72 protein-coding genes and 1 pseudogene are annotated in these 85,280 nt (G+C 55.0%); 24 read left to right on the top strand and 49 right to left on the bottom strand.

Annotation, left to right across the window (positions count from 1 at the left end):
• Window positions 1-38: 38 nt before the first annotated feature.
• From trpS to GKAS_RS03865, 12 genes are all read right to left on the bottom strand, one after another.
• Window positions 39-1,043, bottom strand: a complete 1,005-nt coding sequence (gene trpS / locus GKAS_RS03815; protein ID WP_035892095.1) for a tryptophan--tRNA ligase — start codon at window positions 1,041-1,043, stop codon at window positions 39-41.
• 4 nt (window positions 1,044-1,047) lie between these two features.
• Complete coding sequence (gene gph / locus GKAS_RS03820; RefSeq protein WP_035892096.1) at window positions 1,048-1,797, bottom strand: phosphoglycolate phosphatase; 750 nt, start codon at window positions 1,795-1,797, stop codon at window positions 1,048-1,050.
• Window positions 1,790-2,467, bottom strand: coding sequence for a ribulose-phosphate 3-epimerase (gene rpe, locus GKAS_RS03825; protein ID WP_035892097.1), 678 nt, complete (start codon window positions 2,465-2,467; stop codon window positions 1,790-1,792). The genes gph and rpe overlap by 8 nt, the downstream gene beginning before the upstream one ends.
• 34 nt (window positions 2,468-2,501) lie before the next feature.
• Window positions 2,502-3,335, bottom strand: a complete 834-nt coding sequence (gene dam / locus GKAS_RS03830) for an adenine-specific DNA-methyltransferase (protein WP_035892098.1) — start codon at window positions 3,333-3,335, stop codon at window positions 2,502-2,504.
• 111 nt (window positions 3,336-3,446) lie between these two features.
• Window positions 3,447-4,730: a cell division protein DamX gene (damX, locus tag GKAS_RS03835; RefSeq protein WP_035892099.1), complete on the bottom strand. Its 1,284-nt coding sequence runs from the start codon at window positions 4,728-4,730 to the stop codon at window positions 3,447-3,449.
• 84 nt (window positions 4,731-4,814) lie between these two features.
• The gene (gene aroB / locus GKAS_RS03840; protein WP_035892100.1) at window positions 4,815-5,909 is read right to left on the bottom strand and encodes a 3-dehydroquinate synthase; all 1,095 of its coding nucleotides are present in this window, start codon (window positions 5,907-5,909) and stop codon (window positions 4,815-4,817) included.
• A 56-nt stretch (window positions 5,910-5,965) separates the two neighbouring features.
• A complete protein-coding gene (gene aroK / locus GKAS_RS03845; protein ID WP_035892101.1) occupies window positions 5,966-6,487 on the bottom strand; it encodes a shikimate kinase AroK in 522 nt (173 codons plus the stop codon).
• A gap of 281 nt (window positions 6,488-6,768) precedes the next feature.
• Window positions 6,769-8,001, bottom strand: coding sequence for a DNA uptake porin HofQ (gene hofQ / locus GKAS_RS03850; protein ID WP_246870722.1), 1,233 nt, complete (start codon window positions 7,999-8,001; stop codon window positions 6,769-6,771).
• Window positions 7,883-8,320 carry a HofP DNA utilization family protein gene (locus GKAS_RS23630; protein WP_072011343.1) on the bottom strand — a complete coding sequence of 146 codons (438 nt, stop codon included), beginning with the start codon at window positions 8,318-8,320 and terminating at the stop codon, window positions 7,883-7,885. Before GKAS_RS23630 ends, hofQ begins: the two co-directional genes overlap by 119 nt.
• Complete coding sequence (locus GKAS_RS03855; RefSeq protein ID WP_051910721.1) at window positions 8,310-8,714, bottom strand: HofO family protein; 405 nt, start codon at window positions 8,712-8,714, stop codon at window positions 8,310-8,312. The genes GKAS_RS23630 and GKAS_RS03855 overlap by 11 nt, the downstream gene beginning before the upstream one ends.
• 49 nt (window positions 8,715-8,763) lie before the next feature.
• On the bottom strand, window positions 8,764-9,303 hold the full coding sequence (locus tag GKAS_RS03860; RefSeq protein ID WP_035892103.1) for a PilN domain-containing protein: 540 nt from the start codon (window positions 9,301-9,303) through the stop codon (window positions 8,764-8,766).
• Window positions 9,300-10,079, bottom strand: a complete 780-nt coding sequence (locus tag GKAS_RS03865; RefSeq protein WP_035892104.1) for a hypothetical protein — start codon at window positions 10,077-10,079, stop codon at window positions 9,300-9,302. Before GKAS_RS03865 ends, GKAS_RS03860 begins: the two co-directional genes overlap by 4 nt.
• A 120-nt stretch (window positions 10,080-10,199) precedes the next feature.
• Between GKAS_RS03865 and mrcA the strand changes: the two genes are divergently transcribed.
• Window positions 10,200-12,752: a peptidoglycan glycosyltransferase/peptidoglycan DD-transpeptidase MrcA gene (gene mrcA / locus GKAS_RS03870; RefSeq protein WP_035892105.1), complete on the top strand. Its 2,553-nt coding sequence runs from the start codon at window positions 10,200-10,202 to the stop codon at window positions 12,750-12,752.
• Window positions 12,753-12,895: 143 nt separating this feature from the next.
• On the opposite strand, the gene nudE is transcribed toward mrcA, so the two are convergent.
• Window positions 12,896-13,459 (bottom strand): ADP compounds hydrolase NudE, encoded by a 564-nt coding sequence (nudE, locus tag GKAS_RS03875; RefSeq protein WP_035892107.1) that lies wholly within the window; start codon window positions 13,457-13,459, stop codon window positions 12,896-12,898.
• 303 nt (window positions 13,460-13,762) lie between these two features.
• On the opposite strand from nudE, the gene GKAS_RS03880 reads away from it, so the two are divergent.
• From GKAS_RS03880 to hslO, 4 genes are all read left to right on the top strand, one after another.
• Window positions 13,763-15,910: an intracellular growth attenuator family protein gene (locus GKAS_RS03880; RefSeq protein WP_035892108.1), complete on the top strand. Its 2,148-nt coding sequence runs from the start codon at window positions 13,763-13,765 to the stop codon at window positions 15,908-15,910.
• Window positions 15,911-15,977: 67 nt separating this feature from the next.
• Window positions 15,978-16,646: a GMP/IMP nucleotidase gene (yrfG, locus tag GKAS_RS03885; RefSeq protein WP_035892109.1), complete on the top strand. Its 669-nt coding sequence runs from the start codon at window positions 15,978-15,980 to the stop codon at window positions 16,644-16,646.
• A 10-nt stretch (window positions 16,647-16,656) separates the two neighbouring features.
• A complete protein-coding gene (gene hslR / locus GKAS_RS03890) occupies window positions 16,657-17,058 on the top strand; it encodes a ribosome-associated heat shock protein Hsp15 (protein ID WP_035892110.1) in 402 nt (133 codons plus the stop codon).
• A 23-nt stretch (window positions 17,059-17,081) separates the two neighbouring features.
• On the top strand, window positions 17,082-17,960 hold the full coding sequence (hslO, locus tag GKAS_RS03895) for an Hsp33 family molecular chaperone HslO (protein ID WP_035892111.1): 879 nt from the start codon (window positions 17,082-17,084) through the stop codon (window positions 17,958-17,960).
• 79 nt (window positions 17,961-18,039) lie between these two features.
• Here the strand turns inward: hslO and GKAS_RS03900 are convergent, their stop codons facing one another.
• Window positions 18,040-19,758 (bottom strand): DUF4153 domain-containing protein, encoded by a 1,719-nt coding sequence (locus tag GKAS_RS03900; RefSeq protein ID WP_035892112.1) that lies wholly within the window; start codon window positions 19,756-19,758, stop codon window positions 18,040-18,042.
• 368 nt (window positions 19,759-20,126) lie between these two features.
• Here GKAS_RS03900 and pckA point away from each other — a divergent pair, with 368 nt between their 5' ends.
• The 3 genes from pckA to nadS all read left to right on the top strand — a co-directional run bounded on the left by pckA (window position 20,127) and on the right by nadS (window position 22,480).
• Window positions 20,127-21,743, top strand: coding sequence for a phosphoenolpyruvate carboxykinase (ATP) (pckA, locus tag GKAS_RS03905; RefSeq protein WP_035892113.1), 1,617 nt, complete (start codon window positions 20,127-20,129; stop codon window positions 21,741-21,743).
• Window positions 21,744-21,863: 120 nt separating this feature from the next.
• Window positions 21,864-22,187, top strand: coding sequence for a type II toxin-antitoxin system RelE/ParE family toxin (locus tag GKAS_RS03910; protein WP_035892114.1), 324 nt, complete (start codon window positions 21,864-21,866; stop codon window positions 22,185-22,187).
• Window positions 22,184-22,480 carry a NadS family protein gene (nadS, locus tag GKAS_RS03915; protein WP_035892115.1) on the top strand — a complete coding sequence of 99 codons (297 nt, stop codon included), beginning with the start codon at window positions 22,184-22,186 and terminating at the stop codon, window positions 22,478-22,480. The genes GKAS_RS03910 and nadS overlap by 4 nt, the downstream gene beginning before the upstream one ends.
• Window positions 22,481-22,579: 99 nt before the next feature.
• Here the strand turns inward: nadS and envZ are convergent, their stop codons facing one another.
• Together envZ and ompR are read right to left on the bottom strand one after the other, a co-directional pair.
• Window positions 22,580-23,932: a two-component system sensor histidine kinase EnvZ gene (envZ, locus tag GKAS_RS03920; RefSeq protein ID WP_035892116.1), complete on the bottom strand. Its 1,353-nt coding sequence runs from the start codon at window positions 23,930-23,932 to the stop codon at window positions 22,580-22,582.
• Window positions 23,929-24,648 (bottom strand): osmolarity response regulator transcription factor OmpR, encoded by a 720-nt coding sequence (ompR, locus tag GKAS_RS03925; RefSeq protein ID WP_001157751.1) that lies wholly within the window; start codon window positions 24,646-24,648, stop codon window positions 23,929-23,931. Before ompR ends, envZ begins: the two co-directional genes overlap by 4 nt.
• Before the next feature lie 229 nt (window positions 24,649-24,877).
• On the opposite strand from ompR, the gene greB reads away from it, so the two are divergent.
• From greB to feoC, 5 genes are all read left to right on the top strand, one after another.
• Complete coding sequence (gene greB, locus GKAS_RS03930) at window positions 24,878-25,351, top strand: transcription elongation factor GreB (protein ID WP_035892118.1); 474 nt, start codon at window positions 24,878-24,880, stop codon at window positions 25,349-25,351.
• A gap of 99 nt (window positions 25,352-25,450) precedes the next feature.
• Window positions 25,451-27,784, top strand: coding sequence for a Tex family protein (locus tag GKAS_RS03935; protein ID WP_035892119.1), 2,334 nt, complete (start codon window positions 25,451-25,453; stop codon window positions 27,782-27,784).
• 438 nt (window positions 27,785-28,222) lie between these two features.
• Window positions 28,223-28,447: a ferrous iron transporter A gene (feoA, locus tag GKAS_RS03940; protein ID WP_035892120.1), complete on the top strand. Its 225-nt coding sequence runs from the start codon at window positions 28,223-28,225 to the stop codon at window positions 28,445-28,447.
• A 31-nt stretch (window positions 28,448-28,478) separates the two neighbouring features.
• On the top strand, window positions 28,479-30,797 hold the full coding sequence (gene feoB, locus GKAS_RS03945; protein WP_035892122.1) for a Fe(2+) transporter permease subunit FeoB: 2,319 nt from the start codon (window positions 28,479-28,481) through the stop codon (window positions 30,795-30,797).
• Between the two features lie 8 nt (window positions 30,798-30,805).
• Entirely contained in the window at window positions 30,806-31,042 is a 237-nt protein-coding gene (gene feoC / locus GKAS_RS03950) for a [Fe-S]-dependent transcriptional repressor FeoC (RefSeq protein WP_035892123.1), read from the top strand.
• A gap of 49 nt (window positions 31,043-31,091) precedes the next feature.
• Here the strand turns inward: feoC and GKAS_RS03955 are convergent, their stop codons facing one another.
• Together GKAS_RS03955 and bioH are read right to left on the bottom strand one after the other, a co-directional pair.
• Complete coding sequence (locus GKAS_RS03955; RefSeq protein ID WP_035892124.1) at window positions 31,092-31,361, bottom strand: YdgH/BhsA/McbA-like domain containing protein; 270 nt, start codon at window positions 31,359-31,361, stop codon at window positions 31,092-31,094.
• Between the two features lie 109 nt (window positions 31,362-31,470).
• A complete protein-coding gene (gene bioH, locus GKAS_RS03960) occupies window positions 31,471-32,253 on the bottom strand; it encodes a pimeloyl-ACP methyl ester esterase BioH (protein WP_035892126.1) in 783 nt (260 codons plus the stop codon).
• A 38-nt stretch (window positions 32,254-32,291) separates the two neighbouring features.
• Here bioH and gntX point away from each other — a divergent pair, with 38 nt between their 5' ends.
• From gntX to gntT, 3 genes are all read left to right on the top strand, one after another.
• On the top strand, window positions 32,292-32,966 hold the full coding sequence (gene gntX / locus GKAS_RS03965; RefSeq protein WP_072011344.1) for a DNA utilization protein GntX: 675 nt from the start codon (window positions 32,292-32,294) through the stop codon (window positions 32,964-32,966).
• Between the two features lie 58 nt (window positions 32,967-33,024).
• The gene (nfuA, locus tag GKAS_RS03970) at window positions 33,025-33,600 is read left to right on the top strand and encodes a Fe-S biogenesis protein NfuA (protein ID WP_035892128.1); all 576 of its coding nucleotides are present in this window, start codon (window positions 33,025-33,027) and stop codon (window positions 33,598-33,600) included.
• Between the two features lie 415 nt (window positions 33,601-34,015).
• Window positions 34,016-35,332: a gluconate transporter gene (gene gntT / locus GKAS_RS03975; protein WP_035892130.1), complete on the top strand. Its 1,317-nt coding sequence runs from the start codon at window positions 34,016-34,018 to the stop codon at window positions 35,330-35,332.
• Window positions 35,333-35,472: 140 nt separating this feature from the next.
• On the opposite strand, the gene malQ is transcribed toward gntT, so the two are convergent.
• Entirely contained in the window at window positions 35,473-37,557 is a 2,085-nt protein-coding gene (gene malQ / locus GKAS_RS03980) for a 4-alpha-glucanotransferase (RefSeq protein ID WP_035892131.1), read from the bottom strand.
• Between the two features lie 9 nt (window positions 37,558-37,566).
• Window positions 37,567-39,957: a maltodextrin phosphorylase gene (malP, locus tag GKAS_RS03985; protein WP_035892133.1), complete on the bottom strand. Its 2,391-nt coding sequence runs from the start codon at window positions 39,955-39,957 to the stop codon at window positions 37,567-37,569.
• 620 nt (window positions 39,958-40,577) lie between these two features.
• Between malP and malT the strand changes: the two genes are divergently transcribed.
• Together malT and GKAS_RS03995 are read left to right on the top strand one after the other, a co-directional pair.
• Window positions 40,578-43,283: an HTH-type transcriptional regulator MalT gene (gene malT, locus GKAS_RS03990; RefSeq protein WP_035892135.1), complete on the top strand. Its 2,706-nt coding sequence runs from the start codon at window positions 40,578-40,580 to the stop codon at window positions 43,281-43,283.
• Between the two features lie 204 nt (window positions 43,284-43,487).
• Window positions 43,488-44,855, top strand: coding sequence for a glycoside-pentoside-hexuronide (GPH):cation symporter (locus tag GKAS_RS03995; protein ID WP_035892136.1), 1,368 nt, complete (start codon window positions 43,488-43,490; stop codon window positions 44,853-44,855).
• Window positions 44,856-44,896: 41 nt separating this feature from the next.
• Here the strand turns inward: GKAS_RS03995 and GKAS_RS04000 are convergent, their stop codons facing one another.
• The 3 genes from GKAS_RS04000 to glpE all read right to left on the bottom strand — a co-directional run bounded on the left by GKAS_RS04000 (window position 44,897) and on the right by glpE (window position 46,960).
• On the bottom strand, window positions 44,897-45,655 hold the full coding sequence (locus GKAS_RS04000) for a DeoR/GlpR family transcriptional regulator (RefSeq protein WP_035892137.1): 759 nt from the start codon (window positions 45,653-45,655) through the stop codon (window positions 44,897-44,899).
• Window positions 45,656-45,672: 17 nt separating this feature from the next.
• The gene (gene glpG, locus GKAS_RS04005; protein ID WP_035892139.1) at window positions 45,673-46,503 is read right to left on the bottom strand and encodes a rhomboid family intramembrane serine protease GlpG; all 831 of its coding nucleotides are present in this window, start codon (window positions 46,501-46,503) and stop codon (window positions 45,673-45,675) included.
• 121 nt (window positions 46,504-46,624) lie between these two features.
• Window positions 46,625-46,960: a thiosulfate sulfurtransferase GlpE gene (gene glpE / locus GKAS_RS04010; RefSeq protein ID WP_035892140.1), complete on the bottom strand. Its 336-nt coding sequence runs from the start codon at window positions 46,958-46,960 to the stop codon at window positions 46,625-46,627.
• A 201-nt stretch (window positions 46,961-47,161) separates the two neighbouring features.
• Here glpE and glpD point away from each other — a divergent pair, with 201 nt between their 5' ends.
• A complete protein-coding gene (glpD, locus tag GKAS_RS04015; protein ID WP_035892141.1) occupies window positions 47,162-48,670 on the top strand; it encodes a glycerol-3-phosphate dehydrogenase in 1,509 nt (502 codons plus the stop codon).
• A 77-nt stretch (window positions 48,671-48,747) separates the two neighbouring features.
• Here the strand turns inward: glpD and GKAS_RS04020 are convergent, their stop codons facing one another.
• From GKAS_RS04020 to asd, 7 genes are all read right to left on the bottom strand, one after another.
• Complete coding sequence (locus GKAS_RS04020) at window positions 48,748-51,441, bottom strand: AAA domain-containing protein (RefSeq protein ID WP_035892142.1); 2,694 nt, start codon at window positions 51,439-51,441, stop codon at window positions 48,748-48,750.
• Window positions 51,442-51,665: 224 nt separating this feature from the next.
• The gene (gene glgP, locus GKAS_RS04025) at window positions 51,666-54,113 is read right to left on the bottom strand and encodes a glycogen phosphorylase (RefSeq protein ID WP_035892143.1); all 2,448 of its coding nucleotides are present in this window, start codon (window positions 54,111-54,113) and stop codon (window positions 51,666-51,668) included.
• Between the two features lie 17 nt (window positions 54,114-54,130).
• Entirely contained in the window at window positions 54,131-55,564 is a 1,434-nt protein-coding gene (glgA, locus tag GKAS_RS04030; RefSeq protein WP_035892145.1) for a glycogen synthase GlgA, read from the bottom strand.
• On the bottom strand, window positions 55,564-56,859 hold the full coding sequence (gene glgC / locus GKAS_RS04035; RefSeq protein ID WP_035892146.1) for a glucose-1-phosphate adenylyltransferase: 1,296 nt from the start codon (window positions 56,857-56,859) through the stop codon (window positions 55,564-55,566). Before glgC ends, glgA begins: the two co-directional genes overlap by 1 nt.
• An 81-nt stretch (window positions 56,860-56,940) precedes the next feature.
• On the bottom strand, window positions 56,941-58,917 hold the full coding sequence (gene glgX / locus GKAS_RS04040) for a glycogen debranching protein GlgX (RefSeq protein WP_035892147.1): 1,977 nt from the start codon (window positions 58,915-58,917) through the stop codon (window positions 56,941-56,943).
• A 2-nt stretch (window positions 58,918-58,919) separates the two neighbouring features.
• Window positions 58,920-61,106, bottom strand: a complete 2,187-nt coding sequence (glgB, locus tag GKAS_RS04045) for a 1,4-alpha-glucan branching enzyme (protein WP_035892149.1) — start codon at window positions 61,104-61,106, stop codon at window positions 58,920-58,922.
• 252 nt (window positions 61,107-61,358) lie between these two features.
• Complete coding sequence (asd, locus tag GKAS_RS04050) at window positions 61,359-62,465, bottom strand: aspartate-semialdehyde dehydrogenase (RefSeq protein ID WP_035892150.1); 1,107 nt, start codon at window positions 62,463-62,465, stop codon at window positions 61,359-61,361.
• A 233-nt stretch (window positions 62,466-62,698) separates the two neighbouring features.
• Between asd and GKAS_RS04055 the strand changes: the two genes are divergently transcribed.
• Window positions 62,699-63,292, top strand: coding sequence for a YhgN family NAAT transporter (locus GKAS_RS04055; RefSeq protein ID WP_035892151.1), 594 nt, complete (start codon window positions 62,699-62,701; stop codon window positions 63,290-63,292).
• 41 nt (window positions 63,293-63,333) lie between these two features.
• On the opposite strand, the gene gntU is transcribed toward GKAS_RS04055, so the two are convergent.
• The 5 genes from gntU to GKAS_RS04080 form a co-directional block, all read right to left on the bottom strand.
• The gene (gntU, locus tag GKAS_RS04060) at window positions 63,334-64,674 is read right to left on the bottom strand and encodes a gluconate transporter (RefSeq protein ID WP_035892153.1); all 1,341 of its coding nucleotides are present in this window, start codon (window positions 64,672-64,674) and stop codon (window positions 63,334-63,336) included.
• Entirely contained in the window at window positions 64,671-65,204 is a 534-nt protein-coding gene (gene gntK, locus GKAS_RS04065) for a gluconokinase (protein WP_035892154.1), read from the bottom strand. Before gntK ends, gntU begins: the two co-directional genes overlap by 4 nt.
• Before the next feature lie 160 nt (window positions 65,205-65,364).
• Window positions 65,365-66,360 carry a gluconate operon transcriptional repressor GntR gene (gene gntR / locus GKAS_RS04070; RefSeq protein ID WP_035892155.1) on the bottom strand — a complete coding sequence of 332 codons (996 nt, stop codon included), beginning with the start codon at window positions 66,358-66,360 and terminating at the stop codon, window positions 65,365-65,367.
• Between the two features lie 102 nt (window positions 66,361-66,462).
• Window positions 66,463-67,158: a pirin family protein gene (locus GKAS_RS04075; RefSeq protein ID WP_035892157.1), complete on the bottom strand. Its 696-nt coding sequence runs from the start codon at window positions 67,156-67,158 to the stop codon at window positions 66,463-66,465.
• 121 nt (window positions 67,159-67,279) lie between these two features.
• Window positions 67,280-68,317, bottom strand: a complete 1,038-nt coding sequence (locus GKAS_RS04080; protein WP_035892158.1) for an oxidoreductase — start codon at window positions 68,315-68,317, stop codon at window positions 67,280-67,282.
• A gap of 263 nt (window positions 68,318-68,580) precedes the next feature.
• On the opposite strand from GKAS_RS04080, the gene GKAS_RS04085 reads away from it, so the two are divergent.
• Together GKAS_RS04085 and yhhY are read left to right on the top strand one after the other, a co-directional pair.
• Window positions 68,581-69,252, top strand: a complete 672-nt coding sequence (locus GKAS_RS04085; RefSeq protein WP_051910722.1) for a bactofilin family protein — start codon at window positions 68,581-68,583, stop codon at window positions 69,250-69,252.
• Between the two features lie 197 nt (window positions 69,253-69,449).
• On the top strand, window positions 69,450-69,941 hold the full coding sequence (gene yhhY, locus GKAS_RS04090) for an N-acetyltransferase (RefSeq protein WP_035892159.1): 492 nt from the start codon (window positions 69,450-69,452) through the stop codon (window positions 69,939-69,941).
• Window positions 69,942-70,054: 113 nt separating this feature from the next.
• Here yhhY and ggt read toward each other — a convergent pair whose 3' ends face one another.
• Window positions 70,055-71,800, bottom strand: coding sequence for a gamma-glutamyltransferase (gene ggt / locus GKAS_RS04095; protein WP_035892161.1), 1,746 nt, complete (start codon window positions 71,798-71,800; stop codon window positions 70,055-70,057).
• Between the two features lie 119 nt (window positions 71,801-71,919).
• On the opposite strand from ggt, the pseudogene GKAS_RS04100 reads away from it, so the two are divergent.
• Window positions 71,920-72,228, top strand: a pseudogene (locus GKAS_RS04100) (DUF2756 family protein); the annotation flags it as partial.
• Window positions 72,229-72,236: 8 nt separating this feature from the next.
• On the opposite strand, the gene ugpQ reads toward GKAS_RS04100, so the two are convergent.
• The 12 genes from ugpQ to livK form a co-directional block, all read right to left on the bottom strand.
• Complete coding sequence (gene ugpQ / locus GKAS_RS04105) at window positions 72,237-72,977, bottom strand: glycerophosphodiester phosphodiesterase (RefSeq protein WP_035892162.1); 741 nt, start codon at window positions 72,975-72,977, stop codon at window positions 72,237-72,239.
• A complete protein-coding gene (locus GKAS_RS04110) occupies window positions 72,974-74,044 on the bottom strand; it encodes a sn-glycerol-3-phosphate import ATP-binding protein UgpC (RefSeq protein WP_035892164.1) in 1,071 nt (356 codons plus the stop codon). Before GKAS_RS04110 ends, ugpQ begins: the two co-directional genes overlap by 4 nt.
• Before the next feature lie 2 nt (window positions 74,045-74,046).
• The gene (gene ugpE, locus GKAS_RS04115) at window positions 74,047-74,892 is read right to left on the bottom strand and encodes a sn-glycerol-3-phosphate ABC transporter permease UgpE (protein WP_035892165.1); all 846 of its coding nucleotides are present in this window, start codon (window positions 74,890-74,892) and stop codon (window positions 74,047-74,049) included.
• A complete protein-coding gene (gene ugpA, locus GKAS_RS04120; protein ID WP_035892166.1) occupies window positions 74,889-75,776 on the bottom strand; it encodes a sn-glycerol-3-phosphate ABC transporter permease UgpA in 888 nt (295 codons plus the stop codon). Before ugpA ends, ugpE begins: the two co-directional genes overlap by 4 nt.
• 100 nt (window positions 75,777-75,876) lie before the next feature.
• Complete coding sequence (gene ugpB / locus GKAS_RS04125; protein WP_035892169.1) at window positions 75,877-77,193, bottom strand: sn-glycerol-3-phosphate ABC transporter substrate-binding protein UgpB; 1,317 nt, start codon at window positions 77,191-77,193, stop codon at window positions 75,877-75,879.
• A 259-nt stretch (window positions 77,194-77,452) separates the two neighbouring features.
• Window positions 77,453-77,821 carry a type II toxin-antitoxin system death-on-curing family toxin gene (locus GKAS_RS04130; protein ID WP_035892171.1) on the bottom strand — a complete coding sequence of 123 codons (369 nt, stop codon included), beginning with the start codon at window positions 77,819-77,821 and terminating at the stop codon, window positions 77,453-77,455.
• The gene (locus GKAS_RS04135) at window positions 77,818-78,039 is read right to left on the bottom strand and encodes a type II toxin-antitoxin system Phd/YefM family antitoxin (RefSeq protein WP_035892172.1); all 222 of its coding nucleotides are present in this window, start codon (window positions 78,037-78,039) and stop codon (window positions 77,818-77,820) included. Before GKAS_RS04135 ends, GKAS_RS04130 begins: the two co-directional genes overlap by 4 nt.
• A 136-nt stretch (window positions 78,040-78,175) precedes the next feature.
• Entirely contained in the window at window positions 78,176-78,889 is a 714-nt protein-coding gene (gene livF / locus GKAS_RS04140) for a high-affinity branched-chain amino acid ABC transporter ATP-binding protein LivF (protein ID WP_081918523.1), read from the bottom strand.
• A gap of 1 nt (window position 78,890) precedes the next feature.
• Complete coding sequence (livG, locus tag GKAS_RS04145) at window positions 78,891-79,658, bottom strand: high-affinity branched-chain amino acid ABC transporter ATP-binding protein LivG (protein WP_035892174.1); 768 nt, start codon at window positions 79,656-79,658, stop codon at window positions 78,891-78,893.
• Entirely contained in the window at window positions 79,655-80,935 is a 1,281-nt protein-coding gene (gene livM / locus GKAS_RS04150) for a branched chain amino acid ABC transporter permease LivM (RefSeq protein WP_035892176.1), read from the bottom strand. Before livM ends, livG begins: the two co-directional genes overlap by 4 nt.
• Window positions 80,932-81,858: a high-affinity branched-chain amino acid ABC transporter permease LivH gene (gene livH / locus GKAS_RS04155; protein WP_035892178.1), complete on the bottom strand. Its 927-nt coding sequence runs from the start codon at window positions 81,856-81,858 to the stop codon at window positions 80,932-80,934. The genes livM and livH overlap by 4 nt, the downstream gene beginning before the upstream one ends.
• A gap of 54 nt (window positions 81,859-81,912) precedes the next feature.
• Window positions 81,913-83,022 carry a high-affinity branched-chain amino acid ABC transporter substrate-binding protein LivK gene (gene livK, locus GKAS_RS04160; RefSeq protein ID WP_035892180.1) on the bottom strand — a complete coding sequence of 370 codons (1,110 nt, stop codon included), beginning with the start codon at window positions 83,020-83,022 and terminating at the stop codon, window positions 81,913-81,915.
• A gap of 443 nt (window positions 83,023-83,465) precedes the next feature.
• Between livK and panM the strand changes: the two genes are divergently transcribed.
• Complete coding sequence (panM, locus tag GKAS_RS04165; RefSeq protein WP_035892183.1) at window positions 83,466-83,849, top strand: aspartate 1-decarboxylase autocleavage activator PanM; 384 nt, start codon at window positions 83,466-83,468, stop codon at window positions 83,847-83,849.
• Window positions 83,850-83,938: 89 nt separating this feature from the next.
• Here panM and livJ read toward each other — a convergent pair whose 3' ends face one another.
• Entirely contained in the window at window positions 83,939-85,042 is a 1,104-nt protein-coding gene (livJ, locus tag GKAS_RS04170; RefSeq protein WP_115073690.1) for a branched chain amino acid ABC transporter substrate-binding protein LivJ, read from the bottom strand.
• Between the last annotated feature and the right edge of the window lie 238 nt (window positions 85,043-85,280).

Genomic DNA, 85,280 nt, shown 5'->3' on the forward strand with positions numbered 1-85,280 from the left:
ATATCACGCTTATAGCCCGAATAAAGCTGTGCCGATATTTACGGCTTAGCCACGAAGCCAATCGCCTCGTACACCGCTTTCAGCGTCTCAGAAGCACGCGCGCTGGCTTTATCAGCACCGTCTTTCATGATTTTCTGCAGGAATGCTTCGTCGTTGCGGAAGCGGTTATAACGCTCCTGCAGTTCAGTCAGCATGCCGGAAACGGCTTCTGCCACTTCGCCCTTCAGGTGGCCATACATCTTGCCTTCGAAGTGTTTTTCCAGCTCAGGAATGCTCTGGCCGGTCACGCCGGAGAGAATATCCAGCAGGTTAGAAACGCCCGCTTTCTCTTTCAGATCGTAACGAATCACAGGTGGCTCTTCAGAGTCGGTCATCGCACGTTTGATCTTCTTCACGACCGATTTCGGGTCTTCAAGCAGGCCAATTACGTTATTGCGGTTATCGTCCGACTTAGACATCTTTTTCGTCGGCTCCAGCAGAGACATCACGCGCGCGCCGGACTTCGGAATAAACGGCTCAGGCACTTTGAACACGTCACCGTAGATGGTGTTGAAACGCTGGGCAATATCGCGGCTCAGCTCTAAATGCTGCTTCTGGTCTTCACCCACCGGCACCTGATTAGTCTGATACAACAGGATATCCGCCGCCATCAGTACCGGATAGTCAAACAGACCGGCGTTGATGTTTTCCGCGTAGCGGGCAGATTTATCCTTGAACTGCGTCATACGGCTCAGTTCGCCGAAATAGGTGTAGCAGTTCAGCGCCCAACCCAGCTGTGCATGTTCCGGCACGTGAGACTGTACGAAGATGGTGCTTTTTTCCGGGTCGATGCCACAGGCCAGATACAGCGCTAACGTGTCCAGCGTCGCTTTACGCAGCGCCTGCGGGTCCTGGCGGACGGTAATCGCGTGCTGGTCCACGATGCAGTAGATGCAGTGATAGTCGTCCTGCATGTTGACCCACTGACGCAACGCACCCATGTAGTTGCCAATAGTCAGTTCGCCTGACGGCTGTGCGCCGCTAAATACGATGGGCTTGTTCATATCATTATTCCTGATTTTCACTATTCGGAAGCCCAAGAGCGGGCAAAAGTTCATTAAAGTGGTCGAAGATAACATCCGGCTCGCTGAGCGCGATGGCTTCGCCATAGTTATAGCCGTAGGTCAGGCCGATGGAGACAAAGCCCGCCGCCTTAGCAGCCTGAATATCGTTACGGGAGTCGCCAACAAACAGCAGCGTTTCCGGTGCCTGGGCCAGCTTCTCCGCGACTTTCAGCAGCGGTTCCGGATGCGGCTTCTTGTTCATCACATCATCGCCGCCAATCACCACGGTGAAGTAGCTTGCGATACCTAAAGATTCGAGAATCGGGGCCACAAACGGCGTAGGCTTGTTGGTCACCAGCGCCAGCGGCAGACCGTTAGCATGCAACGCAGCCAGGGTATCGGCCACGTGAGGGAACAGGAAACTGCCCTCTTCGGCGAATTCGGCGTAGTAGCGATCGAACAGGCGGCGCAGCACGCGAAGCTGCTCGTCCTGAGGGATATCGTGGCTATCCACCGACGGTTTACCCTGAGCGGCACGCTGGCTCGCACGTTCCTGACGAGCCCAGTTGAGCGCGCGTTCCATCAGAACATCAGCGCCATTACCAATCCAGGTGACGACACGGTCTTCACCTGCAACGGGAAGCTCTAGCGCGTAAAGCGCGCTATCAACGGCGGCGGTCAGCCCCGGCGCGCTGTCTACCAGCGTGCCATCGAGGTCAAACGCGACGCCACGAATGGTCTGCAATTTATCCATGACTTACCTTTGCCAGTTCACTGCGCATTTCATCAATGACTTTTTTGTAGTCTGGTTGGTCAAAAATCGCCGAGCCGGCAACAAACATGTCTGCCCCAGCCGCTGCGATTTCACTAATGTTGTTTACCTTCACACCACCGTCCACTTCCAGGCGGATGTCATAGCCGGACTCATCGATGCGACGACGCACTTCGCGCAGTTTATCGAGAGTATGAGGAATAAAGGACTGGCCGCCGAAGCCTGGGTTAACCGACATCAGCAGAATGACGTCAAGCTTATCCATCACGTAATCAAGATAGGTCAGCGGCGTTGCTGGGTTGAACACCAGGCCCGCTTTACAGCCGTGCTCTTTAATCAGCTGTAACGTGCGGTCTACGTGTTCGGAAGCTTCAGGGTGGAAAGTGATAATGCTGGCGCCTGCGGCGGCAAAATCAGGGACCAGACGGTCTACCGGTTTCACCATCAGGTGAACGTCGATGGGTGCGGTGATACCGTAATTACGTAGCGATTTCAGCACCATCGGGCCGATAGTCAGGTTCGGTACGTAATGGTTATCCATAACATCGAAATGAACCACATCCGCCCCGGCAGCCAGTGCGCGGGCAGTATCTTCGCCTAAACGGGCAAAATCGGCCGACAAAATTGAAGGGGCAATCAGGTACTGTTTCATCCGCATCTCCTCAGAGCCTATCCATTAGGGTCTTTTAACGTTGTTTTTTTCCAGGCGGGCGATATAGGGCCAGCAGTTCGTCCACCTTTTTACGTGTGCCGCCGTTGCGGCTAATGCTGCGTCGAACCTTTACGGTATACGTTTCCGCCGCATTTTTGTACCACTCGAGCGTCAACGGCGTACGGTGGTTTGAAATCAGCACGGGAATTCGCTTCGCGACCAGCTCTTCGGCTTTGTTCGCCAGAAACGCCTGCTGTTCGAGACTGAAGCTGTTGGTATGATACGCCGTGAAGTTTGCCGTTGCCGATAGCGGTGCATACGGCGGGTCGCAATACACAACAGAGCGTGCATCCGCGCGCGTCATGCAGGTTTCATACGACTCGCAGTAGAACTCGGCATTCTGCGCTTTCTCGGCAAAGTGACGCAGTTCCGCTTCCGGGAAATAAGGCTTCTTATAGCGTCCAAACGGGACGTTAAACTCGCCGCGCAAATTGTAGCGACACAGGCCGTTATAGCCGTGGCGGTTGAGGTATAAAAACAACACTGCGCGCTGGAACAGATCGGTACTGCGGTTGAACTCTTCACGCAGGTGGTAATAGCGGTCAGCGTCATTGTTCTCAGGCACAAACATAGCGCGCGCCCGGTCGATGTACTCATCGGAACGGGTTTTGACTATTTTGTAGAGTTCGATGAGATCGCTGTTAATGTCAGCAAGAATATAACGCGAAAAATCGGTATTCAGGAATACCGATCCAGCACCAACAAAGGGTTCAACCAGACAATCGCCAGCAGGCAGATGATCTCGAATATCGTCGAGCAGAGGGTACTTGCCTCCCGCCCATTTCAGAAAAGCGCGATTTTTTTTCATGCGGCCTGACTAATTACACTTTCTCCGGCTGTGGAGAAAGCTCCGACAGCATCCTGCGCTTCTATCCCCGAACCACACACGACGGTGCGGTTCGGGTTATCTTAATAACGATTATTTCAGGTCAGTCTGTACCTGATGCAGCGGTTTCGCCCATGGGTTTTTCGCCTGGACATCAGCTGGCAGAGCGCTGACAGCACGCTTCGCATCATCTTTCGATGCGTAGATGCCGCTAACCAGCACGTACCACGGCTGACCGTTGCGTGAGGTTTGATACACCACATAGTTTTTCAGATTCTCTTTCTTCGCCCAACCGTTCAGGTTGTCGTAGTTAGATGAAGAGCTGAGCTGCAGCGTGTAGTGTGAGCCTGAAGCCGTTTTCAGCGAGTTTACGTCGCCCGCAGATTTGCCCGTAGCTGCCGCTGCTGCCGTGGCAGCCGTAGCCGCTGGTGCAGTCGTAGTCGCCGCCGGTTTCGCGGTTTCGGTTGCGGCTACTGGCGCTTTCACCGGTGCTGCAGTCGCTGCAGTTTCGGTGTGCTTCGGCGCGGTAACGACAGGTTTCGCTTCAGCAGCAGTTTTGGTCTGCGTCGCTGGCGCGGTCGTTTTCGCCGTTGCCATTGGCTGTGGCTTCGTTTCGATAACCGTGTGTTTGCGTTCTGGACGCGGCGTGGTCGCCGTCTGACGAGGCGCTTCCGGTGCAGTAACAGCCGGACGAGCACCGTTGCGGATTGGCGCGACGGTTGCCGGTTCGGTTGGCAGCGTGGAGTTAACAACGGCGTTGTCGATCTGGCCCTGCTGCTGCGTCAGCGCATTATTCAGGTCGCCCTGAACTTCAACACGCTGCTGTCCATCCGGTGCAGCCGTTTCCTGACCCTGAGTTGGGGTAGAGGAAATCGGTGGCAGAGAGACATCCTGTTGCTGCTGCGGGTTGTTTTCCTGCGCTGGCTGAGTCGTGTTAGCCTGATCGGTATTGGTATCACCAGAAAGCGAGATGCTCTTCTCAGAAGAGGCGCTCTGGTCAGCAGGGGACGGCGCTTTCAGTGCCGAACCGATACCCACAATCAGAACCAGCAACACCACAACCCCCAGACCCATCATGATGTACTGACGGGAAGCAGGCTTACGCGGTGCAGCGGCTTTACGTTTACGCGGGCGGCGCTCTACAACTTCCTCTGCATCGCCTTCTTCGGCTTCATCAGATTCGTAGTATTCGTCTTCCGGCTCAGCTTCTTCACGCGCTTTGCGACTACGGGAAGGACGACGCTCATCAGCATCGAGATCCACATCATCAAAATTGATCTGCGGCTCGCTGTCACGATCGGAAGACTGACGAGAGCGACCAGTACGACGATCGCTGGGATCGGGTTTCAGCTCGTCTTCTGGTTTAAATTCATCCATTTAACACCCCACTAAAAGGCTTATGCCACGACAATTGCATATCACCTGAAGTTAAAACACCGCGCGAACGCGGCTTGACCTTTCTTATAGTTGCGCTCGCTGAGTATCAGCAATAGCGCCAAGAACCACATCGTGAGATACGCCACCGCGTACTTCACTCTTCCCGATGGCCAGCGGCAACACTAACCGCATTTCGCCAGCGAGAACCTTTTTATCTCGCATCATGTGCGGCAGATACGCCTCTGCCGACATTTCCTGCGGGCCAGTAACCGGCAGGCCTGCGCGCTTGAGCAGCGCGATAATACGCTGCGTGTCTTCGACAGCAAACTGCCCCAGACGTTCTGATGTGTGCGCAGCCATCACCATACCGGCCGCAACGGCTTCACCGTGCAGCCAGTTGCCGTAACCCATCTCGGCTTCGATCGCATGGCCGAACGTATGCCCAAGATTGAGTAAAGCACGTAACCCGGTTTCGCGCTCGTCGGCTGCCACAACATCCGCTTTCAGCTCACAACAACGGCGAATACAGTACGCCATCGCTTTTTCATCGAGCGCCATCAGCGCATCGATGTTTTCTTCCAGCCAGTCAAAGAACGGCGCATCAAGAATGATGCCGTATTTGATCACTTCAGCAAGACCGGAGGAGAGTTCGCGTTTCGGCAACGTTTTCAGGCAATTCAGGTCAACCACCACGGAGGCTGGCTGCCAGAATGCGCCGATCATGTTTTTACCGAGAGGATGGTTGACCGCGGTTTTGCCGCCAACCGAAGAATCCACCTGAGACAACAAGGTGGTTGGAACCTGAATAAAACGCACGCCACGCTGATAGCTCGCCGCTGCAAAACCGGTCAAGTCGCCAATAACGCCGCCGCCTAAAGCAACGAGAGTCGTATCGCGACCGTGCGGTTTTTGCAAAAGCGCAGTAAAGACGGTGTCCATGACGACCAGGCTTTTATACTGTTCGCCGTCTGGCAGAATGACGCTATCAACCTTCACGCCCGCCTGCTCCAGCACAGAACGGACCTGGTCCAGATAGAGCGGTGCCAGCGTTTCGTTGGTGACCAGCATGACCTGATCGCCAGACTTGAGCGGTAAGAAGGAAGCTGGATCGTTAAACAAACCAGCCGCGATGGTTATCGGGTAACTACGTTCCCCGAGAGTTACAGTAAGCCTCTCCATAACGCGACGTCCACCTTAGTTACTTTTATTCGCTGGCGTTCTATTCTGGGCCAGTATTAGTTGCTTTCCAGCATATGGATAATCTGGTTAGCGACAACTTTTGCGCTCTGATCGTCAGTACGGATGGTGACATCCGCAATCTCTTCGTACAGCGGGTTACGTTCGTCAGCCAGCGCTTCAAGCACTTCACGCGGAGGCGTTTCGACCTGCAGCAGCGGGCGCTTTTTATCACGCTGAGTACGTGCTAGCTGCTTTTCAATGGTCGTTTCCAGATAGACGACGACGCCACGAGCGGAGAGACGATTGCGCGTTTCACGTGATTTTACAGAGCCACCGCCTGTTGCCAGAACAATACCCTGCTTTTCCGTTAACTCATTGATGATTTTTTCTTCGCGGTCACGGAAACCTTCTTCGCCTTCGACATCAAAGACCCAGCCCACGTCAGCGCCTGTTCGTTTCTCAATCTCTTGATCAGAATCGTAAAATTCCATATTGAGCTGTTGAGCCAGCTGGCGCCCAATGGTGCTTTTGCCGGCACCCATAGGCCCAACCAGAAAGATATTGCGTTTCTCTGCCATTTTTTTGGTACTACTAAGACTATTCGTTAATGATAAATCCGCGCCGCAGTCGTTCGCGCGTCGCTGGACATGAACTGAAACCTCTTATGCAATAGAGCGAGAGTCAGACTGAAAATTATCTCAATACTCCGGCTGGTTTGGCAACAGATTAAATCAGCAGACTTCAGGAGGAAGGAACGTAATTCACTGACGCTCAAATCGGTACTCCTTGTATGCTAAATCCGGCCCCACGTCAAACTTGGGAAACACCTTATTCACCAAATCAGCACGTTTACCCGTCGCTACTGTGCAGAAATAATACGCGGGGTGATAAACACCACCAGCTCGCGTCGCTCATTGTCCTTCCCATCATGACGAAAAAGATGGCCTAACAAGGGGATATCGCCAAGAAATGGGACGCTATCGCGGGCGTTCTTATTCTTCTGCGAAAAAATGCCGCCCAGCGCCAGCGTTTCACCGCTTTTGACCTCAACCTGGGTTTCAATCTCCTGCTTGTCGATCGCCAGCACTTCGCCATCCGCCTGCTGTAGCACCTGCCCTGGCATATTTTCACTGATGCGCAGCTTCAGGCGAACGCGATTATTTTTCAGGACGGTAGGGGTAACTTCCATGCCAAGCACGGCCTCTTTAAACTCCACCGAAGTCGCCCCGCTGTCACCGCTGGAGACCTGGTAGGGGATCTCGCTACCTTGTTTGATACTGGCAGGCTGCAAGTGCGAGGCCAGCAATCTTGGGCTCGCGATAATATCCACCTTCTGTTTTTGCTCCAGCGCCGAGAGTTCAAGCTCAAGCAGGCGACCATTGATTTTTCCGATATTGAAACCTGCGCGCGTCGTCGCATCGGAGACGTCGAGCGCGCTGCTTAAGGTGGTGATTTTTCCTGCCCCCGTCTCTCCTGCGGCATCAGCAAGATTCCACTTCACCCCTAATTCTCGTAGGCTGGTTTCGTTGATGGTCACAATATGCGCCGCCAGTTCGACCTGCCCCACAGGGATGTCCATCTCCTTCACCCAGGCTTCCAGCGCCGGAAGGTGCTCACGGTCATCGCGGACAATCAAGCGGTTGGTACGCTTATCAACGGTGAGTGCGCCTCGCGAGCTCAGCAATTTATCACCCGCTTTTGCTAGTTCACCGGCATCGGCATAGTGCAGCACCAGGCTGCGATTCATCAGCGGTAGCGCCAACTGACGTTTCTCTTTTTCCTGCCGTACCAGCGCCTGTTTTTCTTCACGCCAGCGCTGCGTGTGGACGTAATAAACGCCGTTCTCCTGCCTTAGCACCAGTTCCATACTGTTGATGACCGTTTGCAGCGCCTGCTGCCACGGCAGGTTACGTAGCTGTAGAGAGAGCGTTCCCTGCACGTCGGGGGAAATCACCATATTTTTCTGCTCCAGGTCAGCGAGGCTCTGAAGCAGCTGCACGACCGGTACGTCGTCCACCACCAGCGTGATGTTTTTCGCTGGGCTCAACGCTGGCAGCAACAGCGTCAGTACGAACAGGCTTATCCTTTTGATCATTCGTCGTTCCTTCTCTTTTCCATTGCCAACGCTGGGGCTCACACCCCTCTCCCGTCTCCACGGTCAGGCTATCTAACGTTATTGCTTTAATTCGCCAGCCCGCGCTGAGCCTCTGCTCTGCTTCAACCCTCTGCCAGCGGCCATCATTATTCTGCATCACAGCAATCAAACGCTGTGCCGATTGCGTTCCGCCCCGGTAGTGCCAGTTGGCAAGCTGCGCGGTCTGGCAGGTGTCTATTGCTGGAGCAAACGGATCTCGCATGCCGCAAAGTAGCGGGACGATGAGTAATAAAAGAAGCGCGCGTTCAGGATTCATCGTCGCGCACCAGCTGTAACGTAAAACGCAGCGCATCGTTATGCGCCATCAGCACAAAGGCCGTGACCTGCATACCGCGTTCGGCGAGCAGAGGAAAGGTAGAGGGAACGGATTGCCAGGGGGTTTCCAGCGACATTTCACCGCCCGCATCCGTAGGTTGCCACCCCATGAGGCGCGCGCCCGCGCGTTGAAAATCAACCGGGGTGAACGGCAACGTGTTTTTCTCATCCAGCCTCGGCGTTGATAACATCTCCGCTTTGGTACGCATAACACGCTGTAAAATAGCCAGATATTGTCGGTGCTGAGTCAACTGGGCGCCACGACGTTGCTCAGCATCAAGATAAGCCTGATGTCCTGCCAGGTATCCCCCATATACGGCGAGCAGAATAGCCAAAAGAGCCCCCGCCCTCACTTGTATTACTGGGGATAACCGCCCGATGCGCTCAAGGAACGGCATGGTCAGCCTCCTCACGCAAGGAATACTGGAATAGCCAGCGCCCGGTGCTATCCCGCTCAATTTTTTCTACCGGCTTCAGGCGGAACCCGGGAAAGGTGCGGAGGGTCTTTTCCACCTCGCCCAGCGCAGAAAACTGCGTTAAAACCCCCGAGAGCGACAGCGTACCGTCACGATAGCTGAACTCCTTTAGCCAGGCCGAGGTGGGAAGATGCTCTGCCAGCGTCTGTAGCCGCAATGCCCAGGCCTCCGTCGCTAGCCGGGAAAGCTGACGCTTTCTGAGCACCGATTGCCGTTGCATTTCCATCTGCAAAAGCGGCTCTTTTCGCGCCAACTGATGTGCTATCTGCTGCTCAGCAGACGCATGAGCGTCGCTTATCGCCCCAGCAGAAGACCAGCCTTCGCGCATGATTAATGTTACCGCACAGGATACCAGCCAGACCCCGCCGACCAGCAGGCCCCAGCAGCGTATCTGCCTCTGAAAGCGCATCCGACGCCAGGGGAGGAAGTTCACCGGAGATGCCTTCATCTCGAGGCCCCCATGGCTAGCGCAAGCGCCACGGCAAAATCGTCGCCGTTAGCAGGTAGCGGAGGATGTTTCTGCACGACCGCGCTCCAGGGGTCAAAACACCGTTCTTCGGCAGCGAGAGATGAGCAGCGCACCAGGCGCTGCGGGTTGATGCCTAGCCAATCAGCCAGTTGCGTAAGCGACGGAGCATCGTGAAATGTACAGTGCCCCCAGCCTTCCCGGCTTGCCCATAGCCACTGTTGATGATCAGGCCAAACCAAAACCGCATCCTGCACCTCTGACTGTGCTACCAACACCTGTAGCGCACAGGCATCCGGCGTAATGCTCGTCACCTGTAGACGTAACGCCGTTGCCAGGTGGTGCAAACGCGCGACATCGCCTTGCTGCGCAGCGGTCACATTCCAGCGCGCAGCGGATTCCGCCAGATGATAGTCAAAGCAGAGCGACTCGGCGTTCATTTCAAGCTGCTGCGACATCGCGCTAGCAATCCACTGCGTTTGTTCAGCGTCACGTAGCGTCATTGACGCCAGAGGAAGGTTTTTTTGTAACGTTCTATGGGCGGGAAAGGCAACGCGGACCTCATGTTGCCAGGGGAGTTCCCGCCGCCACGGCTTGAGCACCGCCAGCAACGCCGCATCATCATGCTGCGCTGACGACGGTAGCGGTAGCTGCCACCAGCGGCGAAGACCCCAGCCGCTACGCGTTCGCTGAAGGGCGACGATAAAGACGTTATCCTGCTGAATATGAAGACCCATTTGCCAGCATCTGAAAGCCATTTCACGATTATCCTTACGTCACCATCACAGTGACGACTATATCAATGCATCAGGCTTGCCTTTATACTACCGCGCGTTTGTTTATAAACTGCCCAAATGACACTTAATGGGAAATCTCCGGTGAAGTTCGTAAAGTATTTATTCATCCTTGCAGTCTGTTGCATTCTGCTGGGAGCAGGCTCGATCTACGGCCTCTACAAATATATTGAGCCCCAGCTGCCCGACGTGGCGACGCTCAAAGACGTGCGCCTGCAGGTGCCAATGCAGGTTTATAGCGCGGACGGTGAGCTTATTGCGCAGTACGGTGAAAAACGCCGTATTCCAATGACCCTCAACCAGATCCCACCAGAAATGGTGAAAGCGTTTATTGCGACCGAGGACAGCCGTTTCTACGAGCACCACGGGATTGACCCGATTGGTATTTTCCGTGCGGCAAGCGTGGCCATGTTCTCCGGTCACGCCTCGCAGGGGGCAAGTACCATTACCCAACAGCTCGCACGTAACTTCTTCCTCAGCCCTGAAAAGACGCTGATGCGTAAAGTAAAGGAAGCGTTCCTTGCCATTCGCATTGAGCAACTGCTGAGTAAGGACGAGATCCTTGAGCTGTATCTGAACAAGATTTACCTCGGCTACCGCGCCTATGGCGTCGGCGCGGCCGCGCAGGTCTATTTCGGTAAGCCCGTTGACCAGCTAAGCCTAAGCGAAATGGCGGTGATTGCCGGTCTGCCAAAAGCACCGTCAACCTTCAACCCGCTCTACTCGTTAGATCGCGCCACCGCCCGTCGCAACGTGGTGTTGTCGCGTATGCTGAGTGAAGGCTATATCACCCAGGCACAGTACGATCAGGCGCGTAACGAAGCGATTGATGCCAACTACCATGCCCCGGAGATTGCCTTCTCTGCACCTTACTTAACGGAAATGGTGCGTCAGGATATGGTGAAACAGTACGGCGAACAGGCCTATGAAGACGGCTATCGCGTGTACACCACCATTACCCGCAAGAATCAGCAGGCGGCTCAACAGGCACTGCGCAATAACGTGATGGATTACGACATGCGCCACGGCTACCGTGGCCCGTCCAACGTGCTGTGGAAAGCCGGTGAAGCCGCATGGGACAGCAAGAAGATTCGTGCTTCATTGCGTCCGCTGCCATCCTATGGCCCGTTAGTGCCAGCCGTTGTCACCGCAGCGAATCCGCAGGAAGCAACCGTCGAGCTGGCCGATGGCACTTCGGTGTCGTTAGGCATGGAAGGTATGCGCTGGGCGCGACCGTACCGTTCGGACACGGCACAAGGGCCAACGCCACGTAAGGTGACCGATGTCGTCGCGACGGGGCAGCAGATCTGGATTCGTCAGAACGGCGATAGCTGGTGGCTGGCACAGGTGCCGGACGTCAACTCCGCGCTGGTCTCCATCAACCCACAAAACGGTGCCATTATTGCGCTGGTGGGCGGGTTTGATTTCAACCAGAGCAAGTTTAACCGCGCCACTCAGGCGCTGCGTCAGGTTGGTTCTAACATCAAACCATTCCTCTACACCGCCGCAATGGATAAGGGCTTAACGCTCGCCAGTATACTCAACGACGTGCCTATCTCCCGTTGGGATGCCGGTGCGGGTTCTGACTGGCAGCCGAAAAACTCCCCGGCGGAGTATGCCGGTCCAATCCGCCTGCGTCAGGGTCTTGGGCAGTCGAAGAACGTGGTGATGGTGCGCGCGATGCGTGCGATGGGCGTGGATTACGCCGCGGAATACCTGCAGCGCTTCGGCTTCCCGGCAGAAAACATCGTGCATACCGAATCGTTGGCGCTGGGTTCAGCATCGTTCACCCCGCTGCAGGTCGCTCGCGGCTATGCGGTGATGGCCAACGGCGGCTTCCTGGTTGACCCGTACTACATCAGCAAGATTGAAAACGATCAGGGCGGCGTACTGTTTGAAGCGAAGCCGAAAATCGCCTGTCCTGATTGCAATATCCCGGTTATCTATGGCGATACGCAGAAATCTAACGTGCTGGAAAACAACGACGTGGAAGACGTTGCCGTTTCTCAGATGCCGCAGAACTCTACCGTACCGATGCCAGCGCTTGAACAGGCTAATCAGCAGTTGGTCGCTCAGGCCGGTGCTCAGGAGTACGCGCCGCATGTGATTAACACGCCGCTGACGTTCCTGATTAAAAGCGCGCTGAACACCAACATCTATGGCGAACCGGGCTGGCAGGGTACCGGCTGGCGCGCTGGTCGCGATCTGGGTCGTCATGATATCGGCGGTAAAACCGGGACCACCAACAGTTCGAAAGATGCCTGGTTCTCTGGCTACGGCCCTGGCGTGGTGACCTCAGTGTGGATTGGCTTTGACGATCACCGTCGCGATCTGGGACGCACTACGGCGTCCGGCGCCATTAAGGATCAAATCTCCGGCTACGAAGGCGGCGCGAAGAGCGCGCAACCGGCGTGGGATGCCTTTATGAAACAGGTTCTGGCAGGCGTGCCTGAGCAGCCGCTAACGCCGCCGCCAGGCGTGGTGACGGTCAATATCGACCGCAGCACCGGGCAGTTAGCGAACGGTGGCAGCAGCCGTCAGGAGTACTTCATCGACGGGACACAGCCTACGCAGCAGGCGGTTCACGAGGTGGGGACTGAGATAATTGATAACGGGGAAACCCACGAGTTGTTCTAAGAAAAAAGGCGCCGATGGCGCCTTTTTTCTGGCTCGTTGCTTTGATTCCGGGGCATCCCCGGCGGCGCTTCGCTTGGCCGAGCTACAACACATTTTCCCCATCACTCGCCGCACCGACTCCGGGATCCAGCGACCAAACTTATTTATGGCAATCTGCCCTGCTCTTTTAGCCACTCGCGCACCAGGAACAACGCGCTCACGTTACGCGCTTCATTAAAATCCGGCTCATCGAGCAGCGCCATCATGTTTGCCAGCGGCCAGCGAACCTGCGGCAATGGCTCTGGTTCATCCCCTGGCAGCGATTCCGGATAGAGATCTTCCGCCACAACGATGTTCATTTTGCTGGAGAAATAGGACGGTGCCATCCCCAGTTTCTTAAGGAACTTCATTTGACGTGCGCCAAAGCCCACCTCTTCTTTCAGCTCGCGATTCGCGGCTTCCATCACCGTTTCACCGGGGTCAATAAGCCCCTTCGAGAAACCGAGTTCATAAGATTCGGTGCCCACCGCATACTCGCGGATTAAAATCAGGTGGTCGTCGACAATAGCCACAATCATCACCGCTTCGCGTGAGGACGGTTTCATACGCTCATAAACGCGACGAACGCCATTGCTGAACTCTAGATCGACGCTTTCCACGTTAAAAAGGCGTGATTGCGCGACGGTTTCAACATGGAGAATAGTAGGTTTCTGTAATGATTTGCTCATTGGGCCGGGGTCTTTGCTGTAATGACTTTTATTATTGTGCGATAGCGATGAGGTTCCAGCAATGCATAAAGCTCTTTATTTACATTGTTGCAACCTTTTGCTTTTCATCTCTCATTTATGGATAAATGTCAAGAGGTTGAATTACAATTGGGAATTTACTGATACTCGCCAGCCGATGGGTTTGTTATGCTTACGTTTTGCGAGAGTCTATAGACTCATTTTATGAATGCGTAATACGTGCCAATGGTTTATACGAAAAGCAGGCAACGAAGAGACCTCTAAGATAAGTATGATGGGAAAAGCATGGGCACACTGATGATCTTTACCGTAGCGATACTGATCTGCGCCGTGCTGGCCGGTTGGCTTTTGCGTAAACGGACAAAACGTCTTCACCTGCCGTGGCTCCATCAGTTTCCGGGGGCAACCACCCGAAAACTGACCAATGAAGAGCGTCAGGGCATTGAAAACTACCTCGATTATCTTAATCAGGATCAGCGCGTGCCTGCGTCCGGCGCGACCATTGCCCCTGCGGTGCTGACGCTCACAGCGCAGAGCAATACCGTTTTTATGCTGACGCGCGCCATTACCCGCTACGGCATCACCACCGATGAACCCAACAAATGGCGCTACTTCCTCGACTCCGTGGAAGTGCATCTACCGCCGTTCTGGGAACAGCATATTACCGATGAGAACAGTATTGAGCTTATCGAGACTGATGATGTGCCGCTGGTTATTGGTCTGAACGGCCATTCGCTGAAGACCTATTCGCCTGAAAATAAAAGCTTTGCGCTGGAGTCACCTTCATCGACGCAGGCTTCTATCCGCGGCGAAGAGAGCGAGCAAATCGAGCTGCTCAACATCCGCCAGGAAACCCATGAAGAACACGCGCTTAGTCGCCCTGACGGACTGCGTGAGGCACTGTTGATTGTCGCCGCTTTTGTCTTGTTTTACTGCGGGCTTATCGCCCCAGCGGTCTTTACGCCATGGATTTTCGCCAGCGCATTTCTGCTACTGTGCGGCGGGCTCTGGGGGCTGTTTGCACCGCCGACGAAGTCGTCGCTGAGAGAGATCCACTGCCTGCGCGGTACGCCAAAACGCTGGGGATTGTTCGGTGAAAACGATCAGGAGCAGATCAACAACATCTCTCTTGGGATCATCGATTTAATCTACCCTCGCCACTGGCAGCCGTATGTCGCCCAGGACCTGGGGCAAAAAACAGATATCGATATCTACCTTGATAGACACGTAGTGCGCCAGGGACACTTCCTCTCTTTGCATGACGAGGTGAAAAACTTCCCGCTTCAGCACTGGTTACGCAGCGCCGTCATCGGCGGCGGCGCGCTGCTGATCGCTATCATGATGTGGGTCAGCGTACCGCTGAATATGCCACTCAAATTTACGCTCTCCTGGTTAAAAGGGGCGCAAACCATTGAGGCCAAAGACGTTCGCCAGCTAGAACAGGCCGGCGTTCGCGTGGGTGATACCCTCCACATCAGCGGAACCGGGATGTGTAATATCCACTCTCCTGGCACCTGGACCGCGCAGGAAAGCTCGCCATTCCTGCCATTCGACTGCTCGCAAATCCTCTGGAACGACGCCCCTCGCCTGCCGCTGCCGGAGTCTGAAACCGTCAATAAGGCGACCGCGCTGGTTCAGGCCGTCAACCGCCAGCTGCATCCAACGGCGGACGATGATTCCCGCGTCAGCCCGGCTCTGCGCTCGGCGATTCAGAAATCGGGCATGGTGCTGCTGGATGACTTTGCCGATATCGTGCTGAAAACGAAAGATCTTTGCTCGGCGACCGACGACTGTGTACGTCTGAAAAATGCCCTGGTGAACCTGGGTAATACTCGTGACTGGGATGCGCTGGTTAAGCGCGCGAATTCCGGCAAACTGGACGGGGTAAACGTTCTGCTGCGTCCGGTCAGCGCCGAGTCACTGGATAACCTTGTCGACACCTCCACCGCGCCGTTTATCCTGCGTGAAACCGCACGCGCGGCACAGGCGCTCAATAGCCCAGCGCCGGGTGGTTTCCTGATAACCAGCGATGAAGGCAGCGATTTTGTCAGCCAGCCTTACCCAAGCACGACGCTGTACGACTATCCTGCCAGTGAGCAGTGGAACGAGTTTCAGCGTCTGGCGGGCATGCTGATGCACACGCCATTCCATGCGGAAGGCATCGTGACCAATCTCTATACCGACGCCAACGGGACACAGCACATTAACCTGCACCGCATGCCGGACAGCAGCGGGCTGTGGCACTATCTGGCCACCACGTTGCTGATGCTGGCCATGATAGTCTGTGCGGTTTACAACGGCGTGCAGGCGCTGCGTCGTTATCATCGCCATCGTGAGCGACTGGCCGAGATTCAGAAATACTATGAGAGCTGCATTAATCCCGTGCTGCTTTCCGCCCCGGAAGAGTTCAAGTCTGACTTTCCGACAAAATAAGCCCACTGCGTAGTTCGCGACAGGTTATGTTAATCTGTCGCGCATTTCTTCCGTCTGGAGACTCACCATGCATTTTGATATCGCCTGGCGCGAGGTAGACACCGTTCTTCTGGACATGGATGGCACGCTGCTCGACCTCGCTTTTGATAACTATTTCTGGCAAAAACTGGTGCCAGAAACCTATGGCGCAAAGCTGGGTATCACGCCTCAGGCGGCACAGGAAGCCATTCGTCAGGAGTACCATGCGGTACAACATACGCTAAACTGGTACTGTCTGGATTACTGGAGCGAGCGTTTGAGCCTGGATATCCGTTCGATGACCAGCGAGCAGGGCCCGCGCGCCGTGCTGCGTGAAGACACCATCCCTTTTCTGAACGCGCTTAAAGCGAGCGGAAAGCGACGTATCCTGCTGACTAATGCGCATCCGCATAACCTGGCGGTTAAGCTGGAACACACCGGTCTTGGCGAGCACCTTGATTTATTACTTTCCACCCATACATTTGGTTATCCGAAAGAGGATCAGCGGTTATGGCGGGCAGTTGAGAAACATACGGGTCTGGATGCCGAGCGCACGTTATTTATCGACGATAGCGAGCCCATTCTGGATGCCGCCGCCCACTTTGGGATCCGCTATTGCCTCGGTGTGACCAACCCCGACTCCGGCCTTGCGGAAAAGCAGTACCTGCGTCATCCCGCGCTTAACGATTACCGTCGTCTGATCCCCTCACTTCAGTGAAGGAGCGACCATGAAAGAGAAGCCTACCGAAGGCGTCAGGCTGGATAAATGGCTCTGGGCGGCGCGTTTTTATAAAACGCGTGCCATCGCCCGAGAGATGATTGAAGGCGGCAAAGTTCACTATAACGGGCAGCGCAGTAAGCCCAGCAAAGTGGTTGAACTGAACGCCCTGCTGACGCTTCGCCAGGGAAACGACGAGCGCACCGTGGTGGTGAAAGGCATCACGGAGCAGCGACGTCCGGCAACGGAGGCCGTCACGCTCTATGAAGAGACGGCGGAAAGTATCGAGAAGCGCGAAAAAGTCGCCCTGGCGCGCAAACTGAATGCGCTGACCATGCCGCACCCGGACAGACGTCCGGATAAAAAAGAGCGGCGCGACCTGATGAGATTTAAATACGGCGACAGTGAATAACTGCCACCCCAAGAGAGAAAATTATGACTCAACACGATCAATTACATCGCTATCTGTTTGAAAACTACGCCGTGCGTGGCGAACTGGTCACCGTATCCGAAACGCTCGAACAGATCCTGGCAGGCCATAACTATCCGCAGCCGGTAAAAAACGTGCTGTCCGAGCTGCTGGTCGCCACCAGCCTGCTGACCGCAACGCTGAAGTTTGAAGGTGATATCACCGTTCAGCTACAGGGCGATGGCCCGATGACGCTGGCGGTCATCAACGGCAACAACCATCAGCAGCTGCGCGGCGTCGCGCGCGTGCAGGGTGATATCCCGGCAGATGCAGACCTGAAAACGCTTATCGGTAACGGTTATCTGGTGATTACCATCAGCCCGGCCGAAGGCGAGCGCTATCAGGGTGTCGTTGGTCTGGAAGGCGATACGCTGGCGGCCTGCCTGGAAGATTACTTCCAGCGTTCCGAACAGCTGCCAACGCGACTGATTATCCGTACCGGCGAATCCGACGGTAAACCAGCTGCTGGGGGTATGTTGCTGCAGGTGATGCCAGCGCAGAACGCACAGCCGGAAGATTTTGAGCACCTGGCGGCGCTGACCGACACCATCAAGGCCGAAGAGCTGTTCACGCTGCCGGCCAACGATGTGCTGTGGCGTCTGTACCACGAAGAAGAAGTCACCCTGTATGACCCGCAGGACGTGGAATTCAAGTGCACCTGTTCCCGCGAACGCTGTGCTGGCGCGCTGAAAACCCTGCCGGACGAGGAAATTAACAGCATCCTCGAAGAAGAAGGCGAAATTGATATGCATTGTGATTACTGCGGTAGCCACTATGTGTTCAATGCCATGGATATTGCAGAGATCCGCAATAACGCGGCACCGTCTGACCCGCAGGTTCATTAAGTTCTGAGCCTTTCCCGGTGTCACTTCGCTTGGCCGGGCTACGATCGTTTGTAGCCCGGCGCAGCGCCGCCGGGAAAAATCAGCGCCGATACTCCAGCACTACCGTCTCATCCCCCAGCGTAATATCTTTCCACGCCTTCGGTTTTGCCCCTAACGCTCCATCCTTCGCCGCCTGAAGCAGCTTCGACTTGTTCAAGCCGGACGGCAGCGACGCACTCGCCTTATATTCCCAGCCTTTCTCGCCCTGAGCAAAGACCAACACGGTACGATCGCCAAAGGCATACAGCACCTGCTCCGCCTTCCCATCACCATTCAGATCCTGACTCACCAGCACGCAGCTGCCAACCTCGCTGCACGACTCCACTCTGTAGCGTTGCTCAATCACCGCGGCCCATAGCGCATTATCTGGCGGCGTGCTGCCCGCAAGGATCGTCACGTTTTTCGCCAGTGCTTCGGCGGTCAGTTTTATCGTCGGACTCAGATCGCCACTCAACAACCGCTTAAGCTGCTGCTGACGCTTCGCATCCTGGGTGAACGCTTTATCTTGCTGTAGCTCAAGCAGCGCCGCGCGCCCAGGCTTGCCGCTGTGCGACAGCATATACAGACTCACCTGGTCGGCATTGATTTTACCGCTATGGTAACGGCTCATATGACTATTCACGCTGATGCGCCAGCTATCCAGCACCGGGGTATAAAGCAAGAAAAGTAGCGCGAGCCCCAGTAATGAGACCGCCAGATTGACCAGCCCTAACTGAGGTGAAGGATCTTCACGACGGCGCAGCAGGCCAATCAGATAGCCAACCGACCAGACCAGCAGCACCGCCACCACCAGCACGCCGTGCAGGCGATCCGACGTCCAGCCATACTGCCCAATACGTACCCATAGCGCCCAACCGGCAATCAGCACGTAGACCGGCGTCAGCATCACTGCCGTCTGAATCAACAGCCGCAGCAGACGCGGATAGCCAAGACGCGTAGCATTGGGTTCCCAGACCATCGCGGTGAGCAGCAACTGCACAAAAGCCAGCGCCGAGAGCAATGCCGCCGCAGAGAAGCGCTGGGAAATGGCCGTCACGCCTGCAAACGGCAGCGTCACCAGGAACAACAGCGCCAGCAGCGAGACCAACGGAAGCAGACCGGTAGCAATCAGCGCCAGCAGCTTGTGGATAGCGGTAATCAGTCGTTCATTCTGGCGTGCAAGGATAACCGTCAGTGCCGTCACCAATCCAATGCAGACAAAGACAAACCACCGCGTATCGAAGAACAACCGCGAGAAGAAGGTGATATTGGCCAGTTCAAACAGCCCGCTCCAGAGCAGCAAAACCAGCCAGACCAGGCCGTTGGCTACGCCAATCAGCAACAACGTCAGCACGTTTTGCCACTGCTGAGCATAAAAGTGCGCATATCGCGGGAGGCCCGTCGCAGACTGAATACGGTATTGCAGCCACGGCAGCGCCAGCAGTGCCATCAGCAGCAGACACCAGCCGTAGGTCCATAGCGCGTCATACTGCCGCCATTGGTCTTCCTCATTAAGGTTGAGCTTTAGCCAGCCGCCCATTCCCAGCACGACAACCAGTACCACCGCCAACCAACACCACAGCGCACGCTGTTTAAAAGAGACCACGGTGAACAGCAGCACAGAGGAAAATGCCAGGCTTCCCGGCAAAGCGTAAAACATCCAGCCGCTATCTTTTGGGATCAAATAGAGGGTCAGCAAATAGCACACGAGCCCTTGTACTATGCCGGTTAGCGCCATACCCCAGCGAGTTGGCGGTGAAAGAGGAGTCACAGCATCCATTTCGATATTCTCATCCCAGAAGTGAGGAAAAAGCGCGTTTTGCGCACCGATTAGAACGTTAAATGTAGATTTTGCTCAGCGTGGTGAATCGATTTTTTACCTGAAAGCATTACGTAATTTTCTTTCATAAATGCGATTAATTTCACATTTATGCTGTCCATTAAACCATTTTGTAACCATTTAAGAACATTCGTGCCAATTTTGGGGCTTTTCCTGTCATAATCCGAGTCGCTTCGTGACAGGAGTCACAATGTTTTCGTAAGTAAGACGTTTGTCGGGATACGTAAATCTATGAGCCTGGTCGCGGTCAACACCCCTAAAATACCCATAGAATTTATAGCAGTACATATTGGCTAAGGAGCAGTGAAATGCGCAACGGTATAACCCCGCAGGACCTCAAGGCTTATGGTATTAACGACGCACAGGATATCGTCTACAACCCCGATTACGATACATTGTATCAAGAAGAACTCGATCCTAACCTGGAAGGTTATGAGCGCGGTGTCTTAACGAATCTGGGCGCAATTTCTGTCGACACCGGTATCTTTACCGGCCGTTCTCCAAAGGACAAATATATCGTTCGCGACGACACAACGCGCGACACGGTATGGTGGTCTGATAAGGGCAACGGAAAAAATGACAACAAGCCTCTGTCACCTGAAATCTGGCAACATCTTAAAGGCCTGGTCTCCCAGCAGCTTTCCGGCAAGCGCCTGTTTATCGTCGATGCCTACTGCGGCGCGAACGAAGACACCCGCCTGTCCGTCCGCTTTATTACGGAAGTCGCCTGGCAGGCGCACTTCGTGAAGAACATGTTTATCCGTCCAACTGATGAAGAACTGAAGACGTTCAAACCAGACTTCATCGTGATGAATGGCGCAAAATGCACTAACCCACAGTGGAAAGAACAGGGCCTCAACTCGGAAAACTTTGTCGCGTTTAACCTGACAGAGCGCATCCAGCTGATTGGCGGGACCTGGTACGGCGGCGAAATGAAAAAAGGGATGTTCTCTATCATGAACTACCTGCTGCCGCTGCAAGGCATTGCTTCTATGCACTGTTCCGCTAACGTCGGCGAGAAAGGCGACGTGGCGGTCTTCTTCGGCCTGTCCGGCACCGGTAAAACCACCCTTTCCACCGATCCAAAACGTCGTCTGATTGGTGATGACGAACACGGCTGGGATGATGACGGCGTGTTTAACTTTGAAGGCGGCTGCTACGCGAAGACCATCAAGCTCTCCGAAGCCGCTGAGCCGGATATCTATCACGCGATCCGTCGCGATGCGCTGCTGGAAAACGTGGTGGTGCTGGCCGACGGTACTATCGACTTTAACGACGGTTCCAAAACGGAAAACACTCGCGTCTCCTACCCGATTTACCACATCGACAATATCGTGAAGCCGGTGTCGAAAGCGGGCCACGCCACCAAGGTTATCTTCCTGACCGCCGATGCTTTCGGGGTTCTGCCGCCAGTATCGCGCCTCACCGCCGATCAGACGCAGTACCACTTCCTTTCTGGCTTCACCGCGAAGCTGGCAGGTACCGAGCGCGGCGTCACCGAGCCGACCCCAACCTTCTCCGCCTGCTTCGGCGCGGCGTTCCTGTCGCTGCACCCGACGCAGTACGCTGAAGTGCTGGTAAAACGCATGCATGCCGCAGGCGCACAGGCTTACCTGGTGAATACCGGCTGGAACGGCACCGGCAAACGTATCTCTATCCAGAATACGCGCGCGATTATCGATGCCATCCTCGACGGCTCTCTGGACAACGCAGAAACCTTCACCCTGCCAATGTTCGACCTGCAGATCCCAACGGAACTGCCGGGCGTAGACACCCACATCCTCGACCCGCGCAGCACCTACGGTTCGCCGGAGCAGTGGCAGGAGAAAGCCCAGGCGCTGGCGAAGCTGTTCATTGAGAACTTCGAGAAATACACCGATACCCCGGCAGGCGCCGCGTTGGTGAGCGCAGGGCCGAAGCTGTAACGGGTAGACACGCAGTCGAGCCCTTACCCTTCGGGATAAGGGCTTTTTTTATCCAAATACTTTTTAAGTGTACCAGGTACACTTATACTTGATGGAAATATCATCTACGCAGGATGCGTAATGTTCACCTTCATCGAACTACAAGGATTCAGTAAACGGCGTCGGGTCTTATTGCCAGACGATGAATTCTGGGTTTTCCAGGAGATTCTTATTGAGAACCCGGAAGCGGGAGAAACCATTTCAGGTACAGGCGGTTTCAGGAAAATACGCTGGAATCGTCCTGGGATGGGGAAGCGAGGTGGAGTTCGAGTCATTTACTATAACGTAACGAGTAAAGGCAGGATTTATCTGGCGCTGATTTATCCTAAGAATGAACAAGATGATTTAACTGAAAAGCAGAAAAGTGTTTTGAAGCAGTTATCCAATGCGATGAGGCAATCATGAAAGATGAATTATTTGCCGATCTGCTGGCCAGTGCAGAAGAAATGGTACGCATTGAAAAAGGCGATGAGACGCCAAAACCTGAGCACGTACATACCTTTAGCGAGATCGATGTAAAAGCCATTCGTGAAGCCACCGGGCTACGCCAGCAAGATTTTGCTATCGCCGTCGGTGTGAGCTATGACCTGGTAAAAAGTTGGGAGACAAAACGTCGTCAGCCAACGGGGGCACCACGTAAACTCCTGCTGCTGCTTCAGGCCAACCCATTCATCATTAAGCAGTTGATCGCCATTTAACGAATCTCATACAAATAGCCCGGCCGAGCGAAGCGACGCCGGGACAACACACCGCACCACACAAACAAAAACCGCCGGGGTTTCCCCCAGCGGTTTTTTTTAGCTCTCTTTCGTCGGCGTCGTTGGGCGACTTCCCGGCACCGGCAGCCAGGCGCGTATCAGCAACCCGCCGCGTTCGCTGGTATCAAGCTCCAGCAACCCGTTGTGGTTATCGATAATACGCTGCACGATGGCCAGCCCCAGACCTGTTCCGCTGATGGTACGGGCGCTATCGCCACGAACAAACGGTTGGAACAGGTGCTTACGCTGCTCGGGTTTAATGCCCGGGCCATCGTCTTCTACCTGGAACCAGGCACGATGCGCTTCACGACCGCTGCTGACTTTAATCCAGCCGTTGCCATAACGCGCGGCGTTCACCACCATATTGGCCAGCGCACGCTTGATAGACAGCGGATGCACCCTTACCGGGATCTCGTCGTTGAACAATGCGGTATCAATTTCGCGCTCGTAGCCACTTTCCGCTGCGATCACTTCACCCAGCACCGTGTTGAGGTCGATAGACTCCAGCGGCATCTCCTGACCGGTACGCAGATAGTCAATAAACTGCTCGATGATGGCGTTGCACTCTTCAATATCTTTATTGATAGATTCAGCAAGATAACCATCCTCTTCACCCATCATCTCCGTCGCCAGACGAATACGCGTCAGCGGCGTGCGAAGGTCATGGCTGACACCGGCCATCAACAGCGTACGGTCGTCGGAAAGCTGCTTCACGCCCGCGGCCATATGGTTAAAGGCTCGGGTCACCGAACGCACCTCAGACGCACCGTATTCACGCAGCGGCGGAGGAATAATGCCTTTCCCGACCTGAAGCGCGGCATGCTCCAGGTCGACCAGGGGTCGGTTCTGGATGCGGATAAACAGCCACGCGCCGCCTATCGCCAGCAGCATAATCGCCAGGGTATAGCGGAAGAGCGGAGAGAAGTCTCCCTGATGGATTTCGGTTAACGGCACGCGCACCCAGATATTGGGTGACAGCCAGGTCTTCAACCAGACCACCGGGGAGCTTTTATTGACTTCAACGCGCACTTCAGTCGGCCCGCCCAACTGCTGGGCCATCTGCTGACTTAAGAACTCGTAGTGTTGAGCCCAGCGTAAACCGGCCTCTTCAGCGGCTTCATCGGAATAGAGTGAGATACCCAGTTCACGATAGATCTCGCGGCGAAATGCCGGCGGCACGACAAGCTGCGTGCCGTCTTCCAACTGCAGTTTATCGGTCATCAGCATACGGACTTCGTAGGCTAAGACCTTATTAAACTGCTGCAGGCTTGGCAAAATCGCGAAGTTCAGCACCACAAGATAGGTTGTCACCAGGCTGACAAACAGCAGGGTGACAATCAACAGTAACGTGCGGGCAAACGAACTTCGAGGCGAGAAGCGAAGTCGCCTCATGCTTTAGAACCGTCCGGGACGAACACGTAGCCCAGACCCCAAACGGTCTGAATGTAGCGTGGGTGAGCCGGATCTTCTTCCACCATGCGGCGCAGGCGAGAAATCTGCACATCGATGGAACGTTCCATCGCCGAGTATTCGCGACCACGGGCCAGGTTCATCAGCTTATCGCGAGACAGCGGTTCACGCGGGTGGCTGACCAGCGCTTTCAGTACCGCAAACTCACCGCTAGTGAGTGGCATAGGCTCATCTTCGCGGAACATTTCGCGAGTACCGAGGTTCAGCTTGAACTTACCGAAGGCGATAACCGCTTCTTCCTGAGAAGGAGCGCCCGGCAGTTCGTTCGCCTGACGACGCAGTACCGCACGAATACGGGCCAGCAGTTCACGCGGGTTAAACGGTTTCGGAATGTAATCGTCGGCACCGATTTCCAGGCCCACGATACGGTCAACTTCTTCCCCTTTCGCCGTCACCATGATGATCGGCATCGGGTTGCTCTGACTACGCAGACGACGGCAAATCGACAGACCGTCTTCGCCTGGCAGCATTAAATCCAGAACCATCAGATGGAATGATTCACGAGTCAGTAATCGGTCCATCTGTTCGGCGTTAGCTACGCTTCGAACCTGGAAACCCTGCTCGGTCAGATAACGTTCCAGCAGCGCGCGCAGGCGCATATCGTCATCCACAACAAGAATCTTATAATTCTCTTGCATTGTTTTTACTCCCAAAGGTTCGCAACAATTATTCAGCATGTATTCTCAAAAAAGCCTGCGCTTGCGACCAGCTAAATCTGGTATAAATTCCAGGCTAAATTGTTACAAAGCATATTTAACAGCGAGTTAAGTATACAATGAATCTTAATACACATTATTTATTCTGTCGGCATACTCGCGTAATACGTATTGTGCGTATTCTTTCCTCGGCAGCAGGTAAGCATGGAACATGAAAACACAGTTGATCACCCGTGAAGGGTACGAAAAGCTCAAAAAAGAGATGGATTATCTCTGGCGCGAAGAGCGCCCGGAGGTCACAAAGAAGGTGACCTGGGCCGCAAGCCTTGGCGATCGCAGTGAGAATGCTGACTATCAGTATAATAAGAAACGCTTAAGGGAGATTGACCGACGCGTTCGTTATTTGACCAAATGCCTGGAAAATCTGCGCATTGTCGATTATTCGCCGCAGCAGGAAGGCAAAGTCTTTTTCGGCGCCTGGGTTGAGATAGAAAACGACGACGGCGATACCAAGCGTTTTCGCATCGTCGGCTACGATGAGATTTTTGGTCGCAAGGACTATATCTCCATCGACTCGCCGATGGCCCGCGCGCTGCTGAAGAAAGAGGTCGGCGACCTGGCGGTGGTCAACACCCCGGCGGGTGAAGCAAGCTGGTACGTGAATGAGATCGAATACGTAAAATAAGACCGGAACAATCCGAAGCCCCTGCTGATGACTGGTATTTTTGCCAGTCAATCCGTATAACTGTCCCCTGATTTTATGACCTAACAGTGAAACCAAGCCATGATGAATGATTCGCTCTGCCGCATTATTGCGGGTGAACTTCAGGCCAGAGCCGAACAGGTGGAAGCCGCCGTTCGCCTGCTTGATGAAGGGAACACCGTGCCGTTTATTGCACGTTATCGTAAGGAAATCACCGGCGGACTGGATGATACGCAGCTGCGTAATCTGGAAACCCGCCTCGGGTATCTGCGTGAGCTGGAAGACCGCCGTCAGGCCATTCTGAAATCCATCGGTGAGCAAGGTAAGCTGACCGAGGCGCTGGAAAAAGCCATCAACGGCACGCTCAACAAAACCGAGCTGGAAGACCTCTACTTACCTTACAAACAAAAGCGCCGCACCCGCGGGCAGATTGCCATTGAAGCGGGCCTTGAGCCGCTGGCCGACCTGCTGTGGAGCGAGCCGTCCCACGACCCGGAAACCGAAGCCGCTAAATTTATCGATGCCGATAAGGGCGTTGCGGACACCAAAGCGGCCCTTGATGGCGCACGCTATATCCTGATGGAGCGCTTCGCGGAAGACGCAGGCCTGCTGGCGAAAGTGCGTGACTACCTATGGAAGAACGCCCATCTGGTTGCCAAAGTGGTCAGCGGTAAAGAAGAAGAAGGCGCTAAGTTCCGCGACTACTTCGACCACCACGAACCTATTTCCACCACCCCTTCCCACCGCGCGCTAGCGATGTTCCGCGGGCGTAATGAAGGCGTGCTGCAACTCTCTCTCAACGCCGACCCACAGTACGACGAGCCGCCGAAAGAGAGCTACTGCGAACAGATTATTATCGACCACCTCGGCCTGCGCCTGAACAACGCGCCGGCGGACAGCTGGCGTAAAGGCGTGGTGAGCTGGACCTGGCGCATCAAGGTGCTGATGCACCTCGAAACCGAACTGATGGGCACCGTGCGCGAACGTGCGGAAGATGAAGCCATTAACGTCTTCGCCCGCAATCTGCACGATCTGCTGATGGCTGCACCGGCTGGCCTGCGTGCCACCATGGGCCTTGATCCGGGCCTGCGTACCGGCGTCAAAGTGGCAGTAGTTGACGGTACCGGCAAGCTGGTCGCCACCGACACCATTTATCCGCATACCGGTCAGGCGGCGAAAGCCGCGGTTGTCGTCGCCACACTGTGCGAAAAGCACAACGTAGAGCTGGTGGCTATCGGTAACGGGACAGCGTCTCGCGAAACCGAACGCTTCTTCCTCGACGTACAGCAGCAGTTCCCGAAAGTCACCGCCCAGAAGGTGATCGTCAGCGAAGCGGGCGCATCCGTCTACTCTGCCTCTGAACTGGCGGCGCTGGAGTTCCCGGACCTCGACGTTTCCCTGCGCGGCGCGGTGTCTATCGCCCGTCGTTTACAAGATCCGCTGGCAGAACTGGTGAAAATCGACCCGAAATCCATCGGGGTCGGCCAATATCAGCATGACGTTAGCCAGACTCAGCTGGCGCGTAAGCTTGATGCAGTCGTAGAAGACTGCGTAAACGCCGTCGGCGTAGACCTGAACACCGCCTCCGTGCCGCTGCTGACCCGCGTAGCAGGCCTGACGCGCATGATGGCGCAGAACATCGTCGCCTGGCGCGACGAGAACGGTCAGTTCCAGAATCGCCAGCAGTTGCTGAAGGTGAGTCGTCTGGGGCCAAAAGCGTTTGAGCAGTGCGCTGGCTTCCTGCGCATTAACCACGGCGACAACCCGCTGGATGCCTCAACCGTTCACCCGGAAGCCTATCCGGTGGTCGAGCGTATTCTGGCCGCCACGCAGCAGGCGCTGAAGGATTTAATGGGCAACAGCAATGAACTCAGAAACCTGAAAGCCTCTGAATTCACCGACGAGCGTTTCGGTGTGCCAACCGTTACCGACATCATCAAAGAGCTGGAAAAACCGGGCCGCGATCCGCGTCCTGAGTTCAAAACCGCGAAGTTTGCCGATGGTGTAGAAACCATGAACGACCTGCTTCCGGGAATGATCCTCGAAGGTGCCGTCACCAACGTCACCAACTTTGGTGCGTTTGTCGATATCGGCGTGCATCAGGATGGCCTGGTCCACATCTCTTCGCTGGCGGATAAGTTTGTCGAAGACCCACACACCGTGGTGAAAGCGGGCGATATCGTCAAAGTGAAGGTGCTGGAAGTGGATCTGCAGCGTAAACGCATTGCGCTGACCATGCGCCTTGACGAGCAGCCGGGTGAAACCAACGCCCGTCGCGGTGGCGGTAACGATCGCAGCCAGGGCAACAACCGCCCGGCAGCGAAAGCGGCAAAACCTCGCGGACGCGAAGCGCAGCCTGCGGGCAACAGCGCGATGATGGATGCGCTGGCAGCCGCCATGGGCAAAAAACGCTAATCGAAACCAGTAGCCCGGCCGAGCACAGCGACGCCGGGAACCGCTCCAGAGCCTCCCCGACGTCGGCGTTAAAACGCCTCGCCCGGTCTGCCGCTTATTTGGCATATCTCAGCCATTATTATCTTCCGTTCAGCTTTTAATAATAAGCCTCATCACGTTTTATTTTATTAACCAATGAAACCTTAATTAAACATTAAGCGAAGAAAATAATATTTAATTCATTCACAGCTACAATGCGTTGCTTGCGTCATATCAAAAAAAGTGCAAATTCCGTTCGAAATTCCCACCGATCGCATAATATGTATTGATGATAAAAACCATTCTCATTATCATCATATTCAGTAAGCTTTATTCTTTTATTCTGTGACGATGCCCCGGTTGCCGCCAGGCAGCATGCGGGTTCCCTCTCGTTCAGCTAGCGATATACAAGTAGGTTCTATGCAATTTACACCTGATACTGCGTGGAAGATTGTCGGTTTCTCCCGCGAAATTAGCCCAGCCTATCGTCAGAAACTGCTGTCACTGGGTATGCTACCGGGATCGTCCTTTAATGTGGTTCGCGTTGCACCACTCGGCGATCCTATTCATATTGAAACTCGCCGCGTCAGCCTGGTGCTACGTAAAAAAGATCTCGCGCTAATAGAATTAGAATCCATCGCGTAATAACTTCAGCCCGGCACTAAGAGTCTGAAAAATGAAAAAATTAACCATCGGTTTAATTGGTAATCCTAATTCCGGCAAGACAACCTTATTTAACCAGCTCACCGGCGCGCGCCAGCGCGTGGGCAACTGGGCCGGGGTAACGGTTGAGCGTAAAGAAGGTGCATTCTCCACCACCGATCATCAGGTCACCCTCGTCGACCTGCCGGGCACCTACTCGCTGACCACCATTTCGTCGCAAACCTCGCTGGATGAGCAGATTGCCTGTCACTACATTCTGAGCGGCGATGCCGACCTGCTGATTAACGTGGTCGATGCCTCCAACCTCGAACGTAACCTTTACCTGACGCTGCAACTTCTCGAACTGGGCATTCCGTGCGTGGTGGCGCTGAACATGCTCGACATTGCCGAGAAACAGCAAATCCGCATCGACGTGGATGCGCTCTCTGCCCGCCTCGGCTGTCCGGTTGTACCGCTGGTTTCCACCCGCGCTCGCGGAATTGAAGCGCTGAAAATGGCCATTGACCGCCATCAGGGCAATGAGTCAATTGAGCTGGTGCACTACCCGCAGCCGCTGCTGCGCGAAGCCGATAACCTGGCAAAAGAGATGTCGCAGGAAATCCCTGAACGTCAACGCCACTGGCTGGGTATGCAGATGCTCGAAGGTGATATCTATAGCAGCGCCTACGCCGGAGATGCCGCACACAAGCTGGACGTTTCCCTGGCGCATCTTAGCGAAGAGATGGACGACCCCGCGCTGCACATCGCCGACGCACGCTACCAGAGCATTGCCGCGATTTGCGATGCCGTCAGCAACACCCTGACCGCCGAGCCAAGCCGCTTCACCGCCGCGATGGATAGAATCGTCCTCAACCGCGTGCTGGGCCTGCCGATTTTCCTATTCGTGATGTACCTGATGTTCTTGCTGGCGATTAACATCGGCGGTGCGTTGCAGCCAATCTTCGACGGCGGCTCCGTTGCCATCTTTATCCACGGTATTCAATGGATTGGCTACCAGCTGCATTTCCCGGACTGGCTGACGGTCTTCCTGGCGCAGGGTATCGGTGGCGGTATCAACACCGTGCTGCCGCTCGTGCCGCAAATCGGCATGATGTACCTGTTCCTCTCCTTCCTTGAGGACTCCGGGTACATGGCGCGCGCCGCATTCGTCATGGACCGTCTGATGCAGTCTCTGGGTCTGCCGGGTAAATCGTTCGTACCGCTGATCGTCGGCTTCGGCTGTAACGTGCCATCGGTCATGGGCGCACGTACCCTCGATGCCCCGCGTGAACGTCTGATGACCATCATGATGGCGCCGTTTATGTCCTGCGGCGCGCGTCTGGCTATCTTCGCCGTCTTCGCCGCCGCCTTCTTCGGCCAGGGCGGAGCGCTGGTGGTCTTCTCCCTGTACGTGCTGGGTATTGTTATCGCCATCCTGACCGGCCTGATGCTCAAATACACCATCATGCGCGGCGAAGCGTCTCCGTTCGTGATGGAACTGCCGGTGTACCACGTACCGCACATTAAGAGCCTGATTATCCAGACCTGGCAGCGCCTGAAAGGCTTCGTACTGCGCGCCGGTAAAGTTATCGTTATCGTCAGTATCTTCCTGAGCGCGCTGAACAGCTTCTCGTTCAGCGGCAAAATCGTCGACAACATCAACGATTCCGCACTGGCCTCCGTCAGCCGCGCGATCACCCCGGTGTTTAAACCAATTGGCGTGCATGATGATAACTGGCAGGCCACCGTGGGTCTGTTTACCGGTGCGATGGCGAAAGAAGTGGTGGTCGGTACGCTGAACACCCTCTACACCGCCGAAAACATTCAGAACGAAGAGTTTAATCCACAGGAGTTCAGCCTCGGTGAAGAGCTGCTCGCCGCAGCGGATGAAACCTGGCAAGGGCTGAAAGACACCTTTAGTCTGAGCGTACTGGCTAACCCAATCGAAGCCAGTAAAGGCGACGGTAATATGGAAACCGGTGCCATGGGCGTGATGAGCAGTAAATTCGGCAGCGCGGCAGCAGCCTACAGCTACCTGATTTTCGTTCTGCTCTATGTTCCGTGCATCTCGGTGATGGGGGCGATTGCCCGTGAGTCGAGCCGCGGCTGGATGACCTTCTCCATTCTGTGGGGTCTGAACATCGCCTACTCACTGTCTACGCTGTACTACCAGGCGGTGAGCTTCAGCCAGCACCCACGCTACAGCCTGGTGTGCATCCTGGCGGTGATTCTGTTCAACGTGGTGGTGATTGGTCTGCTGCGCCGTGCCCGTAGCCGGGTGGATGTCTCCCTGCTGGCGACAAGCAAAACCCCGACCTCCTGCTGCTCTAGCCCGGCAGGCGATTGTCACTAGGAGTCAACATGGCATCATTGATTGAAGTACGCGATATGCTGGCATTGCAGGGACGCATGGAAGCTTCACAGCTCAGCGCCCAACTGCATACGCCGCAGCCGCTGATCGATGCCATGCTGAGTCGCCTGGAAGCCATGGGGAAAGTCATGAAAATTGACGAAGAACCTGATGGATGTCTGACCGGTAGTTGTAAAAGCTGCCCGGAAGGAAAAGCCTGCTTACGTCAGTGGTGGGCGCTACGCTAAAACGTATTCCCGGCGTGAACAAACGCCGGGAATAACATGTTCGACCGACTTACTTATAGACGTCCGCATTACCGTGAACGGTTTTCTCGTTCTTCTCACCCGCAATGATCACATAGTACTTGCCGCCCAGCTCATCCGCCTTTTTAGACAGATCGTGTTTAGCATCCATTGGCGAGGTCGTGTTTGACGTGGTGATGTTACCGATTTTAGTCAGATTCATCTTAGCAACGTCTTCTTTAGTGATTTCCTTGGCCGCAAATGCACCAAATGAAAGCGAACCGATAACCAGAGATGCAACAATACCTGTAACGAGTTTCATAGGCCTACACTCCATTCAGTTATTTTCGTAGGTGACAGTGGCCCGCCGAAATAGCCAGCCACCGTAACAAGTTAAGTATTGCTACAAATTTGCCATTTACCACGTCAGGCTAAAAATAATTCCGTAAGCGTTGTTTGAGCGCCAGCAACGGTTCGCAGAATGCCTGCGGATGCGAAATAAACGGCGCATGAGCCGCCTTATCAAACACCAGCGATTCGCTCTGCGGCCACTGGGCATCCAGCAGCGGTACAATTTTTCTTGGAACCAATCCATCAAGCCGACCGTATAGACGCAGGAACGGTACCGTCAGCGCGGCGAGCGGCTGGCGCAGGTCAGCGGTTTTAAGGATCTCCAGCCCGCCGTTCAGTACCTCGGAAGAGGGCATCGGCAGGGATAGCACCGTCTGCTTCAGCGCACGGGCATCCTGACGGGCGCTTTCAGTGCCCAGCGTTTGCAGCGCCAGGAAACGCTCTACGGTGCGCTGGAAGTCTTCGCTAAGCTGTTGCTGGAACCCGCCGAGCACCTCAGGCTTAATGCCCGGCCACTCTTCATGCGCGCTAAAACATGGTGACGATGCGACGGTGACCAGCGCCTCAACGCGTTCCGGGTGGCGTAATGCCACTTCGCTTGCCACCAGTCCTCCCAGGCTCCAGCCAAGCCAGATAGCCTTTGCTGGCGCTTTTTCCAGCACGCGATCGGCCATCTCTTCCAGCGAAAGTGCACCAAATCCGCCGCTGCGACCATAGCCCGGTAGGTCGACCAGATGCAGCGTAAAATGCGCGCCTAATTCCGGCGTGATGCAATCCCAGACCTGGGCATTCAGCCCCCATCCGTGCAGCAGCACAAGATGACAATTTCCTTCGCCCGTGGTTTGCCACCAGATGTCGTTCATCAGCTATTGTTCTCGTTTTATCAGTTCAGGAGGCGATTATGCTAACAGTCCACGGCTCGTGCTGGCTATGCAAAATGCCGCTGGCGCTACCGGCGTGGGGTATCTGCTCGCGCTGTACCGGCGCGGTCACTCTAAGGATGTGTCTTTGTCCGCAGTGCGGGTTACCTTCAGCCGACAGAAACGTCCCCTGCGGACGCTGCTTGCAAAAACCGCCGCCCTGGCAACGGCTGGTCGCGATTAACGACTATCAACCGCCGCTCAGTACCTTGATTCATCACTTCAAGTTTAGCGGTCAGCCAGAGCTTGCTCCTGCACTGGCGCGCCTACTGCTGCTGGCCGTGCGGCAAAACGCCATGCGACCTATACCGCAACAGCTTATCAGCGTGCCGCTGTGGCAACGCCGTCACTGGCGTCGGGGGTATAACCAGAGCGAGCTGCTCTGCCAGGCGCTGGCAAAATGGCTGCCCTGTGAGTTCAACTCGCGCGCGCTTACCCGTACCCGGCCAACGGCCACGCAGCATCAGCTCAGCGCGCGGCTGCGCAAGCAGAACCTGAAAAATGCGTTCCAGCTTGAATTACCGGTTCAGGGTCGCCATATGGTTGTTGTGGATGATGTCGTCACCACAGGCAGCACCGTTGCCGAGATTTCCCGGCTTCTTTTGCGAAATGGCGCGGCGAGCGTTCAGGTATGGTGTCTGTGTCGCACCTTGTAGACCCCCATCTATGGGCGTATTATAACCAACTAAAGTAGTCAACTATTAGGTCAAAGCTATGATCCGTATTTCCGATACTGCGCAAGCGCACTTTGCCAAACTTCTGCAAAATCAGGAAGAAGGGACACAGATCCGTGTATTTGTGATTAACCCTGGTACGCCTAACGCAGAATGCGGCGTTTCTTATTGCCCGCCGGATGCGGTGGAAGCAAGTGATACTGCCCTGAAATTTGAACAGCTCACCGCCTATGTCGACGAGCTGAGCGCTCCGTATCTGGAAGATGCGGAAATTGATTTCGTCACCGATCAGCTGGGTTCTCAGCTGACCCTGAAAGCGCCAAACGCGAAAATGCGTAAAGTGTCCGACGATGCACCGCTGATGGAGCGCGTTGAATACATGCTGCAGTCGCAGGTGAACCCTCAGCTGGCTGGCCACGGTGGTCGCGTGTCGCTGATGGAAATCACCGACGACGGCTACGCCATCCTGCAATTTGGCGGCGGCTGTAACGGTTGTTCAATGATTGATGTCACCCTGAAAGACGGTATCGAAAAGCAGCTGCTGGCTGAATTCCCGGAACTGAAAGGCGTGCGCGATCTGACCGAGCACCAGCGCGGCGAGCACTCTTACTACTAAGTTCGCTCCGCGCTCATCCCCGGCGGCGCTTCGCTTGGCCGGGCTACCTATGTTTGTAGCCCGGACGAGGCGTTTACGCCGACCCTGGGGATGTACTACCCACTCACGACATCATGTTACCGCGCAACATTCCTCGCAAATTCCCGCTCAACGCACTGCAATAACCCTACCAATAATTTGACTACCGTCGCAGATTTCACATTTCCATGCTCAGGGTTATTCTCAATCTCCACATGTTACCCGTATCATCGCAACACACACCACCGCGTTAAATAAATAGCCAGCTATTCTTTGCTGAGTCATACAACATCAAGGTGGCGTGGAGAAGTCAGTACCTATTCCCTCTGTAGGGGCAATTGGACGTTGTCGCAACAACAGTGACGTTACCCATAACAAATTAAAGGCTGGATAAATTATGCCATTAATCATCGTAGCTATCGGGGTTATCCTCTTATTACTGCTGATGATCCGTTTCAAAATGAACGGGTTTATCGCTCTGGTTCTGGTGGCTCTGGCCGTCGGGCTAATGCAGGGCATGCCCCTGGACAAAGTTATCGTCTCCATTAAAAACGGCGTCGGCGGCACCCTCGGCAGCCTGGCGCTGATTATGGGCTTCGGCGCCATGCTCGGTAAGATGCTGGCAGACTGCGGCGGCGCACAGCGTATCGCCACCACCCTTATCGACAAATTTGGTCGTAAGCACATTCAGTGGGCCGTCGTCCTGACCGGCTTCACCGTCGGCTTCGCGCTGTTCTATGAAGTGGGCTTCGTACTGCTGCTGCCGCTGGTATTCACCATCGCCGCTAACGCACGTATTCCGCTGCTGTACGTTGGTGTGCCAATGGCCGCGGCGCTCTCCGTGACCCACGGCTTCCTGCCGCCGCACCCGGGCCCTACGGCTATCGCCACCATCTTCCACGCGGATATGGGTAAAACCCTGCTGTACGGTACGCTGCTGGCCATCCCAACCGTGATCCTGGCGGGCCCGGTTTATGCGCGCTGCCTGAAAAGCATCGACAAGCCAATCCCGGAAGGTCTGCACAACCCGAAAACCTTCACCGATGCAGAGATGCCGTCCTTCGGCGTGAGCGTCTGGACCTCTCTGGTGCCGGTCATCCTGATGGCGCTGCGCGCTATCGCTGAAATGGTGCTGCCAAAGGGCCACGCCCTGCTGCCCGCCGCTGAGTTCTTCGGCGACCCGGTGATGGCAACTCTGATTGCAGTGCTGATTGCTATCTTCACCTTCGGCCTGAACCGTGGCCGTTCTATGGATGACATCAACGATACGCTGATCTCCTCCATTAAAATTATCGCCATGATGCTGCTGATCATCGGTGGTGGCGGTGCCTTCAAGCAGGTACTGGTCGACTCCGGTGTTGATAAGTACATCGCGTCTATCATGCACGAGTCCAACGTTTCTCCGCTGTTTATGGCCTGGTCTATCGCCGCCGTGCTGCGTATTGCGCTGGGTTCTGCCACCGTTGCCGCTATTACCGCTGGCGGTATCGCCGCGCCGCTGATTGCCACCACCGGGGTTAGCCCTGAGCTGATGGTTATCGCCGTCGGTTCCGGCTCCGTTATCTTCTCCCACGTGAACGATCCAGGCTTCTGGCTGTTCAAGGAGTACTTCAACCTGACCATTGGTGAGACCATCAAGTCCTGGTCGATGCTGGAAACCATTATCTCGGTTTGCGGTCTGGTAGGTTGTCTGCTGCTGGGGATGGTGGTGTAACGCTGCATTCCCGCCGTCGCTCCGCTCGTCCGGGCTACCGTTACGGTCGTAGCCCGGACGAGGTGCAATAGCACCGACTCCGGGGAGGTTCAGAAACAACAGATACAAAAACGCCGGGGAAATCCCCGGCGTTTTTCTTTTTACTTCTTCTTACTCGCCGCTTTCCGCCGCTTGTCCAAATCCTTAATCAGCTTGTTCACCCCGTCATCGGCAAACATCGCCTCCAGCGAAGTGGAGAGCTTGCGTCGCCAGTTCGGATATTCAGAGCTGGTACCAGGGATGTTGACCGGGCTGGACATCTGCAGCCAGTCTTCCGGCTGAAGCCCAAGCAGCGCGCTGTTGCTGTCGGCGATATAGCGTTGCATTCCGCGACTCAGCGTTGCCGTCATCGACATCAATGACGCCTTATGCCCCGCACGTTTCGGCAGTGTGCCGTATTTATGCAATGCGTCCAGCAGCCCCTGCTTAGCCAGTTCACGATCCTGATACAGCCCGCGCAGCACGTCAGCGTCCGGGTAAAGCCCAAGCTGATTGCCGAGCGTCAGGTCGCCACTTTCCCAATAGCCGCGCAGCGTCGGCAGGTCGTGGGTGGTTGCCACGGCCATCGACTGCTCTGGATAGGCTTTCGGCGCGCGGAAGTTCTTCTCACTATCGTTTTCAAAGTAGAGCACTTTGTACGAGTAAACGCCGCTTTTGCGCAGCTTACCGACAATCTCCACCGGTACGGTGCCAAGGTCTTCGCCAATCACCATACAGCGATGACGTTTACTCTCCAGCGCCAGAATCGACAGCAGCGCATCCACCGGATATTGCACGTAAGCCCCGTGATCGGCGGTTTCACCATACGGGATCCACCACAAACGCAGCACCGACATCACGTGGTCAATACGTAGCGCGCCGCAGTTCTTCATGTTGGCACGCAGCAGTTCGATAAACGGCTCATAGGCACGCGCGGCGATGATATGCGGATCCATCGGCGGCAGTCCCCAGTTTTGCCCCAGCGGGCCGAGGATATCCGGCGGCGCGCCTACGGAGGCTTTCAGGCAGTACAGCTCGCGGTCGCACCAGGTTTCCGCGCCGCCTTCAGCCACACCCACCGCCAGGTCGCGGTAGAGGCCAATCGGCATGGCATCGCTCTGGCTGGTCTCCCAGCAGTCGGCAAACTGGGTATACGCCAGCCATTGCAGCCACAGGTAGAAATCTATGTCATCGGCATGCTTCTTACAGAACGACTGCACGTCCGAGCTTTCAATATTCTGATACGCCTTCGGCCAGGCAGGCCAGCCCCAGCGCAGCTTATCTTCTTTCACCTGATGGGCGTGCAGCGCGTCATACGCCGCCTGCCAGTAAAGACTCTCCCCTTCTTTATCGACAAAGTAACGGAAGGTCGCCATCTGCTCATCGTTGCGTTTGGCAAAGCGTTTCCACGCCATACGCAGCGCCGTCATTTTCAGTTCGGTCACCGCGGTGTAATCCACCTGCTCCACGTCGCGTGCCGCTTTCAACTTCTTCTGTGTTGCCGGCAGCTTCCACCATGCCTGCGCCTCGTCGCTCAGCGCAAAGTCTTCCACGGCGTTCACGTCGATATAGATAACGTTCATCCAGCGGCGCGAAGATGGACTATACGGGCTGGCGCTTTCCGGATTGGCCGGGTAGAGCGCATGAATCGGGTTGAGGCCGATAAACGACCCGCCGCGCTTCGCCACTTCCGGCAGCATCGCCTTCAGGTCGCCGAAGTCGCCGATACCCCAGTTTTTATCCGAACGCAGGGTGTAGAGCTGCACGCAGGCACCCCACAGCTTTTTCGCCTCTTTCAGCGGCTGCGGTTCATAACAACGTTCGGGAGCAATAATCGCCCGGCAGTGCCAGCGCTGATCGCCCTGGGTCAGGGTTAACGAGTGATACCCTTCCGGCAGCCGGGTCGGCAGGCTGAGCGTTTTACCGCCCGCCGCCTGGCCATGATACTGCTTGCCCTCTTCGGTGGTGAGGATCCAGCTAAACTCGCCCTTCCCCTCCACCGCCAGCGTCATCTTCTTACCATACGTCCAGACCATCACGTTGGGTATCGGCGTGGCCGCCACATCCGTGGCGGCGGTATGATGCATTGCGTCAAGCAAACGCCGTTTGGTGTCGGCACCAATAGACTGCGGCTTGCCGTGGGCATTGATGTAATTTGGGCTAATACCCGCCGCTAGCGCGGCATTATCGAGGCGTTTGCTCTCCATGGCCTGTCCTTAGCGTTTTGCCTGCCAGATGCGTTTCTGATAATCGCGGATAGAACGGTCAGAGCTGAACATGCCACAGCGAGCGGTGTTCAGGATTGCCGCACGGGTCCACGCGTCCTGATCGCGGTAGAGCACATCAACCTGCTTCTGCGCTTCAACATAAGCCGCAAAGTCCGCCATCACCAGGTACGGGTCACCGCCCTGCTTGCCAATGCTGTGCAGCATCTGGTCGAAAGCGTGTTTGTCGCCGTCGCTGTATTTGCCGCTTTCCAGCTCTTTGAGCACCGCGTCCAGCAGCTTGTCGGCTTTACGCCATTTCAGCGGATCGTAGCCTTTGGTTTTAAGTTCTTTCACCTGCTCGACGGTATGGCCGAAGATAAAGATGTTCTCAGAACCGACCTGCTCGGCGATTTCCACGTTCGCACCGTCCAGCGTACCGACGGTCAGCGCGCCGTTGAGCGCCAGCTTCATGTTGCCGGTACCGGAAGCTTCTTTACCCGCCGTGGAGATCTGCTCAGAGACATCCGCCGCCGGAATCAGCATCTCCGCCGCGGACACACAGTAATCCGGCAGGAAGACCACTTTCAGCTTATCGCCCACTTTCGGGTCGTTGTTGACGGCTTCGGCCACTTTGTTGATAGCAAAGATAATGTTCTTCGCCAGATAGTAGCCCGGTGCCGCCTTCGCCCCGAACAGGAACACGCGCGGTACGCGGTCGGCCTCTGGGTTTTCACGGATTTCTTTGTACAGCGCCAGAATGTGCAGCAGGTTCAGATGCTGACGTTTGTACTCGTGCAGGCGTTTGATTTGAATATCAAAAATCGCGTTGCTGGAGATCTCAATACCGGTGCGTGCCTTAACAAACTTCACCAGGCGCTCTTTGTTCGCCAGCTTGATGTCGCGGTACTGCTTACGGAACTTCGCATCGTCCGCATATTTTTCCAGATTGATCAGCTGATCGAGATCGTTCGCCCACTCTTTTTTCAGCGATTTATCCAGCAGCGCGGCAAGCGCCGGGTTGCACTGTTTGATCCAGCGACGCGGCGTGATGCCGTTGGTCACGTTGTGGAAACGGTTCGGCCAAAGCTGGTGATACTCCGGGAACAGGTCTTTCACTACCAGGTCAGAGTGCAGCGCTGCGACACCGTTAACCGCAAAACCGCTCACCACGCACATGTTCGCCATGCGCACCTGCTTGTTGTGCACCACGGCAAGTTTCGCCCAGACGGCTTCATCGCCCGGCCAGGTGGCATCAACCAGCTTCTTAAAGCGGTCGTTAATTTCTTTGATAATCTGCATGTGACGCGGCAGCAGCGCTTTCACCAGTTTCTCATCCCAGCACTCCAGCGCTTCTGGCATCAGGGTGTGGTTGGTGTAGGCGAAGGTTTTGCTGGTAATCGCCCACGCATCGTCCCAGCTCATCTGGTGCTCATCAATCAGCACGCGCAGCAGTTCAGGAATGGCGATGGTTGGGTGCGTATCATTAAGCTGGATCACTTCAAAATCAGCCAGTTCATGCAGCTTACGGCCCGCCAGATGGTGACGGCGCAGAATGTCAGCCACGGAGCAGGCGCACTGGAAGTACTGCTGCATCAGGCGCAGCTTTTTACCCGCGGTGTGGTTGTCGTTCGGGTACAGCACTTTGGTCAGCTTTTCGGCGTCGATACCCTGCTGCTCAGCGCGCAGGAAATCACCGTCATTGAATTTGGTCAGGTTAAATGGATGCGCGTGCTTGGCCTGCCACAGACGCAGCGGCTGCGCTACGCCGTTACGGTAACCCAGCACCGGCAGATCCCAGGCTTCACCGGTAATGGTGAACGCCGGCTGCCATTCCCCTTTGACAACTTTACCGCCAATGCCCACCTGCACGTCCAGCGCGGCGTTATGACGGAACCACGGGTAGCTGCCGCGCTGCCAGTCATCCGGCGCTTCCATCTGATGACCGTCGTCGAAGGACTGACGGAACAGGCCATATTGATAATTCAGACCATAGCCAGTCGCCGACTGGCCCACGGTCGCCATCGAGTCAAGGAAGCAGGCGGCCAGACGGCCCAGACCACCGTTGCCTAGCGCCGGGTCAGTCTCTTCTTCCAGCAGATCGGTCAGGTTGATGTTGTAGGCTTTCAGCGCGTCGCTCACTCCTTCGTACCAGCCGAGGTTAAGCAGGTTGTTGCCGGTCAGGCGGCCAATCAGGAACTCCATTGAAATGTAGTTCACGTGGCGCTGACCTTTCTCCGGCTTCGCTACCGGCTGCGCGGAGAGCTGTTCTGCCAGCGCACCGCTCACAGCCTGCCACCACTGGTGGGACGTCATCTCGGTGGCGGCCTGCAAGCCAAATCGCTGCCACTGACGCGTCAGGGCAGCCTGGAATGAATCGTGATTGAAAGTAGGCTGTGACATAGCGAATTCGAATCCTTTTACATAGACATTGGCGTTAGTGTGCCTGGCTGAATGAGGGACTTCCTCATCCCGTCCAGGATTAGACAGGGAGGAGTCGCAGGGATGAGCGAAAAGTGTGATCACCGCCACTATAACGTTAGCCGTTGGCGGTAATTTCGCTCAACTTTCATACAGCAAGGAGCATCCTTGTTCAGGAGGTCAGTGTCGCGGATCGCATCAAAGATATCTTCGGGCCGGGTCATAAAATGAAATGGCGTTTTGCGATAAATATGTAAATAAGGAAATGATTTCGTCACTAAATAAGCAACAAATTAATACGTATTATTTCTACGGAAATTTACGTGAACTGAATTTTTTTTAACGCCATTTATTTGAGTTCTTCCTCAAATATTATTTCACTCGTAACTACAACAGGTTATGTAAGCCAAGGTTTACGCACCCTGAGCGGCATTCTACGAAGATGGCATTAAATAGAAAAAATTGTGACATATAGCAAATTAGAAGACATCAAAACAGGACATAACTTGCAATACATAGTCATTTGACCGACCTTTGTATGGATTAATTACGAAGCGCAAAAAAAATCTCGTTTTCCAATCCTCACAGTGAAGTGATTAGCTATGTTGATTCCGTCAAAACTCAGTCGACCCGTCCGTCTCGATCACACCGTGATTCGCGACAGGCTGTTGGCGAAACTTTCCGGCGCGAACAATTATCGTCTGGCGCTGATTACCAGTCCGGCTGGCTATGGAAAGACAACGCTTATTTCACAATGGGCAGCAGGGATGAGCGACCTGGGCTGGTATTCTCTCGATGAAGGCGATAACCAGCAGGAACGTTTTGCCAGTTACCTCATTGCCGCTATCCAGCAGGCAACTGGAGGACACTGCGAGGCCAGCGAAAATATGGTGCAAAAGCGCCAGTACGCCAGCCTGAGCTCCCTATTCTCTCAGCTATTCATTGAATTAAGCGAATGGCAGCGACCGCTATACCTGGTCATTGATGACTATCACCTGATAACGAACCCTGTCATCCACGACGCGATGCGCTTTTTCCTGCGTCATCAGCCAGAAAATCTGACGCTGGTGGTGCTGTCACGTAACCTGCCGCAGTTGGGTATTGCCAACCTTCGCGTGCGTGACCAACTGCTGGAAATTGGCAGCCAACAGCTGTCGTTTACTCATGCAGAAACCAAACAGTTCTTCGACTGCCGCTTAGCTGCGCCGATTGAGGCCGCAGAAAGCAGCCGTCTGTGCGATGACGTTGCCGGCTGGGCCACCGCGCTTCAGCTGATTGCGCTCTCCGCACGTCAGCGTAACAACGCCACGCAGCACTCCGCGCGTCGTCTGGCAGGCATTAACGCCAGCCATCTGTCCGATTATCTGGTGGATGAAGTGCTGGATAACGTTGATCCAGAGACCCGCAACTTCCTGCTGAAAAGCTCGCTGCTACGTTCAATGAACGACTCGCTGATCGCCCGGGTAACCGGTGAAGAGAATGGTCAGATGCGTCTGGAAGAAATTGAGCGTCAGGGGCTGTTTGTGCAGCGCATGGATAATTCCGGCGAGTGGTTCAACTACCACCCGCTGTTTTGTAGTTTCCTGCGCCAACGCTGCCAGTGGGAACTGGCCGCCGAGCTGCCGGACATTCACCGCGCGGCGGCGGAAAGCTGGATGGCGCAAGGCTTCCCAAGCGAGGCCATTCATCACGCGCTGGCGGCGGGCGACCCAACCATGCTGCGCGATATTCTGCTCAACCACGCCTGGGGCCTGTTCCACCATAGCGAACTGGCTCTACTGGAAGAGTCACTCTCGGCTCTGCCGTGGGAAAGCCTGCTGGAGAACCCGCGCCTGGTGCTGCTGCAAGCCTGGCTGATGCAGAGCCAGCACCGCTACAGCGAAGTCAACACCCTGCTGGCCCGCGCCGAGCAGGAGATGACCTTTGAAATGGACTCCTCCCTGCACGGCGATTTCAACGCCCTGCGCGCCCAGGTGGCGATTAACGACGGTGACCAGGACGAAGCGGAACGCCTGTCTACGGTCGCGCTCGAAGAGCTGCCGCTGGCGAACTTTTATAGCCGCATCGTTGCCACCTCGGTACACGGTGAGGTGCTGCATTGCAAAGGTCTGCTGAGCCAGTCTATTGCCGTGATGCAGCAAACCGAACAGATGGCGCGCCGCCATGATATCTGGCATTACGCGCTGTGGAGCCTTATCCAGCAAAGCGAAATCCTGTTTGCTCAGGGCTTCCTGCAGGCTGCCTGGGAGTGTCAGGAAAAAGGCTTCCAGCTGATCCACGAGCAGCATCTTGAACAGCTACCGATGCATGAATTCCTGCTGCGCATCCGCGCGCAGCTGCTGTGGGCCTGGGCGCGTCTCGATGAAGCCGAAACCGCTGCACGAACCGGTATCGAAGTGTTGAGCGGCTTCCAGCCGCAGCAGCAGCTCCAGTGTCTGACGCTACAGGTACAGTGCTCGCTGGCGCGCGGCGACCTGGATAATGCCCGCAATCACCTGAACCGCCTTGAAAACCTGCTCGGTAACGGCGCGTACCACAGCGATTGGGTCTCCAACGCCGATAAAGTACGGGTCATTTACTGGCAGATGGTTGGCGACAAAAAAGCGGCGGCTAACTGGCTGCGCCATACGCCAAAGCCGGAGTTTGCCAATAACCACTTCCTGCAGGGCCAGTGGCGTAACATCGCCCGTGCGCAGATCCTGCTTGGCGAGTTCGACTCCGCCGAGATGGTGCTGGAAGAGTTAAACGAAAACGCGCGCGCGCTGCGCTTAATGAGCGATCTCAACCGCAACCTGCTGCTGCTCAACCAGCTGCACTGGCAGGCGGGTAACAAGAATGAAGCCCAGCGCGTACTGCTGGAAGCGTTGCAGCTTGCTAACCGCACCGGGTTTATCAGTCACTTCGTGATTGAAGGTGAAGCGATGGCGCAGCAGCTACGTCAGCTAATTCAGCTCAATACGCTGCCGGAGCTCGACCAGCACCGCGCCCAGCGCATTCTGCGTGAGATTAACCAGCACCACCGTCACAAGTTTGCCCACTTCGATGAAAGCTTCGTCGAACGCCTGCTGAATCATCCGGAAGTGCCGGAGCTTATCCGCACCAGCCCGCTCACCCAGCGTGAGTGGCAGGTTCTGGGGCTTATCTACTCGGGCTACAGCAACGAGCAGATTGCCGGCGAGCTGGATGTGGCGGCAACCACCATCAAAACGCATATCCGCAATCTCTATCAGAAGCTCGGCGTGGCGCACCGTCAGGACGCGGTACTGCACGCGCAGAACTTGCTGAAGATGATGGGCTACGGCGTGTAATTTGTGCCTGATGGTGCGGTACTTATCGGGCCTACATACGTTGTAGCCCCGATAAGACGTGGCTTACATAAAATAGCAAAGAGATAGCTGCGTCACATTAGAGAATTAACATAAGCCCAAAGTGAAAAATTAGAATACTCAGGCTGAAGGCCACCTTTTATAAATAGTGTCGTATGTTGGCACGTAATAATAAAAGGTGACCCTATGTCGGCATTAACCGAAAAAATCAGTAACAAAGAGAAGTTTGGATTTGGCCTGGGCGATGCCGCCAGCCATATCGTATTCGACTCTTCCGTTGCCATTCTTGCTTATTTCTATACGAATATCTATGGATTACCCCCGGCGGTAATGGGGACATTATTTTTAGTTGTCAGGGTATTGGACGCCATTACCGACCCGATTATGGGCGCAATTGCTGACCAGACCAAAAGCCGCTGGGGCCGTTTCCGCCCATGGTTGCTGATTATTTGCGTTCCGTTTGCCGTTAGCTGCGTACTGGTATATTCCACGCCAAACTTCGAACAAACCGGGAAAATTGTCTACGCCGTTATTGCCTATATATTTATGACCCTTATGTATACGGCAATTAATATTCCATACTGCTCGCTGGGCGCGGCTATTACCGCAGACCCACGAGAAAACCTCTCCCTGCAATCCTGGCGCTTTGCCGTCGCACCAATTGGCGGCGCAATGGGTACCGCGCTAATCCTACCGCTGGCAGACCTGATTGCTCCCGGCGACAGAGCGACCGGTATGCAGTGGGCGATGGGGATTTTCGGCGTTATCGGCTGCATCATGTTCCTGATCTGCTTTATGACCACCCGCGAACGTATTACGCCGGTGAAAGAGGAGAACCTGAACATTTTGCGCGATGTGCGCATTCTGATGAAAAACGATCAGTGGTGCGTGCTGTCGGTATATAACCTGGCAATGCTCTGTGGCGTCGTGGTTCGCGGTAGCCTGCTGGTTTATTTCGTACAATATATTTTGCAACAAGGCAGCAGCGTTATTTCCATTTTTATGCTAGCCACCACTATTGCCGCCGTCGTTGGCAGCCTGATGGCAAAATATATTGGCTCGTGGATGTGTAAAATCCGCGCCTCGGTGTGGGTTAATATCCTCAGCGCGTTATTTGGTTTGCTGTTCCTTGTACTGCCAACAGAATACTGGATGCCCGCGTTTATCGTCCACGTCGTCCTTAATATTCTTCAGGGCATTAACGCTCCGCTGCAGTGGTCCATGATTACCGATGCAAATAACTACGGTGAATGGAAAACCCAGCGTCGTATTACCGGCATGAACGTGGCAGCAAATATCTTTATTATCAAACTGGGTGTCGCCATCGGCGGTGCGTTAACCGGCTGGGGCCTGGCGTTCTATGGGTATCAGGCGGGGGTTGAGCAACAATCAGCGGAAGCCATCCGCGGGGTATTAATCCTGTTTACGGTACTACCGGCCATCTTCTATCTGATTACCGCTATCTCTATCCGCTACTACCGCCTGACGGAAGACCGCATGAACCATATCGTGGCCGATCTCAGCGAAGGTAAATTCCAGCAGCAGATGTCTTAAAATGTAGCCCGGCATCACGTCGTGACGCCGGGCTACAAGATTCAGCATAGCTCTAGCTGCACATCATTTTCCGCAATTACCTGCATCACGCCCGGCGGTGGCAAAACGTCGGTAAAGACGGCGTCCACCAGACTGATGCTGCCCATGTTCACCATCGCGTTACGACCAAATTTCGAATGGTCGACGACCAGAATCACGTGGCGGGAGTTGTCGATAATCGCGCGCTTGGTACGCACCTCGTGGTAGTCAAACTCCAGCAGCGAACCGTCGCTGTCGATACCGCTTATCCCCAGAATGCCAAAATCCAGGCGGAACTGGGAGATAAAGTCGAGCGTCGCTTCCCCGATGATCCCACCGTCCCGGCTGCGCAGTTCGCCGCCAGCCAGGATAATGCGGAAATCTTCTTTCACCATCAGCGTGTTGGCCACGTTCAGGTTGTTGGTCACAATACGCAGATCGCTGTGATTAAGCAGCGCATGAGCCACCGCTTCCGGCGTGGTGCCGATATCGATAAACAGCGCGGAGCCGTTCGGGATCTGGCTTGCCACCTTCTGGGCAATACGCTCTTTTTCTAACGCCAGGGTCGCCTTACGGTCATGCCAGGAGGCGTTCACCGAGCTGGACGGCAGCGCCGCACCACCGTGGTGACGCAGGATCTTTTTCTGATCCGCAAGGTCATTCAAATCACGACGAATGGTCTGTGGGCTTACGGAAAAATGCTCCACCAGCTCTTCGGTACTCACGTACCCCTGAAGTTTTACCAGCTCGATTATCGCGTCATGACGTTGTGTTTGTTTCATGATGAATCCCTGGAAAATTATGCTCGCTTGCGCACATTAATCGTATCGACGAAGGCCATAGCCAGGCCAATCACCAGCCCGGTGACGTGCGCGCCGTTCGCAATGGACATCCCAAAAACGTTAAACCATCCGGCAACCAGCCAGATGAGTGAAAACATAATCAGCCCGCGCGGCAGGAAAATACCGCTCTGCGGGTCACGCTCGCCGCGCAGCCAGGCATAGCCCATTAAGGCATACACCACACCGGAAAGGCCACCAAACCACGGGCCACTGAACTGGTGCTGAATAAAGCCGCTCAGCAACGCGCTTATCACGGTAATCACCACCAGTTTGCCGCTGCCAATGCGCTTTTCAACCGCACCGCCGAGGTACCACCACCATAGCAGGTTGAAGAGGATATGGACGAATGAGAAATGCATTAACGCGTGGGTAAAGTAGCGCCAGAGCTCAAATTTCAGCGAATCATCGTACGGCCAGGCAAGCCAGATCATCACCGCCTGATCGCCCAGCACGCTCATCAGGATAAACACCAGAATGCAGGCGGCCATGATGGTCATCGTCACCGGACCAGCACCGGCCTTTAGCGCGGCCAGGAAAGGGAAACGACGGTAGTGCAGGCCACTGTTGGTCTGCCCGGATTGCCAGCTTGCCGCCAGATAACGCGGGTCGGCCGGATTCGCCAGAAAACGTTCCAGCTCTTCGCGTACGCGCGTTTCCTGCGATTCATCGGAAAGCCAGACATCGCTTCGCGCATGCTGCTGGATAGTCAGAATAACGCCCTGTGTTGCCATATAGTCAACAAAAGCCTGGGCAACACGAGGGTTGGTAAAAGAGGTGATCATCAACATCAGCAGGTCGCTTCTATTCCACACAAAAGGGGACAGTATATACCCAAACCCTTACGGATGCGTTGCAGCGGCGTGCAAAGGCCGCCCAACGGGAGACGGCATCTGGAAGGGAAAAACGAGTTCAGTCCTGGAAACCGGCGTGTACCACTTCAGCTGGGAAGTGGCGATGCCAGGCATCAAAGCCACCGTCGACACTGTAAACCTGGTCGTAGCCTTGTTGTAGCAGGTACTGCGCCGCGCCTTTACTGCTGTTGCCGTGATAGCACATCACCATCACCGGGGTTTCGAAATCGTTATCGCGCATAAACGCGCCAAGCGTGTCGTTGGTCAGATGGAATGCGCCTGGGGTATGACCCATGGCAAAGCTCTGCGGGTCGCGAATATCCACCAGCACCGCATTATTCTGCTGAAGCTTCTGGTGCGCCTGTTCTACGTTAATACATTCAAACTGATCCATGGTGCTCTCTTATCGTTATGGCAGGTGTCTTGCTGACGACATTTTACCGCCAAGTGTACGTCTTCACGGTACGTAAACGCCAATATGTTATGCACATCACTCTAAAATGTTTTTTCTATGTTACCAAAAGCGCGTTTACTTGCTATTATGAGCGATAACGAACATTAATGAGCTATAACGAAAGTCTCAGAGGTAGCAATAATGGAAACCAAAGATCTGATTGTGATAGGTGGCGGCATTAACGGTGCAGGCATTGCGGCAGATGCAGCAGGACGCGGGTTATCCGTACTGATGCTGGAAGCCAGAGACCTGGCCTGCGCCACCTCCAGCGCGAGCTCAAAACTGATCCACGGCGGTCTGCGCTACCTTGAACACTACGAATTCCGCCTGGTAAGCGAAGCGCTGGCCGAGCGTGAAGTGCTGCTGAAAATGGCCCCGCATATCGCTATCCCGATGCGTTTCCGCCTGCCGCATCGCCCGCACCTGCGCCCGGCGTGGATGATTCGCACCGGCCTGTTTATGTACGATCATCTGGGCAAACGAACCAGTCTGCCGGCCTCTACCGGTTTGCGTTTTGGCGCAGAATCCGTACTGAAGCCGGAGATCGTGCGCGGTTTCGAATATTCCGACTGCTGGGTCGACGATGCGCGCCTGGTGCTCGCCAACGCGCAGATGGTGGTTAAGAAAGGCGGTGAAGTCCGTACCCGCACCCGTGCCATCTCGGCAAAACGTGAAAACGGCCTGTGGGTCGTCGAAGCGGAAGATATCGACAGCGGTGAAAAATTCCGCTGGCAGGCTCGCGGCCTGGTGAACGCCACCGGTCCATGGGTGAAACAGTTCTTTGACGACGGCATGCACCTGCCATCGCCGTACGGCATTCGCCTGATTAAAGGCAGCCATATCGTGGTACCGCGCGTGCATAGCCAGAAGCAGGCCTATATTTTACAAAACGAAGATAAGCGTATTGTCTTCGTGATCCCGTGGATGGATGAGTTCTCGATCATCGGCACCACCGACGTGGAGTACCACGGCGATCCGAAAAACGTTGAGATCGACGAGAGCGAAATTAACTATCTGCTGAAGGTCTACAACGGCCACTTTAAAAAGCAGCTCGCCCGTGAAGATATCGTCTGGACTTACTCCGGCGTGCGCCCGCTGTGCGATGACGAGTCCGATTCGCCACAGGCCATCACCCGCGATTACACGCTGGACATTCACGACGACCACGGTAAAGCCCCACTGCTGTCGGTCTTTGGCGGTAAGCTCACCACCTATCGTAAGCTCGCCGAGCACGCGCTGGAGAAACTGGCACCGTACTACAGCGGTATTGGCCCAGCGTGGACCAAAGGCGCGGTGCTACCGGGCGGTGAGATTGGCAATGACCGCGATGACTACGCGGCGAAGCTGCGCCGTCGCTATCCATTCATTACCGAATCGCTGGCCCGCCACTTTGCCCGTACCTACGGCAGCAACAGTGAGCTGATTATTGGCGAGGCGAAGGATATTGCCGGGCTGGGTGAAGATTTCGGCCATGAGTTTTATGAAGCCGAACTGCGCTACCTGGTCGAACACGAGTGGGTCCGCCGTCTGGACGATGCTATCTGGCGTCGGACCAAACAGGGGATGTGGCTCAACGCCGAGCAGCAGTCGCGTATTAGCGAATGGTTGGTGAAAACGCTGGGAAAGCCTGAAATGTCGTTGGCGTCGTGAATCTTCCCTGGGCTACGAACCCGTACTTGGTTCATGGCCCAGGCTTTAGAGTTCCCAGCAAATCGGAACACTAGCATTTATTCAACATAGCCCTCATTGCGTTCCTGCAACATCATATTGAGTAAAAATACGGCTATTTTATCTTCAATTTGGCTATCGATGGTGCGTAAACGCAACAATCCAATGCCGCAGGTTTGCAGTATGCTTTCTTTGAGTGCATCACGTTCACGCTGCTCTGAATGTTCATGTGTCCCACCATCTATCTCAATAACTGCTACAGGTTGTTTACCCACCTTGTAATAGAAAACGAAATCACAGCTCGCTCCCTGCGCCATAAATTCCTGCTGACGAGCAGTAAAGCGATCGTCCACGCAGGTAATCAGTTGCCGGAGTAGAATCTGGGAATGCACGGTAAGAGAATGATAAGCCGGTTGTTGGAGAGCATCACGGATCAACTGAGCCGCAATTTGCTCAGAACGAAAGCGGGAATCCTTTACATTGAGCCTAGCTTTCAACTTCTCCAGTGAATGATCATATTCTTGATACAGCAGGTCAAAAGCGCTAACCACTGGGCTATGGTGTATTTGTTCATTATCCGCGTAGTAGGTCATATAGCGAATAAGCGCAGCAATATGCTGATTATTAACAGTGAAAACGTTATTCCCCGTCACCAGCGTAAAGTGTTTTTGCGCACGTGAAACCGCAACGTTAATTAACTGGGGATCATCAACAAAATTAATCGCCCTTTCATTGGCTTTCTTATCAAGCACCGTGGAAAAGACAATCTCTTCGCATTCTCGTCCCTGGAATTTATGCACTGTCGCGCTAATGAACGCCGGATCAAGTGCGCGGCCAGAAAGCACTACCTGCGCATTATAGGGGGCAATGAAGCCACGGCTGCCTGCATCATCCCAGCTTACTACGTTTAATGACTCCAGCTCGCGCAAATTACTATTGCGTCGTTCATGATTACCTCTGGCCGTTACCACTAACGATAGTGCTGATTCTCCGTTATCTCTGGTCATCGCAATAAGTTCATTATCATAGAATTGCTTATTACAGAATTGGATAATTTTAGGATGGCAACGATAGTGCTCCTTCAAAAGTGTTACCGGCAGCGCATCGCCATAAAGAGAAAACATTGAATCCAGTAAACTTTTTTCGACACAATCGTAGTGTGCGGAAGGAGCTGGGCCGGAGTGCTTATCCGGAACATGAGGCAGCTGTTTACGATCACCCACAACAATCACATTTCTGGCACAAGCAAGTGCCAGAATGCCAGGCACAATATCCTGCTGGGATGCTTCATCGATAATGACATAATCCAGTAATGTACCTGCAGACAGTGAGTTAATAATCGAATGTGTGCTGCTACCAATTATCGGATAACGTTGCAAAAAGGCATCGAATTCTTTCTGGTAGTTATCAGTACTAAATTGCGTATTTGTAACTATCGATTGCCGTAGATGCTCACGTAAAAAGTCCATCGAATCCTGAGTGAATTTTTTTTGTAAGGCTAAAGCGTTAGCCGCTTCCAGAATACTCTCGCTTTCAGCCAGTGATTTACGAGCCTGACGCAAGCGGGTGATATAATAATAACGTTGTAAAGCAAAGAAGAAAAATTGTCTCTTTTCTGTATTTTCCAACGGACGTGAATTTAAAATACCAAATTTAAAAAACAGCTTAAAACGATCACGCCAGCGAATATTTCCCGGTGGCAGTGACTGCACATAAACCATCGCATCAGTTATTTTATTATTTAAAATTCGATAGTTTTCAACATTCGGTAAAGAATGGATGCCTTGGTTATGTAACCACTGATTGAGATATTTTTCTTCAATACACAACTCATCAATCTCAGCACGTCGCTGTGCTATGTCATTTTGCGCTCGCAAGGTACTTTTTATCTGCTTAAGCTGCTGAGTTATAGCGCTGATATCGGGAACAACAATTGGCACATGTTGAGGTACCACTGGCTGGGAAGCAAAAAATGCGTCCCTATTATCAGCACTACCTAAACGGGCAACGACATAATCCAATCCAACCTTTTCCAGTTTTTCGTAGACGTTTGTTACTGCCGTATTGTTATTAGAAACTACAGCGACACTGCCGTTGTTTAATAAAATATTGGCGAGAATATTCAGGATAGTCTGAGTTTTTCCGGTCCCTGGCGGTCCTTCTATCACTGATATTTGAGAGCTAAATGCCTGTTCAACGGCGTTGAGCTGACTTTCATTCATGCCGAAGGGAAAAACCAGATTTTCGGGCTTGCACCGGGCTGCATTATTTCCGTTAGCGTAGGCTTCAAGTACCGTGTCAGGATGCGCCACGACTTTATCCAACTGTCGGAGTATATTCTCAATAATAGGCCGCTGACTGTGGCTGGCATTCGCGACTCGTCGTTCGGCAACATGACGGAAGTAGCTGAAAACGGAACCTTTTTTTAAATCGGTTGCTAATAAGAACCGTACATCTTTAGCCGCCATCACTTCACAGGGTTTATCATCTGCGTAATAAATAATTGCGTATTTATCACCAACTATCTCTGCATGCTCAATAGCCTGAATACCAGGATTATTTTTTTGGATTAGCAGCGTACCGTTGGCACGTACTGTGGGATCAATGCTACAGACGCTAAACGGATATGTATATTGTTTGCCTGAATGAAAATGACAGGTCAGCTCAATGCGTTTTCTGCCTGGATGATAGTTCATAGTCCAGTCAGAGAGCTGTGTTGTTCTATTTTCCCCGTTGATACGGATGGTAGCCATTCACTTCTCCATAAGGCGGGCGTTTATGCTCCTCGCCCAGATTCCCATCTTTACAGTAATAAACCGTATATCATCGATATACAGCCCTTCTTCATTAACAGGCCATTCGACCTTGAGAAACACTGAGTATATAAGCTAAAACAACTAATCTATCCTCACTTCTTTAATATTTCGAGCATAAAAAAACGGAACCAACTGGTTCCGTTTTATGACGCTATAAAAAACTACAGTCTCACCGGCTCAATGTGCCAGATATTCTCCGCATACTCCTGGATCGTGCGGTCAGAAGAGAAGTAGCCCATGTTGGCGATGTTGAGCATCGCTTTGGTGGTCCACTCTTCAGGTTCCAGATACAGCTCGTCAACCTTGTCCTGGCAGTCCACATAGCTGCGATAGTCCGCCAGCACCTGGTAGTGGTCACCGAAGTTAATCAGCGAATCCACCAGGTCACGGTAGCGGCCCGGCTCGCTCGGGCTGAACACGCCAGTGCCGATTTGCGTCAGAACCTGACGCAGCTCTTCATCCTGCTCGTAGTAGTCGCGCGGGCTATAGCCTTTGCGACGCAGCGCTTCCACCTCTTCAGCGGTGTTACCGAAGATAAAGAAGTTATCCGCCCCAACGTGCTCCTGCATCTCAACGTTGGCCCCGTCCAGCGTACCAATCGTCAACGCCCCGTTGAGCGCGAACTTCATGTTACTGGTGCCGGATGCCTCGGTGCCCGCCAGCGAGATCTGCTCGGAGAGATCCGCCGCCGGGATGATCATCTGCGCCAGGCTCACGCTGTAGTTCGGGATAAAGACCACTTTCAGCTTGTCGCCAATTTGTGGATCGTTGTTGATCACATTCGCCACATCGTTGATCAAGTGGATAATGTGCTTCGCCATGTAGTACGCGGAAGCCGCTTTACCCGCGAAGATGTTCACACGCGGTACCCACTTCGCATCCGGATCGGCCTTGATGCGGTTGTAGCGGGTAATCACATGCAGCACGTTCATCAACTGACGCTTGTACTCGTGAATACGCTTTATCTGCACGTCGAACAGCGCGTTCGGGTTCACCACCACGTTGAGATTCTGGGCGATAAAGGCCGCGAGACGCTTTTTGTTCTCAAGCTTGGCGTGATGCACCGCCTGATTCACTTTCGGATAGTCGATATGCTGCTCTAACTCTTGCAGCTGGCTCAGGTCAGAACGCCAGGTCTGACCGATATTTTCATCCAGCACATCGGAGAGCGCCGGGTTCGCCAGCGCCAGCCAGCGACGTGGCGTCACGCCGTTGGTCACGTTGGTAAAGCGCATCGGGAAGATGGCGGCGAAGTCAGCAAACAGCGACTGCACCATCAGGTTCGAGTGCAGCTCAGAAACGCCGTTGACTTTCTTACTCACCACCACCGCCAGCCACGCCATACGCACGCGACGGCCGTTGGACTCATCGATGATCGACGTGCGGCTCAGCAGCCCGGTATCGTTCGGGTACTGCTCCTGCAACGTTTTCAGGAAGTAGTCGTTAATCTCGAAGATAATCTGCAGGTGACGCGGCAGAATCTTGCCGAGCATATCGACCGGCCAGGTTTCCAGCGCCTCGCTCATCAGCGTGTGGTTGGTGTACGAGAAGACCTGACAGGTGACGGTGAACGCCTCATCCCAGCTAAACTTGTGTTCGTCAATCAGCAGGCGCATCAGCTCAGGAATTGACAACACCGGGTGGGTGTCATTGAGGTGAATGGCAATTTTATCCGCCAGGTTGTCATAGGTTTTATGCAACATGTAGTGGCGGCTTAAAATATCCTGCACCGTGGCCGAAACCAGGAAGTACTCCTGACGCAGACGCAGTTCGCGCCCAGAGTAGGTCGAGTCATCCGGGTAGAGCACGCGGGACACGTTCTCGGAGTGGTTTTTATCTTCCACCGCCGCGAAATAGTCGCCCTGGTTAAACTTACCGAGGTTGATTTCGCTACTGGCCTGCGCGTTCCACAGACGCAGCGTGTTGGTCGCGTCGGTATCGTAGCCCGGGATAATCTGGTCGTAAGCCACCGCCAGAATCTCTTCTGTTTCCAGCCAGTGGCTGGTTTTGCCTTCCATCTGCACGCGGCCGCCGAAGCGAACCTTATAGCGCGTGTTGTGGCGCGGGAACTCCCACGGGTTACCGTATTCCAGCCAGTAGTCCGGAGACTCTTTCTGACGACCGTCGACGATGTTCTGTTTGAACATGCCGTAATCGTAGCGAATGCCGTAGCCGCGGCCCGGCAGCGCCAGGGTTGCCAGCGAGTCGAGGAAGCAGGCTGCCAGACGACCTAAGCCACCGTTGCCAAGCCCTGGGTCATTCTCTTCGTCGATCAGTTCTTCCAGGTCTAACCCCATTCCTTCCAGCGCGTTTTTCACGTCGTCATAAAGACCTAACGACAACAGCGCATTGGAAAGCGTGCGGCCAATCAAAAACTCCATCGACAGGTAGTAAACCTGGCGAGTTTCCTGGGAAAGCTGCGCGCGGTTAGAGCGCAGCCAGCGTTCAACCAGGCGATCGCGCACGGCAAACAGCGTGGCGTTCAGCCATTCGTGTTTATTCGCGATAGCCGGATCTTTCCCGATGGTAAACATCAGCTTATAGGCAATAGAGTGCTTCAGTGCCTCAACGCTGAGAGTCGGTGATGCATACGAAAAAGGTGCATTCATAACTAAGATCCCCGTAGTTAGATCAGGCGTTGATAAAGCTCACGATACGCGTGCGCAGCAACCTGCCAGCTAAAATCCATGTTCATCGCCTGCCGCTGCACGTAGCGCCAGAGAGACGGACGAGACCATAATACGAAAGCACGGCGGATAGCGCGGAGCAGCGACCAGGCATTGCTGTCTTCGAACACAAAGCCGCTGGCGATGCCATCGGCAAGGTTCTCAAGCGAACTATCCGCAACGGTGTCGGCCAGGCCGCCGGTACGGCGAACCAGCGGCAACGTGCCGTACTTCAACCCATAAAGCTGCGTTAAGCCACACGGTTCAAAGCGGCTCGGCACCAGAATCACATCTGCGCCGCCGATAATGCGGTGCGAGAACGCTTCATGGTAGCCAATCTGTACGCCCACCTGCCCCGGATGTTCCGCGGCGGCGGCGAGAAAACCTTCCTGCAATACCGGGTCGCCCGCGCCAAGCAGCGCCAACTGACCGCCCTGTTCAAGCAGGCCCGGCAGCGCTTCGAGCACCAGATCCAGCCCTTTCTGGCTGGTCAGTCGACTCACCACCGCAAACAGCGGCGCGGAGTCATCCACCTTCAGCCCCATCGCCGTCTGAAGCTGGCGTTTGTTTTCCGCTTTCCGCTCCAGCGTGTCGCGGCTGTAGCTTGCCGGTAGCAGCAGGTCTTTTTCCGGACTCCAGACGTTGTCATCAACGCCGTTGAGGATCCCCGACAGACGCCCTTCCTGATGGCGCTGACGCAGCAGTCCTTCCATCCCGTAGGCGAACTGCGGTTCGGTAATTTCCCGCGCATAGGTCGGGCTCACCGCCGTAATGTGGTCGGCGTAGTAAAGCCCCGCTTTCAGAAACGAAATCTGTCCGTGGAACTCGAGGCCATGCATGTTGAAGAACTCACCTGGCAGCTGAATCTCTTCCATGTGGTGGCTGTAGAACAACCCCTGATAGGCCAGATTGTGTACGGTAAAGACCGACTTCGCCGGACGCCCGCGCGCCGCCAGATAGGCCGGAGCCAGGCCCGCATGCCAGTCGTGGGCGTGTACAACATCAGGTCGCCAGAACGGGTCCAGACCGCAGGCCATTTCACTGCCGACCCAGCCTAACAGCGCAAAGCGCTTCACGTTATCCACGTAGGCGTTCAGGTTGGTGTCGTGATACGGACTCCCCGGACGATCGTAGAGGTGAGGCGCATCAATCAGGTAGATGCCCACGCCGTTATAATGTCCAAACAGCAGCGTCATGCGCCCGGCAAAGGTATCGCGACGGCTAACCACTTTGGCATCCGGGATACCGCGACGGATATCCGGGAATGCAGGTAACAGCACGCGTGCATCGGTTCCTTCGGCAATCTGTGCCGCCGGCAGCGCGCCAATCACATCCGCCAGACCGCCCGTTTTTAATAACGGGAACATCTCAGAACAAACATGTAAGACCTGCATTATCGCTCCTGTTTGTAGCCAAGCTGACGCAGCATCTCGCGCGTCACCAGCACGATCCCTTCGTCCGAGCGGTAAAAGCGGCGTGCATCCTCTTCCGCATCTTCACCAATCACCATCCCTTCTGGGATCACACAGGCCCTATCGATAACGCAGCGACGCAGGCGTGAGGAACGACCAACCCAGACATCTGGCAGTAAGACTGCCGAATCAATGTTACAGAATGAATTCACGCGCACGCGTGGGAACAGCACTGACTGCACCACCACGGAGCCGGAAATAATACAGCCACCGGAAACCAGTGAGTTCAGGGTCATACCGTGGCTACCAGAGCGGTCCTGGACGAACTTCGCCGGCGGCAGAGACTCCATGTGCGTGCGAATAGGCCAGTCCTGGTCGTACATATCCAGCTCAGGCGTCACCGATGCCAGGTCAAGGTTCGCTTTCCAGTACGCTTCAAGCGTACCCACATCGCGCCAGTACGGTTCCGCTTGCGGGTCAGATTGTACGCAGGACAGCGGGAATGGATGTGCATAAGCCGCGCCAGCTTTGGTAATCAGCGGAATTAAATCTTTGCCAAAGTCGTGGCTGGAGTTTTCGTTAACGTCGTCGCGTTCCAGCAGCTCATAAAGGTAATCAGCATCAAAGACATAGATCCCCATGCTCGCCAGCGCCTTGGTTGGGTCGCTTGGCATGGCCGGTGGGTTCGCCGGTTTTTCCACGAAATCGATAATCTTGTCGTTTTCGTCAACCGCCATCACGCCGAACGCCGTTGCCTCTTCAATGGGCACCGGAATGCACGCTACGGTGCAGCGCGCGCCTTTTTCGACGTGGTCGATAAGCATGCGCGAGTAGTCTTGTTTGTAGATGTGGTCACCGGCCAGGATAACCACATACTCCGCCTTGTAGCGGCGAATAATATCGAGGTTCTGGGTCACCGCATCAGCGGTACCGCGATACCAGTTTTCACCGTGCATCCGCTGCTGAGCGGGCAGCAGATCCACAAATTCGTTCATCTGTTCACTGAAGAAGGACCATCCGCGCTGGATGTGCTGGACCAGCGTGTGGGACTGATATTGGGTGATAACGCCAATACGGCGAATCCCGGAGTTCAAACAGTTAGATAAAGCAAAGTCGATAATGCGGAATTTGCCGCCAAAGTGTACTGCGGGTTTTGCCCGCTTGTTGGTCAGATCCTTGAGTCGCGTACCGCGTCCGCCTGCCAGAATCAGGGCGACGGATTTAATAGGTAACTGGCGAGCCAGCATTAAGGGATCGTTTTTTTCTAGCCTAACCATGATTAACTCCTTTTGTTGCTCGTCCTTCCGGGTAATGAGGTGTCCTCGCGCGATAACGCGGGGTTCCGGGTAATTCAGAGACTATGACCTTTGAAATACGCACACTCCGTGCGCGGGCCCATGCCAGACAGCCACGACGACCGACGTGCCAGCGTCGGTGAATGGAGGAACGGCGCACCATTCCCCCTTGGGTAACGTTAAGTTTGTCGCGTCTTGCGTCGCATTGAGCGTAATGAGCCAACGATCGGAAAGCAGAATCTGCATCCGGCGCGCGCCGTGCTGCCATTCCTCGGCAGACAGCGGTTGCGCATCCTGATTGAGCCACTGGACATTGCCATCTCCTTCCTGCCACCAGCGGTCGTCCGTCAACGCGGGGATCTGCTGGCGCAGGTGAATCAGGGCGGCGGTAAAGTCCGTCAGCGCGTCATCTGCGTTTTCCCAATCGAGCCAGGTCAACGTATTGTCCTGACAGTAGGCATTGTTGTTACCTTGCTGGCTGTGACCGTGTTCATCACCGGCCAGCAACATTGGCGTTCCCTGCGATAACAGCAGCGTTGTCAGCAGCGCCTGAACGCTTTTTTGCCGACGTGCCATTACTTCCAGGTTTGCTTCCAATCCTTCGATACCATGATTATTGCTATGGTTATTGCTAGTGCCGTCACGATTCTCTTCACCGTTAGCATCGTTGTGCTTGCCGTTAAAGCTGACACAGTCGCGCAGGGTGAATCCATCGTGGGCGGTCACCAGATTTATCGTCGCGCGAGGGCGACGCTCCTGATGCGCATACACGTCGCTAGAAGCGGCGAAGCGCTGGGCAAAATCCCCCAGCGACAGCGACTCTTCAAGCCAGAAGCGACGCATGGCATCCCGGAAATGGTCGTTCCATTCGCTGAAGGCCGGCGGGAAATTCCCTACCTGATAGCCGCCTTCACCGATGTCCCACGGTTCGGCAATCAGCTTTACCGTGGAGAGCACCGGGTCGTCATGAAGCGCGTTGAACAGCGGCGCATCCTGCCGATAGCCCGGCGTACGGCCCATCACCGGCGCTAAATCAAAACGAAAACCGTCAACGTGGCAGACGTCGACCCAGAAACGCAGGCACTGACGCGCGTATTCCACGACGCCAGGGTGACTGAGATTCAGAGTGTTACCGCAGCCCGTCCAGTTGTGATAATCGCCGTCTTCCCGTAACCAATAATAGCTACGATTATCAATCCCCCGCAGAGAGAAGGTCTGGCAATGCAGATCCAGCTCGGCGCTGTGGTTCAACACCACATCAAGGATCACTTCAATACCGGCTTTGTGCAGCGCTTTTACCGCATCGCGAAACTCATCCAGCGCATGCTCAGGCGCGCTGGCGTAACGCGGCGACAGCGCAAACATCGCCAGTGGGTTGTAACCCCAATAGTTTCTCAGCCCCATGCGTTGCAGCCGCTGCTCGTTGCCGAAATGCGCCACCGGCATCAGCTCCAGCGCGGTAATGCCAAGGCGCTTGAGGTAGGCAATCATCACCGGGTGACCAAGCGCTTTGTAGGTGCCGCGAATCGGTTCCGGCAGCCCGGGGTGACGGTAAGTCAGCCCTTTGACGTGCGCTTCGTAGAGGACCGTTTTGCCCCACGCGGTGCGTGGGGCAGTATCGTCTTGCCAGTCGTAGGTCAGGTCGACGACGACCGATTTCGGCGCAATCGCCGCGGTATCGTGGTCGTCCGGTTCGTCGTAACCGCCGTGAAAATGCAGGGAGTCATCCGGTTCACCCTTGGCGCTGAAGCAGCATGGGTCCAGCAGCAGCTTCGCCGGGTTAAACCGGTGCCCCTGCTGGGGGTTCCACGGGCCGTGCACCCGATAGCCGTAACGTAAGCCAGGACGCGCATGGGGCATATAGCCATGCCAGACGTCACCGCTGCGTGCGGGTAAATCATAGCGTGTCTCCGTGCCCTGCGCGTCAAACACGCACAGTTCTACCCGCTCCGCATGTGCCGAGAAGAGCGTAAAGTTTACGCCTTCACCGTCATAGCTTGCGCCGAGCGGCGCGGGCTTCCCTGCGGCGAGTTGGCTCATGTTTAATCCCCTTCCCGAACTAACCAGATGGTCGACAGCGGCGGCAGCGTCAAACTCAGCGACTGCGCACGGCCATGGCTTTCAATCGCATCGCTCTGCACCAGCCCGCCGTTCCCGGCATTGCTGCCGTGATAGTGGGCGGAGTCGGTGTTGAGCACTTCGCGCCAGCGGCCCGGCTGATTAATGCCGAAGCGGTAATCCTGACGCGGTACCGGCGTAAAGTTGCTGACCACAATCACTTCATTGCCCGCTTTGTCACGACGGACAAAGGCAAACACCGAGCGGGCGTGGTCATCGACCACCAGCCACTCGAAGCCGTACGGGTCAAAGTCCAGCTCGTGCATCGCTTTGTGGTGACGATAAGTATGGTTGAGGTCACGCACCAGGCGCTGTACCCCGTTATGCCAGTTGTCGTCGCCTTCCAGCAGATGCCAGTCGAGGCTGCCATCAAAGTTCCATTCGCGGCCCTGAGCAAACTCATCGCCCATAAACAGCAGCTTTTTGCCCGGGAAGGCGAACATCCAGCCGTAGTAGGCGCGCAGGTTGGCAAATTTCTGCCACGCGTCGCCCGGCATACGGTCCAGGATAGATTTCTTACCGTGAACCACTTCGTCATGCGACAACGGCAACACGAAGTTTTCCGTGTAGTTGTAGAGCATGCCGAAGGTCATTTTGTCGTGATGGTACTGGCGGTGAACCGGGTCGAGCTTCATGTAGTCCAGGGTGTCGTGCATCCAACCCAGGTTCCACTTAAACCAGAAGCCCAGTCCGCCCATATCAGACGGACGCGATACGCCCGCAAAGTCGGTCGACTCTTCCGCCATGCTCACCGCGCCGGGAACCTGCTCACCCAACACGCGGTTGGTCTGACGCAGGAACTCAATCGCTTCGAGGTTTTCACGACCGCCGAACTCGTTCGGGATCCATTCGCCCTCTTTACGACTGTAGTCGCGGTAAATCATTGATGCCACCGCATCGACGCGCAGCGCATCAATGCCGAAGCGTTCCACCCAGTACAGGGCGTTGCCCACCAGGAAGTTGGTCACTTCGCGGCGGCCATAGTTGTAGATAAGGGTATTCCAGTCCTGATGATAGCCTTCGCGCGGGTCGCCATGCTCATACAGGTTGGTGCCGTCAAACTCGGCCAGCGCGAAATCATCAGACGGAAAGTGACCTGGCACCCAGTCGAGGATTACGTTCAGGCCCGCAGCGTGTGCGGCATTGATAAAGTAGCGGAAATCTTCGCGGGTACCGAAACGGCGGGTTGGGGCATAAAGCCCGGTTGGCTGGTAGCCCCAGCTTCCGTCAAACGGGTGCTCGTTTACCGGCAGCAGCTCCAGGTGGGTGAAGCCCATCCATTTGGCGTACGGCACCAGCTGTTCTGCCAGTTCGCGATAGCTCAGCCAGTAGTTGTTGTCGGTATGACGACGCCAGGAGCCCAGATGCACCTCATAGATAGAGATAGGGGCATCAAGCTGGTTAGCCTTTTTGCGTGCTTCGCTCTGTTCAACCTTTGGTGGTAAGCCACAAATCAGCGAGGCCGTTTCCGGACGCATTTGGGCTTCGAACGCATAGGGGTCGGCTTTAATCCGCAGCGCGCCGCGGGCATCGATCATCTCGAATTTATAGAGCTGACCGTTGTGCGCTCCCGGAATGAACAGCTCCCAAATCCCCGTCTCCTGACGCAGGCGCATCGGGTGACGGCGACCGTCCCAGTAGTTGAATTGACCGACTACCGACACGCGGCGGGCGTTAGGCGCCCAAACGGCAAAGCGCGTACCGGTAACGCCATCCACGGTATCCGCATGCGCGCCCAGCTTTTCATAGGGGCGTAAGTGGGTACCTTCAGACAGCAACCATGCGTCCATTTCTGGAAGCAGCGGGCCAAAGCGGTAAGGATCGTCAATGAGGTTCTGTTGGCCATGCCAGACGACTGCCAACTGGTAACGGAAGAAATTTTTACGACGCGGCAGTACGCCACAAAAGAAACCACGTGAGTCCACGCAATCAAGTTTACCGACTTTACGTCCTGTTTTAGGTTCAATCACCCAAACATCGGTCGCGTCGGGCAGCAATGCTCGGACTTCCAGTCCCGCTTCCGTTTGGTGCATACCCAGTACGGAAAAGGGATCCGCAAAATGGCCTGCGATCAACGCATTAATCACGTCTCTATCAACACGATCAGACATGCTTCATCATCCTTAGTTTTTGTATCGCCTCAATCCACTGTAAATGGCGATATTTTGTGACCTGAACGGCGCAGCACAAAGTCGTGTGCTCTCTCGGCTCCGTTCAACCTTCAGTCAAGGTAACAGACCTTGATTAAAGCATAGCCAACGCTTTACCTGACTCCTGAGAGAAAAATTAACATCACTGCGTTTACTCCTTGTATTACGCAAAAAAAAGGGGTGGTTCGCCACCCCTCATCGATTAACAAATGTTTATGCCAACTGGCGTAGCATACGACGCAGCGGCTCCGCTGCGCCCCACAGAAGCTGGTCGCCAACGGTAAACGCTGACAAATACTCCGGCCCCATGTTCAGTTTGCGCAAACGTCCAACTGGCGTGGTCAGCGTACCGGTGACCGCCGCTGGCGTCAGTTCACGCATGGTAATTTCACGGTCGTTAGGAACAACTTTCGCCCATGGGTTGTGCGCGGCCAGTAATTCCTCTACAGAACTTATGGAAATATCTTTTTTCAATTTCAGCGTGAATGCCTGGCTGTGGCAGCGCAGCGCACCAACGCGCACGCAAAGACCGTCAACCGGGATAACGGAAGAGGTGGCGAGAATTTTGTTGGTCTCAGCCTGGCCTTTCCACTCTTCGCGGCTCTGGCCGTTATCAAGCTGTTTGTCGATCCACGGAATCAGGCTGCCTGCCAGCGGAACGCCGAAGTTATCGACTGCCAGATCGCCACTGCGGGTCAGGGTAGTGACCTTACGTTCGATCTCGAGGATAGCGGAAGCCGGGTCAGCCAGTTCGTTGGCAACGTGATGATGCAGTTGGCCCATCTGGGTCAGCAGTTCGCGCATATGGCGCGCACCGCCGCCGGAGGCCGCTTGATAGGTTGCCACAGAAGCCCACTCGACCAGGTCGTTCGCAAACAGGCCGCCGAGGGACATCAGCATCAGGCTGACGGTGCAGTTACCGCCAACGAAGGTTTTCACGCCGTTGTTCAGGCCATCGGTAATGACCTGCTGGTTTACCGGGTCGAGAATGATGATGGCATCATTTTCCATACGCAGCGAAGAGGCGGCGTCAATCCAGTAGCCCTGCCAACCGCTTTCACGCAGCTTAGGATAGATTTCGTTGGTATAATCGCCGCCCTGACAGGTGACAATAATGTCGAGCGCCTTCAGCGCTTCAAGATCGAAAGCATCCTGAAGCTTGCCACCCGCGCTGCCGCCGAAAGTTGGCGCAGCTTGCCCTAATTGGGAAGTGGAGAAGAAGACGGGGCGAATGGCGTCAAAATCGCGCTCTTCTACCATGCGTTGCATGAGTACAGAGCCGACCATTCCGCGCCAACCGATAAAACCAACATTTTTCATAGCGTGTTTTCCTGCAGATATATGTGCTGTATATGTGAATAAGTGCCCCAGGCATCCCCTCACATTACAAAATGCAGCTAAAGTCGCAAGCAAAATTAATCAATGATTGCCTGGCGATCAGAAGTGCAACTTATCCCCTCGTCCATAGGGGACGCATTTCCTCCTACCACAGTACGCGGTCAGAGTGATGCGTAGAGCAGAAAGTCCGCAATAATTATCAGGGAATTTGAGTGATGAGTGAAATCTTTTCCGCCGCAGTTTTATTGATCCTGATTATGGATCCACTGGGAAATTTACCCATTTTTATGTCGGTGCTAAAACACACCGAACCCAAGCGCCGCAAGGCGATCATGATACGTGAGCTTTTAATCGCACTTCTACTCATGCTGATTTTTCTCTTCGCGGGCGAGAAGATTCTGGCGTTTTTAAACCTGCGCGCTGAAACGGTTTCCATCTCCGGCGGCATCATTTTATTCCTGATTGCCATCAAGATGATTTTCCCTAGCGCCACCGGAAATAGTTCGGGGCTGCCGGCGGGTGAAGAGCCGTTTATTGTGCCGCTCGCGATTCCATTAGTGGCAGGGCCAACGTTGCTGGCGACCTTAATGCTGCTTTCGCATCAGTATCCGAATAATTTGTCGCATCTGGTGATTGCGCTGCTGATTGCCTGGGGCGGTACGGTGGTGATTTTGCTGCAGTCGTCGCTGTTCCTGCGTCTGCTGGGCGAGAAAGGGGTAAACGCGCTGGAGCGTCTGATGGGATTGATTCTGGTGATGATGGCCACCCAGATGTTCCTGGACGGTATTCGGATGTGGATGAAGGGATAAAATAATTTGGCCGGGCAGTTGCCCGGCCAACAAACGGGATATTAACTCAACAGCGTAAACGCGATCATACCGATAATGGCGCCAACCGTTCCCAGGATGGTTTCCATCATGGTCCAGGTTTTCAGCGTCTGTGCTTCGGTGGCACCGGTAAATTTACCGAACAGCCAGAAGCCCGCGTCGTTTACGTGGCTCACCACGATAGAACCGCCGCCGATACAGATAGAAAGCGCCGCTAACTGTGCGCCGCTGTAGTGCAGCTGTTCAATCACCGGCATCACCAGGCCAACCGCGGTCAAACACGCAACCGTGGCGGAACCCTGAATAATACGTACCGCTGCTGCCAGGATGAAGCAGGTCAGCGCAATCGGCAGACCCATACCGGTCAGGGCTTCACCCAATGCTGGGCCAACGCCGGAATCCACCAGCACCTGTTTGAACACGCCACCGGCACCAATCACCAGCAGGATAATCCCCGCAGGCTGCAGTGCCGCGCCGCAAATCGCCATTACTTTGTCTTTTTCCATGCCCTGACGGAACGCCAGACCATAGATAGCCACCAGGCAGGCAATCAGGATCGCGGTGAACGGGTGGCCGATAAATTCGAACCACTGATAGGTTTCTGACCCCACCGGCACGAAACGCGCGGCGACGGTTTTCAGACCGACCAGCACCAGCGGCAGCAGGATCAGCGCCAGGCTAAAGCCAAAGGACGGCATTTTGCCTTCGCCAAGGTGCGGCTCGGTGATGTCATCAGGAATGTTCAGCTCAACGTAGCGGCTGATAAAGTTGCCCCACAGCGGACCGGCAATAATCATCCCCGGAATCGCCGCACACAGGCCAATCAGAATCATCCAGCCAAAGTCAGCGTGCATCTGCGACGCCAGCAGCATCGGCGCTGGCCCCGGCAGCAGGAACGCCGCAGCGGCGGCAACGCCCGCAAATAGAGGGATCACCAGCTTCACCAGGTTCGTCCCGGTGTGGCGCGCCATTGAGAACGCGACGCTAATCAGCAGCACGATAGCCACTTCAAAGAACAGCGGCAGCGCGCAGATAAGACCAGCAATACCAATCGCATAGTGCGCACGGCTGTGGCCAAACGATTTCAGCATTTTGACGGCAATCTGATCGACCGCGCCGGTCTCATGCAGAACTTTACCGAACATCGCGCCCAGCGCGACCACGATAGCCAGGAAGCCCAGCGTACCGCCCATCCCTTTCTCCATGGTTTCCGCGATTTTAATCAACGGCATACCGGAGAAAAGCCCTGCACCAATAGAAACCACCATCAAAGCCAGGAAGGCGTGCATACGCGCCTTCATGACTAAAAACAGCAGCAGCAGAACGGAGCCAACTGCGGTTAAAACGAGCGTTAAAGTTGTCACGCGGTACGGCCTTTGTTGATCACTTCAATCGTGCTGTCGATAACGCCTTCCAGCGGCTGATCGATATCAACCACCAGTACATCGCGTTCGTCAGCGCCTGGCTCTTGCAGGGTTTCGAACTGAGTGACCAGCATCTGCGTTTTGAAGAAGTGGCCTTTACGCGCCTTCAGGCGGCTCTCAATCACGTCGAAGTCCCCTTTCAGGTAGACGAAGGAGAGATTCGGGTTACCTTCACGCAGGATGTCGCGGTACGTTTTTTTCAACGCGGAGCAGACAATCAGTGAAACTTTGTTAGTACGCTGCATGGCGAAAGCGGCGTCGTTCAGCGCCTGCAGCCACGGTTTGCGATCGTCGTCGTTCAGCGGTTCGCCGGAGGACATTTTGACAATATTGCTACGTGGATGCAGGAAGTCGCCGTCAAGGAACGCGGCGTTCAGACGGTGTGCGACTTCGCTAGCGACGGCGGATTTACCGCTACCGGATACGCCCATCAGTACATAGACGTGGTGATCGTGGTTAGTCGTGCTCAAGGCGTCCTCCTGTTGGGCACTGGCAATTCATTCGGGTTAATTGTTACGGGTAACAGTTATCGGTAACATTGTCCTGCGGGGCAAATGGATAAGCAATAACCATTCGTGCCTGAAGTGAATTCTAAGTGAATATGTGTGATCTAGTTCAAACTTGTTAGGGCTAAATAGATCCGCCCGGTGACAAAGTGAAACCTAAATCTAACATTTTTGGCGTAACCACTTCACCGCGAATACGCGCCAGCAGGCGCTCTGCGCCGATGCGCCCCATGCGTTCACGCGGGGTCAGCACGCTGGCAAGACGCGGCTCCATCACCTGGCCAATGTCATGGCCGTGGAAACCGGCAATCGCGATATCGTCCGGAATTCTCAGCCCAAGGCGCTGGCATTCAAACGCCGCGCCGACCGCCAGGTCATCGTTGGTACAGAAAATACCGTCCAGGTTCGAAAACTCACGTCGCGCCTGGCGCATCAGTTCAATGCCGGAAGTATAAGAAGACGACTGTTCTACCATCACGCTGTAGGGCGTCAGGTCCGCGTCAAGCATGGCCTGCTCGTAGCCCTTCTGTTTGATGATAGTACGTTCGTCGAGACGTGCGCCTAAATAGGCAATGTGGCGATGGCCACGGGCAATAATCGCCGCCGTCATCTGGCGCGCAGCTTCAAAGTTGTCAAAACCCACGGCGATGTCGAGGCACGGAGACTGGCTGTCCATCAGCTCCACCACCGGAATACCGGCGACTTCAATCATCTTCAGGGTGCGTGGAGTGTGGTTACGTTCGGTGAGAATCAGACCGTCAATATTCCAGGAGAGCATCGATTCCAGACGCTCCTGCTCCATTTCCGGCTTGTAACCGTAGTGCGCCAGCATAGTCTGGTAGCCGTGGGCGTCGGTGACGCTTTCCACGCCGCGAAGCACCTCTGCAAAGACCTGGTTGGTTAACGACGGCAGCAGCACGCCAATAGCGCGGCTGGTCGCGTTGGAGAGAATATCGGGAGCCCGGTTGGGGATATAACCCAAATCATCAAGAGCCGCCGCAATTTTGCCGCGTAACGCCACGGAAACCTGTTCCGGGTTACGGAGAAAACGGCTAACCGTCATTTTGGTTACGCCAACGCGATCGGCAACATCCTGAAGTACGGGTCTTTTCTTTTTCATCGTCCGGAGGTAAGCAAAGGTGAAATATTGCTGAAGTTTACCACGGAGATGGCGCAACCTCCCCGCAAGATTAGGGAGGTTGCGTGATTTATTTAAGCCGGATCAAACTGGCGGCAGATCGAAGAGTAAAATTTCACTTTCGCTATCTGCGTGAACAGAAATCGCCTGCTCGTCCCAGATGGCCAGACCATCGCTGGTGGTGGCTTTGGTGCCGTTGATGCTCACTTCGCCTTTTACTACCTGAATCCACACGCGGCGGTCAGCGGCAATCTGATGCACCGACTGCTCGCCTTTCGCCAGCGCCCAACGGTACAGCTCCATATCCTGGTACACCTTCAGCGAGCCTTCACGAGCATCCGGAGACAACACCAGCTGTTTGCCCTGAAGGGCGTCGAAGCGGCGCTGTTCGTAGCGCGGCGTGATGCCGGTTTTTTCTGGAATGATCCAGATCTGGTACAGGTGCAGCTTATCGGTGGCGCTTGGGTTGTACTCGGAGTGACGAATACCGGTACCCGCGCTCATAATCTGGAACTCGCCCGCTGGAACCTGCTCTTTGTTCCCCATGCTGTCCTGGTGCTCAACGGCGCCTTCCAGAACATAGGTCAGGATTTCCATGTCTTTATGCGGGTGAGTACCGAAACCCTGGCCTGCATCAATCACGTCATCGTTAATCACGCGCAGTGCCGAGAAGCCCATGTAATTCGGGTCGTAGTAATCGGCAAACGAGAAGGTATGCCAGGAATCCAGCCAACCATGATTCGCATGACCACGTTCATTTGCTTTGCGTAAGAAAATCATTTTTTACCCCCTCATGTTTTCGATGAAACAAGTTTGGACGTAAACCGCTCAGGATGATAGTGGGTGAAAATTGACTCCTCTGTTCAAAAAATATGAACAAGAACGGAGGAGCCCTGTTTGCTTATTTGGTGAGGCTTATCGTGGCAGGAGCAGGCTGTTCAAAGGCCCGTTCAAGCAGTTCCATATTGGTCAGAGCCTCAGTTTCCTTGACAAAATTCGGCGTGCCGTTTGTCAACGTCTGGTACAGCGCATCGTACACGCGACCGTAGTCACCGCGCTCCGCCTGCCACTGCTCTTTCACCGTATCGCCCGCGTCGTTGACGTATTCCAGGTAAGAGACAGAGTCGTCCGCCGCAAAATTCGCATCGCCCGGCATAATGCCCGCTTTAAGGCTGGTTTCCTGCTGGTCGATACCGTATTTCACAAACGACCCTTTGGTGCCGTGAACGATGAATTTCGGGTAGTCGATTTTCACCAGGTGGCTGGTTTTAACGATAGCCTTCAGGTTGCCGTAGTAGAGCTGCGCTTCAAAGGTGTCGTCCGGGTTGGCCGGGTTGCGCAGGCTGCGGATATCGTAGGAAGCGTGATCCGGGCGGCCGAACAGCGAGATTATCTGGTCCATGGTGTGCACGCCCAGGCCATAAAACGCGCCATCCTGCGGGCGGCCCGGCTGAGTTGGTGATTCCGGGCGGTAGTAATCGAAATGGCTTTCCACTTCCACAATCTCACCCAGCTTGCCGCTTTCAATGGCTTTTTTCGCGGCCAGGAAGCAGGAGTCAAAGCGGCGGTTCTGGTATGGAGACACCGTCAACCCTTTGCTTTTCGCCAGCGCAAAGAGCGTTTTAGCTTCGGCAAGCGTGGGCGTAAACGGCTTTTCCACCAGCACGTTCTTGCCCGCTTCCAGCGCCTTTTTTGCGTATTCGAAGTGGCTATCGGCGTGGGTACACACCACCACCAGTTTCACCTGCGGGTCATTCAGAATGTCGTCCAGTTCGCTGGTGAAGTGAATATGTGCGTACTGCGGCGCCTGCTCGTCCGCTTTTGGGCTGCGACGATAGATATGCGCGACATGCCAGTCCGCTTTTCGCTCAAGAACATAAGGAAGATGATAACGGGTGGCGCTTTTGCCAAAACCGATAAAGGCACAGTGCAGAGTCATGGTTCAGTCCTTTTGAAATGTTTGCTGAACACCATAGCGCACCTTGCAGTGAAATGAATCCCCGTGGGGCTAAAAATAGGCCAAGGGAATACGTGGAATGCGGCTTATAAGAATCACAAATAACTCCATAATAAATAACGGGTTAAATTCCTAAAACCATGCAAAAACGTTGACCGCCCCGGGCAAATTCTGGATAAGAGTGCCTGTGAAATAAGGAGTATTTCTCAACGAAATTCCGCTAATGGAGTCACCACCAATTGCTCATGGGAAGAGAGTTTCTCGCCGTTAACTGCACCATTTTTTTCTGGCTACTCGCGCTGATAGCCTGGTTTTTCAACGTCTCCTCTCTGGCGTGCTTGTCCGGTGCATGTTCCCTCTCCTCTTTTGTCCTCCATATCAAACTAAATCAGGCCAGCCACATGTTTAAAAAGAATAAGTCCACAGACGTTACCCCTTCCCCATCACCATCATCCATTCCACTCCCTTGCGAAGAAAAAGAGTCGACCGGCACCAAAAAACAGGACCCGACGGTGATAGCGAGCAACGTGTGCTTTGAGGGGAATATTGCCTCAAGCGGGCATGTCTACATTTATGGCTCGTTGAAAGGCAACATTGAGGCCGGAGACGGGCTGATAAAAATCATTCACGGCGGGCTAGTCGAGGGCAACATCACCTGCAGGGAGCTTATCATCGACGGTAACGTAGTGGGGCAATGTCGCAGCCAGTCGCTGGAAATCGCCGAAAATGGTTATGTACTCGGCACCATCGCTTACAACCATCTGGCCATTAAGAAAGGCGGGAAATTCTCCGGCCAGGCCGAAATTCTACCCACTGAAACGGGGAAAAATAATGTGCCTGGTTTTACTCATGAGACCCCAGCATCCGTAGGCATCAGCAAGGCAGCAGAAAAAAATGACAAAAAAAAGCCAGCTTAAAGCTGGCTAAAGTAATACTGGAAGCAATGTGAGCAATGTCGTGCTTTCAGGTTCTCCGCAAGGACGCCCTGAACGCAGGACAATAATAATCATTCTCATTCTCACTTGTCCAACGTTTTTTGCAAAAAAAGCTAATTGACGCACATTTCAAAATCAATGATGTTAAAAGGGACTTTTAAACCACAAAGGAAAAGAGAATGAGTGACATCGTGATTCGCCACGCTGAACCTGAAGATTACGACGCAATCCGTCAGATCCATGCCCAGCCAGAGGTGTATCACAACACGCTACAGGTCCCTCATCCTTCCAACCATATGTGGCAAGAACGGCTAGCCGACCAGCCCGGTATTAAACAGCTCGTTGCCTGTATCGGCGAGCAGGTGGTTGGGCACCTCTGCATCGCCGTTGCCCAGCGCCCTCGCCGCAGCCATGTCGCCGATTTTGGTATCTGCGTCGACGCCCGTTGGCAAAACCGCGGCGTCGCCATCGCGCTGATGCGCACCATGATCGATATGTGCGACAACTGGCTGCGCGTCGACCGCATTGAGCTGACGGTGTTTGTCGATAACGCGCCGGCGGTGGCGGTTTATCAGAAGCACGGGTTTGAGATTGAAGGTACGGGGAGGAAATATGGGCTGCGCAACGGGGAGTATGTGGATGCGTATTTTATGGCGCGGATGAAGGGGTAAGCCCTCACCCTAACCCTCTCCCAGAGGGAGAGGGGACCGTATAGTGCTGCCTTTAAGTAAGTAATCTATCCTGCCCTTCTCTCTTCCAGGGAGAAGGCTGGGGTGAGGGTAAACTAATACCCCGCCGTCAAATCATCCGGTGAACGCGGGTCCGACGCGCCATATAGCGTGCCATCCGGGTCCACCATAATGCTCTGCGTGCTGCCCATCGCCTCTTTCACCGCCACCTTCTGCCCCTTGGCTTCCAGCAGCTTCAGCGTATCCGGGCTAAACCCCTTCTCCACCCGCAGCTCGTCCGGCAACCACTGATGGTGGAAGCGCGGCGCGTTGGTGGCTTCCGCCACGTTCATGCCGAAATCGATGGAGTTCACCACCATTTGTAGCACCGTGGTGATAATCCGGCTGCCGCCCGGGCTACCGGTGACCAGCCAGGTTTTCCCGTCTTTGACCACAATCGTTGGCGACATCGATGAAAGCGGACGTTTCTTCGGCCCGACCGCGTTGGCATCGCCGCCCACCAGCCCGTAGACGTTCGGTACGCCCGGCTTGGCGGAGAAGTCATCCATCTCGTTATTCATCAGAATGCCGGTATTGCCCGCCACGATGCCGGTACCAAAAGTGGTGTTGAGGGTGTAGGTCACTGCCACCGCGTTACCGTCTTTATCCACCACCGAGAAATGCGTGGTCTGGTTACTTTCGTACGGTGCCAGCTTGCCCGGCTTAATCTGGCTGGACGGTTTGGCCTTGTTGATATCAATCTGGTCGGCAATAGATTTGGCGTAGGCTTTATTGGTCAGCGCCTGCCACGGCACCTTCACGAAGTCCGGGTCGCCGAGGTATTCCGAGCGATCGGCGTAGGCGTGCTTTTCAGCTTCTGCCATCAACTGCATCGCGTCGGCGCTGCCGAAGCCGTATTTATGCAGGTCGAAGTTTTCGAGAATATTGAGGATCTGCACGATGTGGATCCCGCCGGAAGACGGTGGCGGCATTGAAAAGACTTCGTAACCACGGTACTCGCCGCTAATGGGCGTACGCTCAACCGCCTTATAGTTTGCCAGATCCACCTTAGTCATCAGGCCGCCGTTTTTATGCATCTCCTCGGCAATCTGGTCGGCAATCGCCCCTTTGTAGAAGGCATCCGGGCCATTTTCAGCAATCAGTTCCAGGCTTTTCGCCAGGTTGGCCTGCACCAGCTTATCGCCCTTTTTAAGCGGCTCACCGTCTTTCCAGAAAATAGCTTTGCTATTGGCATGATGAGGCAGCACTTCACTGCCGTAGGTTTTGAGATCGTCAGCCAGCGCGTCATTAACCACGAATCCGTCTTTGGCGAGTTTAATCGCTGGGCTTATCACTTTATTGAGCGGCATCGTGCCGTACTTCTCCAGCGCCAGTGAGAAGCCGGCCACCGTGCCCGGCGTGCCGGAAGCCAGATGTGAGGTCAGCGATTTTTTGCTGTCTGGGTTGCCATGATCGTCGAGGAACATGTCGCGGGTCGCCTGTTCCGGCGCCATTTCACGGAAATCAATCGCCGTGGTTTTGCCCTCTTTGGTCCGCAGCATCATAAACCCGCCGCCGCCGATATTCCCCGCCTGCGGATGAGTGACCGCCAGCGCGTAACCCACGGCCACCGCCGCATCCACGGCGTTACCGCCCTGGCGCAGAATCTCTACGCCCACGCGCGTAGCGGTAGCATCAACCGAAGCCACCATGCCATGCTGGGCACGTACGGGATGAAAGACATCCTCCTCAACCCCGTAGGAAACCGGCGGCGGTGGAGGGGCAGAAATCGCGCTAAAACAGCTTCCTGACAGCAGAGCAGCAAGGGCCACCCGGCGTAAAAACGTCGGCATTATTGTCATCATCATTCTCCAGAGAGTGCGGTGAGGTCCCCACTAAGCCTGGTTCATAATGCTGAAATAATCCTCGTTACGGTGGGAAAGGAGTAAACTTAAGAAATCCCCTACAAGGAGGAAAGACGATGAAACGATTACTGATTCTGGCGGCGTTGCTGCCGTTCACCGCGCTGGCCGCGCCGCTGAACATCGACAACAACCCGAACCAGCCGGGCTACGAGATCCCAAGCCAGCAGCGGATGCAGACCCGTATGCTTAACCAACAGCAGCAGCAAAAAAGCATGCTGAACCAGCAGCGCCAGGTGCAGACGCAGCAGCAACAGCAGCATCTGCAAAACCAACTGAACGCCAACCAGCAGCGCGTGCAGCAGTCGCAGCCAGGCATGCTAAATCAGCAACAGCAGCCGCTGCCCAATAACAACGGCGGCATGCTGAAGCCGTATTAAGGCTGGAAGTCAGGGCCGATAATATCAATCGCATCGGTACAGATGCAGTCAACACCCCAGCGCAGCAGTTCGGCGGCGCGCTGGGGGTTATTCACGGTATACACCAGAATCCGCAGCCCCGCTTCACGCAGCGCATCGACCCGCGCTTCATCCAGCAGTCGATGGTTGAGGTGAATCGAAACGCATCCCAGGCGTGTCGTCAGTTCGCGCCAGTCGTCACGCCACTCATCCAGCAGTAAGCCACGCGGCAGCTCCGGTGCGGCAAGCTGGGCGGCTTCCAGCGCATCAATTTCAAACGACGACAGCAGCGGTGGGGTCATGTCAGCCCACAGTTCGCGGGCAGCCAGCGCCACCACTTTACCGGTCAGCGTTCCGCAGCCGGTGGTCGGTTTAATTTCGATATTCGCCATCATGCCGTGCTGACGGCAGCGTTCCGCCACCTGCGACAGCAGCGGCAGCGGTTCATCCTTGAAGCTGCTGTTAAACCAGCTACCGGCATCCACACGCAGCAATTCCTGCCAGTTCAGTTCTCCGGCGACGCCCCAGCCGTTGCTGGTGCGTTCGAGGTTGTCGTCGTGCAGCAGGAAAATCTGCCCGTCTTTCGACAGCTTGGCGTCAAACTCAATCATGGTATGACCGTAGCGTGCGCCAACGTCGATTGCCGCCAGGGTGTTTTCCGGCGCTAACTTACCGCCGCCACGGTGGGCGACGATGTGAGGATAAGGCCAATTGCTCATACGCGTAATCCTGTCTCACCTTCAAAGAGGTGCAAATGATCGTCCGGCAGATGCAGCCACAGCGTGGTGCCCGCGTGCGGACGCTGCTGATGCGGCAAGCGCACCACCATTTTCTGCTCACCAAAGCGGCCGTGGGCCAGGTTATCGGCGCCGAGAATTTCCAGCGTATCCATCACCAGCGGCACGCCGCCTTCGGCCTGCGAGCTTAGCGCAATATGTTCCGGGCGGATACCCAGCGTCATGCGGCGGCCGGCGTATTCACGTTGCGAAGCTGGCAGCGGCAGCTGCATGCCGTTTTCCAGCACGAAGCGCGAGCCGGACTCATCAATCTGACCGTCCAGCAGGTTCATCGCCGGGCTGCCGATAAAGCTCGCCACAAAGCGGCTGGCCGGCTTCTCATACACTTCCACCGGCGTACCAATCTGCTCGGCAATGCCTTTGTTCATCACCATCACCCGCTGGGCGAGGGTCATTGCTTCTACCTGATCGTGGGTGACGTACAGAGAGGTGGTTTTCAGGCGGCGGTGAAGCTGCTGTAATTCCAGGCGCATCTGCACGCGCAGCTTAGCATCAAGGTTGGAGAGCGGTTCATCAAACAGGAACACCGCCGGGTCACGCACAATGGCGCGGCCCATCGCCACACGCTGGCGCTGGCCGCCGGAGAGCTCGCGCGGGCGGCGCTTCAGCAGGCCATCCAGCTCAAGAATGCGCGCCGCTTCCTGCACTTTCTCGGCAATATGCGCTTTGCCCATGCCGCGAATTTTCAGCCCCCAGGCCATGTTCTCTTCCACGCTCATGTGCGGGTAGAGCGCATAGTTCTGGAACACCATCGCGATGCCGCGATCTTTCGGTTCCATCTCGGTCACGCGTTTGCGGTCAATCCAGATATCACCGCTGGTCACGCGTTCAAGCCCTGCCACCATGCGCAGCAGCGTCGACTTTCCGCAGCCCGACGGGCCGACCATCACAATAAATTCCCCGTCTGCCACGTCCAGCGTCAGCGGTTGAATGACCTGGGTTTTACCGTCCCAGCTTTTGGTTACTGCCTGTAGTTTTAAACCAGCCATTTTTATTTCTCACTGTCCACTAAACCACGCACAAAGGCACGCTGCATGGCTAAAACGATAACAACGGGGGGAATAAGGGTGAGCAGCATCGCCGCCATCACCTGGTTCCACTGCGTGGTGCCTTCACCGGTGGCGATCATCCCTTTGATGCCTGCCACGGCGGTGCCGAGGTTCACGTCGGTAATAATCAGCAGCGGCCAGAGGTACTGGTTCCAGCCATAGATAAAGGTGATCACGAACAGCGCCGCGAGGTTGGTTTTCGACAGCGGCAGCACGATGTCGCGGAAAAAGCGCATCGGCGAAGCGCCATCAATGCGCGCGGCTTCAATCAGCTCGTCCGGCAGGGTCATAAAAAACTGGCGGAACAGGAAGGTGGCGGTCGCCGAGGCCATCAGCGGCAGCGTCAGACCCGCGTAGCTGTCGAGCATCTTCAGGTTGGCAATCACCTCAACCGTCGGGAAGATACGCACTTCCACCGGCAGCATCAGGGTGATAAAGATCATCCAGAAGAACAGGTTACGCAGCGGAAAGCGGAACCAGACGATGGCGAAGGCCGAGAGCATCGACACCGCGATTTTGCCGACGGTAATGGCAAAGGCCATGATGAAGCTGTTGAGCATCATCAGCCAGAACGGCGCGCTGTTGACGCCCACGCCGTTGACCCAAATCGCCTTCATGTTCTCGAACAGATGGCCGCCGGGAATCAGCGTCATCGGCGTTTCAAACACCGCTTTGTTATCCAGCGTCGCTGCCGTAAAGGCAACGTACAGCGGGAACAGGATAACGATAATCCCGAGGATCAGCATGGTGTGGCTGAATATCGTCAGCCCGCGACGGTTCTCAATCATTGGTAGCGCACCTTACTTTCCACGTAGCGGAACTGCACCACGGTCAGGATGATAACGAGGAACATCAGCACCACCGACTGCGCCGCAGAGGCCGAGAGATCCAACCCGGCAAACCCTTCGCGGTAAATCTTATAAATCAGCGTGGTGGTGGCCTGTACCGGGCCGCCTGCGGTCGCGGCGTCGATCACCGGGAAGGTATCGAAGAAGGCGTACACTAAGTTGACCACCAGCAGGAAGAAGCTCACCGGCGCAATCAGCGGCAGCGCCAGCTTGAAGAAACGGCGAATTGGGCCTGCGCCGTCGATGGCAGCAGCCTCGACCAGCGAGCGCGGAATAGATTGCAGCGCGGCGAAGAAGAACAGGAAGTTGTAGCTTATCTGTTTCCACACCGAGGCGAAGACCACCAGGAACATGGCCTGACCGCTGTTCTGCGCGTGGTTCCAGTCGTAGCCGAACTCGCCGAGGAAATGGGTAATCAGCCCGCGTCCAGGGTTAAACAGGAAGATCCACAGTACGGCGGCTACGGCAGGCGCAACGGCGTAAGGCAGCAGCATCAGCGTCTGGTAAAGACGGCTGCCACGCACCACATAATCCACCAGCGCCGCGAAGAACAGCGAGACCAGCAGGCCGCTTATCGTCACCAGGCCGCTGAACTTGATAGTCGTCCAGAAAGAGTCGAGGTAGTAGCTGTCGTGGAACAGCGTGACGAAGTTGTCGAGGCCAACGAACTGGCTGGAAAGGCCAAACGGGTCAACGCTTTGCAGTGAGTACCACAGCGCTTCGCCAGCGGGCCAGATAAAGAAGATAACGGTGATAATCAGCTGCGGGGCGACCAATGCGTAAGGCAGCCAGCGCGATTTAAACACCGGACGGGATGATGACATGAAGGTTTTATTCCTGAGCAGTGCCGGATGGCGCTACGCTTATCCGGCCTACGCGTTGATGTAGGCCGGGTAAGGCGAAGCCGCCACCCGGCATTTCACATTAAGACTTGGTCGATTGCTCGAAGCGACGCAGCAGCTGATTCCCGCGCTCTACCGCAGAGTCCAGCGCCTGCTGAGGCGTTTTCTTACCGGTCCAGACGCTTTCCAGTTCTTCATCCACGATGGTACGAATCTGCGGCATGTTGCCCAGACGCAGACCTTTAGTGAACGGCAACGGTGGCTTGTTCAGCATCTGACGCGTGGCGATGTCGGCACCAGGGTTCTTGTCATAGAAGCCCTGCTGACGGGTCAGGTCATACGCGGCGGTAGTGATTGGCAGGTAGCCGGTTTTCTGGTGCCATTCGGCCGCAATTTCCGGCTTCGCCAGGAACTCGAGGAATTTCGCCACGCCGGTGTAGGTTTCTTTGTCTTTACCCTGCATCACCCACAGGCTTGCCCCGCCGATAATGGCGTTCTGCGGTGCGCCCTTCACGTCGGCATCGTAAGGCATCATGCCCACGCCGTAGTTGAATTTGGCGTACTGACGAATGTCGGCCAGCGAGCCGGAAGAGGCGGTGGTAATGGCGCAGTCACCGTTATAGAACTTCTCGGTGGACTCATCTTTACGGCCGAAGTAGCTGAAATCACCCTTCTTGTTCAGTTCTTCCAACAGCGCGATGTGTTTCACCTGCTCTGGCTTGTTGAACTCCAGTACCGCATCGGTACCGTCGAAGCCGTTGTTTTTGGTGGCAACCGGCAGGCCGTGCCAGGCGCTGAAGTTTTCAATCTGGATCCAGCCCTGCCAACCGCTGGCGTAGCCGCACTTCATACCGGCTGCTTTCAGCTTCGCGGTGTAGGCCGCCAGATCCTGCCAGGTTTTCGGCGGCTGGTTCGGGTCTAAACCGGCTTTCTTAAAGGCGTCTTTGTTGTAGTACAGCACCGGGGTGGAGCTGTTAAACGGCTGCGACAGCAGGTGCCCGGTTTTGGAGTCGGTGTAGTAACCGGAAACCGTCGGCACAAACTGAGATTCATCGAACTTGATACCGGCTTCGTCAAACACCTGATATACCGGCTTAATCGCTTTTGACGCCATCATGGTGGCGGTACCGACTTCATACACCTGCAAAATTGCCGGGGCGTTACCGGTACGGAACGCAGCAATGCCTGCACTCAGGCTCTGCTCGTAGTTGCCTTTGTACACCGGCTGAATTTTGTAATCCGGGTTGGCGGCGTTAAAGCGCTGCGCCAGAGAGTCAACCTCTTTACCCAGCTCACCTTCCATTGAATGCCAGAATGGAATAGTGGTCACCGCCATAGCCTGACCTGCGAATGCCAGACTCATTGCCAATCCTAAAGCTGTATGTCGTAACGATATCATCGGTTATCTCTCTTTTTGTGCCGGGATGCGCGATATCACGCGTTTTATGTTCGCGGGGGTAACATGACATGCTCGAATGACAGAAAAATAACTTTTTTATTACAAAAAAAGATAGTAAGGCGACAAAGGGATGGCAAGGCGGTGACGGTTCTAAGAAGGGAAAGTGGGAGCTATGACACGTATAGAGAAAGTACCGCCCCCGGGGTCGGCGCAAGCGCCTCGCCCGGGCTACGGGTTGCCCGCCGAAGTGCCTCCGGGGTTATCCACGCAAGCGGGAGGCTATTTGCTCCAGCGTCAACTGGCCCGCAGCAGCCTCAACCGTCATCGCCACATAATCCGGATTGGCCGCGAGCGTAATACCATTGCGCTTTAAAAACAGCAGCGTGATAAACAGCGCGGTGCGCTTATTACCATCATTGAAAATATGCCCCCGCGATATGGCCAGCAGATGCATTGCTGCCAGTAGCCACACGTCAGTCACACCCTCATATTCGATCCGGTTAAGCACCCGATACATTAACGCTTCCGCACGTCCGGGATCGGGCATGCCCACAACACCAGGCGTAACGCGGAGCAGCCTGTCATGAAACGCTATTATCTCTTCCGCTGAGATAATCTGAAGGTTCATTTATCCGCCAACTCCTCAATCTCGTTGCCGTGAATCGCCATGATGGCCGCAAATTCATCGTCGAGTCTGGCTGCCTGATAGCGCTCAAACTCTTCAGCGCTAATGATGACCGCAGGTTTATGCCCACGACGTGTGATGGTGACAGGTACGCCCGTCACAGCGCTCTCCAGCACTTCGGCTAGATTCTGTCGTGCCTCGCTATAGTTAATCGTACGCATAGAGACCTCCATAGTTGTACGTTTTAATTGTACAACATATATGTACAAAAAAAGAGCCATCAGGCTCTTTTAAATATCTTCGTGCTGAAAGTTCCCCCGGGATTGGCGCAAGCGCCTCGCCCGGGGTTGCAGGAAATTAACCGCCAAGGTACGCGCTGCGCACCGCTTCGTTCGCCAGCAGTGCATCACCGGTGTCTTCCAGCACCACGTGACCGTTTTCCAGTACGTAGCCGCGGTCGGCGAGCTTCAGCGCCTGGTTGGCGTTCTGCTCGACGAGGAAGATGGTCATGCCCTGCTTACGCAGCTGCTCGATGGTGTCGAAGATCTGCTGGATGATAATCGGAGCCAGACCCAGAGAAGGCTCATCAAGCAGCAGCAGACGCGGCTGGCTCATCAGCGCACGGCCAATTGCCAGCATCTGCTGTTCACCGCCGGACATGGTTCCCGCACGCTGGATGCGGCGCTCAAGCAGACGTGGGAACAGGTCGTACACCCACTTGATGCGCTCCTGGAACTGGTCGCGGTCGGCGAAAAAGCCGCCCATCGCCAGGTTCTCTTCCACCGTCATGCGCGAGAAGACGCGGCGCCCTTCCGGAACAATCGCGACCGCTTCACGCATGATTTTTGCCGTCTGCCAGTCGGTAATGTCTTTATCATCAAAGACAATGCGTCCGCTGGTGGCGCGCGGGTCGCCGCATAATGTGCCGAGCAGCGTGGTTTTCCCCGCGCCGTTGGCGCCAATCAGAGTAACGATTTCACCCTGATTAATATGCAGGCTGACGTCGTGCAGCGCCTGAATCTTGCCGTAGTGGGCGCTGACTTTATCAAACGATAACATCACTTTATCCATATTATGCCTCACCCAGATAAGCGCGGATCACGTCCGGGTTGTTGCGGATCTCTTCCGGCGTACCGTTCGCCAGCGGCGTACCCTGATTCACCACGTAGATGCGATCGGAAATGCCCATCACCAGCTTCATATCGTGCTCAATCAGCAGGATAGTGGTGTTGTGATGGTTACGCAGCTCGGCAATCAGCTCGTCCAGCTCTTTGGTCTCTTTCGGGTTAAGGCCTGCCGCCGGTTCGTCGAGCATCAGGATTTCCGGCTGCGTCACCATGCAGCGGGCAATCTCCAGACGACGCTGGTCGCCGTAGGCCAAGTTACTGGCCTGACGGTTGGCATGCTCTAACAGGCCGATACGCTCAAGCCAGGTGGCGGCGCGGTCCAGCGCTTCGCTCTGCGCGCGCTTGAACGATGGCGTTTTCAGCAGGCCGGAGAAGACCCCGGTCTTCAGCTGCTGGTGCTGTGCCACCAGCAGGTTTTCAATCACCGTCATTTCACGGAACAGACGCACGTGCTGGAAGGTACGCACCACGCCCATACGGGCAATCTGCTGGCCCGGCAGCCCTTCCAGGTGCTGGTCGCGCAGCATAATGGTGCCGCCGGTCGGCTTGTAGAAGCCGGTCAGGCAGTTAAAGACCGTGGTTTTCCCCGCGCCGTTCGGGCCAATCAGGGAGACGATTTCCTGAGGATGCAGCTCCAGCGCCACGTTGTTGACCGCCAGCAGGCCGCCAAAACGCATCATCAGGCCGTTAACGGATAATAATGGCTGACTCATGCCTGCTCTCCTTCTTTCGCTTTCCCGTTTTTCAACTTCATCTGTACACGGGTCATCGGCAGAAGCCCCTGCGGACGCCAGATCATCATCAGGACCATCAGGCCGCCGAGCATCAGCATGCTGTATTCGTTAAAGTCACGCATCAGCTCGCGCGAGACCACCAGCAGAATTGCCGCAAGGATCACCGCAAACTGCGAGCCCATCCCGCCCAGTACCACAATCGCCAGCACGAAGGCCGACTCGGCAAAGGTGAAGGATTCCGGGCTGACAAAGCCCTGGCGCGCGGCGAACAGCGTACCGGCAAAACCGGCGAACGCGGCGCTGATGGTAAAAGCGGTCAGCTTGATGCGCGTTGGGCTCAGGCCCAGCGAGCGACAGGCGATTTCGTCTTCACGCAGCGCTTCCCACGCGCGGCCCAGCGGCATACGCAGCAGGCGGTTGATGACGAACAGGCTCAGCACCACCAGCAGCAGCGCCACCAGATAAAGGAAGATAACGCGGTCAGACGGGTCGTACTTAACGTTAAAGAAGTTACTGAAGGTATCCCAGCCGCCTTCACGGGCGCTGCGGCTGAACTCCAGACCGAAGAAGGTCGGTTTCGGGATCTGGCTGATACCGTTCGGGCCACCGGTGATTTCGGTGTTGTTGAGCAGCAGGATACGGACAATTTCACCGAAGCCTAAAGTCACAATCGCCAGATAGTCACCGCGCAGACGCAGTACCGGGAAGCCGAGCAGGAAGCCCGCCGCCGCCGAGACCAGCCCGGCGATTGGCAGACATGTCCAGAAGCCGAGACCGTAATAATGGTTCAGCAACGCGAAGGTATAGGCGCCGATGGCATAGAAGCCGCCGTAGCCCAGTACCAGCAGGCCGGAAAGCCCCACCACCACGTTCAGGCCGAGGCCAAGGATGATGTAAATCATGGTCAGGGTGGCGATATCCACCGTACCGCGCGAGACCATAAACGGCCACGCCACGGCAATCACCAGCAGCGCCACCAGGAACAGTTTCTGCTTAACCGTCGAGCCATCAATAGCGGGCAGAATAAACTTCGGCCCAGAGACGCTTTTCAGCCCCTTCTGGAACAGCGGTCGCAGCATCTGGAAGAAAAACACCACCGCGGTGCCGATAAAGATCCACTGCCAGCGGATATCCGCCGCGCTGCCGACCACCAGTTTAGTGCCATCAAGCTGCAACTGAACGCCCATAAAGACGCCCGCCAGCACAAAGAACATGGCGGCAGAGAGCAGCGCCATCGCAAATTGCATCGGTTTCATACTTTCTCTACCTCCGGGCGGCCCAGGATGCCGGTCGGCATCACCAGCAGCACCACGATCAGCAGCGCGAACGACACAACGTCTTTATATTCGGTGCTCAGGTACGCTGAGGACAACGCTTCCGCAATGCCGAGGATAAGCCCGCCAATCATCGCCCCAGGAATACTACCGATACCGCCGAGTACCGCCGCGGTGAAGGCTTTCATCCCGGCCATAAAGCCGATGTACGGGTTGATAACGCCGTAGAACTGACCCAGCAGTACGCCCGCCACCGCCGCCATCGCTGCGCCGATGACAAACGTCAGGGCAATCACACGGTCGGTGTTAATGCCGAGCAGGCTCGCCATTTTCAGGTCTTCCGCGCAGGCACGGCAGGCGCGTCCCATGCGGGAGTAGCGGATAAACAGCGTCAGCGCCAGCATAGCAACGAAGGTTACAATCCAGATAACCAGCTGCATGGTGGTGATAGAGGCGGAGAAGTTTTCGCTGCTGCCGACAATCCACTGACCGTTAAACAGGCTCGGCAGCGCGATGTCGCGCGAACCTTCGGTCAGGCTGACGTAGTTTTGCAGGAAGATAGACATCCCGATGGCGGAAATGAGCGCAATCAGGCGCTTGGAGCTACGCACCGGACGGTAAGCCACCCGTTCAATACTCCAGCCGTAGGCGCTGGCAATCACAATCGCCCCGATGAAGCCGGCAGCGACCAGCAGCCAGCCGGTATCGATGCCCATCATCATCAGCGCGGCGATGATCATAAAGGAGACATAACTACCGATCATGTAAACCTCGCCGTGGGCGAAGTTGATCATGCCGATAATCCCGTACACCATGGTGTAACCGATGGCGATCAGTGCATAGGTGCTTCCCAGCGTTACGCCGTTAAACATCTGCTGCACAAAGTAGAGAACCTGCTCTGACATATATTAGCCTTTTGCTACCCCTGCGAATCTACGCCCGCCAGGGGGAAATGAAGGTTACTTCACCGCGGTGGATGAGCCGTCGGCATGCCACTGGAAGACCCCGAACTCAAATCCTTTCAGATCGCCTTTGTCATCCCAGCTCAGCGGCCCAATCACGGTTTTCGCACCGTTTGCTTTCAAGTCTTTAATCAGCGCCTGCGGGTCATCGCTACCGGTACGCTCCATGGCGGTCGCCAGAGACTGCACGGCGGCGTAGGTGATCCAGACGTATGGCCCGGTTGGATCTTTCTTCTGCGCTTTCAGGGCATCGACGATAGCGCTGTTTGTCGGATCCTGGTCATAGCGTTTTGGCATGGTCACCAGCATGCCCTCCGCCGCGTTACCCGCGATGTTCGACAGCGAAGCGTTGCCCACACCTTCTGGACCCATAAACTGGGTTTTCAGGCCTACCGCACGCGCCTGGCGCAGCATCTGTCCCATTTCCGGGTAGTAGCCACCGTAGTAAACGAAGTCGATATTCTCTTTTTGCAGACGCGCAATCAGCGCGGAGAAGTCTTTTTCACCGGCAGTAATCCCGTCGAAGAAGACGATATTGGCTTTCCCGGCCTTCAGACCTTCCTGTACGGAACGCGCCAGACCTTCACCGTACTGCTGCTTGTCGTGAATAATGGCGATGCGCTGCGGCTTCACTTTATTCAGGATGTAGTTGGCGGCGGTTGGGCCCTGGGAGGAGTCCAGGCCAGCGGTACGCATGATGTAGTGGTAGCCACGCTGGGTCAGCTCTGGGTTGGTCGCGCCCGGAGAGATCATCAGAATGCCTTCATCTTCATAGATGTCAGAAGCCGGCTGCGTGGAGGAAGAGCAGAGGTGGCCAATCACATATTTAATGCCGTCGTTGACGATTTTGTTGGCAACCGCCACCGCTTGTTTCGGGTCACAGGCGTCGTCGTACTCAACGCCCACCAGTTTGTCGCCTTTGATGCCGCCCTTGGCGTTGATGTCTTTAATGGCCTGACGCGCGCCGTTGAACTCCATATCGCCCCACTGCGCGACTGGACCAGACATGGCGCCGACGACGGCAACCTTAATATCCTCAGCCATCGCCGCGTGTGACATAGCCAGCGCGATCATCCCTGCGATTACTGTTTTTGTATTCCTTTTCATACTTCGGGATCCCCATTCGTGATGTCGTGTTTACACGTCGTGGCGTGTATATATTTTGTTGTTTGATGGTTAAAAAGCATTCTGTACTTTTAATATACAACGCTACTTTTGCCATTATCTTTAATGGGTTAGCGCAGCTTTTTAGCGAAATACAGACTAAATTCTCTATTTTTCAGTCTATTAAGAAAAGATAATATTCTGATTTTTGCCATAGATAAACAAAAAAAGCCCGAGCAACAGCATAAAATAACGACACAATAAGCCGAATAAAATGCTAGTTTTTAGGTTAAAACTCTGAGTATTTTTCGATCCATGATGTTTCAAACTGTCTGCATAGATAACGAAAAATTAATCCCCTACTGAACAAGCCAAAAAAGAGAAAGCTTCCGACAGAATAAATTGAGTACACTGACCCCCATTTTCGAGATTTGAGCAAACTGCCCATGAAGCTGACCATCATTCGTTTAGAAACCCTGAGCGACCAGGACCACATCTGCCTCGGTAAAATCTGGCCTGCACAATCCCCCAACGAGCAGCACCTTGATGAGACTCACCGCCTGTACGCCGCCCGTTTTAACGAGCGCCTGCTGGCAGCGGTAGAAGTCACACTGGGCAATGACCAGGGCGTGCTTAACGGTTTGTGCGTACGCGAAGTTACCCGCCGCCGCGGCGTGGGGCTGTATCTGGTTGAAGAAGTGATGCGCGATAACCCACAGATCAGCCGCTGGACGTTGAGCAAAGCAGGCGTGGAAGAGAGCCTGGAAATGGCCGCATTTGCCAAAGCGCTGGGCTTTACGATGCATGCAGAGGGCTGGGTTCGAGGGTAGTGCCGATCCCGGCGTCGGCTAACGCCTCGGCCGGGCTACCGTAATGTAGCCAGGCCGAGCGTAGCGACGCCGGGGTAGCATCGAACGAATTACTTCGCGTCGGTCGCCGTACCGTTAGCGTGCCAGTTAAAGATGCCGAATTCGAAGCCTTTCAGGTCACCTTTCTCATCCCACGACAGCGGACCCATGACGGTATCCACGGTGTTGGCTTTCAGGTATTTGGCAATCTCAGCCGGATCGTCAGAGTGGTTCAGGCCCGCCTGCAGGGACTGCAGCGCAGCGTAAGTGGTCCATACGAACGCGCCGCTTGGATCCTGTTTCTTCGCCTTGATAGCATCTACGATTGGTTTGTTCGCTGGAACCTGGTCGTAGTTCTTAGGTTTCGTCACCAACAGACCTTCCGCAGAATCACCCGCGATGTTGGACAGCGACACGTTTGCCACGCCTTCCGGCCCCATGAACTGGGTTTTCAGGCCAGCAGCACGCGCCTGACGCAGGATCTGGCCCATCTCAGGGTGGTAACCACCGAAGTAAACAAAGTCGATGTTCTCTTTCTTCAGGCGCGCAACCAGCGTGGAGAAGTCTTTCTCACCAGCAGTGATACCGTCGAAGAAGACCACGTTCGCGCCGCCTTTCTTCAGACCATCCTGTACCGCGCGTGCCAGACCTTCACCGTACTGCTGCTTATCGTGAACAACGGCGATGCGCTGTGGCTTCACTTTCTCGAGAATGTATTTCGCCGCGGTTGGGCCCTGGTCGGAGTCCAGACCGGTAGTACGCAAAATCAGCTTGTAGCCACGCGCCGTCAGTTCCGGTGCGGTCGCCGCTGGGGTGATCATCAGAATGCCTTCGTCTTCATAGATATCAGACGCTGGCTGCGTGGAGGAGGAGCAGAGGTGACCAATGACGTATTTGATCCCGTCGTTCACCACTTTGTTCGCTACCGCAACCGCTTGTTTCGGGTCACAGGCATCATCATATTTTACGATTTCCAGCTTATTGCCTTTGATACCGCCCTTGGCGTTAATGTCGGCAACCGCCTGAGTCGCACCGCTGAACTCCTGGTCACCGTACTGCGCAACCGGGCCGGACATCGCGCCAACAACAGCAACTTTAATATTTTCTGCTAATGCCATATTGCTGAATGCCAGTGCAATACATCCTGCCAGTAACGCTTTACCCTTCATTTTCATCCTGAGGTTCCCCATTGTTATGGTTATTGCATTTGTTGTGATGTTGTTATTTAGCACATTATTCTTATATCAGACACATGGTAAGTATAAGATATTAATATTAAGGGACGCTGCCTGTGCTTTTGCAGCATACTCTGCTAAAACATACCCCATTTTTATGAATTTGAAACGTTAATTTTGACGGATTTGTAACGCAAAAATGACAAAAAAAAGCCACTCATCGGAGTGGCTTGGGAGT

The organism is Kluyvera ascorbata ATCC 33433, from assembly GCF_000735365.1.
GTDB lineage: Bacteria > Pseudomonadota > Gammaproteobacteria > Enterobacterales > Enterobacteriaceae > Kluyvera > Kluyvera ascorbata.

Coding starts and splice junctions, on each gene's coding strand:
- yrfG (WP_035892109.1), top strand. CDS start 15,978: ATGCATTTTGATATCGCCTGGCGCGAGGTAGACACCGTTCTTCTGGAC.
- GKAS_RS03900 (WP_035892112.1), bottom strand. CDS start 19,758: ATGGATGCTGTGACTCCTCTTTCACCGCCAACTCGCTGGGGTATGGCG.
- livK (WP_035892180.1), bottom strand. CDS start 83,022: ATGAAAAGGAATACAAAAACAGTAATCGCAGGGATGATCGCGCTGGCT.
- ompR (WP_001157751.1), bottom strand. CDS start 24,648: ATGCAAGAGAATTATAAGATTCTTGTTGTGGATGACGATATGCGCCTG.
- livJ (WP_115073690.1), bottom strand. CDS start 85,042: ATGAAAATGAAGGGTAAAGCGTTACTGGCAGGATGTATTGCACTGGCA.
- gntT (WP_035892130.1), top strand. CDS start 34,016: ATGCCATTAATCATCGTAGCTATCGGGGTTATCCTCTTATTACTGCTG.
- feoB (WP_035892122.1), top strand. CDS start 28,479: ATGAAAAAATTAACCATCGGTTTAATTGGTAATCCTAATTCCGGCAAG.
- ugpQ (WP_035892162.1), bottom strand. CDS start 72,977: ATGAGCAATTGGCCTTATCCTCACATCGTCGCCCACCGTGGCGGCGGT.
- trpS (WP_035892095.1), bottom strand. CDS start 1,043: ATGAACAAGCCCATCGTATTTAGCGGCGCACAGCCGTCAGGCGAACTG.
- GKAS_RS03880 (WP_035892108.1), top strand. CDS start 13,763: ATGGGCACACTGATGATCTTTACCGTAGCGATACTGATCTGCGCCGTG.
- glgA (WP_035892145.1), bottom strand. CDS start 55,564: ATGCAGGTCTTACATGTTTGTTCTGAGATGTTCCCGTTATTAAAAACG.
- livG (WP_035892174.1), bottom strand. CDS start 79,658: ATGAGTCAGCCATTATTATCCGTTAACGGCCTGATGATGCGTTTTGGC.
- malP (WP_035892133.1), bottom strand. CDS start 39,957: ATGTCACAGCCTACTTTCAATCACGATTCATTCCAGGCTGCCCTGACG.
- ugpA (WP_035892166.1), bottom strand. CDS start 75,776: ATGTCATCATCCCGTCCGGTGTTTAAATCGCGCTGGCTGCCTTACGCA.
- GKAS_RS04000 (WP_035892137.1), bottom strand. CDS start 45,655: ATGAAACAAACACAACGTCATGACGCGATAATCGAGCTGGTAAAACTT.
- malT (WP_035892135.1), top strand. CDS start 40,578: ATGTTGATTCCGTCAAAACTCAGTCGACCCGTCCGTCTCGATCACACC.
- glgC (WP_035892146.1), bottom strand. CDS start 56,859: ATGGTTAGGCTAGAAAAAAACGATCCCTTAATGCTGGCTCGCCAGTTA.
- GKAS_RS04055 (WP_035892151.1), top strand. CDS start 62,699: ATGAGTGAAATCTTTTCCGCCGCAGTTTTATTGATCCTGATTATGGAT.
- GKAS_RS03910 (WP_035892114.1), top strand. CDS start 21,864: ATGTTCACCTTCATCGAACTACAAGGATTCAGTAAACGGCGTCGGGTC.
- envZ (WP_035892116.1), bottom strand. CDS start 23,932: ATGAGGCGACTTCGCTTCTCGCCTCGAAGTTCGTTTGCCCGCACGTTA.
- GKAS_RS03955 (WP_035892124.1), bottom strand. CDS start 31,361: ATGAAACTCGTTACAGGTATTGTTGCATCTCTGGTTATCGGTTCGCTT.
- livM (WP_035892176.1), bottom strand. CDS start 80,935: ATGAAACCGATGCAATTTGCGATGGCGCTGCTCTCTGCCGCCATGTTC.
- GKAS_RS04020 (WP_035892142.1), bottom strand. CDS start 51,441: ATGGCTACCATCCGTATCAACGGGGAAAATAGAACAACACAGCTCTCT.
- bioH (WP_035892126.1), bottom strand. CDS start 32,253: ATGAACGACATCTGGTGGCAAACCACGGGCGAAGGAAATTGTCATCTT.
- aroB (WP_035892100.1), bottom strand. CDS start 5,909: ATGGAGAGGCTTACTGTAACTCTCGGGGAACGTAGTTACCCGATAACC.
- glpE (WP_035892140.1), bottom strand. CDS start 46,960: ATGGATCAGTTTGAATGTATTAACGTAGAACAGGCGCACCAGAAGCTT.
- ugpB (WP_035892169.1), bottom strand. CDS start 77,193: ATGATATCGTTACGACATACAGCTTTAGGATTGGCAATGAGTCTGGCA.
- gntR (WP_035892155.1), bottom strand. CDS start 66,360: ATGAAAAAGAAAAGACCCGTACTTCAGGATGTTGCCGATCGCGTTGGC.
- GKAS_RS03860 (WP_035892103.1), bottom strand. CDS start 9,303: ATGAAGGCATCTCCGGTGAACTTCCTCCCCTGGCGTCGGATGCGCTTT.
- glgP (WP_035892143.1), bottom strand. CDS start 54,113: ATGAATGCACCTTTTTCGTATGCATCACCGACTCTCAGCGTTGAGGCA.
- glpG (WP_035892139.1), bottom strand. CDS start 46,503: ATGTTGATGATCACCTCTTTTACCAACCCTCGTGTTGCCCAGGCTTTT.
- nadS (WP_035892115.1), top strand. CDS start 22,184: ATGAAAGATGAATTATTTGCCGATCTGCTGGCCAGTGCAGAAGAAATG.
- dam (WP_035892098.1), bottom strand. CDS start 3,335: ATGAAAAAAAATCGCGCTTTTCTGAAATGGGCGGGAGGCAAGTACCCT.
- panM (WP_035892183.1), top strand. CDS start 83,466: ATGAAGCTGACCATCATTCGTTTAGAAACCCTGAGCGACCAGGACCAC.
- GKAS_RS03935 (WP_035892119.1), top strand. CDS start 25,451: ATGATGAATGATTCGCTCTGCCGCATTATTGCGGGTGAACTTCAGGCC.
- glgB (WP_035892149.1), bottom strand. CDS start 61,106: ATGTCTGATCGTGTTGATAGAGACGTGATTAATGCGTTGATCGCAGGC.
- GKAS_RS04130 (WP_035892171.1), bottom strand. CDS start 77,821: ATGAACCTTCAGATTATCTCAGCGGAAGAGATAATAGCGTTTCATGAC.
- feoC (WP_035892123.1), top strand. CDS start 30,806: ATGGCATCATTGATTGAAGTACGCGATATGCTGGCATTGCAGGGACGC.
- aroK (WP_035892101.1), bottom strand. CDS start 6,487: ATGGCAGAGAAACGCAATATCTTTCTGGTTGGGCCTATGGGTGCCGGC.
- GKAS_RS03995 (WP_035892136.1), top strand. CDS start 43,488: ATGTCGGCATTAACCGAAAAAATCAGTAACAAAGAGAAGTTTGGATTT.
- pckA (WP_035892113.1), top strand. CDS start 20,127: ATGCGCAACGGTATAACCCCGCAGGACCTCAAGGCTTATGGTATTAAC.
- ggt (WP_035892161.1), bottom strand. CDS start 71,800: ATGACAATAATGCCGACGTTTTTACGCCGGGTGGCCCTTGCTGCTCTG.
- hslO (WP_035892111.1), top strand. CDS start 17,082: ATGACTCAACACGATCAATTACATCGCTATCTGTTTGAAAACTACGCC.
- GKAS_RS04110 (WP_035892164.1), bottom strand. CDS start 74,044: ATGGCTGGTTTAAAACTACAGGCAGTAACCAAAAGCTGGGACGGTAAA.
- greB (WP_035892118.1), top strand. CDS start 24,878: ATGAAAACACAGTTGATCACCCGTGAAGGGTACGAAAAGCTCAAAAAA.
- hslR (WP_035892110.1), top strand. CDS start 16,657: ATGAAAGAGAAGCCTACCGAAGGCGTCAGGCTGGATAAATGGCTCTGG.
- yhhY (WP_035892159.1), top strand. CDS start 69,450: ATGAGTGACATCGTGATTCGCCACGCTGAACCTGAAGATTACGACGCA.
- GKAS_RS23630 (WP_072011343.1), bottom strand. CDS start 8,320: ATGAATCCTGAACGCGCGCTTCTTTTATTACTCATCGTCCCGCTACTT.
- livF (WP_081918523.1), bottom strand. CDS start 78,889: ATGGATAAAGTGATGTTATCGTTTGATAAAGTCAGCGCCCACTACGGC.
- livH (WP_035892178.1), bottom strand. CDS start 81,858: ATGTCAGAGCAGGTTCTCTACTTTGTGCAGCAGATGTTTAACGGCGTA.
- glgX (WP_035892147.1), bottom strand. CDS start 58,917: ATGAGCCAACTCGCCGCAGGGAAGCCCGCGCCGCTCGGCGCAAGCTAT.
- GKAS_RS03865 (WP_035892104.1), bottom strand. CDS start 10,079: ATGGCTTTCAGATGCTGGCAAATGGGTCTTCATATTCAGCAGGATAAC.
- GKAS_RS04080 (WP_035892158.1), bottom strand. CDS start 68,317: ATGACTCTGCACTGTGCCTTTATCGGTTTTGGCAAAAGCGCCACCCGT.
- damX (WP_035892099.1), bottom strand. CDS start 4,730: ATGGATGAATTTAAACCAGAAGACGAGCTGAAACCCGATCCCAGCGAT.
- GKAS_RS04135 (WP_035892172.1), bottom strand. CDS start 78,039: ATGCGTACGATTAACTATAGCGAGGCACGACAGAATCTAGCCGAAGTG.
- gntX (WP_072011344.1), top strand. CDS start 32,292: ATGCTAACAGTCCACGGCTCGTGCTGGCTATGCAAAATGCCGCTGGCG.
- ugpE (WP_035892165.1), bottom strand. CDS start 74,892: ATGATTGAGAACCGTCGCGGGCTGACGATATTCAGCCACACCATGCTG.
- malQ (WP_035892131.1), bottom strand. CDS start 37,557: ATGGAGAGCAAACGCCTCGATAATGCCGCGCTAGCGGCGGGTATTAGC.
- glpD (WP_035892141.1), top strand. CDS start 47,162: ATGGAAACCAAAGATCTGATTGTGATAGGTGGCGGCATTAACGGTGCA.
- gph (WP_035892096.1), bottom strand. CDS start 1,797: ATGGATAAATTGCAGACCATTCGTGGCGTCGCGTTTGACCTCGATGGC.
- GKAS_RS04085 (WP_051910722.1), top strand. CDS start 68,581: ATGGGAAGAGAGTTTCTCGCCGTTAACTGCACCATTTTTTTCTGGCTA.
- feoA (WP_035892120.1), top strand. CDS start 28,223: ATGCAATTTACACCTGATACTGCGTGGAAGATTGTCGGTTTCTCCCGC.
- asd (WP_035892150.1), bottom strand. CDS start 62,465: ATGAAAAATGTTGGTTTTATCGGTTGGCGCGGAATGGTCGGCTCTGTA.
- nfuA (WP_035892128.1), top strand. CDS start 33,025: ATGATCCGTATTTCCGATACTGCGCAAGCGCACTTTGCCAAACTTCTG.
- GKAS_RS04075 (WP_035892157.1), bottom strand. CDS start 67,158: ATGATTTTCTTACGCAAAGCAAATGAACGTGGTCATGCGAATCATGGT.
- nudE (WP_035892107.1), bottom strand. CDS start 13,459: ATGAGCAAATCATTACAGAAACCTACTATTCTCCATGTTGAAACCGTC.
- rpe (WP_035892097.1), bottom strand. CDS start 2,467: ATGAAACAGTACCTGATTGCCCCTTCAATTTTGTCGGCCGATTTTGCC.